At 72.8% G+C, this 115,343-nt stretch carries 93 protein-coding genes and 1 pseudogene (2 of these 94 only partly in view); 45 read left to right on the plus strand and 49 right to left on the minus strand.

What is annotated here, in order from left to right; translation table 11 throughout:
• On the minus strand, positions 1 to 1,171 hold the 5' portion of the coding sequence (locus ACIF9R_RS20850; RefSeq protein WP_399982043.1) for a glycoside hydrolase family 3 protein. It extends 659 nt beyond the left edge of the window; the window shows 1,171 of its 1,830 coding nt (coding positions 1–1,171); its start codon is at positions 1,169 to 1,171; the stop codon falls past the left edge of the window.
• A 247-nt stretch (positions 1,172 to 1,418) separates the two neighbouring features.
• Here ACIF9R_RS20850 and ACIF9R_RS20855 point away from each other — a divergent pair, with 247 nt between their 5' ends.
• Positions 1,419 to 1,700, plus strand: a complete 282-nt coding sequence (locus ACIF9R_RS20855) for a hypothetical protein (RefSeq protein ID WP_399982046.1) — start codon at positions 1,419 to 1,421, stop codon at positions 1,698 to 1,700.
• 147 nt (positions 1,701 to 1,847) lie between these two features.
• Here ACIF9R_RS20855 and ACIF9R_RS20860 read toward each other — a convergent pair whose 3' ends face one another.
• The 3 genes from ACIF9R_RS20860 to ACIF9R_RS20870 are packed head-to-tail and all read right to left on the minus strand — an operon-like array spanning position 1,848 to position 5,075.
• On the minus strand, positions 1,848 to 3,272 hold the full coding sequence (locus ACIF9R_RS20860) for an FAD-dependent oxidoreductase (protein WP_399982048.1): 1,425 nt from the start codon (positions 3,270 to 3,272) through the stop codon (positions 1,848 to 1,850).
• Positions 3,265 to 4,455 carry an MAB_1171c family putative transporter gene (locus tag ACIF9R_RS20865; RefSeq protein WP_399982051.1) on the minus strand — a complete coding sequence of 397 codons (1,191 nt, stop codon included), beginning with the start codon at positions 4,453 to 4,455 and terminating at the stop codon, positions 3,265 to 3,267. Before ACIF9R_RS20865 ends, ACIF9R_RS20860 begins: the two co-directional genes overlap by 8 nt.
• A gap of 47 nt (positions 4,456 to 4,502) precedes the next feature.
• Positions 4,503 to 5,075: a toxin-antitoxin system, toxin component gene (locus ACIF9R_RS20870; protein ID WP_399982054.1), complete on the minus strand. Its 573-nt coding sequence runs from the start codon at positions 5,073 to 5,075 to the stop codon at positions 4,503 to 4,505.
• Positions 5,076 to 5,722: 647 nt separating this feature from the next.
• Here ACIF9R_RS20870 and ACIF9R_RS20875 point away from each other — a divergent pair.
• The 3 genes from ACIF9R_RS20875 (at position 5,723) to ACIF9R_RS20885 (ending at position 8,260) form a co-directional block, all read left to right on the plus strand.
• A complete protein-coding gene (locus tag ACIF9R_RS20875) occupies positions 5,723 to 6,796 on the plus strand; it encodes a PP2C family protein-serine/threonine phosphatase (RefSeq protein ID WP_399982057.1) in 1,074 nt (357 codons plus the stop codon).
• A gap of 143 nt (positions 6,797 to 6,939) precedes the next feature.
• Positions 6,940 to 7,521 carry a DUF488 family protein gene (locus ACIF9R_RS20880; protein WP_399982059.1) on the plus strand — a complete coding sequence of 194 codons (582 nt, stop codon included), beginning with the start codon at positions 6,940 to 6,942 and terminating at the stop codon, positions 7,519 to 7,521.
• 139 nt (positions 7,522 to 7,660) lie between these two features.
• Entirely contained in the window at positions 7,661 to 8,260 is a 600-nt protein-coding gene (locus ACIF9R_RS20885) for a lytic transglycosylase domain-containing protein (RefSeq protein WP_399982062.1), read from the plus strand.
• 245 nt (positions 8,261 to 8,505) lie between these two features.
• Here ACIF9R_RS20885 and ACIF9R_RS20890 read toward each other — a convergent pair whose 3' ends face one another.
• The 5 genes from ACIF9R_RS20890 to ACIF9R_RS20910 all read right to left on the minus strand — a co-directional run bounded on the left by ACIF9R_RS20890 (position 8,506) and on the right by ACIF9R_RS20910 (position 16,147).
• The gene (locus ACIF9R_RS20890) at positions 8,506 to 10,788 is read right to left on the minus strand and encodes a lantibiotic dehydratase (RefSeq protein ID WP_399982065.1); all 2,283 of its coding nucleotides are present in this window, start codon (positions 10,786 to 10,788) and stop codon (positions 8,506 to 8,508) included.
• Between the two features lie 235 nt (positions 10,789 to 11,023).
• Positions 11,024 to 11,278, minus strand: a complete 255-nt coding sequence (locus tag ACIF9R_RS20895; protein ID WP_399982067.1) for an acyl carrier protein — start codon at positions 11,276 to 11,278, stop codon at positions 11,024 to 11,026.
• On the minus strand, positions 11,275 to 12,288 hold the full coding sequence (locus ACIF9R_RS20900; RefSeq protein WP_399982070.1) for a threonine/serine dehydratase: 1,014 nt from the start codon (positions 12,286 to 12,288) through the stop codon (positions 11,275 to 11,277). Before ACIF9R_RS20900 ends, ACIF9R_RS20895 begins: the two co-directional genes overlap by 4 nt.
• The gene (locus ACIF9R_RS20905) at positions 12,285 to 13,787 is read right to left on the minus strand and encodes an amino acid adenylation domain-containing protein (protein ID WP_399982073.1); all 1,503 of its coding nucleotides are present in this window, start codon (positions 13,785 to 13,787) and stop codon (positions 12,285 to 12,287) included. Before ACIF9R_RS20905 ends, ACIF9R_RS20900 begins: the two co-directional genes overlap by 4 nt.
• Positions 13,787 to 16,147, minus strand: coding sequence for a lantibiotic dehydratase (locus tag ACIF9R_RS20910; RefSeq protein WP_399982076.1), 2,361 nt, complete (start codon positions 16,145 to 16,147; stop codon positions 13,787 to 13,789). Before ACIF9R_RS20910 ends, ACIF9R_RS20905 begins: the two co-directional genes overlap by 1 nt.
• A 242-nt stretch (positions 16,148 to 16,389) precedes the next feature.
• On the opposite strand from ACIF9R_RS20910, the gene ACIF9R_RS20915 reads away from it, so the two are divergent.
• The 3 genes from ACIF9R_RS20915 (at position 16,390) to ACIF9R_RS20925 (ending at position 18,319) form a co-directional block, all read left to right on the plus strand.
• Positions 16,390 to 16,641, plus strand: a complete 252-nt coding sequence (locus ACIF9R_RS20915; protein ID WP_399982079.1) for an MbtH family protein — start codon at positions 16,390 to 16,392, stop codon at positions 16,639 to 16,641.
• Positions 16,634 to 17,413, plus strand: coding sequence for a 4'-phosphopantetheinyl transferase family protein (locus tag ACIF9R_RS20920; protein WP_399982082.1), 780 nt, complete (start codon positions 16,634 to 16,636; stop codon positions 17,411 to 17,413). The genes ACIF9R_RS20915 and ACIF9R_RS20920 overlap by 8 nt, the downstream gene beginning before the upstream one ends.
• A gap of 165 nt (positions 17,414 to 17,578) precedes the next feature.
• Positions 17,579 to 18,319, plus strand: coding sequence for a Type 1 glutamine amidotransferase-like domain-containing protein (locus ACIF9R_RS20925; protein WP_399982085.1), 741 nt, complete (start codon positions 17,579 to 17,581; stop codon positions 18,317 to 18,319).
• 71 nt (positions 18,320 to 18,390) lie between these two features.
• On the opposite strand, the gene ACIF9R_RS20930 is transcribed toward ACIF9R_RS20925, so the two are convergent.
• Both ACIF9R_RS20930 and ACIF9R_RS20935 read right to left on the minus strand, forming a co-directional pair.
• The gene (locus tag ACIF9R_RS20930) at positions 18,391 to 19,029 is read right to left on the minus strand and encodes a response regulator transcription factor (protein WP_399982088.1); all 639 of its coding nucleotides are present in this window, start codon (positions 19,027 to 19,029) and stop codon (positions 18,391 to 18,393) included.
• Positions 19,026 to 19,637 (minus strand): LuxR C-terminal-related transcriptional regulator, encoded by a 612-nt coding sequence (locus ACIF9R_RS20935; protein ID WP_399982091.1) that lies wholly within the window; start codon positions 19,635 to 19,637, stop codon positions 19,026 to 19,028. Before ACIF9R_RS20935 ends, ACIF9R_RS20930 begins: the two co-directional genes overlap by 4 nt.
• A gap of 522 nt (positions 19,638 to 20,159) precedes the next feature.
• Between ACIF9R_RS20935 and ACIF9R_RS20940 the strand changes: the two genes are divergently transcribed.
• The 3 genes from ACIF9R_RS20940 to ACIF9R_RS20950 all read left to right on the plus strand — a co-directional run bounded on the left by ACIF9R_RS20940 (position 20,160) and on the right by ACIF9R_RS20950 (position 26,656).
• Positions 20,160 to 23,273: a type 2 lanthipeptide synthetase LanM family protein gene (locus tag ACIF9R_RS20940; protein ID WP_399982094.1), complete on the plus strand. Its 3,114-nt coding sequence runs from the start codon at positions 20,160 to 20,162 to the stop codon at positions 23,271 to 23,273.
• A 79-nt stretch (positions 23,274 to 23,352) separates the two neighbouring features.
• Complete coding sequence (locus ACIF9R_RS20945; RefSeq protein WP_399982097.1) at positions 23,353 to 23,550, plus strand: hypothetical protein; 198 nt, start codon at positions 23,353 to 23,355, stop codon at positions 23,548 to 23,550.
• Between the two features lie 193 nt (positions 23,551 to 23,743).
• A complete protein-coding gene (locus tag ACIF9R_RS20950; RefSeq protein ID WP_399982100.1) occupies positions 23,744 to 26,656 on the plus strand; it encodes an AAA family ATPase in 2,913 nt (970 codons plus the stop codon).
• A 16-nt stretch (positions 26,657 to 26,672) separates the two neighbouring features.
• On the opposite strand, the gene ACIF9R_RS20955 is transcribed toward ACIF9R_RS20950, so the two are convergent.
• The 5 genes from ACIF9R_RS20955 to ACIF9R_RS20975 form a co-directional block, all read right to left on the minus strand.
• Positions 26,673 to 27,923 carry an MFS transporter gene (locus ACIF9R_RS20955; protein ID WP_399982103.1) on the minus strand — a complete coding sequence of 417 codons (1,251 nt, stop codon included), beginning with the start codon at positions 27,921 to 27,923 and terminating at the stop codon, positions 26,673 to 26,675.
• Between the two features lie 29 nt (positions 27,924 to 27,952).
• Complete coding sequence (locus ACIF9R_RS20960; protein WP_399982106.1) at positions 27,953 to 29,182, minus strand: cytochrome P450; 1,230 nt, start codon at positions 29,180 to 29,182, stop codon at positions 27,953 to 27,955.
• Positions 29,179 to 36,723: an amino acid adenylation domain-containing protein gene (locus tag ACIF9R_RS20965; RefSeq protein WP_399982109.1), complete on the minus strand. Its 7,545-nt coding sequence runs from the start codon at positions 36,721 to 36,723 to the stop codon at positions 29,179 to 29,181. Before ACIF9R_RS20965 ends, ACIF9R_RS20960 begins: the two co-directional genes overlap by 4 nt.
• A gap of 108 nt (positions 36,724 to 36,831) precedes the next feature.
• Positions 36,832 to 43,128, minus strand: coding sequence for an amino acid adenylation domain-containing protein (locus tag ACIF9R_RS20970; RefSeq protein ID WP_399982112.1), 6,297 nt, complete (start codon positions 43,126 to 43,128; stop codon positions 36,832 to 36,834).
• Positions 43,129 to 43,918: 790 nt separating this feature from the next.
• The gene (locus ACIF9R_RS20975) at positions 43,919 to 45,163 is read right to left on the minus strand and encodes an MFS transporter (RefSeq protein ID WP_399982115.1); all 1,245 of its coding nucleotides are present in this window, start codon (positions 45,161 to 45,163) and stop codon (positions 43,919 to 43,921) included.
• A 447-nt stretch (positions 45,164 to 45,610) separates the two neighbouring features.
• Between ACIF9R_RS20975 and ACIF9R_RS20980 the strand changes: the two genes are divergently transcribed.
• From ACIF9R_RS20980 to ACIF9R_RS20990, 3 genes are all read left to right on the plus strand, one after another.
• Positions 45,611 to 47,353 (plus strand): VanW family protein, encoded by a 1,743-nt coding sequence (locus tag ACIF9R_RS20980; RefSeq protein ID WP_399982118.1) that lies wholly within the window; start codon positions 45,611 to 45,613, stop codon positions 47,351 to 47,353.
• A gap of 144 nt (positions 47,354 to 47,497) precedes the next feature.
• Positions 47,498 to 47,980, plus strand: a complete 483-nt coding sequence (locus tag ACIF9R_RS20985; RefSeq protein WP_399982121.1) for an Asp23/Gls24 family envelope stress response protein — start codon at positions 47,498 to 47,500, stop codon at positions 47,978 to 47,980.
• Between the two features lie 151 nt (positions 47,981 to 48,131).
• Positions 48,132 to 48,410 (plus strand): hypothetical protein, encoded by a 279-nt coding sequence (locus ACIF9R_RS20990; protein WP_399982124.1) that lies wholly within the window; start codon positions 48,132 to 48,134, stop codon positions 48,408 to 48,410.
• Here the strand turns inward: ACIF9R_RS20990 and ACIF9R_RS20995 are convergent.
• Complete coding sequence (locus tag ACIF9R_RS20995) at positions 48,389 to 48,985, minus strand: helix-turn-helix domain-containing protein (protein ID WP_399982305.1); 597 nt, start codon at positions 48,983 to 48,985, stop codon at positions 48,389 to 48,391. The genes ACIF9R_RS20990 and ACIF9R_RS20995 overlap by 22 nt on opposite strands.
• Before the next feature lie 312 nt (positions 48,986 to 49,297).
• Between ACIF9R_RS20995 and ACIF9R_RS21000 the strand changes: the two genes are divergently transcribed.
• Positions 49,298 to 49,912, plus strand: a complete 615-nt coding sequence (locus ACIF9R_RS21000) for an ester cyclase (RefSeq protein ID WP_399982126.1) — start codon at positions 49,298 to 49,300, stop codon at positions 49,910 to 49,912.
• Between the two features lie 38 nt (positions 49,913 to 49,950).
• On the opposite strand, the gene ACIF9R_RS21005 is transcribed toward ACIF9R_RS21000, so the two are convergent.
• Positions 49,951 to 50,541: a DUF6461 domain-containing protein gene (locus ACIF9R_RS21005; RefSeq protein WP_399982129.1), complete on the minus strand. Its 591-nt coding sequence runs from the start codon at positions 50,539 to 50,541 to the stop codon at positions 49,951 to 49,953.
• 240 nt (positions 50,542 to 50,781) lie between these two features.
• On the opposite strand from ACIF9R_RS21005, the gene ACIF9R_RS21010 reads away from it, so the two are divergent.
• Positions 50,782 to 53,286, plus strand: coding sequence for an MGH1-like glycoside hydrolase domain-containing protein (locus tag ACIF9R_RS21010; protein ID WP_399982132.1), 2,505 nt, complete (start codon positions 50,782 to 50,784; stop codon positions 53,284 to 53,286).
• Positions 53,287 to 53,447: 161 nt separating this feature from the next.
• Entirely contained in the window at positions 53,448 to 54,359 is a 912-nt protein-coding gene (locus ACIF9R_RS21015) for a DUF4394 domain-containing protein (RefSeq protein WP_399982135.1), read from the plus strand.
• Between the two features lie 92 nt (positions 54,360 to 54,451).
• Here ACIF9R_RS21015 and ACIF9R_RS21020 read toward each other — a convergent pair whose 3' ends face one another.
• Positions 54,452 to 57,538, minus strand: a complete 3,087-nt coding sequence (locus ACIF9R_RS21020) for an AfsR/SARP family transcriptional regulator (protein WP_399982138.1) — start codon at positions 57,536 to 57,538, stop codon at positions 54,452 to 54,454.
• Positions 57,539 to 57,936: 398 nt separating this feature from the next.
• Between ACIF9R_RS21020 and ACIF9R_RS21025 the strand changes: the two genes are divergently transcribed.
• Entirely contained in the window at positions 57,937 to 61,221 is a 3,285-nt protein-coding gene (locus tag ACIF9R_RS21025) for a GH92 family glycosyl hydrolase (RefSeq protein WP_399982141.1), read from the plus strand.
• Positions 61,222 to 61,390: 169 nt separating this feature from the next.
• On the opposite strand, the gene ACIF9R_RS21030 is transcribed toward ACIF9R_RS21025, so the two are convergent.
• Positions 61,391 to 61,936 (minus strand): GNAT family N-acetyltransferase, encoded by a 546-nt coding sequence (locus ACIF9R_RS21030; protein WP_399982144.1) that lies wholly within the window; start codon positions 61,934 to 61,936, stop codon positions 61,391 to 61,393.
• Positions 61,937 to 62,129: 193 nt separating this feature from the next.
• Here ACIF9R_RS21030 and ACIF9R_RS21035 point away from each other — a divergent pair, with 193 nt between their 5' ends.
• From ACIF9R_RS21035 to ACIF9R_RS21080, 10 genes and pseudogenes are all read left to right on the plus strand, one after another.
• Positions 62,130 to 63,386, plus strand: a complete 1,257-nt coding sequence (locus ACIF9R_RS21035) for an ATP-grasp domain-containing protein (protein ID WP_399982147.1) — start codon at positions 62,130 to 62,132, stop codon at positions 63,384 to 63,386.
• Between the two features lie 38 nt (positions 63,387 to 63,424).
• Positions 63,425 to 64,273, plus strand: a complete 849-nt coding sequence (locus tag ACIF9R_RS21040; protein ID WP_399982308.1) for a Rossmann-like domain-containing protein — start codon at positions 63,425 to 63,427, stop codon at positions 64,271 to 64,273.
• Positions 64,270 to 65,376 (plus strand): PLP-dependent cysteine synthase family protein, encoded by a 1,107-nt coding sequence (locus ACIF9R_RS21045; protein WP_399982150.1) that lies wholly within the window; start codon positions 64,270 to 64,272, stop codon positions 65,374 to 65,376. Before ACIF9R_RS21040 ends, ACIF9R_RS21045 begins: the two co-directional genes overlap by 4 nt.
• A complete protein-coding gene (locus ACIF9R_RS21050; protein WP_399982152.1) occupies positions 65,373 to 66,431 on the plus strand; it encodes a mandelate racemase/muconate lactonizing enzyme family protein in 1,059 nt (352 codons plus the stop codon). Before ACIF9R_RS21045 ends, ACIF9R_RS21050 begins: the two co-directional genes overlap by 4 nt.
• Positions 66,415 to 67,677 carry an MFS transporter gene (locus tag ACIF9R_RS21055; protein ID WP_399982154.1) on the plus strand — a complete coding sequence of 421 codons (1,263 nt, stop codon included), beginning with the start codon at positions 66,415 to 66,417 and terminating at the stop codon, positions 67,675 to 67,677. The genes ACIF9R_RS21050 and ACIF9R_RS21055 overlap by 17 nt, the downstream gene beginning before the upstream one ends.
• Before the next feature lie 14 nt (positions 67,678 to 67,691).
• On the plus strand, positions 67,692 to 68,510 hold the full coding sequence (locus ACIF9R_RS21060) for a class I SAM-dependent DNA methyltransferase (RefSeq protein WP_399982157.1): 819 nt from the start codon (positions 67,692 to 67,694) through the stop codon (positions 68,508 to 68,510).
• A gap of 44 nt (positions 68,511 to 68,554) precedes the next feature.
• Complete coding sequence (locus ACIF9R_RS21065) at positions 68,555 to 70,153, plus strand: ABC transporter substrate-binding protein (RefSeq protein WP_399982159.1); 1,599 nt, start codon at positions 68,555 to 68,557, stop codon at positions 70,151 to 70,153.
• The gene (locus ACIF9R_RS21070) at positions 70,150 to 71,103 is read left to right on the plus strand and encodes an ABC transporter permease (protein ID WP_399982162.1); all 954 of its coding nucleotides are present in this window, start codon (positions 70,150 to 70,152) and stop codon (positions 71,101 to 71,103) included. The genes ACIF9R_RS21065 and ACIF9R_RS21070 overlap by 4 nt, the downstream gene beginning before the upstream one ends.
• A gap of 302 nt (positions 71,104 to 71,405) precedes the next feature.
• Positions 71,406 to 71,810, plus strand: a pseudogene (locus tag ACIF9R_RS21075) (ABC transporter permease subunit); the annotation flags it as partial.
• Positions 71,753 to 73,615: an ABC transporter ATP-binding protein gene (locus ACIF9R_RS21080; protein WP_399982310.1), complete on the plus strand. Its 1,863-nt coding sequence runs from the start codon at positions 71,753 to 71,755 to the stop codon at positions 73,613 to 73,615. The pseudogene ACIF9R_RS21075 and the gene ACIF9R_RS21080, both read left to right, overlap by 58 nt.
• Positions 73,616 to 73,633: 18 nt before the next feature.
• Here the strand turns inward: ACIF9R_RS21080 and ACIF9R_RS21085 are convergent, their stop codons facing one another.
• Complete coding sequence (locus ACIF9R_RS21085) at positions 73,634 to 74,428, minus strand: SGNH/GDSL hydrolase family protein (protein ID WP_399982164.1); 795 nt, start codon at positions 74,426 to 74,428, stop codon at positions 73,634 to 73,636.
• Positions 74,415 to 74,984 carry a PadR family transcriptional regulator gene (locus ACIF9R_RS21090; protein ID WP_399982166.1) on the minus strand — a complete coding sequence of 190 codons (570 nt, stop codon included), beginning with the start codon at positions 74,982 to 74,984 and terminating at the stop codon, positions 74,415 to 74,417. Before ACIF9R_RS21090 ends, ACIF9R_RS21085 begins: the two co-directional genes overlap by 14 nt.
• 91 nt (positions 74,985 to 75,075) lie before the next feature.
• Between ACIF9R_RS21090 and ACIF9R_RS21095 the strand changes: the two genes are divergently transcribed.
• Together ACIF9R_RS21095 and ACIF9R_RS21100 are read left to right on the plus strand one after the other, a co-directional pair.
• Complete coding sequence (locus ACIF9R_RS21095; protein ID WP_399982169.1) at positions 75,076 to 75,507, plus strand: nuclear transport factor 2 family protein; 432 nt, start codon at positions 75,076 to 75,078, stop codon at positions 75,505 to 75,507.
• Between the two features lie 52 nt (positions 75,508 to 75,559).
• Positions 75,560 to 75,985 (plus strand): VOC family protein, encoded by a 426-nt coding sequence (locus ACIF9R_RS21100; RefSeq protein WP_399982172.1) that lies wholly within the window; start codon positions 75,560 to 75,562, stop codon positions 75,983 to 75,985.
• Positions 75,986 to 76,068: 83 nt separating this feature from the next.
• Here the strand turns inward: ACIF9R_RS21100 and ACIF9R_RS21105 are convergent, their stop codons facing one another.
• Both ACIF9R_RS21105 and ACIF9R_RS21110 read right to left on the minus strand, forming a co-directional pair.
• Positions 76,069 to 76,896 carry a phosphotransferase enzyme family protein gene (locus tag ACIF9R_RS21105; protein ID WP_399982174.1) on the minus strand — a complete coding sequence of 276 codons (828 nt, stop codon included), beginning with the start codon at positions 76,894 to 76,896 and terminating at the stop codon, positions 76,069 to 76,071.
• Positions 76,897 to 77,059: 163 nt separating this feature from the next.
• Positions 77,060 to 77,965, minus strand: a complete 906-nt coding sequence (locus tag ACIF9R_RS21110; protein WP_399982176.1) for a LysR family transcriptional regulator — start codon at positions 77,963 to 77,965, stop codon at positions 77,060 to 77,062.
• Positions 77,966 to 78,115: 150 nt separating this feature from the next.
• Between ACIF9R_RS21110 and ACIF9R_RS21115 the strand changes: the two genes are divergently transcribed.
• Both ACIF9R_RS21115 and ACIF9R_RS21120 read left to right on the plus strand, forming a co-directional pair.
• Positions 78,116 to 79,216, plus strand: coding sequence for a tartrate dehydrogenase (locus tag ACIF9R_RS21115; RefSeq protein ID WP_399982179.1), 1,101 nt, complete (start codon positions 78,116 to 78,118; stop codon positions 79,214 to 79,216).
• A 24-nt stretch (positions 79,217 to 79,240) separates the two neighbouring features.
• Positions 79,241 to 80,185, plus strand: coding sequence for an NAD(P)-dependent oxidoreductase (locus tag ACIF9R_RS21120; RefSeq protein ID WP_399982182.1), 945 nt, complete (start codon positions 79,241 to 79,243; stop codon positions 80,183 to 80,185).
• 68 nt (positions 80,186 to 80,253) lie between these two features.
• Here the strand turns inward: ACIF9R_RS21120 and ACIF9R_RS21125 are convergent, their stop codons facing one another.
• The 10 genes from ACIF9R_RS21125 to ACIF9R_RS21170 form a co-directional block, all read right to left on the minus strand.
• Positions 80,254 to 81,030, minus strand: coding sequence for a class II aldolase/adducin family protein (locus ACIF9R_RS21125; RefSeq protein ID WP_399982313.1), 777 nt, complete (start codon positions 81,028 to 81,030; stop codon positions 80,254 to 80,256).
• 63 nt (positions 81,031 to 81,093) lie between these two features.
• Positions 81,094 to 81,456 (minus strand): DUF4387 domain-containing protein, encoded by a 363-nt coding sequence (locus ACIF9R_RS21130; RefSeq protein WP_399982185.1) that lies wholly within the window; start codon positions 81,454 to 81,456, stop codon positions 81,094 to 81,096.
• Complete coding sequence (locus ACIF9R_RS21135; RefSeq protein WP_399982187.1) at positions 81,449 to 82,840, minus strand: acyclic terpene utilization AtuA family protein; 1,392 nt, start codon at positions 82,838 to 82,840, stop codon at positions 81,449 to 81,451. Before ACIF9R_RS21135 ends, ACIF9R_RS21130 begins: the two co-directional genes overlap by 8 nt.
• A complete protein-coding gene (locus ACIF9R_RS21140) occupies positions 82,824 to 83,972 on the minus strand; it encodes an ABC transporter ATP-binding protein (protein WP_399982190.1) in 1,149 nt (382 codons plus the stop codon). Before ACIF9R_RS21140 ends, ACIF9R_RS21135 begins: the two co-directional genes overlap by 17 nt.
• Complete coding sequence (locus ACIF9R_RS21145; RefSeq protein ID WP_399982193.1) at positions 83,965 to 85,725, minus strand: ABC transporter permease; 1,761 nt, start codon at positions 85,723 to 85,725, stop codon at positions 83,965 to 83,967. The genes ACIF9R_RS21140 and ACIF9R_RS21145 overlap by 8 nt, the downstream gene beginning before the upstream one ends.
• Positions 85,701 to 86,705: an ABC transporter substrate-binding protein gene (locus ACIF9R_RS21150; protein WP_399982196.1), complete on the minus strand. Its 1,005-nt coding sequence runs from the start codon at positions 86,703 to 86,705 to the stop codon at positions 85,701 to 85,703. Before ACIF9R_RS21150 ends, ACIF9R_RS21145 begins: the two co-directional genes overlap by 25 nt.
• Before the next feature lie 426 nt (positions 86,706 to 87,131).
• On the minus strand, positions 87,132 to 87,815 hold the full coding sequence (locus ACIF9R_RS21155; RefSeq protein ID WP_399982198.1) for a LuxR C-terminal-related transcriptional regulator: 684 nt from the start codon (positions 87,813 to 87,815) through the stop codon (positions 87,132 to 87,134).
• Positions 87,812 to 89,260 (minus strand): ATP-binding protein, encoded by a 1,449-nt coding sequence (locus ACIF9R_RS21160; protein WP_399982201.1) that lies wholly within the window; start codon positions 89,258 to 89,260, stop codon positions 87,812 to 87,814. Before ACIF9R_RS21160 ends, ACIF9R_RS21155 begins: the two co-directional genes overlap by 4 nt.
• Positions 89,257 to 89,979 carry a response regulator transcription factor gene (locus tag ACIF9R_RS21165; protein ID WP_399982204.1) on the minus strand — a complete coding sequence of 241 codons (723 nt, stop codon included), beginning with the start codon at positions 89,977 to 89,979 and terminating at the stop codon, positions 89,257 to 89,259. Before ACIF9R_RS21165 ends, ACIF9R_RS21160 begins: the two co-directional genes overlap by 4 nt.
• Positions 89,980 to 90,085: 106 nt before the next feature.
• Positions 90,086 to 92,272 (minus strand): MMPL family transporter, encoded by a 2,187-nt coding sequence (locus ACIF9R_RS21170; RefSeq protein ID WP_399982207.1) that lies wholly within the window; start codon positions 92,270 to 92,272, stop codon positions 90,086 to 90,088.
• Positions 92,273 to 92,514: 242 nt separating this feature from the next.
• Between ACIF9R_RS21170 and ACIF9R_RS21175 the strand changes: the two genes are divergently transcribed.
• Both ACIF9R_RS21175 and ACIF9R_RS21180 read left to right on the plus strand, forming a co-directional pair.
• Positions 92,515 to 93,237 (plus strand): GntR family transcriptional regulator, encoded by a 723-nt coding sequence (locus tag ACIF9R_RS21175; protein WP_399982209.1) that lies wholly within the window; start codon positions 92,515 to 92,517, stop codon positions 93,235 to 93,237.
• Positions 93,238 to 93,401: 164 nt separating this feature from the next.
• On the plus strand, positions 93,402 to 94,010 hold the full coding sequence (locus tag ACIF9R_RS21180; RefSeq protein ID WP_399982212.1) for a dihydrofolate reductase family protein: 609 nt from the start codon (positions 93,402 to 93,404) through the stop codon (positions 94,008 to 94,010).
• A 19-nt stretch (positions 94,011 to 94,029) separates the two neighbouring features.
• Here ACIF9R_RS21180 and ACIF9R_RS21185 read toward each other — a convergent pair whose 3' ends face one another.
• A complete protein-coding gene (locus tag ACIF9R_RS21185; RefSeq protein ID WP_399982214.1) occupies positions 94,030 to 94,560 on the minus strand; it encodes a hypothetical protein in 531 nt (176 codons plus the stop codon).
• A gap of 341 nt (positions 94,561 to 94,901) precedes the next feature.
• Here ACIF9R_RS21185 and ACIF9R_RS21190 point away from each other — a divergent pair, with 341 nt between their 5' ends.
• Positions 94,902 to 94,979: a 50S ribosomal protein bL37 gene (locus tag ACIF9R_RS21190; protein ID WP_373287922.1), complete on the plus strand. Its 78-nt coding sequence runs from the start codon at positions 94,902 to 94,904 to the stop codon at positions 94,977 to 94,979.
• 16 nt (positions 94,980 to 94,995) lie between these two features.
• Here ACIF9R_RS21190 and ACIF9R_RS21195 read toward each other — a convergent pair whose 3' ends face one another.
• Positions 94,996 to 95,829: an alpha/beta fold hydrolase gene (locus tag ACIF9R_RS21195; protein WP_399982216.1), complete on the minus strand. Its 834-nt coding sequence runs from the start codon at positions 95,827 to 95,829 to the stop codon at positions 94,996 to 94,998.
• 117 nt (positions 95,830 to 95,946) lie between these two features.
• On the opposite strand from ACIF9R_RS21195, the gene ACIF9R_RS21200 reads away from it, so the two are divergent.
• On the plus strand, positions 95,947 to 96,549 hold the full coding sequence (locus tag ACIF9R_RS21200; RefSeq protein WP_399982218.1) for a TetR/AcrR family transcriptional regulator: 603 nt from the start codon (positions 95,947 to 95,949) through the stop codon (positions 96,547 to 96,549).
• 76 nt (positions 96,550 to 96,625) lie between these two features.
• Here the strand turns inward: ACIF9R_RS21200 and ACIF9R_RS21205 are convergent, their stop codons facing one another.
• The gene (locus ACIF9R_RS21205) at positions 96,626 to 98,221 is read right to left on the minus strand and encodes an MFS transporter (RefSeq protein WP_399982221.1); all 1,596 of its coding nucleotides are present in this window, start codon (positions 98,219 to 98,221) and stop codon (positions 96,626 to 96,628) included.
• An 84-nt stretch (positions 98,222 to 98,305) separates the two neighbouring features.
• Between ACIF9R_RS21205 and ACIF9R_RS21210 the strand changes: the two genes are divergently transcribed.
• Positions 98,306 to 98,905 (plus strand): helix-turn-helix domain-containing protein, encoded by a 600-nt coding sequence (locus ACIF9R_RS21210; RefSeq protein ID WP_399982224.1) that lies wholly within the window; start codon positions 98,306 to 98,308, stop codon positions 98,903 to 98,905.
• A gap of 83 nt (positions 98,906 to 98,988) precedes the next feature.
• Here ACIF9R_RS21210 and ACIF9R_RS21215 read toward each other — a convergent pair whose 3' ends face one another.
• From ACIF9R_RS21215 to ACIF9R_RS21235, 5 genes are all read right to left on the minus strand, one after another.
• A complete protein-coding gene (locus tag ACIF9R_RS21215; protein ID WP_399982226.1) occupies positions 98,989 to 99,852 on the minus strand; it encodes an endonuclease/exonuclease/phosphatase family protein in 864 nt (287 codons plus the stop codon).
• A gap of 104 nt (positions 99,853 to 99,956) precedes the next feature.
• Positions 99,957 to 100,124 carry a hypothetical protein gene (locus ACIF9R_RS21220; RefSeq protein ID WP_399982229.1) on the minus strand — a complete coding sequence of 56 codons (168 nt, stop codon included), beginning with the start codon at positions 100,122 to 100,124 and terminating at the stop codon, positions 99,957 to 99,959.
• 103 nt (positions 100,125 to 100,227) lie between these two features.
• Positions 100,228 to 101,226, minus strand: coding sequence for a type I glyceraldehyde-3-phosphate dehydrogenase (gap, locus tag ACIF9R_RS21225; RefSeq protein WP_399982232.1), 999 nt, complete (start codon positions 101,224 to 101,226; stop codon positions 100,228 to 100,230).
• Between the two features lie 101 nt (positions 101,227 to 101,327).
• Positions 101,328 to 102,284, minus strand: a complete 957-nt coding sequence (locus ACIF9R_RS21230) for a GlxA family transcriptional regulator (protein WP_399982235.1) — start codon at positions 102,282 to 102,284, stop codon at positions 101,328 to 101,330.
• Positions 102,285 to 102,340: 56 nt separating this feature from the next.
• Positions 102,341 to 104,059 carry a SpoIIE family protein phosphatase gene (locus ACIF9R_RS21235; RefSeq protein ID WP_399982315.1) on the minus strand — a complete coding sequence of 573 codons (1,719 nt, stop codon included), beginning with the start codon at positions 104,057 to 104,059 and terminating at the stop codon, positions 102,341 to 102,343.
• Positions 104,060 to 104,536: 477 nt separating this feature from the next.
• Between ACIF9R_RS21235 and ACIF9R_RS21240 the strand changes: the two genes are divergently transcribed.
• The 3 genes from ACIF9R_RS21240 (at position 104,537) to ACIF9R_RS21250 (ending at position 107,023) form a co-directional block, all read left to right on the plus strand.
• On the plus strand, positions 104,537 to 105,163 hold the full coding sequence (locus ACIF9R_RS21240) for a class I SAM-dependent methyltransferase (RefSeq protein WP_399982238.1): 627 nt from the start codon (positions 104,537 to 104,539) through the stop codon (positions 105,161 to 105,163).
• A gap of 27 nt (positions 105,164 to 105,190) precedes the next feature.
• Positions 105,191 to 105,691, plus strand: a complete 501-nt coding sequence (locus tag ACIF9R_RS21245) for a DinB family protein (RefSeq protein WP_399982241.1) — start codon at positions 105,191 to 105,193, stop codon at positions 105,689 to 105,691.
• 432 nt (positions 105,692 to 106,123) lie between these two features.
• Positions 106,124 to 107,023, plus strand: coding sequence for an NAD-dependent protein deacetylase (locus ACIF9R_RS21250; protein WP_399982243.1), 900 nt, complete (start codon positions 106,124 to 106,126; stop codon positions 107,021 to 107,023).
• 156 nt (positions 107,024 to 107,179) lie between these two features.
• On the opposite strand, the gene ACIF9R_RS21255 is transcribed toward ACIF9R_RS21250, so the two are convergent.
• Both ACIF9R_RS21255 and ACIF9R_RS21260 read right to left on the minus strand, forming a co-directional pair.
• Complete coding sequence (locus ACIF9R_RS21255; protein ID WP_399982245.1) at positions 107,180 to 107,665, minus strand: VOC family protein; 486 nt, start codon at positions 107,663 to 107,665, stop codon at positions 107,180 to 107,182.
• A gap of 113 nt (positions 107,666 to 107,778) precedes the next feature.
• Positions 107,779 to 107,934, minus strand: coding sequence for a hypothetical protein (locus ACIF9R_RS21260; protein ID WP_399982247.1), 156 nt, complete (start codon positions 107,932 to 107,934; stop codon positions 107,779 to 107,781).
• 208 nt (positions 107,935 to 108,142) lie between these two features.
• On the opposite strand from ACIF9R_RS21260, the gene ACIF9R_RS21265 reads away from it, so the two are divergent.
• On the plus strand, positions 108,143 to 108,502 hold the full coding sequence (locus ACIF9R_RS21265; RefSeq protein WP_399982249.1) for a hypothetical protein: 360 nt from the start codon (positions 108,143 to 108,145) through the stop codon (positions 108,500 to 108,502).
• Between the two features lie 41 nt (positions 108,503 to 108,543).
• On the opposite strand, the gene ACIF9R_RS21270 is transcribed toward ACIF9R_RS21265, so the two are convergent.
• Entirely contained in the window at positions 108,544 to 108,915 is a 372-nt protein-coding gene (locus ACIF9R_RS21270; protein ID WP_399982251.1) for a winged helix-turn-helix transcriptional regulator, read from the minus strand.
• A gap of 79 nt (positions 108,916 to 108,994) precedes the next feature.
• On the opposite strand from ACIF9R_RS21270, the gene ACIF9R_RS21275 reads away from it, so the two are divergent.
• From ACIF9R_RS21275 to ACIF9R_RS21295, 5 genes are all read left to right on the plus strand, one after another.
• The gene (locus tag ACIF9R_RS21275; protein ID WP_399982254.1) at positions 108,995 to 109,405 is read left to right on the plus strand and encodes a Rid family hydrolase; all 411 of its coding nucleotides are present in this window, start codon (positions 108,995 to 108,997) and stop codon (positions 109,403 to 109,405) included.
• Between the two features lie 133 nt (positions 109,406 to 109,538).
• A complete protein-coding gene (locus tag ACIF9R_RS21280; protein WP_399982257.1) occupies positions 109,539 to 109,886 on the plus strand; it encodes a sortase-dependent protein in 348 nt (115 codons plus the stop codon).
• Positions 109,883 to 110,497 (plus strand): class F sortase, encoded by a 615-nt coding sequence (locus tag ACIF9R_RS21285; RefSeq protein ID WP_399982260.1) that lies wholly within the window; start codon positions 109,883 to 109,885, stop codon positions 110,495 to 110,497. Before ACIF9R_RS21280 ends, ACIF9R_RS21285 begins: the two co-directional genes overlap by 4 nt.
• A gap of 100 nt (positions 110,498 to 110,597) precedes the next feature.
• Complete coding sequence (locus ACIF9R_RS21290) at positions 110,598 to 111,089, plus strand: RNA polymerase sigma factor (RefSeq protein ID WP_399982263.1); 492 nt, start codon at positions 110,598 to 110,600, stop codon at positions 111,087 to 111,089.
• Positions 111,073 to 111,573: a hypothetical protein gene (locus ACIF9R_RS21295; RefSeq protein ID WP_399982265.1), complete on the plus strand. Its 501-nt coding sequence runs from the start codon at positions 111,073 to 111,075 to the stop codon at positions 111,571 to 111,573. The genes ACIF9R_RS21290 and ACIF9R_RS21295 overlap by 17 nt, the downstream gene beginning before the upstream one ends.
• 143 nt (positions 111,574 to 111,716) lie before the next feature.
• On the opposite strand, the gene ACIF9R_RS21300 is transcribed toward ACIF9R_RS21295, so the two are convergent.
• From ACIF9R_RS21300 to ACIF9R_RS21315, 4 genes are all read right to left on the minus strand, one after another.
• Positions 111,717 to 113,156 (minus strand): GH1 family beta-glucosidase, encoded by a 1,440-nt coding sequence (locus ACIF9R_RS21300; RefSeq protein ID WP_399982267.1) that lies wholly within the window; start codon positions 113,154 to 113,156, stop codon positions 111,717 to 111,719.
• Between the two features lie 78 nt (positions 113,157 to 113,234).
• Positions 113,235 to 114,161, minus strand: a complete 927-nt coding sequence (locus ACIF9R_RS21305; RefSeq protein WP_399982270.1) for a carbohydrate ABC transporter permease — start codon at positions 114,159 to 114,161, stop codon at positions 113,235 to 113,237.
• A gap of 12 nt (positions 114,162 to 114,173) precedes the next feature.
• Entirely contained in the window at positions 114,174 to 115,163 is a 990-nt protein-coding gene (locus ACIF9R_RS21310; protein ID WP_399982273.1) for a carbohydrate ABC transporter permease, read from the minus strand.
• 92 nt (positions 115,164 to 115,255) lie between these two features.
• Positions 115,256 to 115,343 carry the end of an extracellular solute-binding protein gene (locus ACIF9R_RS21315; RefSeq protein WP_399982275.1) on the minus strand. It continues 1,220 nt past the right edge of the window, so the window shows 88 of its 1,308 coding nt (coding positions 1,221–1,308); its start codon lies beyond the right edge, outside the window — the gene reads right to left on this strand; the stop codon is at positions 115,256 to 115,258.

Raw genomic sequence — 115,343 nt, forward strand, 5'->3', positions numbered from 1 at the left:
GCAGGATGCGCAGGACCGACTCGTCGAGCCGGTCCTCGGTGATCTCTCCGCTGCGGACTGCGTCCAGAACGCCGTGGTAGGCGACGTCGATGTCCGGGGGGAACAGCAGTTGGTCGGCCCCGGCCTTGAGTGCGAGAACGGGCACACGGTCGTCGCCGTACTTGGTGCGCACGCCGTGCATGTTGAGGGCGTCGGTGACGATCACGCCGTCGAAGCCGAGTTCGTCGCGCAGCACGCCCTGGAGGATGGTGGGCGACAGGGTGGCCGGTTCGTTGCTGGGGTCGAGCGCGGGCACTTGAAGGTGCGCGGTCATGATCGAGTCGACGCCGGCGGCGATCGCGGCCTTGAAGGGCGGGGCGTCGATGCGGTCCCACTCCTCGCGGGTGTGGGTGATCACGGGTAGATCGGTGTGGCTGTCCTGCCCGGTGTCGCCGTGGCCCGGGAAGTGTTTGGCGCAGGCCGCGACTCCGGCTTGCTGATAGCCCGTCACCTGGGCTGCCACCATGCGGCCGACCTCGCGGGCGTCGGCGCCGAAGGAGCGGATGTTGATGATGGGGTTGGCCGGATTGACGTTGACGTCGGCGACCGGGGCGAAGTTCTGATGGATGCCCAGGGTGGCGAGTTCGGTGCCTGATATCCGTCCGGCGGTGCGTGCGTCCCGGAGCGAGCGGCCCGCGCCGAGTGCCATCGCGCCCGGCAGCTGGGTGGCGCCGCTGCCGATGCGGACGTTGACGCCGTGTTCCTGGTCGATGGAGATCAGGGACGGGATGGGGGTGGGCAGGGCGAGCGAGGCCCGCTGCACACCGTTCGTCAGGTCGGCGATCTGACGGGGGTTCTGGATGTTGTTCGTCCAGCCGGAGAAGTAGATGACACCGCCGAGGTGGTACTTGGCGATGAGCTCGGCCACGGTGCGGACGCCGAGTTCCCTGAGGTTGCGGTCCTGGTCGAACTGGCTGGGAGAAGTCGCCGACGCACCGTAGAAGTACGGCACGAACAGCTGGCCGATCTTCGCCTCGATGCTCATCCTGGAGATGATCTTCTTGAGGCGGTGCTCGCGCCGGTGCGCGACCGCGGGGGTAGCCGTCACTCCCACCAAGCCCGTTGCGCTCGCGGCGACCACGGTCGCGCAGGCGAGAACGGTTCTTCTGGACGGACTCCGGTCGTCCTGCATGCGGACATGCTCCTTCCAGCCTTGTGCGTCAAGGGAATTGAAGGAAACGCGAAGTACTCCGAACAGCGGGAAACCTAGCCCGCGAATCCGGGGCAGGGCAAGAGGTCTAGACAAAGTAGGTCTAGACAAGATGGGTCAGAAGACGGTCCGCCGCATCGTGCGCCTCGGTGGGCGCCCGGGCGCCCGCACAGCGCGATGCCGGTGGTGGATGCGAGACTCACGAGAGGCCACGTACCCGGGAGACTTCATGGCTGTCACCTACCTGATGCTCGCACGGCTGCCGGAGGGACGGCTGGCTGCCTTCGACGCCTACGAGAGCGCCGTTCTGCCGCTTCTCGCCGAGTACGGCGGGCGACTCGAGCGTCGGCTGCGCACTCTGGACGACCGGGTCGAAGCCCACCTGGTGAGCTTTCCCAGCGAAGAGGACTTCGCCGCCTACCGAGCCGAGCCCCGGCGTTCCTCCGCGGCTCCGCTGCTGGAATCGTCCGGAGCGGTGATGGAGCTCCTCGCCGTGCGCGACGTGCGGTGACACGACGAGTGGGGTGGACGCCGGACGACGCCCCCTGTCGCTGCGCGTGGGTGAGGTCTGCGCGCCTGGAGGAGTGTGCGCCGAAGGGACCGGAGCGCTCCGAAGGCTGTCCGCCCTCGTGACGAGCCGCGGGGACCGGGGTGCCGGTCATTCGGGAGGGGCGGACGGCGGCCCGTCGAGGTTCCTCAGCAACTCGTTTTCGGCGGGGGTGAACTGAGGACGGTCGGGCCGTGGGCGCAGCGGACCGACGAGGGCGGTCAGCAGCACGGTGGGCTTCACCAGGGAGGTGGGCGGCGCCTGGAGTGCCAGTACATCGGTCAGGGCCGTGGCGGCGTGGAACGAGCCCGTGGCGGTGCGCGACAGACGGCTGACGTAGCGATGCAGCAGACGATCGGCGAGCGTCGGGTTCTTGCCCGTGGTCGTACGGAAATGGATGTCCGTTCCCACGGCCAGGGCCCATGCCGTGTCGGCACACTTACCGATGGCGCGCTGGGCATGGCGGGCGAGGCCGGGGGTCAGGCCCTTCGACAGCAGGTCTCGCAGGGCGACGGCACCTTGCGCGGCCGCTGACATGCCCTGGCCGTACACGGGGTTGAAGGCCGCGACGGAATCTCCCAGCACCACCAGACCGTCCGGCCACGGGGTGAGCCGCTCGTAGTAGTAACGCCGGTTGGCGGTGCTGTGGGTGACTCTGACGTCCGTGAGGGGTTCGGCGTGCTTCAGGAGGTCCGCCAGGACCGGGTGGCGCAGGGTGCGCGCGTAGGTGGTGAAGGCGTCCGGGTCGCTGGTGGGATGGGCCCCGGGGGCACCCATCAGGCTGACGTGCCAGCGGTCCCCCTCGATCGGCAGGATGCCGCCGGAGTTGGCCGGGCGGGGCAGCCTCGGGTCGGCTTGCACTCCGACGACGGGCCAGTCGTGGGTGGGGACGGGGGCGCGGAAGAAGCGGCTGGCGTAGACGAGACCGGAGTCGATGTGGTCCTCGGCGAGGCCGGTGACACCCAGCCGCGCAAGCCACTGGGGCGTGCGGGAAGCGCGGCCGGACGCGTCGATGACCAGTTCGGCGCGCAGGTCCTCTTCCGTTCCGTCGGCCCCGCGTACCCGCACGCCCGTGATGTGCCGGGGGCCGCCGAGGAGGGCGACCGCCTTGGTGCGGGTGCGCACGCCGACCCGGGGGTCCTTGAGGACCTGTCCCCGTACGACGGAGTCGGTCAGGTCCCGGCTGGCGGTGATCACGTAGTGGGTGGCGCGTTTCCAGCGGCGGTACCAGCCCTCCGGCGAGTAGATGACCATGTTGCTGGTCACGGGTACGCGGTGGGCGCCTGCGGCCAGGAGCAGGCTGAGAGTGCCGGGCAGGAGCGCTTCGACGGCCTCGGCACCACCGGACTGCAGGAAGTGAATGTGTGCGGCCTGGGGGACGCCGGTACGAGGGTGAGGGCCCTCGGGCAGCTCATGGGCTTCGATGATCTCGACGGATCCGACGTGTTCCTTGATGGCGGCCGCGGCGAGCATTCCGGCGATGCTGCCCCCGATGACTACGGCGCGAGCGGAGGCGCGGCGCGGGGTTTCACTCATGGTGGGCTGCTTTCTGCTCGGGCACGTAGTGCTCACGTAACTGCTGGACGAAGGGTGAGGCGAGTGAGCGGGACAACGGGATCAGGTCCTGTGCGCGCGGTGCCACGGTGTGCGGGGTCCGCGGCAGTTGCCCGGGGGTGGCGCGTTGCCGTTCACGGGCGACGAGCACCGTGGCGGCATCCGCGGTGACGGCTGCCCGGGCCGCGTCGTCTCCGTAGCGCACCGCCGCGCGGAAGGCCGCCTCACGCACGGCGGGGTCGCAGTAGGGGGCCAGCGCGAGGATGGCGTCGTAGAGGGCCGTTCTCCGTCCGGTCAACAGGACGGCGGGGGGAGTACGCCACCACGGCAGGGGCACGCGGACGGCGCTGGGGGTGGGTACGTCCCGAAGGGCGTGCCAGAGCGGGGCGAGTTGACGCAGCTGGCGCACCGCGTGTGCGGTCGTCGCCACCCGTGGCCCCGCCAGCGGGACGACGAAACCGAGGGCGCCGAGTACCGATGCGGGTGCGGAGAGCAGGGGGGAGATTTCGTCGACGAGGAAGTCGAGGTTGTGGCCGGTCCAGCGGGCGGTGACCGCGGTCAGCCGCAGGACGACGTAGCACACGATGATCAGGTAGGCGGGAGCGAGAATGCGCAAGCCCGCCCGTAACGAGCCGTGGACCTCCCTGGACCAGCGCCAGCACAGGGTGCCGGCGGCCACCATGGCCACTCCCTGGGCGACCAGGTAGGTGACGATCATCTCCCGGATGTAGGGCGTGGTGGCGTAATGGGCGTCGAACAGTGTGAGTTGTTCGGTCGGTGTGCTCCCGGCCCAGAACAGGACGACGATGGCCAGGATGGCGAGTCCGTAGACGGTCACGCACAGACGGGAGACACGGCGGGTCTGTTCGGGCGGCGCCGGCCTCCAGTTCACGATCAGCAGCAGGCTGGCACCGGAGAACGCGGTCGTCGTCGCATACACCACGGGGGCCGCGAAGTTCGGTGTCCCGGTGAGCCGATTGAGTGCGGCGATGGACGCGGGGGCGGCGAAGAGCATGAGGCAGCCGGCGGCGAAGAGCAGCAGGCACGCCGCGCGCAGCAGCGTGTCGTGGCGTCTTCGGACCATGGCCGGCACCTTCATGGCACAGACGAGCAGGAGCATGACCCCGTAGACGTAGAAGCCCGTACTGCTCGGTCCGGATGTCACCTGGCTCCTTCATTCCGCGGGCCCGGCGGAAGGTCTGTGTCCACGGGTCAGACCGGGCGGAAGCGATGTGCCATGGACGCATGGATCCGTCCCGTGAGGTTCCGGGGGTCGCCCGCGTCCCGGCGGGCCCCGTCCAGGGCGGCCTGGACCCCTGTGGCGAAGCGGAAACCGAAGTGTTCCGCTTCGCGTTCTTCCCGAACCTCGCGGCCGTCGGTGCGCGCGGCGAAGTGGAGCCCGACGTCCATGCGCCGGGCGGGCCGGCAGCCGGTCCGTGCGGCCTCGGCGACGGCGGTCACGAGGCCGGCCGGCTCTCCTGCCGCTTCCGTGCCCGCGGCGGCACGGGTTGCGTCGGCGCCGTGCCCCTGGAACATGTGCCACGTCTCGTGACCGATGATCACGATCTGATGCTCGGGATCGGTGGTCTCCTCATAGACGATCAGGTCGTGGTCGGCGCGGTCCACCCACAGCCCGCTGGCCGTCGCGGGCGGGAAGGCCGCTCCACGGAGTTGGACGGGCCGGCCCCGCACCAGGCTCAGGGCCCGGCCGATGGCGGGGACGACATCCGCGTCCCCCGCGAGCGGCCGCAAGTTACTCACGAGTTCGGCGCTGAGCTTTCGCATCGGCCGTGTCCTCATGCGTCCTCTTCCTGGTCGTCGAGCTGCCGCGGCGCGTTCTTGGTCCCGTTGAGCCCGGCCGGCCCACCGCGGGCGGCGCAGCTGCCGCTCCTGGCGACGCCTCGAGCTCGGCGAGGACGGTCAGCAACGTACGGTCGAGGGTGTCGGGCGCCTCAGTGCTGAAGCACGCCCCTCCTGCCTCGATCCGGAGGACGTCCCCGACTCCGTACAGGAGTTCAACGCTCGGCACCGTGTCACCGGAGCGCACCTGCCGCATCCGCGACGCCGACACCCCGAGCGGCCGGGAAACGCTGCCGGCCAGGTCGGACACGCGGGTGCCCGTACGCGCGAGGTGGGTGGGTCCACCGACGTGCTCCCGGGGTCGTGGATCGGCAGATGCTGTGTGTCCCGCAGCCTACGCACCTCACCCGCCACCTCTCAACGATCGTTTCCCGCCGGAAACGATCGCTTCGAGTCACTCCGGTCGTCCTCACTGGCGGTGCCGTCCCGCCGCCCTCGTTCGCGTGCCGTTCGTTCGCACGCGCCTGACGGGCCGGCGACGAGTGGAGCCTCCACCCCCGGCGAGGCAGGCTGGACGCATGCGGTGGGCGCCTCTTACGCGACGCGGGCGGAAAGCCCGGGGTCACAGCCGGGTGCTCATCACCCTGCTGCGGTGGCTGCCGTTCATGATCGCGCTGATGGTACTGGTCATCGAGCTCACTCCGGCCCACTTCCTCTACACCGGTCCCCTGCTCACCGCGACGCCCGCTCTCGCGGCGGTGACGCTGGGCCCCAGGGGCACCCTCGCGGCGGCGGCCACGGCCCTGGCGGTGAGCATCGTCACCGCCACGTACAACCAGGCGTGGGCCACCCTCCAGGTCCTGACCAACTTCTCGGCTCTGGCCCTTGTGTCCCTTGCCGGTTACCTCACCAGTCACGCGGTCCAGACGCGCAGGCTGAGCGAGCTGGAGCAGGTGCGCCGGATCGCCATGGCGGCACAGGAGGTCGTCCTGCGGCCGGTGCCGGCGCGGCTGGGCCCGCTGCGGGCGGCCAGCCTCAGTCTCGCGGCCGGGACGCAGGCACAGATCGGCGGTGACCTGTACGAGGCGGTGCCGACCCGGTACGGAGTCCGGTTGATCGTCGGGGACGTCCGGGGGAAGGGGCTCGCGGCCATGCGTGCGGTCGGTGTCGCACTGGGTGCCTTCCGGGAAGCCGCACACTACGAGGACGAACTGGCCGAGGTCATGAACCACTGCTCGGCCGCGCTGCGGCGGGAGGTGGCGGTCGAGGGCGCGTACTCGCAGGAGATTCGCCTGGAGGCGTTCGTCACCGCCGTCATGGCCCAGGTGTCGGACGGACCCGTGGTGCGGATCGTCAACCGTGGCCATGTTCCGCCGCTGTTGCTGCACCGGGGCAGAGTGCACACGCTGACGCCGGGTTCGTACCTGCCGCCGCTGGGTTTGGAGGACCTGGCCGAGGGCCCCGCGGGTGAGCCCGACAGCTATCCGTACACGAGTGGCGACCGTCTGCTGCTGTACACCGACGGCGTCAGCGAAGCCCGCGACCGCGACGGCGTGTTCTTCCCACTGGCGCACGCAATGGAACGGATCCGCGCCGACACGACCCCGCGGGAGTTCCTGGAAGAACTGCACCGGGCGCTGCTCCACCACACGGAAGGCCGCTTGACGGACGACGTGGCGATGATCGTGATCGACCGGCTTCCCTGAGGAATCCGTGGTCGGCGCCGCCGGGGCACGGACTCCTGCCCCGCGGGTTGGACGGCGTGGCCGAGGGAACCCGGCGACGCCACGGTCCGCCGAGAGGGCCCTTCAAGGGGCCGGAACGGGCGAGCTGAGCGGAAGGGACGGACATGACGGAGCGGGTGCATGGCGACGTGGTCGGTCCTGTCGCTCGACGCGGCGCGAAGACGGACCGCGTGCTCACGATCGGGCACTCGACACGCGGCTTCGACGAGGTGCTCGGTCTGCTGCGGGGCAACGGCGTCACCTGCCTGGTCGATGTCCGGTCGTTCCCTTCGTCCAGGAAGCACCCGCAGTGGAACCAGTCGGCCGTCGTCGACGCCCTGCCACCCGACATCGGGTACCGCTGGATCCCCGCCCTGGGAGGCCGCCGCCATACGCCCAAGGGCGTGCCGAGCGTGAACGGGGCGTGGCAGGTCAAGGCCTTCCGTGATTACGCCGACTACATGAGTACCGAGGCCTTCTCGAAGGGACTTGCCGAACTGCGGGAACTGGCCGCGCGCGAACGGCCCGCCATCATGTGCAGCGAAGCGGTGCCCTGGCGGTGCCATCGACGGCTGATCACGGACGCGTTGATCGTCTCCGGCGTGGAGGTCGTGCACATCATGTCGCGCACGTCGGTGAAGCCGGCCGTCCTGAATCCCCACGCGCGGGTCCGCGACGGCTCCCTGACCTATCCCCCGCCCGAGTGAGGTCCCGCCCGAAGACGTCCGCTCGGGCGGTGATGCGACGCCGGGGGCAGCCGGTGGACCTGGTGCGCGCTCCGGGCGAAGGTGGATTGGGGCGGGGCCACGGGGGCACGTGCACCTCACACGTGGAGGGGTGATCGTTATGGCCGAAGGGCCGGTGCCGGCAGCGCGGCGAGGGACTCGAACAGCGGACCGTGAGGCCGCCCGGACGCCGCCGCTGCGTCCCGGCGACTACACGCCCGCCGACTACGCGGCAGTCGTGGTGCGCGGTGCCCAGGAGGCGGGCGTTTCCCCGCTGCTCGTGATGACCGTGCTGCACAACGAGGCGTACAAGCCGCACCATCCCCTGCTGGAGCTGTTGTGGCAGTGGTGGAAGCCCGAGGCGTCCTTCGGCGTGGCCAACATGCACCGGGCGACGTTCGAGCGGGTCCGGCGCACGCACGGCCTGCCGGGGCGGTGGCAGGATCTGCGCGACGACCCCGCCTTCGCCATCCGCACGGCTGCCCTGCACCTGAAGGACCTCGACCGGAGCCTCCCCGGACGGCACGTACGCCGTTACACCCGCGACGAACTCCTCGCCCTCGGATACAACGCGGGTGAACGCAACATGCGCGCCTTCGCCCGAGGCGTCCCGCCGGGCCCCATGGCACGGTCGTACCTGCGCCGCTTCCGCGCCCACCGGGAACGAGCCGCGGCATGCCTGGCCGACAGCGGCGGACCGGGCGACACGGCCACCGGCTGAGCCGACGCCGCGCGGAGCGCCGCGTGCCGATGCCCGCGGTAGCGCCGGCGCTCCGGGGGCGTGAGGTCCCCACCGCCCGCCCGACGGCGACGACCTCGCGTAGCGGCGGCTCCGGGACACCGGGGCCGCCGCACCCGTGCGGGCGGCTCGGGCGACCGTCCCGGCGCGCTCCCGCACGCCGGGACAGCGGTCGCCGGTCAGCCCGTCTCCCGGTCAGCCCGTCTCCCGGTCAGCCCGTCTCCCGGTCAGCCCGTCTCCGTGTCGAACGCGACGAAGCGCAGTTCCGAGGTGTACCGCCGTCCTTCGTCGTCGCGGAGCCAGGTCTGCTCCGGAGTGGGCAGCATCTCCGTGAACGTGACCGTGCCCTGCTGGTCCCGGCGGCCCAGCCGGCGCAGCGCCTTGGCGAGGATCGTCACGTACACGGGACTGTCGAAGTCGACGTAGAACGGCCGGGACTCGGCCGGCGAGACGACGAAGACGTAGCGGGGCAGGCCGAGCCGGGCGCGCCAGCGGCGGGCCCGGACGAAGCGGCGGGCCTCGTCCTTCTCGTCGGCGAAGCCGGCTCCGGCCGCGGGCAGTCGCCAGGTCTCCCGGGTCACCACCAGCCGGTCCAGCGTGACCCGCGGCGTGTGGTCGTCCTCGGGCAGGAGGCGGAAGAGATCCATGGACAGGGTGGTCAGGACATGTGAGAAGACGTCCGTCACCGGGAATCTCGCGCCGTCCGGGAGCCGGACGACGAGGTCGTCCCCGTGCTCCTCCACGACGGCGTCGGCGCTGCGCACGGCCCGGGGACGGGTGGGGTCCGCGGTGAAGTCGGTCAGGGCGACCTGGTAGTCCTGAGGCCGTATCAGCGTGTGCCGGACCCGGGTGGACAGGCGCGCGCGGTGCTCCTTGGGGAGCAGCGGCAGCAGGCGCGGGCCGGGGTGGTCCCGGTCGGTGAGGCGGATCAGTTCGCCGGCGTCCGGGTGCTGGTGGGTGAAGAGGGAGGCGCCCAGCGTGTTGGCGGCCAGGTGGAGTTCCCCGAGAACGAGGGTGAAGTCGCCGCGGGCCACCGCCTCGGTGCCGTCGGCGGCGATCATGATGTCCGGGCTGAGATAGCGGGCCGCCGTCCAGCCGCCGGAGCCGGGGAACTCCTCCCGCACCGCCTCCTCGATGTCCGCGGAGCGGACGTGGACCCGGCGGGCTCCCGCGGGGACCGTGAGCAGACGCCGCCAGACGGCGGCGAACTCGTCCTGGAGTTCGCCCGCGGTGGCGCGGACGGGGCCGTGCAGCACCGGCAGGCAGGCGAACCAGAAGGCAGCCAGGTCGACCGGGCCCTCGGCGGCGAGACGTTCGTACACCGGACGCATGCCGGTGCGCAGCGCGGCGGCGAGCCGTGAGGTGAGCCATCCGGCGCTGTCCATCAGCAGCCGCAGCGGGCGCAGCGCCTCCAGCACCTCGGGGCCGAGGCGGGCCGTCGCGGACCGCCGGGAGTCGTGGTACACGAGCGCCCGGCACGGCGCCGTCGAGGCGGACTTCTCCCGAACGGCGGCGGTGTCGGTCAGCTCGGTGAAGTTCCGCTCCAGATCGGTCATCGCGCCGAGCAGCGTGTCCACGTCGCGGGCGGCCGCCACCGCCGCGCGCCCCTGCTCCAGCCGGTCCAGCGCTGCGATCCCCCGCCGGCGCGGTCCGGGCGCGCCGACGGTCCGCAGCCAGGCCCGCAGGTCCCGGTCCGGGTGAGTGCCCGCGGGGACCTCCAGACGCCACGTCACCCAGCGGCGGGCGACCAGGTCGGCGAGCACGGCGGGCACGTCGTGGTCCGGCAGCGCGGCGGTGATCGCCCGCGCCGGGCGGACGCCGTCGCAGAGGGCGAGGACGGCCGCGGTCCCGGCGGGGACCGTCACCGGCCGTCTGCCGGGCACGCGGACCCGGTCGCCGTCCACCGTGACGAAGGGCACCCGGCGGGGGGCGATCCACTCCCGCAGGCCGGGGTCGGCGTCCAGCGTTGCGGCGACCGCGTCGATGCCCCAGCTCGCCCAGTAGACGGTGGACTCGGCGACCAGTCCGGATCCCGTGCCGAGTGCGGCACCGGACGTCGCGGCGTCCCAGCGGCCCCAGCCGACGGGGCCGAAGAAGCCGATGGTGTCGTTCTTCACGCAGAACCGCTGCCAGTAGTGGGCGATGAGTTCCTCGCGCTGGCGGGGCATGCTGCTGCGCGGGTCCACGCCCGGTGTCCAGCGCAGGAACGGCGCGATGCCCGAGGTGAGGACCGGGCGGTTCTGCCAGGCCACGGCCTCCCGGAAAGCCGGCGTGCGGGCGATGTCCTGGAGGGTGTGGGCGGTCTCCACGGCGGCATCGGCGAAGAGCCGGGTGAAGTCCTCCCACGGGGCGCCGTCGAGGGAGGTGTCCCCGTCGAACTTGTCGGCGGCCTCGGCCAGTCCGGGCGGGGCCAGGCGCAGCACCCCGTCCGCGGGGAAGCCGGGGCCGCGCAGCGCGAACTGCTCCCACAGGCGCCAGCGGCCGAGGGACGGCAGGAGGTCTTCGGTCATGGCAGGGCTCTCCTTGCGAGCGCGAGAGGACGGACGGGGCAGGGGGACACGGGTCGCGCCGGACGGGCGGGAGGGCTGCCCGGCGGAGGGCGGGGAGGGCTGCCCGGCGGAGGGCGGGGAGGGCTGCCCGGCGGAGGGCGGGGAGGGACGCCGGCCCGCCCCCGCCTTCCGGTCCCGGTGCGGGTGGGTCGCGCCGGCGTCGGAGGCGGGTGGGTCCGGGGTGGGAGCCGTGGGGTCAGGGGCGGCCGTAGTCGGTGTCGACGACCTCTGCCAGATCCCGGGGCGTGGGATAGGCGAAGACCAGGGAGACCGGCACCTGCGCGCCGAGGATCTCCTCGAGACGGCCGGTGATCTGGAAGGCGGTGAGGGAGTCACCGCCCGCCTCGTAGAAGTCGGTGTCCTCGGTCAGGTCGGGCAGGCCGAGCACCTCGCGGAAGATGGCGACGAGCAGGTCGGCGGTGCGGGTGGCGGTGGTGGCGTTCTCGGTCATGACGGGTGCTCCTCGGTGGTGGTCGGCACGGCTGTTTCCGTGGGTTCGGCGGTGGCGGTGCGGTGCAGGGCGTGCAGGCGGGCGGGTGTGTTGCCGCCGGAGACGACGGCCACGGCCCGCTCGCGGCGGCCGGCGCGCAGGGCTCCGGCCAGGGCGACGGCTCCGCTGGGCTCGGCGTCGACGCCGAGGCGGCGCAACAGGACGGCGGCGGCGAGGATCTCGTCGTCGCCGACGGCTATCAGGTCGTCCACCCGGTCACGGATGACCGGGTAGGGGACGCGTCCCGGCCGCTGGCCGCGCAGGCCGTCGGCGACGGTGGCGCAGGGCGGCAGCTGGACCGGGTGCCCGGCGGCCAGGGAGCGGGCGTAGCGGGGGATCCGGTCCGGTTCGACGCCGACGATCCGGACCGGGTGGTCCGCGGCCGCGAGGCAGACGCCGGCGAGGAGTCCGCCGCCGCCGACCGGAACGTAGACCGTCTCCGTCTCGGGGGCGTCGGCGAGGAGTTCGGTGCCGACCGTGCCCTGCCCGGCGACGACCAGGCGGTGGTCCGAGGAAGGGACGAGGGTGGCTCCGGTCTCCCGCGCGAGCGCGCCGGCCCGTTCGTCCCGCTCGGCCACTCCCCCGCCCACCCGGACCGTCTCGGCGCCCAGCGCGCGGACGGCGGCGGTCTTGGCGGGGTCCGCGCCCGCCGCGAGGACGACGGTCAGGTGAATGCCGAGGGAGCGGGCGAGCCGGGCGAGGGCGATGCCGTGGTTGCCGGACGATCCGGTGACGACCCGCTCGGCCTGGAGTGCCAGGAGCGCGTTGGCGGCTCCGCGCGTCTTGAACGAGCCGCCGTGCTGGAGGTGTTCGGCCTTCAGTAGCAGTTCGGTGCGGTGTCCGGCCGGCACCGGTCCGCTGAGCAGGGGGGTGCGGCGGACGTGTGGGGCGATGCGGGCGGCGGCCGCGGCGACGTCGGCGGGGCCGAGCCCGGGGCCGGCCGCGGTCGGCCGCAGGCCGGTGGCGGTCACGGGGTGCTCCCCACGACCAGCCGGCGGCGGTCCGTCTTGCCGCCGCGGGTGGTCGGCAGCGCGTCGTGGCGCCGGAAGTGCCGTGGCATCAGGTGCGGCGGCAGCGAGCGGGCCAGGTGGGCGCGCAGGTGGGCGTCCTTCGTGGCGGCCAGGTCACCGGTGACATGGGCCGCCAGGTACGTACGCCCCCGGTCGTCGGTGTGCGCGGTGACGACGGCGCCGCTGACGCGCGGGTGGGAGAGCAGAGCGCCTTCGATCTCGGCGGGGTCCACGCGGTAGCCGCGGATCTTGACCTGCCGGTCGGTACGCCCGGCGTAGGCGAGGCCCTGCGGGCTCCACCGTCCGAGGTCGCCGGTGCGGTAGAGGCGGGCACCGGGCTGACCGTAGGGGTCGGGCAGGAAGCACTCGGCGGTGCGGTCGGGGCGTCCGCCGTAGCCCCGGGCGACACCCGCGCCGCCGATGTACACCTCGCCCACCGTGCCGTCGGGGACGGGCGCGAGGTCGGCGTCGAGCACCCGGACGACCGTGCCCGGGCGGGGTGTTCCGACCAGGTCCAGGGCCGTGTCGGGCTCGGCGGCGACGCGGTGACGGGTGGTGGTCATGGTGCATTCGGTCGGGCCGTACTGGTTGACGAGCGTGCCCGGGACCGCCCGCCGTCCACCGGCGGCGAGGAAGGGGCGCAGGGACTCGCCGCTGGTGGCGACCAGGGTGACGCCGCCGAGCGGGTCGGGCAGATCCGGTTGCCCGGCCAGGTGGGCCAGGAAGGACGGGGTGGTGCTGAGCAGTGCGGTCACCCGGTGGGCGCGCACGGTGCCGGCGAAGTCGGCGGGTCGCAGCAGCCGGGCGCGGTCCACGATCACCAGCCGCCCTCCGGCCAGCAGCGGGGCGAAGGTGTCCCGGATGGACGCGTCGTAGCCGAGCGGGGCCGTCTGGAGGGCCACGGTGTCCGGGCCGAGACCGAAGGCGCGGGCGGTGTCGCGCAGGTAGGCGTCGAGGGCGTGGTGCTCGACGAGGACGGGGCTGGGTTCGCCGGTGCTGCCGGAGGTGTGGCTGACATAGGCCAGGGCGTGCGGATCGACCCGGGCGGGCGGCGTGGCGGGCGGGTCCTGCAGGGTGACGGCACCGTCCAGCAGGATCGTCGGCAGGTCCGGGTCGGGGTCCAGGGCGCGGAGGTGTGCGGAGGTGGTCAGCAGCAGCCGGGTGCCGGCGCTGTGGACGAAGGCCGCGAGCCGGTCGCGGGGCTGGGCCACGTCCAGGGTGAGGAAGGCCGCTCCGCAGCGCAGGACGGCGGCCATGGCGGCCACGGCGTCCGCGCCGTGCCCGACGGCGACGGCGCACACCGTCTCCGGCCGGGCGCCCCGGGCGCGCAGCAGGCGGGTCAGCTCGTCGGTGCGTGCGGCGAGACGGCCGTAGGTGACCTGGCCCGTGGGCGTGTCCAGCGCGATGCGGGCCGGGTGGCGGGCCGCGTGCGCGGCGAGGTCGTCGGCGACGGTGCGCATCACGCCTCCTCCGAGCCGGAGCCGGTGGCGGTGCCGGAGCCGGAGCCGGAGCCGGTGACGGTCAGGTCGACGGCCACGAAGCGGAGTTCGGAGGTGTAGCGGTGTCCGTCGTCGTCGGTGAGCCAGGCCTGCTCGGGGGTGGGCAGCATCTCGCTGACCTTCAGACGGGCCCCGGGGTCCTTGCGGGCGAGCCGGCGGGCCGCCTTGGCGAGGATGGTGATGTACACGGGGCTGTCGAAGTCGACGTAGAACGGGCGGGGTTCGGCCGGGGAGACGACGAACACGAAGCGGGGCAGGTCGTGACGGCGCTGCCAGTGCCGGGCGCGGACGAACCGGGCGGCCTCGCTCTTCTCGTCGGCGAAGTCGGCGTCACCGACGGGAAGGTGCCAGGTCTCCCGGGCCACGGTCATGCGGTCGATGGTGATGCGCGGGGTGTGATCGCCGTCGGGGCGGAGCGTGAAACGGTCCATGACGCGCTGGGTGAGGGTGTTGGCGTAGGCGTCGAGGACGTCGTGGACGGTGCCGTCGGGCAGGACGGCGGTCAGACGTCCGTCCCGGTCCTCGACGCGGACGTCGGCGCTCGGCACCGAGTTCGGGCGGTACGGGTCGCCGGTCTGGTCGACGAGGGTGACGTAGTGGTCCTCGGGCCGGTCCAGGGAGGGCCGGCTGCGGGTGGACCAGCGCAGGGGCAGCTCCTTGGGCAGTGTGGGCAGCAGGCGGGGGCCCGGGAAGTCGCGGGTGGTCTCCGCGACGAGCCGGTCGCGGTCGGGGTGCTGGTGCACGAAGAGGGAGGCACCCATGGTGTTCAGCGCGCAGTGCATCTCGCCGAGGACGAGGTCGACGTCGCCGCGTGCGAGGGCGTCCGCGTCCTCGGCCACGACCAGGACGTCGGGGCTGATGTAGCGGGCGAGGGACCAGCCGTCGCCGGGCTCGGCGAACTCACGGCGCACACGGTCGGCCAGCTCGGCCGTGGTCAGGCGGACGCGGCGGGTGCCGGGGGGCAGGTCGAGGACCCGGGCCCACTTGGCGCGCAGTTCGGCCTGGGCGGTGTCGATCAGGTCGCCGGCGTCGGGGTGCGGGGAGGGCAGGGTGTGCATCCACAAGGTGGCGAGGTCCACCGGTGTGCCGTCGGCGCTCAGGCGGGCGTGGACGGTGCGCAGGCGGGCGCGGATGGCGTCGGCGAAGCGGTTGGTCATCCAGCGGGCGGCGGTCAGGCACAGCTGGAGGGGTTCGAGGTGCTCCAGCAGTGCGGGGCCTGCCGTGGCCGTGGCGGAGCGGCGGGCGTCGGAGTACACCAGGCCGCGGCAGGGGGCGGTGCGTGCGCCCTTGGCGCGCTGGGCGTCGCTGTCGGTGAGGGCGGCGAAGTCGGCCTCCAGGGCGCCGATCGCGGTGGTCAGCGCGGCGGCGTCGGTACCGGCGGCGCGTACGGCGTCCCGGCCGCGCTCCAGCACGGCGAGCTTGGCGAGGGCACGGTCGCGGGCGGCCTCGTCGGGGACGCGCTCGAGGATCCGGCGCAGGGCCAGGTCGGGATGGGTGGCGGCGGGCACCTCCAGGCGCTGGGCCACCCAGCGCCGGCGGACCAGTTCCCCCACGATGCCGGCCACCTCGTCGGGGTCCAGGTCCAGGTCGGCGGCGATGGCGGCCGTGTGCCGGGTGCCGTCGCAGTGCCGGAGGACGGCCTGCTGCACCTCCCCGACGGGCTGGGCGGGCCGCCCCGGGACCCGGACCGTGCCGTCCTCGCAGCGCACGAAGGACATCCGGCGCGGCGGGATCCACCGCGTCAGCTCGGCGTCCTCGGCGAGCACCTTGGCCAGGGCGTCGACGGCCCAGCCGGAGAAGTAGACCTCCTGCGCGGCGAGGAAGCCCCGGCCGGCGTCCACGGTGACGGCGTGCGGCGCGGCCGGGTCCCAGCGGCCCCAGCCGACCGGCCCGAAGAAGCCGATGGTGTCGTTCTTCACGCAGAACCGCTGCCAGTAGTGGGCGACCAGCTCCTCGCGCTGGCGGGGCATGCTGCTGCGCTGGTCCACGCCCGGCGTCCAGCGCAGGAACGGCGCGATGCCGGTGCGCAGCACTGCCGGGTTCTGCCAGGCGAGGGCCGCCTGGAAGCGGGGCCGGCCGGCGATGTGCTGGAGGTGGCGGGCGGTGTCGACGGCCGCCGTCGACAGGTCCTCGGTGAAGGCCTCCCACTCGGGTCCGGACAGATCGGTGCCGGGGCCGAACTTGTCGGCGGCCTCGGCCAGTCCGGGCGGGGCCAGGCGCAGCACGCCGTCGGCGGGGAAGCCGGGGCCGCGCAGGGCGAACTCCTCCCAGAGCCGCCAGCCTCCGCCCGGTAGCAGGACCGGTGCGTGCTCGTCCGACATCACGTGCTCCTTCCGGAAAGGGGGGTGCGGGCCGGCCGGCGGTGGCCGCCGGGCCGGACGCCGGGCTCCCCGGCGGACAGCACCGTCCCGCGACGGCGCGGTACGGCACCAGAGAAGATCCGGCAGCAACGCGCGCCGCGGGCTCGGCGCGTTCGTCCCTGCCCGGGGCGGGCGGTCGCCCGGCACGCTGGCGGCGTCGGTCCCGACCTGTGGCCGGCCCCACCACCTGCGGGAGGTTCACCATGACGCAACCCGACTCCACGACCGGCGCGGGCGCTTACGAGGCCCCTACGGACACCGACGAGGTGTACCTCGTGGTGCGCAACGACGAGGAGCAGTACTCGATCTGGCGGGCCGACCGCGACGTGCCCGCCGGCTGGCACCCGGAGGGCAGGCGCGGGACCCGGCAGGAGTGCCTGGACCACATCGGCGTGATCTGGACGGACATGCGCCCGCTCAGCCTGCGCCGACGGCTCGCCGGGGCAGATGTCTGAGTCACGGGCGGGCCGGCTCCTGGACCCGTCGGCGCACGCCCCGCCGCCGACGCCGTCCGGGCTGCTGTGTCCGGCCGTGCTGGACCTGTCCGGGCTGCGGCGGCGGACCCGGGCGCCGGGCCCCCGGGTCCTGCGGGGGCCGCTGGAGCTCTACCTGGCCCATGTCGGGGCGCAGGACGAGCAGACCCTGCGGGACGCGCGGGAGCTGCTGGACGCGGAGGAACGTGACCGGGCCCGCGCGTTCCGGCACGACCGCGACCGGGCCGCGTACGTGGTCGCGCACGCGGCGCTGCGGGACGTGCTGAGCCTGCTGCTCGGCGTGCGCGCCGAGGCACTGCCCCTGGCGCGGGAGCCGTGCGCGGGCTGCGGCGGTCCGCACGGGCGGCCGGTCCTGCGCACCCCTGGTGTGCATTTCTCCCTGTCGCACAGCGGGGACCTGGTGCTGGTGGCGCTCGCCCCGGCACCGGTCGGCGTCGACGTGGAGGGGCTGGCCACGGACCGGGCGGTGCTCGGCGCCCAGTCGGCGCTGCACCCCGTCGAGGCGGACGAGCTGGCGCTGCTTCCCGCACACGGGCGTCCGGCCGCGTTCACCCGGGCCTGGGTGCGCAAGGAGGCGTATCTGAAGGGCCTGGGGACGGGGCTGGTACGTGATCCGGCGCTGGACTACGTGGGCACCGGGCCGCTGTCGGCCGTCCCGGCGCCGGGGTGGAGCGTTCGGGACGTCCTGGTCCCGGCGGGGTACGCGGCGGCGGTGGCGCTGCGGACGCCCTGACAGCGCACGGGCGCGGCACGGCGGGGACCGGTCCGGTGGACCGGTCCCCGCCGTCGTGTCGCGGTGTCCTCGCACGGTCCGGTGTCCCCCTCCGGGGGGCGGGAGCGCGATGCCTTCACCAATGACTCACCAACAACCCGGAGTTGACGCGCTACGATCACCGGCGTGACCGCTCCGGAACCGACCATCGTCGCCACCTCCGGAGGTCATCGCGTCGGCGCGCGCACCCGGGTCCTCTTCGACGCCCTGGTCCACCACGCGGTCGATCTCTCCGGTGTGCACGGCAGACGCCCCCGCGTCCTCTACCTCGGCACGGCGGTGGGCGACGCCGAGCACGTCACGGCGCGGGTGAGCGAGGCCGCCCGGGTGGCGGGCTTCGACCTCACCCCGCTGCAGCTCTTCACGATGCCGAACGTGGAGGACGTCGAGGGTACGGTGCTCGGCCACGACGTGGTGTGGGTGATGGGCGGCTCGGTGGTCAACCTGCTCGCCGTGTGGCGGGCGCACCGGCTCGACGAGATCCTGCGGCGCGCCTGGCGCGCCGGCGTGGTGCTCGCCGGGGTGAGCGCGGGTTCCCTCTGCTGGTACGAGGGCGGCACCACGGACTCCTTCGGCCCCGGACTCCGTCCGGTCACCAACGGGCTGGGGCTGCTGCCGTACGGCAACGGGGTGCATTACGACAGCGACGGGGGCCGGCGTCCGCTGACCCACCGGCTGGTCGCCGAGGGCGTGTTCGCGACGGCGCACTGCACCGACGACGGGGTGGGGCTGGTCTACCGCGGCACCGAGCTGGTCGAGGCGGTGGCGGAGCAGCGGGACAAGGGTGCCTACGTGGTGTTCCGGGACGGCGACCGGGTGGTGGAGGAGCGGATGGAGCCGCGGCTGCTGCCCGCGCCTCCCGGCTGACGGCCGCCGGAAGGCGTGGCCGGCCGCGGGAGCCGGAGGGCGCCCGCGGCCGTCGGGGCGACGTCTTCGGATCACACCAGGCCGTGGCGTACGGCGTGGGCGACGGCGTGGGCCCTGTTGCGGGCCTGCAGCCGGGCCATGATCTCGTAGACGACGTTCTTGACGGTGTGTTCGGAACAGCGCAGCAGCAGGGAGATGTCGGCGTTGCCGTGTCCCTCGGCCATGAGGCGCAGCACCGAGGCCTGACGTGCGGTCAGGGCGGGACGGCCGCCGCCGGCGGCCCGGTCCGCGGAGCGTGGCTGACCGGTCAGCAGGTGGGAGAGCTCGGGGTAGGGGATGCTCGGGTGCGGGTGGGTCGCGCGGCGCACCGCGGCGGCCAGGTTCTCCCCGGTGAGGTCGGCGGCCCGCAGGACGGCCGCCCCGGCCCGCAGCGCGAGCCGCAGGTCCGTCCGTCCGACGGTGTCGCACACGAGGACCAGGGGGCCGGTGTCCCGCCGGCCGCGCAGGGCCCGGCCGGCGTCGGTGGCGGCGGCCACGGTGACGGTGACGGTCCCGGGCCCGCCGTGCTCCGGTGCGCAGGCCAGCCCCGCCCGGCGGGCCGCGCAGCGGACGCGCTCCGCGCCGGGTGAGGGCATGATGCGCAGGACGACGGGTGCGAACGCCGGGCCGGCACCGGGCGCCTGGGGCGCGGTGGTCAGGGTCGCGGTCACAGCAGGCCCGCCCGGAGCGCGTAGGCGACCGCGTGGGCGCGGTTGCGCAGCCGGAACCGCTGGGTGATGTCGTGGACCACGGTGGTCACGGTGCGCGGCGAGTAGGCGAGCCGCTGGGCGATCTCGGCCGTCTCGTGGCCGTCGGCAAGCAGTCGCAGCACCGAGCGTTCCCGGTCGGACAGCATGCCGTCGGTCCAGCCCCCGGTGGTGTGCCGGGCGTCGGCCGGGCGGTCCAGGAGCTGTTCGAGCAAGCGGGGTGGCAGGGTGCAGTCGTCGCGGGAGGCGGCCAGCACCGCGTGGGCGAGGCGGGGCGCGTCGGCGTCCCGGCGCGGCAGCAGGCCGCGGGCACCGGCGGCGAGGGCGTGCAGGGCGTCACCGGAGGCGAGGGCGCCCGCCACCAGGACGACGGCGGGGCTGTGCCGCAGGGCGCGGGTGGCGCGCACCATGTCGAGTTCGGCCGGTCCGGGGCGGTCCACGGTGAGGACGGCGACCCGCGCGTCCACGGGCTCACACACGGTCAGGTCCGGGCAGGCCAGCAGGGTGGTGCGGGTGCCGGCCTCCAGCACCGGGTCGAGGGCGACCACGCCGACGGATACGGGTGCTCCCATCTGCTTCTCCTAGGAAGTTCGTCCGCCCGGTCGTGCGCGCTCCGGGTCGGTTCTGCGGTGGGGACTGCTCACCACCGTGCCGCGGGCGGGGTGCGCCGGCATCGGTAGCCGGCCCCCACCTTTCCGGCCGGCGGGGCCGCCCCCCGTCCGCGGCGGCTCCCCCGCGACCGCCTCGCCGCCCGTGGCGCGGCGGTCGCCGGCCGGCCGGCGCGGCGGCGATGGTCTGCGGCGGGAGGTCGGGGGGGGCGGTGGGGAGGGGGCCCTGGGGTCCGTACCCCTGAGGAGCGGGGGCGCGGGCGGCCGGCGCACACGACGGGGGCGGGCACAAGGGCCGAACACGCAGAACCGCGTTCTCCCGCGGTGTCCCGTTACCCATGTGCGGCGACCGGGCACCCCAGCCGCTGACCTGCGACGTCCTCCAGGTCGAGGGCGAGACGGCGCGGCGGGCGCGGCGGGGCCGCACAGAATATGGGGGACGCTTACCCATGTGGGGGTCACAGGGGGTCTGCGACCTTCTTTCTCGTGACTGAGACCGCCAGCCCCCCGGCTCCCCGGAGCGCCGTCCTCCCGCCCTCGTGGTGGGCGCCGGCCCTGTCCCTCGCGGAACGGCTCGCCGCCCCCGGCCTTCCCGGGGTGCCCGCCGAAGCCGCCGCCGGCCCCGCCCCGTGGGCCGTCGGGGACGCCGAGGGCTTCGCCCTGCGGCTGGCCCACCTTGGCGTGGACCGGGTCACGGCCGCGGCGCTGGCCGCCGAGCCCGCCGAGCGGCTGGCCGCCCGGGCCGCCAAGCCCGACTGGGCGCGGCACGCCGAGGCCGTCCTGGCCGGCGCCTCCCGGGAGCCGGCGGAGCCGGCCGGCCGGGAGGTGGAGGTAGAGGGGCCCGACGTCTTCGCCCCGGTGGTACGGCCGTTCGTCGCCGACGCCACCGCGCGGCTGGCCGGGCTGCTGCCCGCGGGCGCCGAACAGGCCGTGTGGCGGGAGGCGTTCGCACGGCGGCTGACGCACCAGCTGGTCCGTCAGGCGGCGCGGACCCTGGTCCAGGAACTCGACACGGCGCGCCGCGGCGGACGGCTGGCCGGTGCCGGCCCCCGTGAACGGTTCGACGCCTTCGTCGCCGCCACGGGCACCCGGCGGGGTCTCGGCGCGCTGTTCGCCTCCCGGCCGGTACTGGCCCGGATGCTCGCGCAGACCGCGCTGGACGCGATCGCGGCCACCGCCGAGCTGGCGGCCCGGTTCGCGGCCGACCGGGAGGACCTGACCGCCGGGCTGCTCGGCGGGCGCGACCCGGGGCCGCTCACCGGGGTGGACCTCGGCCGGGGGGACGCCCACGAGGGCAACCGGTCCGTCGCGGTCCTGCGCTTCGGCGGCGAGCGGCTGGTGTACAAACCGCGTCCGCTCGGCCAGCACGCCCTCCTCGACGACCTGGTGGGATGGCTCAACGCCAAGGTGCCCGGCCTGGACCTGCGCACCCCGCGCAGTCTGCGCCGCGAGGCGTACGGCTGGCTGGAGTTCGTCGGGCACCGCTGGTGCCGGTCGGTGACCGAGACCGACGCCTTCTACCGGCGCCAGGGCGCGCTGCTGGCCCTGCTGTACGCGGTGGACGGCGCGGACATGCACTACGAGAACGTCATCGCCTGCGGCGACCAGCCGGTCCTGGTGGACGCCGAGACGCTGCTGCACACCGGGCTCGCGCAGTCCATGACGACGGGCGCCGACCCGGCGGCGGACGCGCTGCGGGCCTCCGTGCACCGCACCTGTCTGCTGCCGCACCTGCTGATCGGCGAGCACGGGGCGCTGGACATCTCCGCGCTCGGCCGGTCCACCGACGGCACCTACCCGAGCGAGGGCCTGCACTGGCGCGACAGCGGCCTGGACACCATGCGGGCCGTGCGCGGACCGCTGCTCAGCCCCGCGGCACACAACCAGCCCTTGCCCGCCGGCCACCTCCTGGAGGGCGCCGACCACCGGGCCGCGCTGCTGGAGGGCTTCCGTGCCGGGTACGCGGCCCTCGCCGCCCACGGGGGCGAACTGCTCCGTGAGGACGGCCCGTTGATGTCCGGCGCGGACCGTCCCGCGCGGCTCGTCGCCCGCGCCACCCGGCTGTACGCGACCCTCCTCGAGGAGTCCGCCCATCCGTCGCTGCTGGGCGACGCGCTCGCCCGTGAGGGGGTCTTCGCGGTGCTGTGGACGGAGTCCGAGCACGACGAGGCGCGCCGGCGGCTGGTCGAGCACGAGACGGCGGCCCTGTGGCGTGGTGACATCCCGCTGTTCTCGCACCGGCCGTCGGGAACCGCGGTGCGGGCCGAGGACGGCACATGGCTGCCCGGTCTGCTGCCCGTGGCGGGCGTGGCCTCGGTACGGGAGAAGATCGCCCGGATGGACGAGGTCGACTGCCACGACCAGGAGTGGATCATCACCGCCTCGATCGCGGCACGGGGTGCGGGATCCCCGCTGGACCGGCCCCGGTCCGAACTGACGGTGGAGCCGGTGCCGGCCGTGGCGCCGGACGCGTCACGGCTGCTCGCCGCCGCGTGCGGGATCGCCGACGAGATCGCCGCCCGCGCGGTGCGCGACGAGAACCGGACCAACTGGCTCGGCCTGGAAAGGGTGTCCGGCCCGCACTGGGCGGTGCTGCCGATGGGCGCCGGAATCGCGCAGGGCTACTGCGGGGTCGCGCTGTTCCTGGCGCAGACGGACGCGCTGGCCGGAGCGGGCCGGTACGCCGCGCTCGCCCGGGAGGCGGTGCGCCCGCTGCCTGCCCTGCTGAAAGCCCTGGCGGACGATCCCGGACTGAGCGCGGCGGCGGGTCCTGGCGCCTACGACGGTCTCGGGGGCATCGTCCACGCGGTGCTGCGGCTGTCGGCGCTGCTCGGCCCGGACCAGGCGGACTGCCTGCCCGACGCGCTCACCGCCCTCGGGCACGCGGCGTCCGCCGCGTCCGATCCGGGGTTCGGCAGTGGTACGGCCGGAGCGCTGACCGCCGCCGTCGCCGTGCACGAGGCGACCGGGGACCCCGCGGCGCTGCGGCTGGCGACCGCCCTGGCGGACCGGCTGCTCGGCGCGCTGTCCGGCCCCGAGGGGGCCCCGGCGCCGGGGGCCGTGGCCGCCGGGTACGGGCTTTCCGCCGGTTTCGCCGACGGGGCCGCGGGCATCGCGTGGGCCCTGCTGCGGTACGCCGCCCGCCTCCCTGGGGAGACCACCGCGCACATGGCCGCCGCCCGGGCGCTGCTGGAGGGCGCCCGGCGGGGCACCGGCGACGCGTCCTGGTCCCGTGGGCTCGCCGGGGCGGCGGCCGTCGCCGCCCACCTGGACCCGGTACCGGGACCGCCCGCCGCGGCCCGGCCGGTGGATCCGGAGGTGCGCCCCGACCTCAGCCTCGGCCGGGGCACGCTCGGCGCGCTGGAACCGCTGGCCGTTCGTGCCGGACGGGGCGACCCGGCCGCCGCCGGAACGCTCGCCCGGTACGCCGGCCGGGTGCTCGCCCTCGTCGAGGCGCACCACCACCGCTGCGCCACCCCCGACCACGTTCCCTCCCCCGGACTGCTCGACGGGCTGTCCGGCATCGGGTACGGGCTGCTGCGTCTCGCACATCCCGGCACCGTCCCGTCCGTCCTGCTCCTGTCCCACCCCGGCGCCTGACCGGCAAGGCTCAACGCACCCACGGCACTTCCGCCTCCACCCCCGTACCCGGCGTACGGACCTCAGAAGGGGATCACCGATGGACCAGCACCTGAACACCACCGCCGCCGACTCCGCCGTGAACGCCGGCGAGGAGCAGGACGCGGCAGGCGGGATCACGCTCACCGGCCGCAACCGCGCCTGCGACCGCGCCCGGGTTCTGGCCGGGATGGTGCTGACCAGCGGCATCGTCATCACGCTGACCTCGCTGGACACCTCGGTCTCCGTGCCGAACTGATCCCGTGCGGTCGTCACCGCGCGTGAGGGCGCGGGCCCGGCGGACGGGCCCGCGCCGCGGTGCGTCCGGCGGGACCGCCCGCTTCCCGCCTCGGCGGAGGCCCGTTCGACGCCGGGGTGGGCCGGGTCACGGCACGTGACCGCGCCGATGCGGTCTGCCCCAGACCCCGACATTCTGATTATCATCTGCATCCATGCGTTCCCATGCGCCTTCCCTCGTCGGGCGGGACCCCCAACTCAGCCTGCTCGAGAGTGCCTTGGCCGAGGCGCGCCAGGGAAGGGGCGGGGTCGTCTTCCTGGTCGGTGAGGCCGGGGTGGGCAAGTCGCGGCTCGCGGCGGAAGCCGTCGGCGGCGCGCTGGGCTCCGGGATGCGGGTGCTGCGCGGCCGCAGCAGCACCACCGGCCCCGCGGTGCCGTTCCGTCCGCTGACCGAGGCGCTGATGCCGCTGTTCCGCGGGGGCGAGCCCCTGGACGACGCGGCCCTCGGCGCGTACCGGCCGGTTCTGGGGCGGCTGATACCGGAGTGGGACACCGGGGAGCGCGAGAGCAGTTCCATGGTGATCCTGGGTGAGGCGGTGCTGCGGCTGCTGCTGGCCGCCGGGCGCGGACAGGGGCAGTTGCTGCTGCTGGAGGACCTGCACGACGCCGACCCCGAGACCCTCGGCGTCCTCGAGTACCTGGTGGACAATCTGGAGTACACGCCGGTGCTGCTGCTGGCCACCGTGCGGACCGACTTCAGCGACGCGCTGGACCTGGCGCAGTCCGCCCGCCGCCGGGGCGTCGCCGCCCTGGCCGAACTCCCGTCGCTGACCCGGTCCCAGGTGGAGGAGATGACGGCGGCGCACCTGGGGGTGGACGGCCCCCACGAGGTGCCGCCGATGGTCCGGGACCGTCTGTGGGAGGACAGTGCGGGCAGTCCGTACCTGGTCGAGGAGCTGCTGCAGTCCATGATCGGGGCGGGCACCCTGGTGCAGGGGGCCGACGGCTGGCGCACGGTGGGCGATCCGCGCCGGGACGTCTCCTCCACGCTGGCCCGCGGCATCCTGCGCCGCATCGACCGGCTGGGCGCGCAGGGCCTGACGCTGCTGTCGGCCGCCGCGGTGCTGGGCCGCCGCTTTCCGCTCACCGTGCTCCAGCACATGACCGGTGTCGACGACCGGACCCTGCTGAGCCATCTGCACGCGGGCGTCGCGGCCCGGCTGGTCGTCCCCGACGAGCCCGCCCCCGACTGGTACTCCTTCCGCCACTCCCCCACCGTCGAGGCCCTGTTCACCCAGATGACGCCGGGGCAACGCGCGGAGCTGGCACGGCGCGGCGCGCGGGCCGTCGAGGAACTGCACCCGGGCCTCGAGCGCGACTGGTGCGCGCTGGCGGCCGGTCTGCGCTGCGAGGCCGGGGACCGGGTGGAGGCGGGACTGCTCTACGCGGACGCCGGCGGGCGGGCCCTGGCGGCGGGCGCCCTGGGCTCGGCGGTGACCCTGCTCAGCCGGGCCGAGGGGCTGCTGGCCGAGGCCGGTGATCCGCAGGCCCGGGCCTCGGTGCTGGAGGACCTGCTGCCCGCACTCGCGGAGGCCGGTGACTTCACCCGCGCCTTCGACCTGGCCGAGGACCTGCACGCGCTGGGCGGGGCCGGGCTGAACGCCGTACGGCTGGCCACCCTGCACACCCGGCTGGCCAAGGTGGCCCACACCGCGGGCCGGTGGAACGACGGCAACCGGCAGGTCGTCCGGGCCCGCGAGGTCCTGGCGGGGGCCCCGGACGAGGCGACGGCCGCGGCCGTCGACGTCACGGCCGCCTACCTCGCCCTGGACACCCCGGGCCCGGACCGCACCCAGCACGCGGAGAAGCTGGCCCGCTCGGCGGCGGACACCGCCGAGCGGCACGGGCTGCCGGTCGTCGCCTGCCAGGCGCGGGAGCTGCTGGCCACCGTGGCCCGCGAGCGGGACCCGGAGGAGTCCGCCGACATGCTCCGGCAGGCCCTCGACACGGCGGAACGGCACCGGCTGCCCCTGCAGCGGATGTACGCGGCCACCCGCATGGGCGGCAACGCCTGGCTCGCCGAGGGCGACACCTCCGGCCTGCTGGCGGCCCGCGAGGAGGCGCTGCGGCTCGGCTCGGTGAACATCGTGCACACGGTGGACGGCATCCTCGTCCTGGACGCGGTGCTGCGCGGCGACCACGGGACCGCGCGGTCGGCGGCGGAGGACTGCCTGGCGGTGACGCGGCGGCTGCGCCTGGCGCCCGTCGTGCGGTACGTGCTGATGGCGCGCGCCACCCTGGAGGCGCACCGCGCGGACCGGGCGGCGATGGAGGAGTCACTGGCGGCGTTCACCGAGTGGGACGGCGCGGGTTCGCAGGAGGAGCCGCTGAGCGTCGGCCTGGCCCGCGCCTTCTGCGCGCTGCTGGAGGAGGACCGCGATCTGGCGCGCGCCGAACTCCGGGCGGTGCAGGCCCTGGAGGCGGGCAACCCCTCCACCTATCACCTCGGCGGCACCCACGGCCTGGTCCTGTTGCTGGACGTGCTCGCCGGTGACGCGGACCGGACCCGGCACGAGGAGACCACCGCCACCGCGATGGCCCGGATGCGGTGGAACCGCCAGTTCGTGCTGCTCGCCGACGCCGTGCTGCTGGGCCGGGAGGGCGCGGGTCCGCGCGCGGTGGTGGCGGCCGAGTCGGCGCTGGCCGCCGCGCAGCCGTATCCGCTCGCCCGGCACCTGGGGCTGCGGCTGATCGCGGACGCGGCGCACCAGGACGGCTGGGGCGACGCGGTGGGCTGGCTGCGGCAGGCCGAGCACTACTTCCACGAACGGGACGTGGTGGCCGTCACCGGCGCCTGCCGGGCGGCGCTGCGCCGCTTCGGCGCCCCGGTGCACCAACACCGCTCAGGTACGCGTTCGATCCCGGGGGAACTGCGCGCCCAGGGCGTGACCGTGCGGGAGTTCGACGTGTTCCGGCTGCTCGCGGAGCGGCTCACCAACAAGGACATCGCCGACCGCCTGTTCATCTCGCCCCGCACGGCGGAGAAGCACATCGCGAGCCTGATCACCAAGACGGGAGCGGCCAACCGCGCGGACCTGTGCGCGCGGTCGGCCGCCCTGAGGGACTAGGGCCGGCGAGGGGCGCCTACCGCATGCCGCGCACCGCCCTGGACGCCAGTACCGCCAGTCCGGTCGCGGCGAGCAGCGCTGCCACCACGCCGAACAGCGCGGAGACGTCCGTGCCGGCCAGCGCCCCGCACACGATCAACGACAGCGGGGCGACGGCGTATCCGAGGACCATGTCGACGGAGACGACGCGGGCGAGCACGTCCTGCGGGATGTTGCGCTGGATCCAGCTGAGCCCGAACACGCCCTGGAATCCGATGGCGAAGCCCATGGCGAGGACGGTCGCGACGACGACCGGGGTGCTGTGCACCAGGCCGAGGACGGCCATTCCCGCGGCGAGCCAGCCGGCCAGGGCGGCCACCAGCAGGCCGACCCTGGGCCGCCCGCCGACGGCGCCGCCCGCGAGGGTGCCGAGGACGGCTCCCGCGGCGAGGGAGCCGTTGAGTACCCCGAGCGTGGCCGAGCCGCCGCGCAGCACCTGGTCGGCGAGGGTGGCGAAGCCGACGGTGAAGGGTCCGGCGTAACAGAAGTTGACGGCGGTGTCGAGGACGACGACGGTCCGCAGCCGCGGGTCGCGGGCGGTGTAGGTGACGCCCTCGCGGATGCGGGCAGTGAGGGACGCCTGCTTCCCGGGCGTGCCGTCCGGGTCGGTGCGGGGCTTGCCGGGACGGGTGCGGACGCGGGACACGCACAGGCCGCACAGGGCGAAGCAGGCGGCGTCGACGAGGAACGCGACCGGCGCCCGGGTCAGCGCGATGACCAGGCCGCCGACGGCCGGGCCGATGATGGCGGCGGTCCGCGCGCCGGCGCCCATCAGCGCGTTGGCCGGGGTGAGCAGTTCGTCGTCGACGACCGAGGGCAGCACGGAGACGCGCGCGGGCTGGAAGAAGGCGTCGACGGTGCCGAAGGCGGCGGCCGCGGCGCACAGCATCCACACCGTCAGATCGCCGGTGAGCCCGGTGACGCCGACGGCCGTCATCAGGGCGGCCCTCGTCCAGCTGGAGGCGACCATGAGGGTGCGCGGGGACATCGAGTCGCCGAGGCTGCCGCCGACCAGGGTGAACAGGGCGCGGGGCACGGCCTGGAAGGCCAGGACGTAGCCGAGGGCGAGGGTGGAGCCGGTCAGGCCGAGGGTGATCCAGGAGAACGCGACGACGCTGAACCCGTCGCCCAGCAGCGACAGTGCCTGCCCCGTCCACAGGAGCCGGAAGGACCGGTGCCGGACGGGGGCCCACAGGCGTGGGCCGGCGTCGGCGAGGGTGGTGGCCATGGGGTGCCTTTCGTCGGACCGGGGCCCGGTCAGTAGCGGACGGGCAGGGCGGTGAGGCCCCTGTTGAGCAGGGAGGGCTGCCAGGCCGGGTGGCCGGGGTCGGTGAGGGTCAGGCCGGGCCGGTCGCACACCAGGGTGCGGACGGCGGTCACGGCGACCAGGCGGGCCAGGGCGGCGCCGATGCAGAAGTGGGCGCCGAAGCCGAAGCCGAGGTGGGTGGCGCCGGAGCGGTGGACGTCGAACCGGCCGGGGTCGGGGAAGCGGGCCGGGTCGCGGTTGGCGGCGGCGGTGACGAGGAAGATCCGGTCCCCGGCGCGCAGGGTGCGGCCGTCGAGGTCGAGGTCGCGGGCGGCGGTGCGGATGGACATCTTCGACGGGCCGTCCAGGCGCAGGGTCTCCTCCACCGCCCCCTGGGCCAGTTCGGGTTCGGCCCGGACCGCGGCCAGCTGGTCGGGGCGGGTGTGCAGGGCCAGGACGGTGTTGGCGATGAGGTTGCTGGTGGTCTCCCCGCCGGCGAACGCCATCTGGGTGAGCATCCCGGTGAACTCCTCCTCGCTGACCGAGTCGCCGACCCGGCCCTCCCGGAGGACCTGGCTGATCAGGTCGTCGCCCGGTGCGGAGCGGCGTCGTGCGACGAGGGCGCCGAGGTAGTCGTCGAGGCTCACCAGCGCCTGGAGGGAGGCCCGGTACTCGCTCTCCTCCTGGGCGGTGCCGAGGACGAGGTCGGCGACCCGGGTGTTCCAGTACCAGAAGGAGGGTCCGTCGGTGGGCGGGATGCCGAGCCAGCGGGCGAACACCAGGGCGGGCAGCGGTTTGGCGATGTCGGCCAGGAGATCGCCGGTGCGGCCGGGAGCCGCCTTGCGGGCGAGGACGGCCCGGGTCGCCTTCTCGGTGAAGGCGCGGTAGCGGGCGACGGCACGGGCGGCGAACGCCTCCTGGAAGACCTGGCGGAGCCTGCGGTGCTGGGGCGGGTCGTTGAAGACCATCCAGCGCGAGAGGATCCCGAAGGCCCGTTCGGCGTCCTCGCGGGCGCCCTGCGGGACGGCGTCCATCAGGGGCCGCACCCGGTCGGCGGAGACCGCGGGGTCGCGCAGGCAGCGCATCACCTGGTCGTAGCCGGTGACGAGCCAGGCGTGGTGCAGCGGGCTCCAGTGGACGGGCGCGTGGTCCCGCAGGGCGTCGAGGTGGCCGTAGGGGTCGGCGATCATGTCCGGGGAGAGCAGGTAGCGCTCGGTGAGGACGGGGGCGTCGGTGGTCATCGGGTCTCTCCCGTCGCGGTGCGCACGGTGGCGGCGTCGGTCCCGGCAGTCCCGATGATCGCGGCGGTCTCGGCGGTCCCCGTGGTCCCGGCGGTCCCCGTGGTCCCGGCGGTCCCGTCGGTCGCGTCGGTCCTGTCAGTCGGGTCGGTCCCCGGGGTCCCGGCGGTCCCGTCGGTCGCGTCGGTCCTGTCAGTCGGGTCGGTCCCCGGGGTCCCGGCGGTCCCGTCGGTCGCGTCGGTCCTGTCAGTCGGGTCGGTCCCCGGGGTGCCCGGGGTGCCCGGGGTGTCGATGCCGGTCAGCAGGCCGGCGATACCGCGCACCCGGGGCTCGGCCATCATCGACATGTGGTCGCCGTCGCTGATGTGCAGCGTGAGGCCGTCGCCGACCACCTCCCGCCAGCGGGCGACGTAGGTGTCGTAGTCGACGTCCAGGCCGGGCATGGTGCGGCCGCGCGGCAGTCCGGCGGCCTCGCTGCCGACCACCAGGTGCACATGGCCGGGGTACGGGCGGACCTCGTACGCGGCGAGGGCGGCGAGCAGCGAGTGCCACACCTCGATCGGGGCGCCCTCGACCAGGGCCGCCTCGGACGGGCTCATGCCGGCTCCCAGCAGGGTGGCGGTGAGTTCGGCGCCGGCCCGGTCGCGCTGCGGGGAGGGCGGCAGGCCGCGCAGCCGGTCCCGCATGCGCAGGGCCTCGCGCAGGTCGCGGGTGACGCCCAGGAGGCGGTCCCGGGCGGCGGTGTTGGGCAGATAGGGCTCGATGAGGACCAGCGGGGCGACGGTGTGTCCGGCCCGGTGGAGCTGGGTGGCCATCTCCAGGGCGATGTTGGCGCCCATGGACCAGCCGAGCAGGGCGTGCGGGCCGCTGCCGCCGCGTTCGGTGATCTCGGCGACGTAGTTGGCGGCGATGCCGGTCACGGTGCTCGGGTCGGTGCCGCCGAGCAGGCCGCGCGCCTGGAAGGCGTGCACGGGGCGGCCGGAGGGCAGGGCGCGGGCGAGGGGGACGAACCAGGCGGCGCTGCCGCCGGTGGGGTGCACGCACCACAGGGGTTCACCGGTGCCCTCGCGCAGCCGTACCTCGGAGGTGACGGCGGCGGGCAGGTCCTCGCCCGCCGCGCGGACGGCGTGCCGGGCGAGCCGGGCGAGGGTGGGGTGTTCGATCAGGTCACCGACGGAGACCGGCAGGCCGCGCGCGGCGGCCATGAGGGAGACGCGGACCGTGGACAGGGAGCTGCCGCCGATGCGGAAGAAGTCGTCGTGGACGCCGATCCGGGACAGGCCGAGAACCTCGCGCCAGATCTCGGCGAGGATCTTCTCGGCGGCGCCGGAGGGGGCGACGTACGCGGTGTCCGTGCGGTCGAGTTCGGCCGGCGGCAGGGGCAGCGCCCGCTTGTCGGTCTTGCCGCTGCGGTTGACGGGCATCTCGTCGAGGACGACGAACCGCGCCGGCACCATGTAGCCGGGCAGGGAGGCCCGCAGGGCGCCGCGCAGTTCCTCAGGGGCGGGCGGCCGCGCCCCGGAGACGACGAGGTAGGCGACGAGGGCCGGTTCGCCGGGCAGGTCGGTGCGGTGCAGGACCACCGCCTGCCGGACGTCCGGGAGTTGCCGCAGGGCGTGCTCGATCTCGCCCAGCTCGATGCGGAATCCGCGCAGTTTGACCTGGGAGTCGCGGCGGCCCAGCCATTCCACGGAGCCGTCGGGCCGGTGGGTGCCGAGGTCGCCGGTGCGGCACAGTCGGTCGCCGGGGGCGCCGTACGGGTCGGGGACGTAGGTGGCGGCGGTCAGGGCGGGCCGGCCCAGGTAGCCGCGGCCGACGGCGTCGCCGCCGAGGTGGATCTCGCCGGGGGCTCCGGCCGGGACCGGCTGGAGGTCCTCGTCCAGGACGTGGACGCGGGTGTTGCGCATCGGGGTGCCGACGGGCGGGCGGCCCTGGCCGGGCTCCAGTTCGGCGGCGAGGGACCACACGGAGGTCTCGGTGAGGCCGTAGACGTTCTGGAAGCGCCGGCCGCGCGACCACAGGTCGGCGAGTTCGGCGGGGCAGGCCTCGCCTGCCACCTGGAGCACCTTCAGGTCGGGGAAGGTGTCCTCGCCGAGGACGGCGAGGGCGCTGGGCGGCAGCATGGCGGCGGTGACGTGCCCCTCGCGCAGGGTGCGCGCGAGGTCGGCGCCCGGGCGCAGGGCGTCGGCGGGAGCGGTGACCAGGCAGCCGCCGTTGGAGAGGGACCAGGTCAGTTCCAGGATGGAGGCGTCGAAGCCGAACGAGGCGAACTGCAGGACGCGGTCCTCGGGGGTGGGGTCCACCAGGTCGCGCTGTCCCTCGAGCATGTTGGACAGGCCGCGGTGCGGGATGGCGACGCCCTTGGGGGTGCCGGTGGAGCCCGAGGTGTAGATGATGTAGGCGAGGGTGTCGGCGTCGGCCTCCGGGCCGCCCGGCGCGGGCGGCTGGTGTCCGGCGGGGGCGTCGAGGTGGACGACGGGGCCGTCGAACGGCACCGTGCCGGCCAGCGGCCGCTGGGTCAGCAGGACCCGCATGCCGCTGTCGCGCGCCATGAACGCGAGCCGTTCGGTGGGGTGTCGCGGGTCCAGCGGCAGGAACGCGCCTCCGGAGCGCAGCACGCCGACGGCGGCGCGCACCAGGTCCGGGCCGCGTTCGGCGCAGATGCCGACCACCGTCTCGGGTCCGACGCCGAGCCGTCGCAGCCGTCGGGCCAACTGCTCGGCCTGCTCGTTCAGTTCGGCGTACGTGAGCCGTTGCCCGAGGTGTTCGACGGCGGTGGCGTCCGGGGTGCGGGCGGCGTGGCCGGCGATGTGCTCGTGCAGGAGCAGCGGGGAGGACGGGACGACGGGACCGCGGGCCCACGCTCCGAGGGCGGTGGCGCGGGCGGCGCCGGTGAGGGCGGGCCGGGTGACGCGCTCGTCGGGGCCGGCGGTCATGGCCTCCAGCTGGGCGCAGTACACGTCGGCCAGTTGCTCGGCGGTGGCGGGGGCGACGTACGCCGGGTCGGCGTCCAGGGTGAAGGCGTTGACACTGGCGTTGACCAGCAGCGGGAACATGGTGCGGGCGATCTCCAGGGAGTCGTCCCAGGAGTCGTGGGAGAGGCGGTGGAAGTTGACGTAGTTGAAGACGGCGTCGGTCAGCCGCGGTTCGGTGGGCCTCAGTTCGGCGATGCGGACCAGGGGGACCCTGCGGTGCGGCAGCATGCCCTGCTCGGCCCGGAAGACGTCCCGCAGATAGGCGAGCCAGGTGCCGCGCGGGCGGGCCACCCCGAACGGCACGGTGTTGAGGAACAGCCCACGCATCCGGTCGGCACCGGGCACTTCGGGGCGGCCGTTGGTGACCAGGCCGATGCTGTGGCCGAGCGCGTCGTCGTCGCGGCCGGCGAACAGGCTCATGGTGTGGTGGAAGGCGGCGATGAGCACGGTGCGGCGCGGCACGCCCGCTTCCCTGGCGAGCCGGCCGATGCGTTCGGCGAGGTGGGCGTAGGAGCGGCGGACCTCGTGGACCGGCGGGTGGTCCTGCGCGGCGTCGGTGCGGCGGCGAAAGGTGACCGGACGCAGCTCGGCGAGCCGGTCGCGCCAGTACGCCAGTGACTCCTCGCTCCGGGACGCTGCGCGTTCCAGGGCGACGTACTCGGCGAACGGCGGCGCGTTCGGCGGCTGCGGGGCGGTGCGGTGGGCGACGGCCTCCCGGTGCAGGGCGAGCAGGTCGGCGACGAGGGAGGTCAGGCTCCAGCCGTCCAGGACGATGTGGCAGTCGGTGAGGACGAGCCGCAGGTCGTGGTCGGTGATGTGGTGCAGGTGGATGCGGACCAGAGGGGCGGCGGCGAGGTCGAAGCGGCGGTCGAACTCCTCGTCGACGAAGCGGCGCAGCCGGGCCCGCTGCTCCTCGCGCGGCAGGTGGCGCAGGTCGGTGTAGCCGACGGGGAGACGGGCGGTGCGGTGGACGAGCTGGAGGGGTTCGCGGTAGGAGACGAGGTCGACGGAGGTGCGCAGGATGGGGTGGCCGGCGACCACCGCGTCCACGGCTGCCTGGAAGGCGTCGAGGTCGAAGCCCTCGGGGACGGTGATCTTGAGGTCGGTGACGTTGTGGTAGGCGCCGCGCCGGGGATCGGCGAGCATCTCGTGCAGCATGCCCGCCTGGAGCATGGTGAGCGGGTAGGCGTCGGCGAGGTGGTCCGGCAGGCGGCCGGCGTCGGCGGGGTCCAGCTGGGAGAACGGAGCGACGGGCTCGGGGGCGTCGACCGCGTCGGTGACGAGCGCGGCCAGGTCGGCCAGGGTGCGGGCGCGGAAGACGTCGGCGACGGTGAAGGCGAGCCCGGCGAGGCGGCCCAGTCCGACCAGGCGCAGGGCGAGGATGGAGTCGCCGCCGAGGTCGAAGAAGTTGTCGGTGCGGCCGATGTGTTCGGTGCCGAGGACCTGGCTCCACACCCCGGCCAGGGTCCGCTCGACCGGGCCCTCGGCGGGCACGTGGGCGCGGTGTCCGGCGGCTCGGGCGTCCACGGCGGTCAGCGCGGCGCGGTCCACCTTGCCGTTGGCGGTCAGCGGCAGCCGCTCGTGCCGGACGAACAGGGCCGGGACCATGTAGTCGGGCAGGCTCAGCCGCAGTCCCTCGCGCAGGGCGGGCGGGTCGAGGGGGCGGGCCTCGGGCGTGACGACGTGGGCGACCAGCCGGGCCGTGCCGCCGTCGGCGCGGGCCACCACGGCGGCGTCCCGGACGCCGGGCAGGGCGCGCAGCGCGGTCTCGATCTCGCCGGGCTCGATCCGGTACCCGCGGATCTTCACCTGGTGGTCGGCGCGGCCCACGTAGGCCAGCCGGCCGTCGGGCAGCACGCGCACCAGGTCGCCGGTGCGGTACATGCGGGCGTTGGGGGCGCCGAAGGGGTTCTCCACGAAGCGTTCGGCGGTCAGTTCGGGCCGGCCCCGGTAGCCGCGGGCGACGCCGCCGCCGGAGACGTACAACTCGCCGACGGTGCCGGGCGGGACGAGCCGGCCCCAGCGGTCGAGGACGTATCCGTGTTGTCCGGCCAGTGGCCGGCCGATCGGCGAGCGGACCGTGCCGCGGACGTCGTCCTCGGTCACGGTGTGGATCGTGACGTGCACGCAGGTCTCGGTGATGCCGTACATGTTCACCAGGGCGGGACGGCGCCCGGGGGTGGTGAACCAGTCGTGGTAGTCACGTACGTCGAAGGCGTCGCCGCCGAAGACCACCGTACGCAGGGCCAGGTCGTCGAAGCCGGCTCCGGCGTCCTCGAGGTGGGCGCGCAGGCCCTTGAAGGCGGCGGGGGTCTGGCTGAGGACGGTGACGCGTTCCTCGCGCAGCACGCGGTGCACCGCCGCCGGGTCGCGCACCTCGTCCGCGCCGAGCACGACGACGCGTCCGCCGCCGGTGAGCGGCGCCCACAGTTCCCACACGGAGAAGTCGAAGGCGGGTGAGTGGGTCAGCGTCCACACGTCGGCGGGGCCGAAGTCGAAGTGGTGGTCGGCGGCGGCGAGCAGCCAGGCCAGGTTGGCGTGGGTGACCTCCACGCCCTTGGGCCGGCCGGTGGAGCCGGAGGTGTAGATGACGTAGGCGAGGTCGTCGGGGGCCGGCCGGATGTCGCCGTCGTCGTCCGGGGTGGGCTCCGGGCCGGAGCCGTCGAGCAGGACGAGCCGGGCGGGCAGGGTGTCCACGGCGGTGCGCGTGGCGGTGTCGGTGACGATCCAGTCGATGCCCGCGTCGGTGACGGTGAACTCGCGCCGGGCCCGCGGGTGGGAGGGGTCGAGCGGGAGGTAGGCGGCGCCGGCCCGCCAGATGCCGAGCAGGGCGACCGCCAGGTCGGGGGTGCGGTCGAGGCAGACGCCGACGAGTGAGCCGCGGGCCACCCCGGCCGCGCGGAGCCGCCGCGCCAGCGCGGAGGCGCGGGCGTCGAGCCGGGCGTAGGTCAGGGAGCGGCCGGAGCCGCTGACGGCGACGGCGTGCGGGGTGCGGGCCGCGTGCCCGGCGAACCGGTCGGGCGCGGTGCGCGGGCGGGGAGCGACGGCGGCGTCGGCGTCGGCGTTCGCGGGGCCGTCGGCACCGAGGAGGTGGCCGCGTTCGGCGGGGGTGAGCGGGTCGATGCCGCTGAGCGGGGTGTCGGGGGTGGCGCAGAAGGCTTCGAGCAGGGTGACGGTGTGCCGGGCGAGGGCGGCGACCGTGGCCTCCTCGAAGAGGTCGGGCCGGTAGACGAAGGCCAGCTCGGTGCGGTCGTCGCCGTCCCGCAGGTCCAGGGTGAGGTCGAACTTGGCGGTGGTCAGGCCGATCGGGAACGGCGCTGCGCCCGCCCCGCCGAGGGAGAAGCCCGGCGCGCCGGCGCCGGACTGCGTGTAGAGCACCTGCACGAGCGGGTTGCGGGCGAGGTCGCGGTCGGGGCTGAGCACGTCGACGACCCGCTCGAACGGCAGGGACTGGTGCTGGAAGTCCTCCAGGACCCGTTCCCGGGTACGGGCGAGCAGGGTGGCGGGGCTCGGGTCGTCGGAGAGGTCGCCGCGCAGTACGAGGGTGTTCACGAAGAAGCCGACGAGCTGCTCGGTCTCGACCCGGTCCCGGTTGGCCACGACGGTGCCGACGGCGACGTCGTGCTGACCGGTGTGGAAGGAGAGTGCCGCCTGGAACGCGGCCAGCACGGTCATGTAGGGGGTGGTGCCGGCACGGCGGCCCAGTGCGGCGAGCTCGCCGGTGAGGGCGGGCGGAAGGGTGAGGCGGTGCACGGCCCCCCGCCCGGACGGGGTCTCGGGGTGGGGGTGGTCGGCGGGCAGCTCCAGCGGGGTGAGCCCGGCCAGGCGGGCGCGCCAGTGCTCCAGTGCGGCGGACTGGTCGCTCTCGCGCTGCCAGATCGCGTAGTCGGTGTAGTCCAGCGGGAGTTCGGGCAGTTCCGCGGCGCGTCCGCGCGTCGCGGCGCGGTACAGCTCGGCCAGGTCGCGGACGAGGAGGTCGAGGGACCACCCGTCGGAGACGATGTGGTGCATGCCCAGGACCAGGACGTGCTCCTCCGCGGCGGCGCGTACGAGGGTGGCACGGAAGGCCGGTTCGCGGGCGAGGTCGAAGGGGCGCAGGGCGGCCGCGTGCACGGCGGCGGCCAGCCGCCGTTCGCGCTCCTGGGTGTCCTCGCCGGTCACCTCGGTCACGTCGAGGACCGTGCTGCCCGCGGGCAGCACCCGCTGGTGGGGGACGCCCTCGTGCTCGGGGAAGATCACGCGCAGCTGCTCGTGCCGGGCGGCCAGGCCGGCGACGGCCTCGGTGAGGGCCGGCACGTCCAGCGGGCCGGTCAGGCGCCACGCGGCGGGGAGCAGGTAGGTCGGCGCGCCGGGGTCGAGCCGGTCCAGGAAGTACAGGCGCTGCTGGGCCGCGGACAGCGGGACGCGTTCCGGGCGCGGCCGGACCCGGGCCGGGCCGGCGTCCCGGGCGGCGGCCAGGCCGCGCAGCCGCTGTTCCAGCAGGCGCCGGGCGGCCGGGGTGAGGGTGCCGCCGGTGGTGAGGGTGCCGCCGGTGGTGACGGGGCCGGGACGCACGTCGGGTGTGGTCATGGGGGCGCTCCGATCTCGGTTCTGGTGAAGGAGGAAGTCGGTGGGGCCGCGGGCGCCGGGCCGTGGTCCGCCGTCCCGGCGATCGCGGTGGCCGCCGTGGTCCGGGCGTCAGAGGTCGGCCGTGAGGGACAGGTCGATCTCGTCGTCGCTCATCTGTGAGATGAGCTCCAGCAGGCGCCGCTCCACCTCGGCGGCGAGCCGCTCGACGGTGGGGTGCTCGAACAGGTCGCGGACCTGGAGCGGGCAGTCGAAGGCGGTCCGCAGCCGGGAGGCGACCGCGACCGCGCGCAGGGAGTGGCCGCCCAGGGCGAAGAAGTCGTCGTGGACGCCGACCTTCGGCAGATCGAGCACCTCGCACCAGATCTGCGCCACGACCGTTTCGGCCGGGGTGCGCGGTGCGACACCGGCGGGCGGGGCGGACGCCGCGGGCTCGGGCAGTGCGGCGGTGTCCAGCTTGCCCTGCACGGTCAGGGGCAGGGCGTCCAGGAGCACGAACGCGGCCGGGACGAGGTAGTGGGGCAGACGGGCCCGGCAGTGGGTGCGCAGGGACTCCTCGGACAGTCCGGCGCCCGCGGCGTAACCGACGAGGGCCGTCTCACCGCCCAGGGTGCGCACCACAACGGCCGCGCCGCGCACCCCGGGGTGCGCGCGCAACACCGCTTCGGCCTCGCCCGGTTCGACGCGGAAGCCGCGGATCTTGACCTGGTCGTCGTCGCGGCCGAGGAAGTCCAGTTCCCCGTCGGGCAGTCGGCGTACGACGTCGCCGGTGCGGTAGAGGCGGCCGCCGGGCGCGCCGAACGGGTCGGGGACGAACCGTTCGGCGGTGAGGGCGGGCCGGCCCAGGTAGCCGCGGGCCATCTCCGGTCCGCCGAGGAGGAGTTCGCCGGGGACGCCGACCGGTACGGGTTCGCCGAGCGGGTCGGTCACGTAGGCGCGGCGGCTGCCCAGGGGCCGGCCGATGGGCACCCGGCCGGCCGGGGCCGTGGTGACGGTGTGCGCGGTGGCGGAGATCACCGTCTCGGTGGGGCCGTAGGTGTTGACCACGGGTACGGCGGGCAGGCGGGCGAACCAGTGCGTCAGGGGGTCGGCGGGCAGCGCCTCTCCCCCGGTCACCAGCAGCCGCAGGGTGGCCAGGCGCGGGGCCAGCGTGTCGAGGCGGGCCACCAGTTCCGTCCAGTACGAGGGGGTCAGCTCCATGACCGTCACCCGCTCGGCGGCGACGTACGCGGCCAGTTCCTCCGGCGTCCAGATCTCGTCGGGGCGCACCAGCACTGTCGCCCCGGTGCTCAGCGCGGGCAGGATCTGCTCGAGGGAGGCGTCGAAGGACGTGGAGGCGAAGGTGAGTACCCGGTCCCGTGCGGTCAGCCCGAACGTCTCGCGGGCGGCGGCGACATGGGCGTCCAGGGCGTGGTGCTCGACGCCGACGGCCTTGGGGCGGCCGGTGGAGCCGGAGGTGAAGATGACGTAGGCGAGGTCGTCGCGGAGGGGGGCGCGGCGGGGCCCGGCGGGGTCGGGGAGGACGTCGCCGACGTCGACCGCGCGGATGCCGAGGGCGGCGGCGCGGTCCCGGGTGCCCGCGTCGCACACCAGGTGCCGTACCGCGGCCTCCTCGCACATGTACCGCAACCGCTCCTCGGGCAGCCGGGGGTCGAGCGGGACGTGGACACCGCCCGCCCGCCAGACGGCGAGCATCGCCGCCACGGACCAGACGCCGCGGCCGACGCACACGCCCACGGCGTCGCCGGGGACCGTGCCCGCGCGGACCAGGGCCGTGGCCAGCCCGCCGGTGAGGGCGTCCAGGCGGGCGCGGTCGAGGGTCGTGTCCCCGCAGATGACGGCCGGGGCGTCCGGCGCGCCCCGCACCTCGAACGGCGGCGCGGGTTCCGCGTCCCGTCCGGCGTCCGCGACAAGGTGCCGCCGCTCGTCCGCCGAGAGCAGGGCGGCCTCGTCGGCGCGGGCCGCGGGGTCGGCCAGCAGCGCCTCGAGCACGCGGCCGACGTGGTGGGCGAACCGGGTCGCGGTGTCCGGGTCGAACAGGTCGGCGGCGTACTCGACGTTGAGCGCGAACCGGTCCGGCCCGATCACGAAGGTGGCGGTCAGGTCGAACTTGGCGGACCCCCAGGGGAGGGCGAAGTCGGCCGTCCGGAGACCGGGCAGGCCGGTGCCGGCCGTGGCGGACTCCTGGACGTCGACCATGGCCTGGAACAGCGGGTTGCGGGACAGGTCGCGCTCGGGCCGCAGCCGCTCCACGATCTGCTCGAACGGCACGTCCTGGTGGTCGAAGGCACCGAGGACGACCTCGCGCACCCGGTCCACGAGGGCGCTGAAGGAGGGCCGCCCGGACAGGTCGGTGCGCAGGACGACGGTGTTGACGAAGAAGCCGATCAGCGGCTCCAGTTCGAGCCGTCCGCGTCCGGCGACGGGCGTGCCCACGCAGAGGTCGGTCTGCCCGCTCCAGCGGGCCAGCACCGTCTGCGCGGCGGCCAGCAGCACCATGAAGCGGGTCGCGCCGCGCTCGCGTGCGAGGGCGTCGGCGCGGTCGACGAGTGCCCGGGGCAGGTCGATCTCGACGGCGCCGCCCCGGCCGGTGAAGGCGGGGGGCCGCGGCCGGTCCGTGGGCAGTTCCAGCACCGGGGCGCCCGTGAGGATCCGTTCCCAGTAGGCGAGTTGCGGTTCCAGGGCGCCGCTGTCGGCGCGCTCGCGCTGCCACACGGCGTAGTCGCCGTACTGCACGGGCAGGGGGTCGGACGGGGCGCGCCCGCCCGCGAGGCGGGCCGCGTAGTGCCGGCCGAGCTCGTCCAGGAGTACGCCCTTGGACCAGCCGTCCGTGACGGCGTGGTGGAAGGCGAGCAGGACGACGTGGTCGTCGTCGGCCAGCTCCCACACGCCGGCCCGCAGCAGCGGCGGCCGGTCGAGGTCGAAGCGGTGGGTGGCGTGCGCCGCGGCCAGGCCCCGTACGGCCGCCAGGCGGCCCTGCTCGTCCGCGGCCCGCGGCGCCCGCTCCCAGAGCAGGGGCACCGGCCCCGGGTCGCAGACCTGCTGCACGGGGCGGCCGTCGATCTCGACGAGGGCCGTGCGCAGCACCTCGTGCCGCTCGGCCAGGTCGTCCAGGGCCGCCTGCCACGCGGCACGGTCCAGGCCTCCGCGTATCCGCCAGCAGTACCACAGCAGGTACGACTCGCCGTGGTCGGAGGTCCGGTCCAGGAACCACAGGCGTTCCTGCGCGAAGGACAGCGGCAGCGGCCTGGCGCGGTCGACGGGGACGACGTCGGCGGCGCCGCCGGCACGTGCGGCGGCGACCCGCGGGGCGAAACCGCGGACGGTGGGGTGCTCGAAGACGGTGCGCAGCTCGATCTCACGGCCGAGTCGCTGGGCGATCCGGGAGACCGCCATGGTCGCGAGCAGGGAGTGGCCGCCGAGGTCGAAGAAGCCGTCGTCGATGCCGATCCGGTCCAGGCCGAGGACGTCGGCCCACACCTCGGCGACGATCCGCTCGGTCTCGTCGCGGGGCGCGGTGTACGCCGGGTCGTCGGTGGGGCGGGTGTGCGCGGGGTCGGGCAGGGCGGAGCGGTCGAGCTTGCCGGACACGCCGACCGGGAGTGCGTCCAGGACGACGAACTCGGACGGTACGGCGTAGTGCGGCAGGTAACGGGCGCACCAGGCGCGCAGTTCGGCCCGGCCGGGTGCGGCGGGCGCGTCCGGGGCGGGTACGACGTAGCCGGTGAGGGAGCGTCCGGTGGCCCGGTCGGGACGTGCGGCTGCGGCGGCGACCAGCGGGCAGGCCCGCAGCACCGTCTCCACTTCGCCGAGTTCGATCCGGAAGCCGCGGATCTTGACCTGGTCGTCGCGGCGGCCGAGGAACTCCAGCTCGCCGCCGGGCGTCCAGCGCACGAGGTCGCCGGTGCGGTAGAGGCGGCCGCCGGGCGGCCCGTAGGGGTCGGGCACGAAGCGCTCGGCGGTCGGCGCGGGGCGCCCGAGATAGCCGCGGGCCAGTTCCGTGCCGCCGATGAGCAGTTCGCCTCCGACGCCGACCGGGACCGGCTCGCCGTCGGCGTCGACGACGTACACGCGGCGGTCGCCCAGGGGACGGCCGATGGGCACCGTGTCCCCCGGCGGGCCGTCGGCGTCGTGGGTGGTGGCGGTGACCGTGGTCTCGGTGGGCCCGTAGGCGTTGCAGACCCGCGCTCCGGGGACGGCGGCCCGCCAGGCGGCGAGGGTGTCGGCCGGGACGGCCTCCCCGCCGAGGACGAGCAGCCGCAGGGAGCCCAGGGCGGCGGCCAGCCGCCGGTCGAGGGAGAGCGTGAGTTCCGACCAGTAGGTGGGCGGCACGTTGACGACGGTCAGGCCGTACCGCTGGACGATCTCGGGCACCTGCGTGGGCAGCCAGGGCTCGTCGGGGCGCATGACGACGGTGGCGCCGCAGGTGAGGGCGGGCAGCACCTGGTCGAGGGAGGCGTCGAAGGAGAAGGAGGCGAAGGCCAGTACCCGGTCCGCGGACGTGATCTTGAAGCGCCGCCGGGCTGCGGCGACGTGGGAGGCGAGGGCACCGTGCTCGACGCCGACCGCCTTGGGGCGGCCGGTGGAGCCGGAGGTGAAGATGACATGGGCCAGTTCGCGGGGGTGGGGCCGGTGGCGGGGCGCGTCCGCGGCCGGCGGGAGCGCGGCGACGTCCACGGTGACCGGCGCGAGCGGTGCGGCGAGGCCGGCGGTGGCGGTTTCGGTGACCACGCAGGTCAGCCGGGCCTCCTCGGCCATGTACCGCAGCCGCTCGGCGGGCAGTTCCGGGTCGAGGGGCACGTAGGCGCCCCCCGCCCGCCAGACGCCCTCTATGGCGGCGACCGCCCATGGGCCACGGCGCAGCAGCACGCCCACGGGATCGCCTGCGGTGACCCCGTGGTCGCGCAGCGCGGCGGCCAGCTCACCGGTCATGGTGTCGAGCCCGGCGTAGCTGACGCTGTCCTCGCCGCAGCGCAGCGCGGTGGCGCCGGGATCGCCGTGGAAGGCGACCGGCGGCGCCGGCTCCGCCGGGCGGTCGGGTGCCCGGTGCCAGCCGGGCCGGGGGCGGCCGCGGCCGCCGGGACCGTCGGACAGGGCACGCAGCAGGTCCCGCACGGGAGCGTCGGGGTCGGCCAGGACGGCCCTGAGCAGGGCCGTGTAGGAGCGGGCGAAGGCGCGCATGGTGGTGGCGTCGAAGAGCGCGGTGGCGTACTGGAGGACCGCGGCGATGCTGCCGTCGGTGCGCAGGGTCAGGTCCAGGAAGACGTCCAGCGGGGTCTCGGTGAGCGGCGGCTCGACCAGCGTCACCTCCAGACCGGGCATCCGTACCGGCCGGATCGGCGCGTTGAGCAGGGTGAAGGAGGCCTGGGCGAGCGGGTGCCGGGACAGGTCCCGGGTGTGGCCGAGGGCGGCGACGACCAGGTCGAAGGGGGCCTCGGCGTGGGCGAGGTCCACCGGTACGCGCCCCTGCGCCCGGTCCAGCAGGGCGCCGAAACCGGGCCTGCCCGTCAGGTCGGCGCGGAGCACGACGGTGTTGACGAGGGGGCCGATGAGCGCGTCGGCGCCGCGCCTGGCCCGGTCCGCGAGTGTGCTGCACACGGCGACGTCGTCGCGGCCGCCCGCCCAGTGTCCGAGGAGGGCCTGATAGGCGGTGAGCAGGAGGGTGTACCGGGTGACGCGCCGGGAGCGGGCGAGGGCGTCGACCGCGGTGACCAGGTCGGCCGGCAGGTCGAAGCGGATCACGTCGCCTGAGCCGTCCCAGACCCTCGGACGCGGCCGGTCGGTGGGCAGGTCGAGCGGGGTGAGGCCGCGCAGCCGTTCCCGCCAGTGGCCCAGGAGGCGCTCCAGCCGCTCGCCGCTCAGCCGTTCGGACTGTGCCCGGGCGAAGTCGGCGTGGCGCAGGACGGGCGGGGCCACCTGCTCGCCCCGGTAGCCGGCGGCGAGTTCGTCCAGCAGGACGCCCCATGACCAGCCGTCCACGGCGATGTGGTGCACCTCGACGAGCAGCAGGTGCTCGTCGGGCGCGACGCGGGCGAGGACGGCCCGCAGCGGGTGCTGCGCGGACAGGTCGACGGGGCGTCCCAGGCGGCGCGCGAACAGGTCGTCCGGCCCGTCCGCCTCGACCCGCTCCAGTTCGACGCGCGGGGACGGGTCGACCACCGGTACCGGCTCACCGCCGACGGCGCGGAACCGGGTGCGCAGCACCTCCTGCCGCGCCACGATTGCGGACAGCGACCGCTCCAGCCGGTCCGCGTCCAGCGAGCCCCGCAGGCGCAGGACCAGCGGAAGCATGGACCCGGTGGAAGACCCGGCCAGCTGGTCCAGGAACCACAGGCGGCGCTGCGCGAAGGATGCCGCGCCGGGGTCGACGTCGTTCGGAGCCTTGTCGTGGGCCGGTCCTGCTGTCACTGGGAGCCTCCAAGCGGTGTTTCGCAGCAGACTGCCGCCGGTGGCTCGTGGCCCATAGGGAAGAAGACGCAGCACCGCCGGCAGACCCTGCGCGGCCGTGGAGGCGGGCGCGGCATCCGGTCCCGCGGGCCGGGACGCGAGGGATCCGTCCTGCGGACGATACGGACGCGGGGCGCGTCGCGCGGGAGGGGGCCGTGCGGTGATGCGCGGCGGCAGCCGATGGCGTCCCGCCAGGTGGTGCAGCCGATCAACGGACCGGAACTCGCAGGTCACGCCGCGTACGTCGACCGGCTGGGGCACTCCCGACGCCTGACCGGGCCACTTCGCGCGCCGCGCCGATGTGGAGATCATCGCGAGCCGGGTACCGGAGGGTGAAGCGCCTGATCGCTTGCACCACCTCGCGGGACGCGACCAGCGGCCAGGGGGCCGTGCTCGTGGCGCTCCACCTGGCCGGTCAGGCGCTGCGCTCCTCAGGGTGGACGCCTCTCGGACGCCCGCCGGAAGGGGCACTTCGTCCTGGCCGCAATCCGCGGCACGGCCGTCAGCCGGGACGGTGCGTCCAACGGGCTGACCGCGCCGAGCGTGGCCGTCGTCGTGCCCTCGAAGGCGATCGGCCCGACGAGGACGCCCCCGTCCGGTCCGTGTCAGCGGTCCGACGGCCGTGACCGGCGGCACGGCCGTCTGGCTGCCACCGCCCACTGCACCTTGGGCAGCGGCGACGGCCGCCGGGTCCGGCATCGCGGTCGCTGGTGCCGATGAGGCGGTGCGGGGCGGCGGATCGGGGTCCGGGTCAGGAGGCCGGATCCTGTGCGGGGGCGGCCTCGGGCCTCCGCTCCCCCGCGTGTCCGTGCTCACGGTGCGGGGCGGAGGCGGTGACGACCTTGGAGGCTCGCGCGTCCCGGTCGAGGTACCCGCCGGTCACGGCGAGGCCGAGGCCGACCACGGCCAGGGCGGCGCCCACCAGGGTGGGCGAGGACCAGCCCCAGCCGGCCGCGATGACCAGGCCGCCCAGCCAGGCACCGCCCGCGTTGGCCAGGTTGAACGCCGAGTGGTTCGAGGCCGCCGCCATGGTCGGGGCCTCGTGCGCCTTGGTCATCAGCAGCATCTGCACGGGGGTGGTGATGAGCGCGCTCAGTGCGCCGACCACGGTGATGACGACGAGCGCGGGCACCAGGTGGCCGATCGTGAAGTGCAGCGTCACCAGCGCCGCGGCGAGCAGCGCGAAGCCTCCGTAGAGCGTCGGGCGCAGCGCCCGGTCGGTGAGCGGGCCCGCGACGAGGGTGCCGAGCGTCATTCCTACGCCGAACAGCGCGAGGACCAGGGTGGTGGAGGAGTCCGAGATGCCCGTGAGATGGGTCAGCATGGGCACCAGATAGCTGTAGACGGCGAAGTAGCCGCCGAATCCGACGACCGCCGTGATCAGGCCGATCACCACCTGCGTGTTCTTCATCGCACGCAGCTCGTGCAGGATGCCCGACTGCGCGCCGCGGGGCTGGTGCGGGACGAGCAGCACCAGGGCGGCGAAGGCCAGGACGCCGATGGCGGCCACCGCCGCGTACGCGTACCGCCAGCCGAGTTGCTGACCGAGGGCGGTTCCGGCGGGGACACCGACGATGTTGGCGACGGTGAGGCCGAGGAACATGGTCGAGACCGCGCGAGCCGCCCGGTCGGGTGCCACCAGCCTGGAGGCGACCACGGCGCCCACACCGAACAGCGCCCCGTGGGGAAGGCCCGCGAGGACGCGCGCCGCGAAGAGCAGGGCGAAGTTCGGGGCGAGCGCGGAGGCGACGTTCCCGACGACGAAGAGGGCCGAGAGGATCAGCAGCAGCCGCTTGTGCGGTACGCGGGCGCCCATGCCGGTCAGCAGCGGCGCGCCGACCACCACGCCCAGTGCGTACCCGGAGACAACGTTGCCCGCCTGCGGGACGGACACCGCCATGCCGTCGGCGATCTGAGGCAGGAGGCCCATGCTGACGAACTCGGTCGTGCCGATGCCGAACGCGACGACGGCCAGGGCGAACAAAGCCAGGGGCATGGCGGAGGGGAGCCTTCTGAGTAGCGGCCGGAGGTGAGGGCGCACCGGTGCGGCACCGCCCCACGGTGTGTCCGGTGCGGCGGCGCCTGGTCGGTCCGGGCGGATCCGCGCCGGTCCTCGTCGTCCGAGCTCCGTCACCGCGGGACCAGCCTGCCAGACCCCCCTCGGTGCGGATCGGTCGGCGAGTCCCGCAAAGTCAGACAAAAAGGTGACCGGGGTGACACATGTCACCACGCTCACGAAAGGGACCGCGGGAACGGCCGTCCGGCGGCGTCTTCGCAGGCGCCGCGACCACGGGGCACAGAGGCATCCGCCGGTTGGGCAGTTGATCCGAAAGGCCGGATGTGACCTCGGATATACGCTTTGGCGCCGGGACATGCGTACCTTGGGCAACCGGCCGCACACCCATGCCACGACATCGGGGACCCCCACACCGATCGGAGATTTATGCGCTCCCCCATACCCTCCGTCCCCCGGATGACCTCTGTCCCACCCCTCGCCCTGGTGGGAGGCGCACTGACCCTCGGCGTCGGCGGGCTGTACCTCGCTGGACTACTGCTCACCGGCGGTGAGATCGAGGCGGGCACCACGGTGCGCGGCGTGGACATCGGGGGCCTGTCGCGCGAGGAGGCCGCCCGGAAGCTGGAGCGGGATCTGACGGCGACCGGCCCGACGAAGCTGGCCGTGAGGGTCGGCGACCGCGAGGGCGTGGTCGGGGCGCGGCAGGCGGGATTCGGCTACGACGTCCGGGCCACGCTCGATCGCGCGGCATCCACCGGCGCCGATCCCGTCAGTGTGATCGGCGGGCTGTTCCGCTCGGGCGGTGACATCGAGCCGGTCGTGCGGGTCGACGAGGGCAGGACCCGTGCCACCCTCGGCGAACTGTCGAAGACACTCGACCAGAAGGTCCGCGACGGCGCCGTCTCCTTCACCGACGGCCGGGTCGAGCAGGTCACCCCGCGCACCGGGTACGCACTGGATGTGGACGCCTCGGTCGGGGCCCTGCGCACCTCCTTCCTCCGCGGCGCGGCGGACTCGGTGACGACGCTGCCCGCGCGCGAGGACGAGCCGAAGGTCACGGAGGAAGAGGTAAGGCGGGCGGTGCGCGATTTCGCGCGGCCGGCGATGTCCGCGCCGGTCACCCTCAGCGCCGGTGACCGGCGGTTCACCCTCACCCCGGCCGTACTGGGCACATACCTGACGCTGCGGCCGGACGACGCGGGCACGCTCACGCCGAAGCTCGACAGTGCGGGCCTGCGCGCCGCACCCGCGGTGGCCGACGCCCTGAACGGGTTGCCCACCACCCCCCGGAACGCGCAGTTGGGGGCCGACGGCGGGAAGGCCGTCGTGACCGCGGATGCCAGGGTCGGCATGAAGGTCACCGACAAAGCCCTGGGCAAGGCCGTCCTGCCCCTGCTCACCAAGTCGGGCGCCGCCCGCACCGGCGAGGTGGAGACCCAGCGGATCCAGCCGGAGATCACCCGCGAGAACGCGTCGCGCCTCGGGCTGACCGAGAAGATGTCCTCCTTCACCGTCAACTTCGAACCGGCCGCCTACCGCACGAAGAACGTGGGCCGGGCCGTGGATCTCATCAACGGCTCCCTCGTCATGCCGGGCAAGACCTGGAGCTTCAACCGGACCGTCGGCGAACGCACCCCGGCCAACGGCTTCGTGGACGGCGTCATGATCTTGAACGACCAGTACACCAAGGCGCCCGGCGGTGGCGTGTCCGCCGTCGCCACCACGGTCTTCAACGCGATGTTCTTCGCCGGCGTCAAACCCGTCGAGTACGGCGCCCACTCCTTCTACATCGAGCGCTACCCCGAGGGCCGTGAGGCGACGGTGGCCTGGGGCAGCCTCGACCTGAGGTTCACCAACGACTCCGGCAAGGCGATCTACATCCAGGCCGAGTCCACCGACACGTCGGTGACCATCACCTTCCTCGGCACGAAGAAGTACGACGAGATCACGTCGGTCAAGGGACCGCGCACCAACGTGCGGCAGCCCGCCGAGAAGGTGAACACCAGCGAGCAGTGCGTGCCGCAGACCCCGCTCGAGGGCTTCGATGTCACCGTGGAGCGGGTTTTCCGCGACGGCGGGCGGGAAGTGAGGCGCGAGCCCTTCCGCACGCACTACACCCCGCGGGACGAGGTCACCTGCGAGAAGGCGCAGCCCGGACAGCAGCTCTGAGGACGCGATCCCGCCTGGAGAGCCACCCCTCACCAGCCCCACTCGGCGCCGTTCGTCCGCCATTCGTCCCTTTTGTTCACCCGAACTAAGGTGGACAGGGACAACGCCCGGCGAAAAGGCACCGACGATCGCGAGGTGACCGTCATGACCGAGACCACGAACCGCCCCGACACAAAGGCCAGGACTCGGGACGAGAAGGGAACGACACTGCAGGGCCGCAGGGGAGCCGACACTCCTCCCGGCATGCGCGGGAACACCACGGTGGCCGACACCGTCGTGGCGAAGATCGCCGGCACGGCCGCGCGTGAGATTCCGGAGATCCACAACCTCGGAGGCGGGACCGCCCGGGCGTTCGGCGCGGTGCGCGAGCGCGTGCCCGGCGGGGGAAGCAGCGCCACCCAGGGAGTCGGCGTGGAGGTCGGGGAACGGCAGGCGGCCGTCGACCTGCGGGTGGTCGTCGAATACGGCGCCTCCATCACGGACACGGCCGGGGACGTACGCGCCAACGTCATCGAAGCCGTGGAACGGATGACCGGCCTGGAGGTCGTGGAGGTGGACATCGAGGTGGACGACGTCCACCTGCCGGATGAGGAGGAGCCGGGGCAGGACGAGCGGCGCGTGGCCTGATCGCACGGCTCGCGTCAGCGGGAGAGCCGGCGGACGACTCCCCCGGACGGCTCCGGATCACCCACTACGGGCCCGGCGGCCTGTCCCGGTCCCGGTGCGGGCCGGCCGGCGCTCCGGCCCGTACCGCCCGATCCCCGCCTCACTGAAGGGGATGAGCCGGATGCTCATCGTCGTCGGACTTCTCCTCCTCGCCGCCGCAGGGGCCTTCACCGGCCTGCTGCTCGCCGACAATCTCTCCGGCGGTCCCGAGTTCACCGTGTCCGTGCTCGGCCAGGACATCGCCACCATGAACACGCTGGCCGTCTTCTGCTCCGGTCTGGCCCTCGCCCTCCTCTTCTGCGCGGGCCTGGGCGCGGTGGTGGGCGGAGCGAGGCACCGCCGCCGTTCGCGCGTACACACCTCCGCGGCTCACCGTGATCCCGGCCGGTGAGGGTGGGCGCGCAGGTGTGCGCGCATCCCCTGCAGGCCGTAGAGGATGAGAAGTTCCACCGCTGCTCCGTCGGCGCTGCCCAGCCAGTGCGGTACCGACGTGTCGAACTCGGCCGCCTCACCCGGCGGCAATGTCAGGTCACGCTCGCCGAGCACCATCCGTAGGCGGCCGTTGAGCACGTACAGCCACTCGAAGCCTTCGTGGGTCTGCGGGGTCGGTTCGAGCGGTTCCGGCCGGGCGGGAATGATCATCTTGAACGCGTGCACTCCGCCCGGCCTCCGGGAGAGCGGGACGAAGGTCATCCCGAAGCGTCTGATCGGCTTGAGGTGGATCCTGGGGTCGCCGGTCCGCGGGGCACCGACGAGATCGTCCAGCGGGACGTCGTAGGTACGGGCCAGAGGCAGCAGCAGTTCCAGGGTCGCCCGGCGCTGCCCGCTCTCCAGTCGGGACAGGGTGCTTTCGGAGACACCGGTCGTCGCCGCGAGGTCGGCGAGGGTGATGCCGCGTTCACGGCGCAGCGCGCGGAGCCGTGGCCCCACGGCGTCGAGTACGTCGTTGTCCGTCCTGCGGTCCATGTCCGTCCTGCGGTCCATCGCGTCACCTTGCCATAACGGCAAGGTTCCGTGCCGGACGGGTGGAGGTCCCGGGAGACTGGGCGTCGCCCACGTGCCGAGGGCGGGGCACTGGCTCGTCGAGGAGAACCCCCGGTTCGTCGCTGCCGAACTCCTCGACTTCCTCGACGGATGAACGGGCCGGGAGATCGTCACGTTCCAGCCGAAAGATCACCAACGGGGGCGGCGCACACCCTACTTCGATACGCTCGCCCAGCACACGCCGGACTTCTTGCAGCGGCAGTTCGTGACGGCCGATCAGGACAGGAGACAGCAATGCCCGCCCTACCCGCCGAACCGTCACCCCCCTCCCGGTTCACCTTGCCCCCGGAGGCGGTCCTGCGCGCCCGGGAGAAGCTGGTGCTCGACCACTTCCGTGACGAGGTCCGCCAGGACTGGGACGCCACGCTCTCGACGTTCCCGCACCCTCACTACGAGCTGATCGCCCAGATGCTGGTGCACGACGGCGACCGTGAGGTGCGGGGCTACTACCGTGACACCCGGGTCGCGTTCCCCGACCAGGACCACGAACTGATCGCCCTACGGCACAGTGCCGACGCGGTGATCGTGGAGTTCTGGCTGCAGGGCACCCACCGTGGCATGCTCGGCAGGATCCCGCCGACCGGGTCGAGACACCGCACCCGGATGACGGCGTACTTCCTCTTCGACGAGAACGAGAACCTGGTCACCGAGCGCGTCTACTTCGATCAGCTCACCATCCTCAGACAACTGATCGCCGGCCTCGACAGACGCAAGCCCTCCGGACTGCTCAAGCTCGCCCGCGTCCTGCGCGGCGCGCTCGCCACGGCCGGGTCGAAGCCGGATCCGCGGCTGCTGAACACCACCGAGCCGGACCTCGGCGGGCAGGACACGGGCGACGTGCGTTCCTGACCGGCCGTCAGGGAGGAGGGCGACTGTGCGCAAGAACATCAGTCCGACAGCGGAAGCAGCCTGCCGCTCCAGCGCTCCTCGTCCACCTCTCCGGGGTGCCTCAGACGGATATCGAAAGCCTCCTCCAGCAGGGCCAGGACGCTGTGCAGAGGCGCGTCCCGGCCGGGGAGGAGCCCGAGGGGCCTCATGACGTCGTCAAGTCGTGCCGGGTCCTGGCCCGTCGGTTCGATCGCCTGGAGCGTGTGGAAGTCGACGACGGTCTCACCGCCGACCGCGTACTTGAACCAGTGCATCGGCTTCTCGTTGCAGTGGAGCACGACGGCCTCCGTGCCCGCGGAGACGGCTCTCAGGATCCGCTCGTCGAGTCCGTGCACGCCACCCTGTTCCCATGCCCATGTCCACGAACCGTCGACGCCGCTGGTGACGACGGGTTCCTCGTCGTCGAAGAGGTCGTCGCCCCACTCGTCCGTCAATTCCCTGGCGTCGCGCGGCGCCAGGGTCTCCGGATCCACACCCATGCGGGCCAGCAGCTCGGCAGGGGACAGATCCCTCACGAAGGTCAGCGTGTAGAAAGGGAAGTCGCCCTCGCGGAACAAGTCCAGGCCGCGGCCCGTCTCCGTGCTCGTCATGCCGCGGATGGTGCCACACACCACCGACACCCCTTACGGCCCGCGCCCCCGACAGGTCGGCGAACGCATCGGACGTCTCGTTTCCGGATCCGAATTTCTAACGTTGCACAGACTCTTCAGCCGCGGACCCGGCGTATGGCAGTCTGAGCCCGGCAGTTCGGGCGGACAACGTTGCCGGCGCCGGCCGGCCGGCGCTCGGGCAGGCCTGCCCCTCGTTCTCTCAGCAGAAGGAGTACGCGCATGGACCTCGATCGTCGGCGGCTTCTTCACAGCGGTGCCGCGGTTCTGGGCTCGGTGGCCGTGAGCGCCTCGTGGCCGGCCGGCGCGGCCGCACGGGTGAGCGCGCCGCGCAGCCCCTCGGGCGGGGCGCCCGCGGCCGGCAACCGGCCGGTCGCAACCGCGATGTATCCGCCGGTGGGCGCCGGAACAGCCTTCCTCGACCACCCGTCCCTGCTCGGAGACCTGCCGGAGGCCGAGTGGTACGAGGCGAACATCCCCTTCGTCGACCTGCCCGACGACGCGATCCGGGACACCTACTACTACCGCTGGCGCGTGATCAAGCACGCCCTCAAGTACACCGGACCCCGGGAAGGGTGGATCCTCTCGGAGTTCCTGGGTCCGGTCGGCTACTCCGCGCCGCACGGTGGGATCGTCGCCGCGGCCGCCCATCACGTCCGCGAGGCCCGCTGGCTGCGCGACCACCGCTATCTCGACGACTACATCGGCTACTGGCTGCGGGGCAGCGGCTCAGGTCCCAAGCCCGCCACGGACTTCCTCAACAAGAACACCACCGACTGGGCGCACCAGTACTCCTTCTGGATCGCGGACGCCGTCGTGGCCCGAGCCTCGACGGACGGCAGGTGGCAGCACGCCCTGAGTCTGCTCCCCGAGTTGGAGCGTCAGTGGCAGGGGTGGGCTCCACAGTTCGACGACGAGGTCGGTCTCTACTGGCAGACACCCGTGTGGGACGCGATGGAGTACACCGCGAGCTCCTACCAGAGCGACGACCCGTATCACGGCGGTGACGGTTTCCGCCCGACGCTCAACGCCTACCAGTACGGTGACGCCAGGGCGATCGCCACGCTCCTCCGGCGCCGCGGACGCGGCGGCGACGCCGCGAAGGCCGGCCGCTACGACGGCCGCGCCCGTGCTCTGCGGGTGAGTCAGGAGCGCCTGCTGTGGGACGAGGAGGACCAGTTCTACAAGCACGTCATGCGGGACGACAATCCCGGGCGGCGCAGAATCGCCGACCGGGAGCAGATCGGTTTCCTTCCCTGGTACTTCCACATGGCACCGGCACGGCACGCGGCGGCATGGGCCCAACTGCGGGATCCGCAAGGATTCTCCGCGCCGTTCGGCCCCACGACGGTCGAGCGGCGCAGCCCGTGGTTCATGCATCAGGCGCTCGACGGCTGCTGTCGCTGGAACGGTCCGAGCTGGCCGTTCTCCACCAGCCAGACGCTCACCGCCCTGGCCAACCTCCTCATCGACTACCCCGCCCAGTCACATGTCGACCGGAGCGACTACTACGCCGTGCTCCGCGCCTACGCGCTGACCCACCGGAAGGACGGCCGGCCGTACGTGGCCGAGGCGCACCACCCGGACGAGGACCGCTGGATCTACGACAGCCGCGGGCACAGTGAGGACTACAACCACTCCACCTTCAACGACCTGGTTCTTTCGGGACTCCTCGGGATCCGGTCCCAGCCAGGCACCACCGTGGCCATCGCGCCGCTCGCACCCCGCGCATGGGATCACTTCGCCGTGGAGAACCTCGCCTACCACGGACACAACCTCAGCGTGCTCTGGGACCGCGACGGCCGTCACTACGGACACGGAGCCGGCCTGACCGTCTGGCTGGACGGCGGCCGAATACATCAGCAGGCCGGCCTGGAGCCGGTGACGCTCGACATCGGCGGGACGGTGGAGCACAACCTGCCCGACGAGGTGGACGACCTGGCCAACGTCGCACAGGAGGGGTATCCGCTCGCGCGTGCTTCGTACACGTTCCCCCTCGACAGCCCGGCGAAGGCGATCGACGGGCAGGACCTGCACAGGGACACGCCGTCGTCACGGTGGACCAACTACGGCAGTCCGAACGCGAGCGGCGACTGGCTCGTGGTGGACTTCGGGGTCCCCACACCCGTGTCGGACCTGCGGATCTCGTTCTACGACGACGGCGGCGGTGTCCGTACCCCCGACTCCTTCGAACTCCACTACCTGAGGCAGGACGGGACGTGGCATCCCCTGCCCGGTCAACGGCGCTTCCCCCCGTCGCCCCGGCGAGGCGCTCTGCACCGGATCCTCCTGGACCGGGCCCTCACGACCACCGCCATGAGGCTCACGGCCGTGCGCGCCTCGGGTGGTGCCGTGGGGGTCTCCGCGTGGCAGTCATGGCGCACGGAGGACCCCGGGCTCGACGTCGCCGTCGAGACACCGCCGGACGGCGTCGTTCCGCTGCGGCCGGGTGTGGCAGTGGAGGTCACGACCACGGTCACAGCGCTCACCACGAGGGTCGTCAGCCCGGAACTTCTGTTGCCCGAGGGCTGGACGGCTGTTCCCCGGCACCCGGTCCGCCCCACCACGGTGACAGCGGGAAAGACGTTGCGCACCCGCTGGCTGGTGACCGCGCCCGCCGATCTGCCCCGGCACCTGCCGCAGCCCGTACGCCTGGTGGTCCGCTCGCGCGGCAGGCGGGGGGAGGGCTTCGTCACCGGCGTCGTCCATGCGGCCCAGGCCGACTGAGTCCGCCGCGGCGGCACTCCGTCACCGGCCGGGTGTCCAACCGCCGTCCAGTGGCTGTCCAGTCCCGGTTCCTAGCGTGGGCTCGCCGGCTGCCGGTTCCGCCGAGTGGAACCGCGCCGTCATTCCCGTACCACGCCATGCCCACCCGGGAGGAACCACCGATGAACGCAAAAATCAGGAAGAAGCTGGCCGCGGCCGTGGCGGTCGCGGCCACGGTGTCCGTAGGGGTGGTCGCCGCTCCGAGCAGCACGGCCGGGGCCCAGGCCGTCAGTCTGCGGGCGTTCGCGATCACGAGTGACGGCACGCGGATGGCCACGTTCACCACCGACAGACCCGACATACTCGACTGGGTCCGGGTCGTCAAAGGGCTCAGCGGTGACACCGCACTGATCGGAATCGACTTCCGCGTCCAGAACGGCCTCATGTACGGGGTCGGCAACCAGGGCGGCATCTACACCATCCAGACACCGCCCCAGACCGTGGACGTCGTCGTCACCAAGGTCTCCCAGCTCACCGTCCCGTTGTACGGCACAAACTTCGGGGTCGACTTCAACCCGGCGGCCAACCGGCTACGGGTGATCAGCGACAACGGGCAGAACCTCCGCCACAACATCGACGACAGGACGCCGGGCGCCTCGCCCGCGGCCGGGCACACCGTCGAGGACTCCATACTGTCCACGCCCGGATCCGAGAACGTCTCCAGGGGCGTCACCGCCGCCGCCTACACGAACAACGACCTGAACGGCGACACCGCGACCACGCTGTTCGACATCAACACCAACTCGGACCAGGTGGTCATCCAGTCGCCGGCCAACAACGGCACCCTGGCCCCGACCGGCAAACTCGGCGTGGACGCCGGTCCCGTCGCGGGTTTCGACATCTACAGCGACCTGGTCAACGGCAAGACGGTCTCCGCCACGGGCTTCGCCGCCATCACGCCGCCGAACGGCATGGTGACGACGTTCTACACCGTTGACGTACTCACCGGGACGGCAACCCCGGTCGCCGGCGACGACCCCCGGTTCCCGCTGCTCATCGGGGACGTGGCCGTCGCACTCGACACCAACCCCTGAGGCTCGTCGGGGCAGCCGTCCGGGGGTGGAGAGGGGCGCTCCGCAGTCGTCCCGGGCGGCCGTACGGCGGTCGGCCGGGACGACGGACGGGTTCAGGGGCCCGGTGCCGCCCGCACGGGGACACCGGCCCGGGACTCCAGGGCGTGGCGGGCCCGCTCGGCGCCGCGGCGGGCACGGTCCAGTTGGTCCTGCTCGCCGGTGACGGCCGCGACCGTCACGGCGGCGGAATAGTGGGCGATCGCCTGATCGTCGTGGCCGCCGCCCCGCAGTGCCTCGGCGAGACCGTTGAGGGCGGACGCCTCGCCGTAGCGTTCCCCGTTCTCCCGGAACAGCTCCAGGGCGCGCCGCTGATGCGCGGCCGCGGTCTCGAACGCACCCTGCCGCAGCAGGATGTCGCCGAGGCCGGACAGCGCGTACGCCTCGCCACCGGGGTGTCCGAGCTGCCTGAACAGAGCGAGCGCCTGACGCTGGTGGACCGCGGCCCGGGCGTGGTCGCCCAGCAGCAGGAAGGTGTGGCCGAGGTGGGAGAGCGTACGGGCCCGGCCGATCCGGTCACCGGTGAGGTCGTGCAGGGCCAGCGCCTGACGCTGGTGGGTGGCCGCCCGAGCGGTCTCGCCCAGCCGCAGGCAGACGGTGCCGAGGCTGGTCAGGGTGCGGGCCTGGCCCACCCGGTCCCCAATGTCACGGTAGAGGGCGAGGGCCTGCTGGTGGCGGCGGGCGGCCTCCCGCAGACAGCCCTGTCGCCAGCGGACGTTGCCCAGATTGGACAGCGTCCTGGCCTGCCCCGCCCGGTCGCCGGTGCGCCGGTGCAGTTCCAGGGCCCGAAGAAGGTGGTCCGCGGCCGAAGCGGCGTCGGCGAGCCTCCAATACACACAGCCGAGGTTGGTCAGTGCGTGGGCCTGTCCGTTCGCGTCACCGGCCCGCTCGGCGGCGCGCAGGGCGTGCCGGTGGATCTCCAGCGCTTCCGTGTGCGGGCCGGCGTCGAGGTGGCGGAAGAGCACGGCGGCCAGTCGGACGGCGTGCCGGGGGGTGCCCCGGTCCGCGGCGACCGCGCAGATCGCGGCCAGGGTGGGACGTTCGGTGTCCAGCCAGGCCCGTGCCGCCTCCGGGTCCTGTGCGATCGGCGGGGCGTGGACGGGGGGCGGGACGGCTGGCCGGTGATGTCCTTCGGCCGGGTACAGGGCCTGCATGGCGACCGCGGCCGTGCTCAGGTAGTGGTCGAAGAGCCGGGTCAGGGCGGCCCGGCGCTCGGTTTCGCCGTCATGGGTGAGGGTGAGCCGGTAGCCGTAGGCGCGCAGCAGGTCGTGCGTGCTGTACCGGCCGGGGCCGGCCGGCTGGAGGAGGTGGGCGCGGGCCAGCAGCGCCAGGGTCCTGGCGGACCGGGCCGGGTCGTCGGCGGCAGCGGCCGGGGGGTGTTCCCCGTCCGGGCCGTCGTCCCGCCGGACGTCGGCTGCGGGCGGCGTGCCGGTGGTCAGGGCGGCGACGGCACGGGCGTCGGTGTCCGGTCCCGGGTGCAGGCTGAGCAGTCTGAAGGTACGGGCCATGGGGGCGGGCAGACGCTGGTACGACCAGGAGAACACGGCCATGACCGCGGCGCGCGGGTCGCCGCCCGTGTCCAGGTGGTCCAGTCGCCGCTGCTCGTCGGCCAGTTCCGCCACCAGCTCCGCGAGCGACAACGACGGGCGCCCGGCGGCGAGTTCGGCCGCGATCCGCAGGGCCAGCGGGAGTCCCACGCACTGTTCGGCCAGGGTCGCGGCCGGGCCGGGCTCCGTGGTGGCCCGCGCGCCGATGAGCGACCGCAGCAGGGCGACCGCGTCGGGCGGCGGGAGCGGGCGCAGGGCGATGCGGCGGGCGCCGTGCAGGGCCACCAGGCCGGCCAGGGTGTCCCGGCTGGTGACCAGGACGGTGCAGGAGGGGGAGCCGGGCAGCAGGGGGCGGACCTGTTCCTCGGACAGTGCGTTGTCCAGGACCACCAGCATCCGCCGCCCGGCCATTTCGCTCCGGTACCGGCTCGCGCGCTCGTCGACGTCGAGCGGGATCGTCTCGCCGGGGACCCCGAGGGCGGTGAGGAAGCGGGCCAGGGCGTCACCGGGCGCCATGGGGCGGTCCGGGTCGTATCCCCGCAGGTTGACATAGAGCTGGCCGTCGGGGAACCGGTCCCGGACCCGGTGCGCCCAGTGGACGGCCAGGGCGGTCTTGCCCACTCCGGCCGTACCCGAGACCACCGAGACGGCCATCACCGTGGCGTTCGCGCCCGTGGCGGCCCACGTCGCGTCGAGGGCCGACAGTTCGGCGGTCCGGCCACAGAAGTCGGGCACGTCGGCGGGCAACTGCGCCGGTGACCTGACCGGTGGCCCCGTGGCGGGTGCGGCGGTCGGGTCGGCCGGCGCCGGGCCGGCCGCTCGCGTGCGGCCGGAGGCGGGGGGCCCGGCGCGGTGGCGCAGCACGGCGGCGAAGGCCTCGGACAGTTCGGGACCGGGGTCGACCCCGAGTTCGTCCGCCAGCCTGCGGCGGCTTCGCCGGTACACGTCAACCGCCCGGTCACGCCTGCCGACGGCCTCGTACGCGCGGACGAGCCGGGCCTGGGCGCCCTCGTCCAAGGGCTGTTCGGCGGCGGCCTCCTCCAGAACGGGGAGCGCTTCGGAGCCCCGTCCCGTCGCGATCATGACGTCGCCGTACTGGGCCACGATGCCGCGGCGCTCCCCCGCCAGGGCCACGACCGTCGGGTGGGCGGCGAGGAACGGCAGGTCGGCCAGGGGCGGCTGCTGCCATACGCCGAGTGCCTCGGCCAGCAGTGCGGCGGCCCGCTCCACGTCGCCGTCGCGGCGGGCGGCGTCCGCCGCGGCGGTCAGACCGCGCAGGCGCAACAGGTCGACAGCGTTGTCGGGGACGCGCAGCGCGTAGCCGTCACCGAGCCGGGGCAGCACGGTGCTGGGCGCTCTCGGCGGCCGCTCGGGTTCCAGCATCCGGCGCAGGTGCTTGATGTGGGTCTGGACGACGTTCGTCGCACTCGCCGGGGGCCGCTGCGCCCACAGGGCGTCCACCAGTTGGGAGAAGGGCAGTTGCAGGCCACGGGAGACGGCCAGCAGAGCGAGGACCGCCCGGCGCCGGGGCGCGCCGAGGGGCAGCTGCGCGCCGTTCCTCCAGACGGAGACCGGCCCGAGTACCTGGATACGCATGAGGTCCCCGCCCTGCCGGATGCACGATTTCCCCGCCTTTCCTTTTCTCTATCTCCCTCCCCGCCACATGCGGAAGGCACATTCCGGCCCAGTGGCGTGGACCGGTCCGGGCGTGGCCGGGCAGGACACGGTGACCGAGGGGAGGGGACGGACATGCCTGCCCGACGGCACGCGCCGACGCCGCCGGTACCAGTCGGCGCCGAAGTGGTTGACAACGATGTCAGCCGCGTGATCTAGTCCGCTTCCAGCCAGCCGGGCAACCCCGGCCGCACGGCTGCGGGAGCCCACCGCGGTGACCTTGAACGCGCCCACTCCGTCCGTCCCTCGGAGATCACCCCTTGGAGATCACCTCGCATGTCGCGCAGCACATGACGGGTGAGGAACAGGAGACCGTTTCCATGCACAGACCCCTCCGCCGTCTGCGTCAGCGCGCGTCGACGGTCCTCGCCGCACTTCTCGTCGCCGGCGGCGCCCTGGGCCCGGCGCCGGCCGTCGCCCAGGACCCCGCGGCCGCTCCTCGACTCACGTCCCTGGTCAACCCGTTCATCGGCACCCAGAATTTCGGCAACACCTTTCCCGGCGCGAGTGCCCCCTTCGGCATGGTCCAGGTCAGCCCGGACACCGGCGGTCAGGGAGGCTACGACCACCAGCAGGACAGGATCCACGGTTTCAGTCAGACCCACCTGTCCGGCGTCGGCTGCTCCGTCATGGGCGAGCTGCCGCTCATGCCGACCACCGGTGCGGTCGACAGCGTCGACCCCGACGCCTACCGCTCGGCCTACTCGCATGACGACGAGGACGCAGAACCCGGTTACTACCGCGTCGGGTTGACGACGTACGGCATCGACGCCGAGCTGACCGCCACGCCCCGCACGGGCTGGCAGCGCTACACCTTCCCCTCGACCGACCGCGCCAACGTCCTGTTCAACACGGGCAAGGCCAATCAACGGGTGTACGGCTCCCAGGTGCGTGTCGTCGGCGACCGGACGGTCGAGGGACGCGTCGAGGCGGGCAACTTCTGCGCGGGCAAGGACCGGCACACCGTCTACTTCACCGCCACCTTCGACAGGCCGTTCGCCTCGCACGGCACCTGGCGGGGCAGCACCCCCGCCCCCGGTGGGCGGGACGCGGCCGGCGAGGGCGGGAACGGCGCCTGGGTGACCTTCGACGCCCGCACCGACCGTGATGTCGTGGTCAAGGTGGGCCTCTCCTACACGGGTGTCGAGGGCGCCAGGAAGAACCTGAAGGCGGAGACGGACGACTCCTACGACTTCGACGCCACCCGCGCGGCGCTGCACGCGACCTGGGAGCGGCAGCTCGCCGCCGTGAAGATCGACGGCGGATCCACCGAGCGGCAACGCGCCTTCTATACGGCCCTCTACCACGCGCAACTGCACCCGAACCTCGCCGGGGACGTCGACGGCCGGTACGCGGGCTTCGACGGGGAAACCCATACCGCGTCCGGGTTCACGCCCTACCAGAACCTGTCACTGTGGGACACCCACCGGCCGCAGAACCAGCTGCTGCAGATGCTGCAGCCGAAGGTCGCCCGCGATGTCGCGCTGTCGGTCGTCGCGATCGGACGGGACGGGGGCTGGCTGCCGCGCTGGTCGCTCGCCAACAGCGAGACCAACATCATGACCGGCGACCCGGTGACTCCGTTCCTCGTCGAGGCGTGGTCCAAGGGCCTGCTCGCGGGCCACGAGGAGGAGGCCTACGCGCTCCTCAGGAAGAACGCCCTCGGTCCGCCCCCGGACGACTCCCCCTACAACGGCCGTGCGGGCATCACCGCTTACCGGGAGCGTGGCTACATCCCCAGCGGACTGGAGCCGGGGAAGGACTGTCCGGACAAGGGCGGCGACAACGACTGCCGTCATCCCGCCTCGGCGACCCTGGAGTACGCGGCGGCGGACGCCTCGCTGGCCCTGATGGCCAGGGGACTGGGGCACACCGCGGACGCCCGCGTGTTCGCGGCACGCGGCCAGTGGTACCGGAACCTGTGGGATCCCTCCATCAAGCAGTTCCGGCCGCGCACGGCCGACGGCACGTGGCTGACACCGTACGACCCGGTGGAGGCGGGCCACCAGTTCCATGAGGGCGGCGCCCACCAGTACCAGTGGCTGGTGCCCCAGGACCCGGCCGGGCTGGTGTCCCTGATGGGCGGCAAGCGGGAGACCGAGAAACGGCTCGACGCCTTCTTCGCGTACGACGAACTCCTCGAGGACCCCGCCGGAACCGCTCGCGAGGAGTGGATCTCGGCACCGTACGACTACTACGGGAAGCCGACCTACAACCCGAACAACGAGCCCGATCTGCACTCCCCGTACATGTACGTGTGGGCCGGCGCGCCTGCCAGGACGGCCACCGTGGTCCGCGCCGCGATGACGCTGTTCACGGACGGGCCCGACGGCATGACCGGCAATGACGATCTGGGCACCATGTCGGCCTGGTACGTCTTCTCCTCCCTCGGCCTGTACCCGACGACGAACGGTGGCGATTTCCTCGCCGTCTCCAGCCCTCAGTTCCCGTCGGCGGTCATTCGCATCGGCGATTACGGGAACGAGCAGGGCGGCACGCTGACCGTCCGGGCACCGGGCACGAGCGACACCCAACGCTATGTGAAGCGGGCGAAGTTCGGCGGGAAGAGCCTGAACGCCACCTGGTTGGACTGGGACGCGGTCGCCCAGGGGGGAACCCTCTCCTTCGAGATGGCCGGTACGCCGTCGCGCTGGGGCACGGGCAGGGGGGCGGAGCCGCCGTCCGTGAACCGTGCGGCGGCCGACGCCCGCCGGCACCTCGACGCGTCGCTCCGGACCGGCTCCGACGTCCTGCCGACGGCCGACAGCGCCCAGCACGTCCGTCTGCGACTCGATGTGCTGGGCCAGTCCCCCGGCACCCTTCGGGTGCGCGTCGGCGCGACCGCTCCCCGGGGCTGGACCGTGCGGACCGACCGGCCCTTCTCGCTCGTGTCCCAGCGGCTGCCGGTCCAGCGGACCGCGGCGGTGGACGTGACCGTCCCGGCCGGAACGGCGCCGGGTTCGTACACCGTGCGGATCACGGCGAGCGCGAAGGGTGCGAGGAGCGTGGAACGGACCGCGGTCATCGACGTGCGCGCCGCGGCCCGTTGTGCGGAGGACGGGGGTGAGGAGTGTGCCGTCGACCTCGGCGAGGAGATGAACCACGACGGCACCGCGACCGTCGCGGCTTCCGACGAGGGCGACTTCGACGGTGCGGGATGGAGCTACGACGCCGATCTGCTGCCCGTGGCGGGTCCGGTCGTATGGAACGGCGTGACGTATCACGCTCCCGATCCGTCCGGGACGGCGGACAACTTCGTCGAGGCCCGCGGACAGGCCATGCTGCTCCCGGCCGGTTCGTACGGTGTGCTGCGCCTGGTCGCCGCGGCCCACCACGGTCCGGTGACGACGCTGCTCACGGTCCGCTACACGGACGGCACCACCGCCGAGGTGCCGGTCGCCGTGGGCGACTGGGCGGGGGCGGCCCCGCAGGGCGGCTCCGTGGCACTGCAGATGCCGCACCGGATCAAGCGCGGGCAGGGCGTGGACGGTCCGCCGGTGCGTCTGTTCGCTTCCTCCGCGGAGCTCGACGCCTCGAAGACCGTGCGTTCCCTCGGGCTGCGGAACGATCCGCGGGTGCAGGTGTACGCGATCACTCTCGGGTAGGGGCCCCGGACGTTCGTCGTCCCTCGCCTCCCGCCCGGGAGGGCGCCGGTGGTGGGGGGGGGGGGGGGGGGGGGCCCCCCCCCCCCCCCGCGCCGGGGGGGGGGGGGGCGGCGGGGCGGGGGGGGGGGGGGGGGGGGGGCCGGGGGCGGCCCCCCCCACCACCCGCCGGTCAGAACGGGATCTCGAAGTGCACGGTGGCGACCCCCGGTCCGTGCTCACCGGTGGTGCGGGCGTCCCACACCTCCTTGGCCAGGCCGCGCCAGAAGGCTTCCGCACCCTCGACGTGCACGTTGGTGTGGAGGTAGATCTGCTCGTAGCCGGGCGTGTCCGCGACGAAGTCGCAGGCCGCCCCGACCAGCGCACGTGCCAGCCCCAGCCGCCGGTACTCCGGACGCACGTAGACGCGGACCAGCTGGGCGGTGCTGCCGGACGGATAACGTTCGGTCAGCCACCGGGGATGGGGCGGGTGCGCGGGGCCGTGGGACCGCACGCCCGTGGTCGCGACCACCTCACCGTCGTGGACGGCCACGAGCAGGAGGTGCCGCGGGTCGTCCAGGTACGTGCCCCGGATGTCCACCACGTCACGGTGCCACTCGGGCACGTAGCCGTATCCGAACTCCTTGTAGAACGTGTCGAGCATGACGCCGCGGGCGCCCTCGACGTCCGCCGGTGTCGCGGGACGCACGGTGCAACCGGCGGGTGTGCTGTGACTCATCGCGAGCTCCTTCCGCATCGGAGCCCCACCCTAGTCAGTTGAAAACGACTTTCACCACCGACAGGGCCTGACAATGAAAATGATTACCGATACCGTGTTCAGCGCACGGCCGCCCTGGACCCTCCCCCGGAGGTGCCTTCGGCTGCCCTGACACCGGGACCGCGCCGTACGGCACGACACGAAAAGGGGAGTTGTGGCTCATCTGCTGGTGCTCGAGAGCTGGGTCGGATCGATGAGCAGGCTGCTGCCACGGGCCATACGGGAGGGCGGACACGAGTTCACGTTCCTCACCCGCGACCTGCATCACTACCTCCGTTCGGCGCCGGAGGGCGTGACGCACCCACTGCTCGGGGCCCGTAACGTGATCACGGCGGACACCAATGACACCGATGCCCTGCCGGACCGGGTGGAGCGGCTGCACGAGGTGTTCGGTTTCGACGCGGTGGTGACGTCCTGCGACTACTACCTGCCGGCGGTGGCCCTGACGGCCGAGCGGCTCGGGCTGCCGGCGCCGGACCCCGAAGCGGTCCTCAACGCCTGCCGCAAGGACGCCACCCGTCGTGTCCTGGCCGATGCCGGGGTGCCGGGGCCGCGGTTCGCGGTGCACGAGGAGTGGGCCGAACTGGCGCGGGCGGCGCGGGAGATCGGTTACCCGCTGGTGGTCAAGCCGGTCGACCTGTGCGCGGGCATGCTGGTGCGCCGGGTGGACGACGAGGGGCAACTCGCCGACGCCGTACGGGCGCTGGCCGATTTCCCGGTCAACGCGCGCGGGCAGCGGCGGGCGCCCTCGGTGCTGCTCGAGGAACTGCTGGACGGCCCGGAGGTGAGCGTCGAGACGGTCTCGCACGCGGGCACGGTGCACGTGGTGGGCGTGACCGACAAGAGCATCGGCGGGGCGCCTGCCTTCATCGAGACAGGCCATATGTTCCCCGCCGCCCTGCCGGCCACCGGGACCGCGGCCGCGGAGCAGACCGCGCTCACCGCGCTCAAGGCGCTCGGCCTGACCGACGCCGTCGTCGCGCACACCGAGATCAAGCTCACCTCCGCCGGTCCGCGCGTGGTCGAGGTCAACCCCCGGCCCGCCGGCAACCGCATCACCGAACTCGTACGCCATGTCACCGGCATCGATCTCGCCGCGGTGGCCGTGGACGTCGCCCTGGGCCGCGCACCCGATCTCCGGCGCACCGACACCGGGTTGCGCAGCGCCGCGATCGGTTTCCTCGTGCCCGACGCCGCGGGCACACTCGACGCGCTGGACGGCACCCGGCTGCGGACCATGCCGGGCGTGCTGGAGGTGGAACTCGCCGAGCCCGGCGGACAGGTGCGGGCGGCAGGCAGCAACAACGAGTACCTGGGACACGTCATGGCGGGCGACCCGGACGGCACCGGTGCCCGCGGCCGGGTCGAGGCCCTGCTGGGTGAGCTGCGGTCCGGAATGGTGATCCGATGACCTCCCAGGCCGATCCGGTGGTCTCCCCCGCTGATCCGATGGCCTCCCCCGCCTCCGCGTCCTCCCGCGTGAGGACGTACGACGCGCTGCTGGCGCGGGCCCGCGCGGGCGAGCTCGGCCCGGATCCGGCGGCGCAGCGGATCACCGTGGCCTTCACCACGCGGCAGGCCGTACGGCACGACGGACGCGGCACCGGGTACCGCAACGAGGTCCTGGGCCTGCGCCTGGCCGAGGCCGTCGGGAGCTGCGCGGTCGAACCCGGCGCCCTGTCCGACGGCACGGTCGAGGAATGCGCCGGCGCGAGCGTGGCCCGGCTGCTGCACCATCCCCTCCGGCCGGTCCGCGTGGCCGCGCTCGACGCCTACCTGATGCACGTCACCCCGCACACCCCGGGCAACGGGGCCCGGCCCGTGCCGCTGTCCGCCGGGACCTCGCTGGACAAGTCCCGCGCCCGGGCACGGGCGGTGGCCGGACTGCTCGACCTGCCACCGGGGGCCACGGTCCTCGTGGTCGGCGTGGTCAACTCCCTCCTGGAGGCCCTGCGTGCGCGCGGACTGGACTACGTTCCGTGCGACCTCAAGGGCGGGGTCACCGAGTGGGGCGAGACGATCGTCACCGACGCGCTCACCGAGGCGGACCGGTGCGACGCGCTGCTGGTGTCCGGGATGACGCTGGGCAACGGGACGTTCGAGCCGTTGCGGGAGTACGCGCTGCGCCACGGCAAGCAGTTGGTGATGTTCGCCCAGACCGGCAGCGCCGTGCTGCCGCGCTTCCTCGGCCACGGGGTGAGCGCGGTGTGCGCGGAGCCGTACCCCTTCTTCTGGCTGGACGGCGGTCCGGGCACGCTCCACCGCTACCTCGCCGACCGCCCGGGGGACGCCCGGTGACCGCGACCACCGCGACCACGCCGGCCACGGCCCGCCCTGTCGCCCGTCCGGAGCTGCTCGCCCTGCTCGGCCGTACGCCCGTCGTACGCGTCACCGCCGGCCTGCCGGGACCGCACCCGGGCTTCTGGGCCAAGCTCGAAGGGCTCTCAGCGGGTGGCATGAAGGCACGGCCCGCCGTGTCCATGCTGCTGGGTGCCCGGGAACGGGGCGAACTGCTGCCCGGCGCCCCGGTGGTGGAGTCCACCTCCGGCACCCTCGGCGTCGGTCTCGCCTTCGCCGGCCAGGCCCTCGGCCACCCCGTCGTCCTGGTCGGTGACAGCGAACTGGAGCCCTCCATGCGGCAGTTGCTGCGCGCCCACGGGGTGCGGCTGGAGATCGTCGACCGGCCCGCGCCCCGGGGCGGCTGGCAGGCCGCGCGCCTGGCACGGCTGCGGGAACTGCTGGCCACGCTGCCCGGCGCGTACTGGCCCGACCAGTACAACAACCCCGAGAACAGCGGCGGTTACGCCTCACTGGCGGCCGAACTCGCCGTGCAGCTCGAGCACCTGGACATCCTGGTGTGCAGCGTCGGCACCGGCGGGCACAGTGCCGGGATCATCGGCCCGCTGCGCCGCCACTGGCCCGCACTGCGGCTGATCGGTGTCGACTCCGTCGGCTCCACCATCTTCGGCCAGCCCGCCCGGCCGCGGCTGATGCGCGGCCTGGGCAGCAGCATCCACCCGCGCAACGTCGCCTACGGCGCGTTCGACGAGGTGCACTGGGTCGGCCCGGCCGAAGCGGTGGACAGCTGCCGCCGCCTGGCCCGCGGCAGCTTCGTCACCGGCGGCTGGAGCACGGGCGCCGCCGCCCGCGTCGCCGCCTGGGCGGCCCGTGTCCACCCCGGAGCGGTCGTCGCCACCGTCTTCCCCGACGGCCCGCACCGCTACCTCGGCACCGTCTACGACGACGACTTCACCGCCGCCCACGGGCTCGACCCCGCCACGGCGGCCACCCGGCCCGTGGAGATCCCGTACCCGCGGGCGGCCGAGGCCACCGGCTGGGCGCGGTGCACCCGCGTCACCGATCCGCTGACGGCGGCAGCCCGCCCGGGAGGGAACCCGTGAAGGCCGGCACGCGCACCGTACGGCTCGAACTCTCCGAGCCGCTGCGCATATCCCGCTCGACGATGTCCACGCGCGACGCCGTATGGCTGAGCATCGAACACGAGGGCCTCACCGGTCACGGCGAGGCCGTCAGCAGCGTCTACTACGGTCTCGACGCGAAGACCCTGGAACGGCTCCTGGCCGCCGCCGGTGCGGATCTGGCCCGCTTCCCCGACCCCGAGTGCGCCCTGGAGATGCTGCGCGCCGGCAAGCCGGCCGACGAGACGCCCGCCGCGGTGCGGGCCGCCGTCGAGGCCGCACTGCTCGACCTGGTCGGCAAACGCGCGGGCAGCCCCGTCCACCGGCTGCTCGGCGCCCCGAGGGCTCCGGTGGCCGCCACCGCCCGCACCATCGGCATCACCTCGCTCCTCCACGCGGCGGCAGAGGCGCGCCGTCTCGCGGCAAGGGGCTTCCAGGTCATCAAGCTCAAGGCGGGCTCCCCCGACGCCGAGGAGGACATCGAGCGCGTCCGGGTCGTCCGGGACGCCGCGCCGCACGCCCGGCTGCTCCTCGACCCCAACGGCGCCTGGACCAGGAACCGGGCCGAGGCGCTGCTGCCCCGGTTCGCCGACCTCGGGGTCCATGCCGTCGAACAGCCCCTCGTACCCGGCGATCCCGAGTCGCTGGCCGCCCTGGCCGCACGCTCGCCCCTGCCGGTCATCGCCGACGAGGACGCCGTGGGCCCGGAGGACGTACGCCGCCTCGCCGGACGTGTCCACGGCGTCAACGTCAAGCTCGCCAAGTGCGGTGGCGTGCACGCGGCCCTGCGGATCGCCGAGACCGTCGCCGGCAGCGGCACCGAGCTGATGCTGGGCTGCCTGACCGCCAGCAGCCTCGGTCTCGCACCCGCGGTGCACCTCGCCGACCGCGCCCGCTGGGCCGACCTCGACGGGCACCTGCTGCTCGCCCACGACCCGTGGACCGGAATCGGGGGCGAGGACGGCTTCGTACGGGCGGGCGACCTGCCCGGGCTGGGCGTCGAGCCGCGGGAGGTACGCCGTGACGACATGGCGTGAGATACGCCGCCTTCCGCTCACGGTCCAGCTGCTGCTGGTCAACCAGCTCGGCGTCAACACCGGCTTCTACCTGCTCATCCCCTACCTCGCCACCCACCTCACCGAGAACCTCGGCATGTCGGCCGCTGTCGTCGGCGTCGTCCTCGGTGTCCGCAACCTCAGCCAGCAGGGCCTGTTCATCGTCGGAGGTTCCGCCTCCGACCGGCTCGGCGCACGCGACATCATCATCGCCGGCTGTGCCCTGCGCACCCTCGGCTTCGCGTTGTTCGCACTCGGCGACGAACTGCCCGTGCTGCTCGCCGCCTCCGTCCTCAGCGGCTTCGCCGGGGCGCTGTTCAACCCGGCCGTACGCGCCTACATCGCCCAGGAGGCCGAAGGACACAAGGCCGAGGCGTTCGCCCTGTTCAACGTGTTCGCCGCCACCGGTGCGCTGGCCGGGCCACTGCTGGGCGGCGTTCTGCTCCTCGTCGACTTCCGCACCTCGGCCCTGACCGCCGCCGGGATCTTCGCCGTCCTCACCGTCGCCCAGGCCCTGGTGCTCCCCGCACGGAAGGCGGCACCGAGCGGGGGCACGGTACCGGCGGACCTGAGGGAGGCCCTCGGCAACCGGGCGTTCCTCGCCTTCGCGCTCGCCATGGCCGGAATGTTCACGCTGGAGAGCCAGCTGTACCTGCTGCTGCCCGACGGCGCCCGGCGGGCCGTCGGCTGGGACGGCGCCGCCGGTCTGGTCTTCGTCGTCGGCGCCCTGACCCATCTCGTCCTGCAACTGCGCGTCACCCGCGCCCTGAAGGAGCGGGGGCACCGGGGACGCTGGATCGCCACCGGGCTCGGCCTCATGGCACTGGCCTTCCTGCCGCCGGCCCTGGTGGCCGACGGCTCCGGCGGTCCGGACGGCACGGTGGACGGGGCGCTGCGCGCGCTCCCCGTGCTGGCCGCCGCCCTGCTGCTCTCCCTCGGAGTGATGGTCGCCCAGCCGTTCGTGATGGAGCTGGTCCCAGGTTTCGGCCGCACCGGGCTGACCGGCACCTACTTCGGGATCTTCTACGTCGTCTCGGGCATCGCCGCGGCCGTGGGCAACGCCGTCGTCGGCTGGGCCATGGACACCGGGGACCGGAGCGGCGCCGCGTGGCTGCCGTGGGCGTGCTGCGTCCTGTTCGGGCTCACGTCCGCGCTCGGTGTGGCATGGCTGCGCCGACTGGGGTCACTGCCCACACCGCCGAGGCCCGCCGTACCCGCGACGCCCTGAGGAAGGACGACGACGTGACCTCCACGAGGACCGGGCGTGCCCGCAATCTGCTCACGGACAACCCCGAGCTGTACGAGGCCCGCTTTCCCGACGCCGACCGGCTGGCCGGACGCTGGACGGAGGACTGCCTGCGGCGGCACGGCGCGGGACCGCGCGTGCTGGACATGGGCTGCGGGACCGGGCGCGACGCCGCCCACCTGCACGGCGCCGGCCGCAGGGTGACCGGGGCCGACCTCTCCGGGACGATGCTCGCCCACGCCCGCACCCATCATCCCGGACCCGAGTACGTCAGCGCCGACCTGCGTGGATTCGACCTCGGGCAGGGTGCGTTCGACGCTCTCGTGTGCCTGGACAGCGCTCTGCTGTACTGCCACACCAACGAGCAGCTGGACCGCTTTCTGTCCTCGAGCCGCCGCGCGCTGACGCCGGGCGGTCTGCTCGTCGCGGAGATGCGCAACGGCGCCTATTTCCTCGGCCGTACCGGCCTGCTCGATTCGCCCATTGTCGACGAGTTCACCTGGCAGGGCATCATCCACCGGTCCACCACCACGCTCACGGTGGACCGTACGGAACAGCTCCTGCGCCGCAGGCGCGTATGGATCGCGGGCGACGGCCCGGAGCCCGTCGAGCAGCGTTCCGCGTGGCGGCTGCTGTTCCCGCAGGAACTGCGTCACCTCCTGACCGCGCACGGCTTCGAGGTCCTGGAGCTCCACGACGGGCCCGGTCCGCGCACCGAACCACCGTGGCGCGAAGGTCTTCTCCCCGGCCGCGCGGCGGACGCCGACCGGCTGCACGTGGTGGCCCGCCTGACCGGGCCCGCCGCCACGTCCTGACCCAGCCCGCTCCCTGGCACACCACACCTTTCGGAGACGTACCCATGCACGACACCACGCCCCCTCCCCCGCCCTCCGCGGACCGCTTCGCGAGTCTGCGTCGCCGCGGCTTCCTCGCCGTCACCGCTGCCACCTCGCTGGGCGCGTTGTCCCTCGCCGGCTGCGGCGGTCCCGGCGAGGGCGCGAACGACGACGAGGGTGACGGCGCGCCGAAGCGGGGCGGGCGGCTGCGCGCCGCGTTCGCGGGTGGTGGCGCCGGTGAGACCCTCGACCCGCATCTGTCCAACCTCTTCGCCGACGCGGCCCGTGCCAAGGCCCTCTTCGACAAGCTCGCCGACTACGGTCCCGACCTGTCCGCCCGGCCCCGCCTCGCCCGGACGTGGGAGGCGAACGCGGCCCTGGACCGCTGGCGGGTCACCGTACGGGAGGCGACCTTCCACGACGGCAGGCCGGTCACCGCCGAGGACGTCCTGCACAGTTACCGCCGCATCGCCGACCCGAAGCAGGCGTTCCGCGCCAGGGCGTCCCTGGAGCCCATCGATCTCGACGCGAGCCGTGCCACGGGGCAGCGGGAGGTCGAGTTCGTCCTCAAGCGGCCCACTGCCGAATTCCCCAACGTCCTGGCCGCGTTCGGCGCGTACATCGTGCCCGCGCACACGACCGGGTTCGACCGGCCGGTCGGCTCCGGCCCGTTCCGCTTCGTGTCGTTCGCCCCGGGCCGCTCGGCGCTGTTCCGGCGCAATGACGACTACTGGGACGGGGCCCCGCACCTGGACGAGATCGAGTTCGTCATCGCCAACGAGGAGTCGGCCCGTGTCAACGCCCTCCTCGGCGGCCAGGTCGAGTACGCCCACGAGCTCAATCCGGCCACCGCCCGCGCCCACGAGGGCGGGGGACGGATCGCGATCGTGCGGCTGCGGGGCAGCGCCATGCAGGCGTTCTGCATGAAGACCGACCGGCCGCCCTTCGACGACGAGCGGGTGCGCCAGGCGTTCTTCCTCATCGCCGACCGTCAGGAACTCGTCGAGGCGGCGCTGTCCGGCGCGGGCGAGAGGGGCAACGACCTGTTCGGCAAGGGCTACGAGTACTACGCCGACGGTCTGCCGCAGCGCGAGCAGGATCTCGACAGGGCCCGTGCCCTGCTCAGGCGGGCCGGTGCCGAGGACCTCAGGGTCACCCTCGACACCTCCGCCGTCGCCGCCGGTTTCACCGAGGCGGCCGGTGTCTTCCGCGACCAGGCGAAGAAGGCGGGCGTCACCGTCGACGTGCGGACGGGCAGCAAGGACTCGTACTGGAGCGACATCCTCGACAACGGCACCCTGTGCTGTTACCGGTCCGGCGCCATGCCCATCGAGGCCCACATCTCCCAGCGTCTGCTCTCCGACTCCACCACCAACGCGACCAAGTGGCGGCACCGGGACTTCGACGACCTCTACCGGCAGGCGCAGTCCACCCGCGACAAGAAGGACCGTTCCGCCGTCTACGAGCGCATGCAGCGCCGCCTGTACTCCGAGGGCGGCTTCCTCATCTGGGGCTTCGCCGACTGGATCCTGGGCACCGCGCGCAACGTCAGGGGTGTGGAGACGAACGCGCCCGCCAACACCCTCGACTGGGCACGCTTCGACAAGGTGTGGCTCGCGTGAGCGGACTGCGCTCCTTCGTCGCCCGGCGGCTGCTCCTCGGTGCCCTGCAGATCGTGGCCGTGGTGCTGCTGGTCTTCGGGCTCACCGAGGCACTGCCGGGCGACGCCGCCGTCGCCCTCGCCGGGGACCAGCCCGACCCGGCGCGCATCGACGCCATCCGCGCGGCCATGGAACTGGACCGGCCCGCGTGGGAGCGTCTTGCCGACTGGGCGGCGGGCCTGCTCCACGCCGACTTCGGTACCTCCCTGACCTCCGGGCGCCCGGTCGGCGCGTACCTCGCCGACGGCTTCGGACCCACCCTGCTGCTGGCCACGCTCACCGTGGCGCTGCTCGTGCCGGCCGGGTTCGGACTGGGTGTGCTGGCCGCCCGTCACGAGGGGCGGTTCGTCGACCGGCTGATCAGCTCGGTGACACTCGCCGTGTACGCGGTGCCCGAGTTCGCCCTCGGGGTGCTGCTGGTGACGGTGTTCGCCCTTCGACTGGGCTGGCTGCCTCCGACAGCGGTCGGCTACGGCACCGATCTGCTCGGTCATCCGTCCGCTCTCGTCCTGCCCGTCCTCGTGCTGCTCTCCCGTCCCGTGTGCTCCCTGGTCCGCCTGGTGCGCGCCGGCATGATCGACGCGCTGGCCTCGCCGTACGTGGCACAGGCCCGCCGCTACGGCGTCCCCGGTGTCCGCGTCCGGTACGCGCACGCCCTGCCCAACGCGCTCGCTCCCGCCGCCCAGCAGCTGGCCCGGACGATCGACTGGCTGCTGTGCGGTGTCATCGTGGTGGAGACGCTGTACGTGATCCCGGGACTCGGAACCGTCCTGCTGGGCGCCGTCGCCGAACGTGACGTGCCCGTCGTCCAGGGTCTCGCCGTGGTGTTCGGCGTGCTGACCGTCGTTCTGAATCTTGGCGCGGATGTGGTCACCCACCGGCTCGCGCCACGGGCGAAGGTGGCGGCGTGAGAAGCGCGCGCGGCGGCCGCTTCACGCTCGGGCTCGCGATCGTCGCCGTACCCCTTCTCCTGGCCCTCGTCGGCCCGGTGTTCACGGGCGAACCGGGGCCGAGGGCCACGTCCTTCACGCTCGGCGGGGGCCACTGGCTCGGCACCGACTTCGTCGGCCGCGACGTCTGGCGGCAGGTACTGCACGGCGGCCGCCCGGTCGTGCTGACCGCGCTCGCCGCCACCGCCCTGGCCTACCTCGTGGCGCTGCCCGTCGGGCTGGTCAGCGCGCTCACCCACCGGGGCCGGCTGGAGGAACTGCTGATGCGTCCCCTGGACGTCCTGCTCGCCGTCCCCTCACTGCTGCTGATCCTGCTGGTCGCCACGGTGTTCTCACCCGGCGCCGTCGGGGTCGCCCTGCTGGTCGCGGTCGTCAACGTGCCCGACGCCGCCCGCCTGGTACGCGCCACCGCCACGGAGATCGCCGCACGGCCCGCCGTTGAGGCCTTGCGGATGCAGGGCGAGACGTGGTGGCGCACGGCCGTCGGCCATGTCGGCCGCACCATGCTGCGCACGCTGGCCGCCGACGCCGGGACCCGGCTCACCGGTGTGCTCTACCTGGTCGCCACGGCGGCTTTCCTCGGTGTCGGGGTGGCGCCCGACGCCGCCGACTGGGCGGTCATGGTCGACCGCAACCGCACCGGCCTGTTCATCCAGCCGTGGGCCGTCCTGGTCCCCGCGCTGCTGATCGTCGCCCTGACGACGGGAACGAACCTCCTCTTCGACGCCGCGCTCGACAGGGGCGTGGGACGGGGCGCGGGGCGGGGCGCGCCGGCCCGCACCACCCGGATCAGGGGCACGGGTGGCACCGTACGGAGCAGGGCGGAAAAGGAAGCGCGTCCATGAACGACCGGAACGACACCCCCGAGCGTCCCGTGGCCGAGATCCGCGACCTGCGCGTCGAGGTCGGCGGCAGGGCGATCGTGGACGGGGTCACCCTCAGTGCGCTGCCCGGCAGGGTCACGGCCCTGGTCGGCCCCTCCGGCAGCGGCAAGACCACCACCGGTCTCGCTCTGCTCGGTGAGTACCCGCAGGACGCCCGGGTCAGCGGCGCCGTGGAGCTGGCCGCCGGTGACACGGTCGGCTACATCCCCCAGCACCCGGCGGCCGTGCTCAACCCCGCCCGCCGCGTCTCCGCCCTGCTCACCGACATCGCCCGCGCCCAGGTGCGGCACCTGCCGCGCCGTCGGCGCCGGGCCGCGGCCCGGCAACGCGTGCTGCGCGCCCTCGCCGACGCCCACCTCCCGGAAGCCGCGGCCCTGTCGCGGCGCCACCCGCACCAGTTGTCCGGCGGGCAGCAGCAACGCGTCGTGCTCGCACAGGCCTTGTTGTCCGGTTGCCGCGTCATCGTCGCCGACGAGCCCACGACCGGCCAGGACGCGCTCACCAAGAGCGGCATCGTCGAACGGCTCGCGGCCGTCGCGGCCGGCGGTATCGCCGTCGTGCTGCTCAGCCACGACCTCGACGTCGTCCGGGCACTCGCCGACGACGTGGTGGTCATGCGGGCGGGGCGGGTCGTCGAGTCGGGCCCGGCCGGGCGCGTGTGGCCGGCGCCCCGGCACGCGTGGACCCGGGAACTGCTCGGCATGGAGCCGGAACGCACCGAACCGGGTTGTGCCGAGCCGGGACGTGCCGAGCCGAAGGGCCTGGAACCGGAGGGCCCGGAACCGGACGGTGAGGCCGGTGCCGGGCGGGTCGCCCTGCGGGTCCGCGGCCTCACCGCCCGTCACCGTGAGGGACCCCGTGGCTCGACCGTGGTGCTGCGCGCCCCCGAACTCGACCTGCGCGCCGGGGAGTGCCTGGCCCTCGTCGGCCGCTCCGGCAGCGGCAAGACCACTCTCGCCCGCTGCCTCGCCGGCCTCCATCGGGACCACGCCGGCGAGATCCTCCTCGACGGCACACCGCTGCCTGGCAGCCTGCGCGACCGCAGCCGTGCTCAACTGGCGGCCGTGCAGTACGTCTTCCAGGACGCGCACGCCGCCTTCGACGAGCACCGTCCGGTCCTCCACCAGGTCGCCCGCACCGCGATCCGCCTGCGCGGAGCCGACCCGGCGGCGGCGGAACGGGAAGCCCTGTCCACCCTGTACCGGCTCGGTCTCCCGGAGGACCTGTCCCGGCGGCGCCCCGGCCGGCTCTCCGGCGGCGAACTCCAGCGCGCCGCCCTCACTCGCGCTCTGCTCGCCCGCCCTCGTGTCCTCCTCTGCGACGAGATCACCTCAGGGCTCGACACGATCACCCGCCGGGGCATCCTGGACACCCTCACCACTCTGGTCCGTGACCGCGGCGACCTGTCCCTGGTGTTGATCACCCACGACCTGGACGTCGCCGCCCTGGCCCGTCGCATCGCCGTCCTGGACGCCGGCGAACTCGTCGAACAGGGGCCGGCCCACCGGATCCTGACCACCCCGAGTCACCCCTTCACGGTCTCCCTCGTCGGGGCGGCGGCACGGCCGGCCGTTCGGACGGGCTCCTGACGCGCGGCGGCCGGCCGGTCAGAGGGGACCGCCGTCCGTCCGCACGGGCAGGAGGAGGGGGCGTTTGGCGGTGCGGCCGTCGCCGGAGGACCGTCCCCTCACCCGCCGGACGAGCCACGGTCCCAGAAAGCCCGCGGCCCAGCGGAGTTCGGCGGCGGTCTTCCAGCCGGTGGACACGGGGGCCGGTGGCAGGGCATGCGTCCAGTTCTCGTCGCTCCCGGGCAGCAGCAGGGCATGGGCGAGAGCGGCCGCGATGCGCTCGTGGCCGAGGGAACTGGCATGGAGCCGGTCGGAGCTCCACAGGCGGGAGTCGCTCGCCACGGGGTGGAGGGCCGTCTCGGCGACGGTGACCCCGTGGCACCGGGCGGCCCGGCGGATGCGCTCGTTCAGCGCCGCCACACGGGGAACCAGGGGGCGCGCGAGCGGGCTGATCCGGGCGGGGTCGGGGATGGTGATGGTGGCCACGCGGGCACCCTGGGCGGTGAGCGCGGCGAACATGGTCTCGAGGTGGCCGGCGACCTCGTCGGCGTCGAAGCGCGGTCGCAGCAGATCGTTGACGCCGGCGACCACGGTGGCGAGGTCGGGCCGCAGGGCGAGGGCGGGGGTCAGCTGTTCGGCGTGGATCTGCGCGGCGAGGCGGCCTCGTACGGCCAGGTTGGCGTACTGGAGGGAGGGTTCGTGCCGGGCGAGTCGTTCGGCGAGGCGGTCGGCGAAACCACGCAGGCCGGTGGTGTCGTTGCCGTCACCGAGGCCCTCGGTCTGGCTGTCTCCCAGGGCGACGTAGCGGAGATACGGCGTGTCAGTGCCGGGCATGGACCCGCCGCCTCTCCTCGAGTACGGCGATCGTGCGCGCGCACCAGTCGCGGTTCTCCTGCTCGAAGGCGACACCGCGCAGACAGGTCAGGTACGGGCCGACGCGGTCGCCGTGGCGGAGGAAGTCCTCCTCCGTACGGTCGCCGCGCAGACGGCGCAGCAGTGATCCGAAGAGCGCGATCTTGGCCTGGGCCACGGCGGCGCGTTCGGTGAGCTGGGCGACGAGGGCGGCGGTGTCGACGCGGTCGGCCGCCTGGACCTTGACGAGCAGGTCGTCGCGAATGACAGCCGGCTTGGCGGAGGCGGCCGTGAAGGTCTCCAGCTCGGCGAGACCGGCGTCGGTCACCCGGAACAACCGCTTGTTCGGCCGGCCCTCCTGCGCCACCTCCCGGCCGACGACCAGCTCGTCCTTCTCCAGCCGCGTCAGCTCGGCGTAGAGCTGCTGCGGCCGGGCGTACCAGAAGTTGGCCACACCGACGTCGAACGCCTTGGCCAGTTGGTAGCCGCTGAGCTCTCCGTCGAGCAGCGCCGCCAGTACGGCGTGCCGTAGTGCCATGGAATCCGCTCCTCGCATCCTCTGTCACCCCACCAGGCCCTCATGATAGTCATAAAAATGACTACTCACCTTCATGACCAAGAGGTTGCTTGTGAACACCGCAGACCGTTTCCGCGCAGCCGTCGACAACCGGGATCTCGCGGCCCTGGAAGACCTGTTCACCGACGACATCCGCCTCTACAGCCCCGTCTCCTTCACGCCCTTCGAGGGCAAACGGGCGGTGATGGGACTCTTCGGCGTCCTGCTGCGCACATTCGAGGACTTCCGCTACACCGGCCACCACAGCGGCAGCGCGCAGACCAGCACCGACGGCACCACGGCGCCGTCCGCGGTGCTGCTCTTCCGCGCGCGGGCGGGCGGCAAGGAGATCCACGGCATCGACCTGCTGCACTTCGACGACGACGGCCGGATCATGGAGTTCACCGTCATGGTCCGGCCCCGGTCCGCCGTGCACGCCCTCGGCGAGGCCGTCCTCGCCGGCCTGGTCGCGGACGGACTGGTCCCGGATCCCGAGCGTCCCTGAACGACGCCTCGGGCCGGAGAGGCGCGGCGACATCCCTTGGTAGGGTGCGCCGATGTCAGCGATCAAGCAGGTCCAAGTCACCTTCGACTGCGCGGAACCCGAGCGTCTCGCCCGCTTCTGGTGCGAGGTGCTCGGGTACGTCGTATCACCGCCGACGGGGTTCGCCACGTGGGACGACTTCAACCGCTCCCGGTTTCCCGACGACGAGGGCGCGTGGTGCGCCTGCGGTGATCCCTCGGGTGTGGGCCCGCGGCTGTTCTTCCAGCGCGTTCCCGAGGGGAAGGTCGTCAAGAACCGGCTGCACCTCGACGTGAGAGTCGGTACCGGACTCGTGGGGGAAGAGCGCCTGGCCGCGCTCGAAGCCGAATGCGCGCGGCTGATCCCGCTCGGCGCGGTACGCGTGCGCCTCCTGTACGACGGCACCGATTCCTGCATCGTGATGCAGGACATCGAAGGCAATGAGTTCTGTCTCGACTGAGCACGGCCCGCGCCGGACATCGACCGGTTCCGGCAGCTGTGGACCCACCCACGCGCCTGCGACCGACCGACGGGGGCCCGTGGTCAGCGACCGAGCGCCGACCGGATCCTGCGGAGCCACTCCGTGCCCAGCCGGCGCCCGTCCGGGAACTCGTCGTCCCGGTCCCAGCGCCACGTCGTGATCACCGCCAGTACGAGGAGCCGGCAATCGCTCAGCAGGTCCCGGTCGACACCCGGACAGTGGTCGCCGACCTCCTCGGGCGCATGGGCGAGGTCGAATTCGACGGGTCCCCGGCAACACGTCTCGAAATCGATGAACAGCAGTCCGTGCTTCGTGGTGAGTACGTTGCCCGGGTGCGGCTCGCCGTGCAGCAACTGCTCGGCGGCACCGCGCTCGGCGATCCTGTGTGTCAGGCCGCGCAACGTGTCGCCCAGCAGTTCCCGATCCGCGTCGGCGAGCGCCGGGGTCAGGTCCGGGTTCGCCACGAGCCGTTGCGCCCGCTCGACCCGATCGGTGAATCGCGGCGCCGGGACGTCGAGTTCGCGCATGCCTCGGTGAAGGCGCCGCAGCGCATGGGCGTAGTCGGCGGGTGAGACCTGGCCGGGAACGGGCTCGTAATAGGTCCACAGCGTGACCGTGAAACCGTCACGCTCATGGACGCGTGGCTCGACCCGGGGATCGAGAGCAGCCACGGGACACCCGAATGCGGCCAGCTGCCGGGCCACTTCGACTTCGAACCGTGCGACCTGGTCCGCTACCGGTGCCACCCGGGCCAGGACATCGCACGGCAGCAGACGCAGCGTGAGTTTGTTCGAGTCATGAAGAACGACCGTGTCGTCGACTGTCAGGCCACAGGACGCGGCGATCGACGTGGCCGCCGCCACCGCACGCGAAACCTCGGACTCCCGCATCGTCGACCGGCTCCTCCTCCGTGCGTACCGCCCTGTCCGGGCCGACGGGCAACCTGCCCACCGTAGCAAGCCGCCGGCTCGTCACGCGGACTGCCCAGCACGCCTGGAACAGCGTTCCGGCGCGCCGCGCTTCGACAGTGGGTTCCCTGCCCCGATCACGCCGTCACGACGGGTCCAGCCGGCCCGGCAGCCGGGCCGCGAGGTACTCGATCAGCTCGTTCACGCGGCGCGGAACGTGTCCGTCGTCCTCGTGCAGGGCGTAGACGTCGGCCGCCGGCGTGGGGACATCCGGGAGGACGCGGACCAGCTCGCCGCGCTCGATATGGGGCCGGACGTGCCATTCGGAGCGCATGATCACACCGCGGCCCTCGAGGGCCCAACCGGTCACGACGCCACCGTCGTTGCTCGACAGGGAGCCGCCCACCCGCACCTGCCGGGGGGCACCTGCCTCACCGAACCGCCAGAGCGCGTAGTCCCCCTCGTTCTCGCGCAGCACGATGCAGTCGTGCTCCGCGAGGTCCTCGACACGCGCGGGTGTCCCGCGCCGGGCCAGGTACGACGGTGCCGCGCACGGCACACGGCGGTTCTTCGCCAGCCGCCGCATGCGCAGGGACGAGTCGTGCGGGCTGCCGACATGCACGGCCACGTCGAACTGCCTCCGGTGCGGCCGCAGCGGCAGTGCCGAGGTGTGCAGCTCCACCTGGAGGTGCGGGTGCCGGGCCGCGAACTCCCCGACCAGCGGGGCGACATGATCACGTCCCAGGCCGAGGGTGGCCTGGACGACCAGGGAGCCGCGCAGCTCCCCCGAGCCCTCGGTCACGAGATCCTCGAGCTCACGCAGCTGGGCGAGGATCGATTCGAGCCGGCCCGCGTACAGGGCGCCTTCCGAGGTCAGCACCATCCGGCGGGTGCCCCGCTGGACGAGACGGACGTCGAGGCGCTCCTCGAGTGCGCGCAGCCGCTTGCTGACCACCGGCAGCGAGCTGTCGAGCCGGCGCGCCGCCGCGGTGAGCGTCTCGCTGGCAGCCACGACCTGGAAGAACCGGAGGTCGTCGATGGACGTCTTCATGCGGTGCCCCTTCGCAACGCTTTCCGCCACGGAAAAGCCATGTTGCCCGGTGAGTTGTTGTCGCCGACGGTCACGCGGCAGAAGGTGGAGGTCCGCCCAGGCCACCGGGTGCACCGGTGTGGCCAGCGAACCGAACGAGGAGCAGCAGTCGTGCCACAGCGTTACCGTATCGCCGCCGTGCCCGGGGACGGCATAGGCAAGGAAGTCGTGCCCGAAGGACTGCGGTGCCTGCGCGCCGCCGCGGACGCGTACGGCTTCGCACTCGACGTCGAGGAGTTCGGCTTCGCCAGCGCCGACTACTGGGTGCGGCACGGCGAGATGATGCCGAAGGACTGGCGCGAGGTGCTGGGCCGCTTCGACGCGATCTTCTTCGGGGCCGTGGGATGGCCCGAGATCGTGCCCGACCACGTGTCGCTGTGGGGCAGCCTGCTGCAGCTGCGGCGCGGGTTCGACCAGTACGTCAATCTGCGGCCGGTCCGCCTGCTGCGCGGGGTGCGCGGTCCGCTGCGCGGCCACCGGCCCGGAGACATCGACTTCTACGTGGTCCGGGAGAACACCGAGGGAGAGTACTCCAGTATCGGCGGCCGGATCTTCGAGGGCACCGAGCGGGAGACGGTGATGCAGGAGACCGTGATGACCCGTACGGGCGTCGACCGGGTGCTGCGCTACGCCTTCGACCTCGCCGACTCCCGGCCGGACCGGCATCTGACCTGGGCCACCAAGAGCAACGGCATCTCGATCTCCATGCCCTACTGGGACGAGCGGGCGAGCGAGATGGCCCTGCAATACCCGCGGGTGACCGCCGACAAGGACCACATCGACATCCTGACGGCCAAGTTCGTGCTCCAGCCCGACCGCTATGACGTCGTCGTCGCCAGCAACCTGTTCGGCGACATCCTCTCCGATCTGGGCCCGGCCTGCACCGGCACCATCGGGATCGCGCCCAGCGCCAACATCAACCCCGAGCGGGAACATCCGAGCCTGTTCGAACCCGTACACGGGTCGGCGCCCGACATCGCGGGACAGGGTATCGCCAACCCGGTCGGGCAGATCTGGAGCGGCGCGATGATGCTGGAGCACCTGGGCGAAACGGCGGCCGCTGCGGGCGTCGTCTCCGCCGTCGAGTCGGTTCTCGAGCAACGGCCGGACGTCCTCACCCCCGACCTCGGCGGCACCGCGACGACGACGGCGCTGGGAACGGCGATCGCCGAACACATCGCGCTCGGGCCCCGGACGTCCGGACAGCACTGAGCCCATCGGGGAAAGGGAAAGATCGTGCCTCGAGTCCTGATCACCACGGACTATCTGCGTCCCGGCGACGAGGTGGACGAGTACCTCCTCGCGGCGGGCCTCACCACGCACCACGCTCCGACGGCCGGGCGACGCGGTCCGGAGGACCTCGTGTCCGCGCTCGCGGGGGTGGACGCGGCGCTCATCGGCAACGACCCCATGACCGCCGACGTACTGGGCCGCGCCCGGCAGTTGCGCGTCGTGGTGCGCACGGGCGTGGGCTACGACTCCGTCGACGTCGAGGCGGCGGCCCGGCTCGGGATCAGTGTGAGCAACCTGCCCGGAATCAACGCGGTCGCCGTGGCCGAGTACACCATGGGTCTGCTGCTCGCCTCGGCGCGTCGCCTCGTGGAGAGTGCCGTGGGTGTGGCCGCGGGCGGCTGGCCGCGCGGGGACGGCCAGGAGCTGCGGGGCGCCACGCTCGGCCTGGTGGGTTACGGCGCGGCCGCCCGCGCCGTGGTGCCGCTCGCCCGGGCCTTCGGGATGGAGGTGGTGTGCACGACCGGCGTCCCCGCCGGGCTGCGCGACGCCGGCCCGGTCCGCTTCGTGCCGTGGGCCGAACTGCTGGCCACGTCCGACTACGTCTCGGTCCACACGGCGCTGACCGACAGGACCCGGAACATGTTCGACGCCTCCGCCTTCGCCCGTATGAAGCCGACGGCCGTGCTGATCAACACGGCTCGGGGAGCCGTTGTCGACGAGCAGGCACTCGCGGACGCCGTGCGGTCGGGCACCATCGCGGGCGCCGCACTCGATGTGGTGGTGCGGGAACCGCTCCCGCCGCAGAGCCCGCTGCGGGATGTCGAGGGGATCACCGTGTACTCCCACCTCGCGGGGCAGACCGCTCAGGCACGCCGGGCGGCCGGGCTGGCCGGCGCCGCCGAACTCGTCGCCGCGCTCCAGGGACGGGCCCGCTTCGCCGTCACCTGACGATGCCGTCGCGCGCGGACGGCGTACGGGCCGCCGGTTGTCCCGGCGGCCCGTTTCCATCGAGCCGGTCAGTCGAAGAGGTCCGGGTCGGTGCGCGAGATCTGGTCGAACAAGGGCTGGAACTGGAACCAGCCCGCCAGCTCGAAGCCCACCTGCCCGTATGTCAGTTTGGCCTCGGCATGCGGGATCAGGGTGGTCTCGCCGGCCGCCTTGGCGGCGAGCTGTGCCTGTGCCGAGCGTTCCATCGTGATGAACCACCACGCCGCGGCGTCGACCGAGCCCGCCGCCGTGAGCAGACCGTGGTTGCGCAGGATGACCGCCTTGGCCTCGCCCAGGGCCTCGGCGATGCGCCGGCCCTCTTCCGGATCGTTCGCCACACCCGAGTAGTCCTCGTAGCACCCGTGGTCCTCGTAGAAGGCGCACGCGTCCTGGGTGAGCGGTTCGAGCCTCTGAGTGGTGGCCGACAGGGCCTTGCCGTACACCGAGTGACTGTGGGCGGCGCCGATCACATCCGGTCGTGCCGCGTGGACGGCGGAGTGGATGGCGAAGGCGGCCCGGTTCACGCGGTGGCGGCCCTGGACGACGTCTCCGTCGTGGTTGACCAGCAGGAGGTCGCTGACCTTGATGTGCTTGAAGGACATGCCGAACGGGTTGACCCAGAAGTGGTCGGGGAACTCGGGGTCGCGCGCGGTGATGTGGCCCGCGACGCCTTCCTCGAAACCGAACCTGCCGAAGAGGCGCAGCGCGCCGGCGAGCCGTTCCTTGCGGTGACGCCGCTCGACGGCCGGATCGGTGAACGGCTGGGGGAGCCGGAAGATGAGCTCTTCCTCCGGGATCGGGACCAGGTCCTGTCGGCTCAACGGCTCGGCGGCGAGGTCGTCATCGCTGTGCACTGTGTGCGTCACGGTTCACTCCTGTGTGCGGATGTCTGCCCGGTGGCGTTCGGGCACGGTCAGGGTGGCGAGGGGAACGTGGTGCTGGCCGGCGTGGATGTCGCGGTCGCGGATGCCGGCCTGGGTGACGGGGCGCGGGAAGGAGATCTTCACGACGTTCAGGGAGGGGATCCGGAAGAACCGGACCTGCGCGGCGTCGACTCCGTAGAGGCCGGCGATCACCTTCTCGTTGAGGAAGGTGTGGTCGGCGGCGATGGCGTAACCGGCGGTGTCCTTCATGAACGTCTCCATGGTGACCCAGAAGGGTCCGGCGTTCTTGGAGCGCACCTCGATGGCGAAGTCGCCGAGCACGGGCGGGGTGGGGACGCGGTCAGGCATGGAGGTCCTCGTGGGAGTGGTGGGTGCGGAACATGCCGGTGGGTGAGTCCACGTCGACGGCGTGGTTGAGGACGAACTCGTAGGCCGGCCCGCGCTCGGTCTCCGCCGGGGAGGTGGGGAAGGCGAAGCTCGGCAGGTACTCCATCTCCGGCAGCGGCAGGTGCAGCATCAGGGGGTTGGCGATCTTGGCGATGGCGGTGGCGGTGGGCTGGGAGGGGGCGTTGACCAGGAGCATGACGCCGACTTCGCGGGGTGGGGTGGGGTCGGGGTCGATGTCCTCCAGGATGGCGTTGTGGCCGTAGAGGCGGATGTCCAGCGCGTAGTCGTCGTCGCTCAGGCCGAGGGTCCGGGCGATGCGCTCGGTGACGAGGGTGCGCAGGAGTGCGGCCCAGCGGTCGATGTGGGCGGTGATGTAGGGGTCGCGGATGCCGGTGAAGGAGGCGGTCTCGTAGCCGGTGACGCGTGCGCCCTCGAGTTTGATGGTGTGCTGGTCGGCGGGCTCGAAGCGGGAGCCCTCGACGCGGACGCGGCGGTCGTCCAGGGCGGTGTAGGTGGCGTCGGAGACATCGAGGGTGCCGGCCGGCTCCCTCATGCGGAAGGGGTCGGCGGTCTCGTAGAGCATGTGGGCCGCCACGGACGTGGGGGTGCAGACGTTGGCCGGGTCGAGGGGCTCGATGACGAAGCCGTCGGCGTCGATGGTGGCCAGGACACCGCCGGCGCGCGGGTCGGTGGTGCACTGCCCGCCGCATTCGACGACCTTGGCGGCGTGCCAGCTCGGGCCGGGCGGCAGTCCGCGCATCAGGGGCACCGCGGCGGCCAGGGCGGTGTCGGTGGCCCGCCCCGCGAGGACGACCTGGGCGCCGGCGCGGAGTGCCTCGGCGAAGGGTTCGTGGCCCATCATGCCGACGATGTGGGTGCAGCTCTCCAGGACATCGGGTTCGAGAGGGCCGTGCGGGGCCAGCGGGCGGATACGGCCGGCAGCGAGCTGTTCCTTGAGGAAGGCGGGGTCCTGCTCGCTGTAGATGCGGGCGACCTTCAGGTCGAGGCCCTCCTCGGCCAGGATCCGGTCGGTGATCCCGGCCACCCAGTCGACGCCGGAGTCGGTGCCGCTGGTGCCGCAGGAACCCACCAGCAGCGGGATGCCGGCCCGGGCGGCGGCCTTCAGGAGGATGGTCAGGTCCTGGCGGACCGCGGCCGCGGTGGTCTTGGCGACCCCGGCGCCGAGGTAGTACGGGCCGGAGTCGGTGGAGCCGCCGTCGACCGCGATGACGTCCGGGTCGAGGGTCAGGCCGTACTCGATGGTTTCCGGGGCGAACCCTGCGCCGAGCATGCCGGTGGGTGTCAGGACCCGGACCGGCGCGGGGGCGTCAGTGGACGGAGGCATGCGGGTTCTCCTCGTTCGAAAGGTGCGGAAGGGCGTCCTCGGTGACGTCCGTCGGGGTTTCCTCGGGGAAGACACGGATGTCCGCCGGAGGCAGGCTGATGGTGAGTTCGCCGTCGGTGAGGGGGCGGGCGGTGGTGACCGTGACCGGGGTGGAGCCGATACGGACGGTGCAGCGGTAGTGGTCGCCGAGGTAGGCCCGGCTCTCCACCGTGACGGTCAGTGCGTCCGGTGGCGGTGGGGCGGCGCCGCCGCGGCGGTGGATGGCGATGTTCTCCGGCCGGATGCAGACGCGTGCCGGGCCCAGTCGCCTCTCGGTGTGCGGGACGCGCAGCGGTCGGTCGAGGCCCTCGATGCGCAGCAGGGCATGGCTGCCGTCGGCCTCGGTGAGGGTGGCTGTGAGGATGTTGGCGGTGCCGACGAAGTCGGCGACGAACAGGTCGGCCGGGCGATCGTAGATGTCGTTGGGGGTACCGACCTGGTGCACCCGTCCCCCGTTCATGACGGCGACCCGGTCGCTGACCGACAGGGCCTCGTCCTGGTCGTGGGTGACGAAGACGGTGGTGACGCCGACCTGCTCCTGAAGGTTCTTCAGCCATTGCCGGGAGCGGTCACGGAGTTTGGCGTCCAGGTTGGAGAACGGCTCGTCCAGCAGCAGCATGTCGGGCGGATGGGCCAGCGCCCGGGCCAGCGCGACCCGCTGTTGCTGGCCGCCGGAGAGCTGATGGGGATAGGCCCCGGCGTGGTCCCCCAGCTCCACGAGGTCGAGGACCTCTCTCACCCGCCGCTCGCGCTGCGCCCTGGCCGTCCTGCGGAGCTTGAGGGGGTAGCCGACGTTGGCGGCGACCGACATGTGCGGCCAGATGGCGTACGACTGGAACACCACTCCGCAGTTGCGGTGTTCGGGTTCGACATCGAGCCGGCCGTGGTCGAAGACGACACGGTCGCCGAAGGCGATGCTGCCCGAGTCCGGTCGGTGCAGCCCGGCTATGGACCACAGGGTGGTCGACTTCCCGCAGCCGCTGGGGCCCAGCAGGGTGAAGATCTCACCGTCGCGGACGGTCAGCGACAGTTCGTGCAGCGCGGTGTGCCGGGCGAACCGCTTGGTGAGGTTGTTCAGATGGAGGTCAGGCACGCGGACGCACCCCCAGCAGGGCACGGCCCGCGCCCAGTACGACCAGCGTGATGACCATCTGGATCACTCCCAACGCGGCGACGCTGCCGCCGATGCTTGTCGCTGCCAGTTGCAGCATGGTGAGCCCGAGGACGGGCGTCTCGTCGGTGACGAGGAAGACGGCCGGCTCGGCGTCGTTGAGCATGACGACGAACAGCAGCACGAAGGACGCGCCCATGGCGGGGGCCACGAGACGGAGGACGACGGTGCGCATGGCCGCCCACCAGGAGGCCCCCGAGGTACGGGCGGCATGGTCCAGGTCGGCCCCGATCCCGGCCAGCGCCGGATAGAAGGCGCTGTAGCCGAGGGCGAGGCTGCGCACGGCGAAGGCGATACCGATCCCCCACAGACTGGCCCGTATCGCGCCGGACCTGTCAAGGAGCGCGAAGCTCCAGAAGAACGCCATGCCGGTGACGAGGGCGGGCATCATGCGCGGCCACAGCATGCCCTGCTGCAGCGAACCGCGGAACCGGAACCGCGAGCGGTGCGCGATGACGGACAGCACCGCGATGACCAGCGTGGTCAGGGCGCCGCCGACGCTCGCGATGAGGAGACTGTTGACGATCGAGTCGGTGTAGAGCGAGTTGTCGAAGACTGCCGAGAAGTTGTCCAGCGTCAGTACGCTCCACGGCGGGATGAACGGCGACAGGATCGAGGTGAACGCCGCCAGGACGACCCCGGCCAGCGGAACGATGACGAAGAGGGTCAGGAACAGGGCCAGGACTCCTCCCAGCAGCCAGCGCACCCGCCCCAGTTCCAGCACCCGTACCGCGGTGGGTTTGCCGGTCGTCGTGGTGAACCGGGCGGTGTCACCCACCAGTCGGTTGCGCAGCACCAGCAGTGCGGAGACGGTCACCAGGAGGAACACCGCGCCGGCGGAGACCAGGCCCTGCTGCGCGTCGTTGGTCCAGTGGTCGTAGAGGTAGGTGGAGATCAGGCTGATCTTGTTGGAGAACCCGAGGATCAGGGGGAGGCCGAGGACCTCCATCGACAGGGCGAACACCAGGAGCGCGGCGTTGGTGATCGCCGGCCGCATCAGGGGCAGGCTCACCGAGAGCAGGCTGCGCAGCGGGCCGGCGCCCAGGGTGCGGGCGGCGTCCTCCAGCGCGGGGTCGATCGACAGCAGGGTGCCGCGGCACAGCAGGAACACGGTGGGAGAGGCCACCGTCATCCCGACCATGGCCATTCCGGGAATGCTGTAGAGGCTGACCGGCATGCCGAGGAAAGTGTTGGTCTCCAGCCAGGAGTTCGCGAACCCGGCCGGGGTCCACATGGCGGCCCAGCCGATGATGAGCACCAGGCCGGGCAGGGCGATGGGCACCAGCAGCAGGGTGGTGAGGGTCCGCCGCCCCGGAATGTCCGTGCGGGTGAGCAGGACGGCGCACGCCACCCCGACCACGATGGATCCCGCGGTGTTCAGCGCGGCGAACAGGACCGAGTTGCCGACCGCCGTCCACCATGCGCCGTCGGTGACCAGTGCGTGGAAGTTGTCCCAGGTGAAGTGCCCGCCCGACGCGTACAACGGTGTGGACCACAGGGAGGCTGCCACGACCGGCACGACGGGACCGACGATGACCAGCAGGGCGAGCGCCCACAGAATGTAGTGGCTCGCGTTGGTGGACAACAGCCGCCGGGGCTTCACGGGCGGCGCGGGAATGAGCGGCGGTGGTGGCCGCAACCGGGTGGTGTTCACCGGCCGAACGCCTGCTTCCACCGGTCGACGATCGAGTCCTTGTTCTTGACGACGTCCTTGGGATAGCCGCCGAGCAGTATGTTGTCGGCGCCCACGGCGGCTTCGATGGCGGGAAGTCCGTACGCGCAGTCGACGCCGTCACGGTACGGAGTGAATCCGCCCTCGCAGGCGGCTTCCTGTCCTTCCACCGACAGCAGGAAGTTCACGAACAGCTTCGCGGCGTCGGGGGAACTCGCCTTCTCGGTCACCGCGACGGCCCTGGGCAGCAGGGGCGTCCCGTCCGTCAGATATCTGTAGTCGAGGATCTTGTCCGCGTCCTGCCCCTCGATCAGCGCGCGAACCGAGCCGGCGACGAAGTAGGTCGCGTGGTACTCCCCCTGGGTCAGCTTCTGCATCAGGTTGCCGTTGCCCGACTCGACCCCGGTGTTCGGCCCCAGGGCCTCGATGGTCTTCCATCCCGCGTCGCCGTGCCGGGTGACGTAACTGCTGACGGCGCCGAAGGACTGTGAATTGCTGATGTCCGTGGTCCCGACCTTGCCCTTGAGGGACTTGGAGAGTTCCGCCAGGGACGCGAGGTCCTCCGGCTGCTTGTCCTGGGGCAGGAGCGCGGTGTTGTACACGGCGACCAGCGGGTCCTCGGACATGGCGACGACGCCCGGGGCGAGTTCGGCGTACTCGGGAAGGTTCTCGAGATTGGGGTCGGTGTAGTCGAGGACGTTGCCCTCGCTGACGAAGTTCAGCATGTGAACCGCGTCCGTGGCCATGACGACATCCGCCGTACGTACCCCGGTGGCCGTCTCGGTGGCGTATCGCTGGAACGTCTGCGGGTCGTTCATGTTGAGCACGCGCAACGTGACGCCGTCGTACTTCGTCTCGAACGCCTTGGCGATCGGGGCCATCTGGTCGGCATCCGCGTTGGTGTACAGCAGCACCGACCCCTGCTTCTTGGCCCTGGAGATCGTCGCGGCGTCGAGGGGCGTGACGGATGATGCCTCGCCCACATCCACCGATGCGGTCGGTGTCGCCGGTCCGGACGCACCGGAGGATCCTCCGCAGGCTGTCAGCGCGACCGCGCAGGCTGCTGCCAGAGCACACGCCTTCGGGAGCGGGATCATCATCGTCCTCCACTATTTGCTATAGCGCTTGTCGTGCGGAAAAAGCCTGTCGAGTCGGTCGAATACTCCTCAAGAGCCGTGCACCGCGCTCGACCGAAGATGTGCGTCTTTGGGTGCCGCCGCCACCGCGCGGGCGGAACCGGCGGCACCGCGAGCGGCTGGGAAGCAGGGGCGAAACGGATTCCAGGACGATGACGGACTGCCCACCCGGTCCCCGGATACCTCGGACGGCGAGCGCCTGCGATGCCCGCCACGTTCAAAAATGGTATTTGCTACAGCGTGATTGTCAACAGGTTGCGCCGAGGTGACACCTCAGGATGCTTCGCGCAGTTGTCCGACGAAGGCGCCGACGGGGGTGGCGCCCGGGACCACGAGGCCGTGTTCATAGGCGAAGGCGATCGCGTGGCCACGCCTGCGGACCCCGATCTTGGACAGCAGATGGGTGATGTGGGTCTTCACGGTGAGCGGGCTGATCCTCAGCGCGGCCGCGATGGCCGGCCCGTCCTGGCCGCCTGCCAGCATGGTGAGGATCTGACGCTCGCGCAGGGACAGGGTCCCGAGCACGTCCGGGCCCGTGGTCCGGCCTCGGGGCGCCGCGCGGACCTGGGCGGTTCCCAGCACGACGACGAGGCCTCCCCGTACCACCGTCTCCAGGGCCGCGACGAGTTGTGACGCGGTGACGTCGGCGGCGAGTACTCCTGTGGCTCCCGCACGCAGACAGGCGTCGGCCTCCTGGGCGTCGACGACGCCCAGGACGACCGTCCGGGCGGTCGCGGAAGCGGCGGCGACGCTCTCCGCGAGTGCGGGGACGTCCGGGCTCGGGACAGTGCGGGTGAGCAGGACGACATCCGCTTGCGCGCTCCCGTGGGGCAGATCAGCGAGCCCGGCCTCGTCTGGGGCTTCTCCCACCACATCGAGGAACTGGCTTCCCTCGATGACCCTCGCCACGGCCGCCCGCACGAGAGTGGGGCCGCCCACCAGAACCACGGTCTTCACGACCGGCCCTCCTCCTGTGGGAGCCGGATGCCGACGGTGGTCCCGACGCCCACCTCCGATTCGACGTTCACCTGACCGTGGTGGGCGTGGACGATGGCTTCGACGATGGCCAGACCGAGCCCGGAACCGCCGTAGGCACGGCTGCGGCTGGCCTCGGCCCGCCAGAAGCGCTCGAAGACGCGAGGCAGGTCCTGGGCGGAGATGCCGGGGCCGTCGTCGATGACGCGCAGTCGTACGTCCTTGTGCACCAGGGCGATCTCCACCAGGACGCTGGTCCCGGCCGGGGTGTGCTGGACGGCGTTGCCGACGAGGTTGCGCACCACCTGGCGCAGCCGGCCCGCGTCGCCGACGATGTGAGCGGACGGCGCCGGAGCCAGGGTGATGTGCCGCTCGGGGTAGATGATCTGCGCGTCCTCGACGACCCCGGCCGTCAGGGCGGTCAGGTCGAGGGGCTCCTGCTCGATGGGCCGTCCGGCGTCCAGTCGCGCCAGCAGGGCGAGGTCCTCGACCAGCAGGCGCATCCGTCCCACCTCGTTCTCTATGTGCTCGAACGCCGTTTCCAGGCCAGGACCGGAGACACCGCCCTGCCGGTGCAGGTCGAGCCAGCCTGAGATCGTGGCGAGCGGGGTACGCAGCTCGTGCGAGGTGTCGGCGGCCATGGAGCGCACGGTCGCTTCCGCGCGGGCCTGGGCGTCGAAGGCGCGGTTGACGGCCTCGGCGAGCAGGTCGGTCTCGCTGCCGTCGTGCCGCGTGGGAAGCCGTTCGCTCAGATGCCCCTCGGCAATGGCGTCCGCGGTGCGGGCCATGCGGGCGAGGGGCCGCATGCCGAGGCGCAGGACAACGGTGGCGAGCGCCAACACGAGCAGCAACGCACCGCCGACCAGCGCGAGTTGCCTGGTGATGAGGGCAACGGTCGTTTTGTCGTCGATGGAGGTGTCGATGGACAGGATGAGGGCGGCCGGCCGCATGACGTCGCTGGTGGGCGAACGGTGGACGATGGTGAGTCCGGGGCTGGGAACGCGGATGGCCGCGAGATCGTGCTGCTCGTCGTTCCCGTCGTAGGTGACGATCTCGCCGGGCGGCGCGGTGGTGCTGAGTTCGGCGAGTTCCCCGGCTGCCGCGATCGCGGAACCGGTGCTCTCCAGGACCCGGTTGTGCCGGTCGACGGCGACGATGCCGAGTGGGGACCCGAGAAGGGCGGCCACCTGGTCGGCGTCGGCCCTCTGCGGGCCCTGCGCGATCACCTCCGTGAGCCGGTCGGCCCGGTCCTGGAGTGTGGCGTCGTTGCGCTGGTCGATGTAGTCCTCCATGAGGAAGGCGCTGATGACGGTGCTGGCCGTGAGACCGGTCACCAGAAGGACGGCCAGGCCGGCGAGCAGACGCAGACGGACACTGGAGCGGGACCAGGGGCGGCGGGACCAGGTGCGGCGGTCTGTCGGCTTCACTTGGCGGCCTGCTCCCGGAGGGTGTAGCCGACACCGCGGACGGTGTGCAGCAGCGGCGTGCGGCCCTGGTCGATCTTGCGGCGGAGGTTGGAGACGAACCGCTCGACGACGACGCTGTCCCCGCCGAAGTCGTACTGCCAGACCGCTTCCAGGATCTGGGCGCGGGAGAGCACCTGGCCCTGGTGGCTGAGGAGGTAATGCAGCAGGCGGTACTCGGTGGGTGAGAGTTCGACGGGTTCGCCCGCGCGGCGGACCTCGTGGCGGGGGTCGTCGATCTCCAGGTCCGCGCAGCGCAGCCGGCCGGTCTCCTCCGGCGTGGGGACACCGCTGCGGGCCCGGCGGAGCAGGGCCTGGAGGCGGGCGCCCACCTCCACGACGCTGAACGGCTTCGTGACGTAGTCGTCCCCGCCCAGGCGCAGCCCCCGTACCCGGTCCTCCACCGCGTCACGGGCGGTGAGGAAGAGGACCGGGACATCGATGGCGCGGGACCTGAGCAGTTGGAGGATCTCGAAGCCGTCGGCGCCGGGCAGCATGACGTCGAGAACGATGACGTCCGGGGGCCGGTGGGCGACATGTTCCAGGGCTTCGGCGAGGTCGCCCGCCACGTCGACCTCGAAGCCCGCGAACTGGAGGGCCGAGATCAGCAGCCGGCGGATACCGGGATCGTCGTCGACCACGAGTACGTGGTCCGTGGTGTGCGGTGCTTCGACGGTGTTCACACGTGCTCCTTGGACGGGCTCGGCCGACTGCCCGGCGTCTGTCACCGATACGTCGGGCGCGGCGGAGGCGATGAGGGTACCGGTATCCGCTCGGCTGGTCATGGCGTCACAGGTTCGCGGGGACGGAGGGCCGGCCGGGGACCTGCGCGACGGTGTCGGGGGTACTGAGGTTCTCCCCCTCGACATCGAGGTGGGGCAGGACGCGGTCGAGCCAACGGGGCAGCCACCAGGCGCGGTCGCCGAGAAGAACCATGACCGCCGGCACCAGGGTCATGCGGACGAGGAAGGCGTCCACCAGGACCCCGAAGGCCAGGGCGAAGGCGATCGCCATCGTGTCGGCGTCGTGCGAGAACAGGAAGCTGACGAACACGGAGATCATGATGAGGGCGGCCGCGGTGACCACGCGTGCGGCATTGCGTGCGCCGGTGAGGATGGCGACGCGGGCGTCGCGGTGACGGACGTAGTCCTCCCTCATGGCGGAGACGAGGAACACCTCGTAGTCCATGGCGAGGCCGAAGAGGACGGCCATGACGATGATGGGCATGAAGCCGGCCACCGGGCCCGTGCTGTCCACCCCCAGCAGACCGGACATCCATCCCCATTGGAAGACCGCGACGGTGGCTCCGAACGCGGCACCGAGGGACAGCAGGAATCCGACGGTGGCCTTGACGGGGATGGCGACGGAGCGGAAGGCGACCATCAGCAGGAGCAGGGAGAGGCCGACGACCACGATCCCGAAGGGCACGAGCGCGCCGCCGAGTTTGTCGGAGACGTCGATACTGACCGCCGTCATACCGGTGACGGCGATGTAACTGCCGCTGGAGGCGGCCAGCGGCAGCATCTCGGTGCGCAGGTGCGCCACCAGACTGCTGGTCTCCGGGTCCCGGGGGCCGGTCTCCGGGATGATCCGGATACGCGCGGCGGCCCTGTCCTCGGCCACGTCGACTCCGCTGACGTCCGCTATGCCCCTGACGGTGCCCAGCTTGTCCTCGACCGCGCCGGCCGCAGCCTCGACGACCGCCGGGTCCTCGTCCTCGATCAGGACGACCAGCGGGCCGTTCGCACCGGGGCCGAAGGCGTCACTGATCACGTCGTAGGCCTGACGGCTGGAGGAGGTGGCGGGCGCGTTGCCGTCGTCGGTGACCGCGAGCTCCAGCTGCATCGCGGGCAGGGCGAGCGCGATGACGGCGACGGTCCCGACGATCAGGGATCGTACCGGACGACGCAGTACGGCCTCCGTCCAGCGCACGCCCATCGGCGTACGCCCACCGCGCACCGGCCGGCGCCGGGGCAGCGCGCCGAGGCCGGGCACCGGCCGGCGGCCCGTGCGCGCCCCGGACTTGGGGACGAGCGCGCGGCCTGCCATGCCGAGAAGAGCGGGAAGCAGACCCAGTGCCAGCACGACGGCGGCGGTGACAGCCGCCGCGGAGGCCAGCCCCATCGACGTGAGCATGGGGACACCGGCGACCGACAGACCGGCCAGAGCGATGACGACGGTGGCGCCGGCGAAGACCACGGCGCTGCCCGCCGTCGCGTTCGCCCTGGCGACGGACTCCACCACGGGCATGCCCGTGGCGAGTTGGGCCCGGTGGCGGGAGACGATGAACAGGGCGTAGTCGATGCCGACGGCGAGTCCCAGCATCATCGCCAGGGTGGGAGCGTTGTCACTCACCCCGAACAGCGAGGCCGCGCCCATCATCGCGGCCATCGTGCCCACGACACCGAGGACGGCGGTCAGCAGCGGCAGGCCCGCGGCGGTCAGCGAACCGAACGTGATGACGAGGATGACCAGGGCCACGCCCATGCCCACCAGTTCGGTGGGCCCGATGGGAGAGGTCGACTCGGCGTAGGCGTCACCGCCGTAGATGGTCACCAGACCCGCCCGTTCGGCCTGCTGACCGGCCGTCCTGACCGCGTCCAGCGTGGCCGCGGGCACGTCCTCGTCGGAGGGGGTCGTGAAGGTGACCTCCGCGACCGCGGTACGCGCGTCCTCGGAGACGGTGCCGTTCTCGGCCGGGTCGCTGACCTCGGTCACACCGCTCACGTCACGCGTCGCCGCGAGACTGGAGGCGAGCGCCTTCGCCGGGCCGGGGTCCGTCAGCCGGTCCCCGGCCGGCGCCTGGAACACGATCTGCGCGGACTGCGCGTCCGGCGAGGGGAAGTGGCGGTCCATGGTGGCCAGGGCCGTCTGCGCGGGTGACCCCGGGATGGAACCGCTGTCCTGGAAGTCACCGGCGACCGAGAAACCCAGGCCGATCACCGCGCCCAGAGCCAGGAGCCATCCGGCCAACATCGTTCGCCACCGTCGAGCACCCAGAGCGCCCAGGCGGTACAAGAGCGTTGCCATGCCTCATCCCTCATCCGTAGTGGTTGAGGTCCCGATACTTCCGAGCGGCCTTGACGGTCCGCCCACGACGAACTTGAGGGTTTCCTGACGGTCCTCCCCCGGTACCGTCGGACGCACTGCTGCCGGGGTCGGGCACAGGGACACCTCCGACGATTGATTCGCGACGCTGTAGCAAATAACATGTTGCCATGTCCCAGCTACCCCACCTCTCTTCGCCGGCGACTCTCGGCGATCAGGCGTACGTCGCCATCCGCGAGGCCATCGTCACCGGAGTACTGGAGCGCGGCGAGAAGGTCACGGAGCGGGGCCTGGCCGACTCGCTCGGCATCAGCGCCACCCCCGTCCGCGAGGCGTTGCGGCGCCTGGAACAGGACCGGCTGGTGGAGCGGACGGGGCCCAGGTCCGTCCGCATCGCGCAGTTCGGCGAGGAGGAACTTCGCGAGTTCACGATGATCGAGGACGTGCTGCGGGCCCTGTCCGCCCGACTGGCCGCCGAGAAGTCGACGGCGTCCCAGCGTCGCGAGATGGCCGCTTGCCTGGACGAAGCGGACGCCTTGCGCGGCGAGTTGCGCGAGGCGCCTTCCGGGAGCGACAGGGAGCGGGATCTGGTCCTGGAGATCCAGAAGCTCATGGCGCGCTTCCATTCACTCGTGGACCGGGCAAGCGGTAACGCCACTCTCCTTCAGATGCTGCGCACGGTGGACGCCTTCGGCTCGCAGGAGCGGCGGGACAGCGCCCTGTCGCAAGTGCGGGGCGGGGACTGGAAGGTCGTCGACGAGCGGTACCGGCAGCACCGCGCGATCTTCGATGCCATCGCCGCAGGCCACGGGGACAGGGCCGAGGAGCTGATGAGAGCACACAGCCACACCTCGAACATCTCCCGCATCAGAACGCGGTTCCCCGGAGCGTGACCGCGAGGTCGTCCGGCCGGCCCTCATCGCGGCTTCTGCCGCATGCCATGGCACAGGTCACCGACCGTCGGCGTCCGGGCCGGCGATGAGTTCCGGCCGGGCCGGGAGTCTCACTGGTGAACGTCGTACCACGCCGTTCCGGAGCCGTGAGGAGAACCGTACGCATGAACAAGGTCATCGCAGACATCACGATGTCGATCGACGGCTGTTCGGCCGGGCACAACCAGACGGAGAAACGCCCGTTCGGTGACGACGGAGGCGATGGATCGGGCGCGAGACTGCACGCCTGGATGTTCGACACGCCGGAGGAGAACAGGGCCGAAGTCGACCGCATGAGCGCGGCCGGCGCGTTCGTCATGGGGCGCAACATGTTCGGTCCGGTGCGTGGGGCGTGGGACCGGGAGTGGAACGGCTGGTGGGGCGCGAATCCGCCCTTTCACGCACCGGTGTTCGTGCTCACCCACCACGCGCGCGAGCCGCAGCCGATGGACGGCGGCACCACCTACCATTTCGTCACCGACGGCGTCGCCCCCGCACTCGCACGGGCTCGCGATGCGGCCGGTGACGGCGACGTCCTGATCCTCGGCGGCGCGAACACCGTCAACCAGTACCTCACCGCCGGCCTGATCGACGAGCTGAGGCTGCACTTCGTGCCGTTCACGCTCGGCGCCGGCACCCGGGTGTTCGAGGGCGTTCCGCCGCTGAGGCTGGAGCAGGTGGCGACACGGTCGGCCACGCTGGTCACGCATGTGACGTACCGCGTCCTGTCCTGAGGGACGGTTCGGCGGGCCACTACTTGATCAGGGCGTTCGCTGCGATGATCACCAGACCGATGAGCATGTCCCCGGTGGCGGCCCGGAGCGACGCCGGCCGACCGCGGCCCGCGCGACGCGCCGTCCACGCTCCGCCGGCCGCGAGGAGCAGGGTGTTGAACAGCAGGGCGACGTTCACCGCGTCGCTCTCGGTCCACCAGGAGGGCACGGCGAACAGCAGCAGTACGACGGTGGGCGCGGCCGCCGCGACCACCGGCCACTCCGCCAGCATGGCGCGCAGCCCGGCCCGGACGCCACTGCCTCGGGCCGACATACGGTGCGCGAGAACGTGGGCGTAGCCGTGGGCGGCCGCGGCGGCCACGGCGGTGAACAGGACCCACACCGCATCGGATCCGGGGTCCGTCTGTTCGTCCGGGGAGTCGAGGGCGGCTGCCAGCGCACTGGCCAGGACAAGTCCGTAGACGCCGCTGAGCAGTCGTGGTTCGGGCAGGTGCCGGGCCGCCGGCTGCGGGCGGGCCGGCCGGGGGAAACGGTCTGCGGGGTGGTGCATCGCTACGGCCTCCGGTGGGAGGGGGAACAGGGCGGTGCGGCGCCACGTCCGACGACCGCGGCCGACGCCCACGTGAGCCGTGCACCCCGCTCAACTGCCGTGGCGGGCGGAAGCAACGCTCCCTGACGCAATCCGCTCCCTTCGCCCGGCCCGCGGGACGCCGGGTGGACCGCGCCGGGCGGTGCCCGGCCAGGGAGCGGCCGGGCACCGCCATGAGCACGGCGAGTCGCGGCGTCCGGCGCCGCACGGAACAATGGCTTGCGGGCCGTCTGCCGTTCACCGGCCCGGGAACCGCGCGGTGGGACCCGGTCTCACCTGCTGACGTCACCAAGGAGACACGCATGTCCTCGAAGAGGCGCCGCAAGAAGAAGTCACGCCGCAAGCACGCGGCGAACCACGGGAAGCGACCGCAGTCCTGACCCGCGGAGAGGGCGGTCAGGGGAGGGCCAGGAAGTTCCTTATTTCCTCGACGACCCGCTCGGGGGTGTCCTCCATGAGGAAGTGGCCGGCGTCGGGGACGGTGACGAGGTCGGCGTCCGGGATGGTGTCGCGGAGCCGCCGCCCGTAGTGGAGGGGCTGCCACTGGTCCTTCTCGCCCCAGAGGATGCGTACGGGCACGGTCAGGCGTCCGAGTGCGTCGCTGATCTCCTCGGTGTACTTGGCGTCGTAGTGACGCACCTGGTGTTCGAAGAACGAGACGCGGCCCAGGGCGGAGCGGTGCGGTGCCAGGTAGGCCCGGAGCACGTCGCCGGTCATGAGCGAGGCGTCCGCGACGGTCATGGTGAGCTGGCGGGTCAGCAGGTCGTCGAACGCTTCCTGCGACATGCTCGTGAAGTCGTCCAGGTGCTCGTCGATGATCCGGCGCCAGGTCGGGGAGGGCCACGAGTCGTAGCTGACCGAGTCGATGATCAGAAGTCGCCGCACGCGCTCGGGGTGGGCGACGGCGAAGCGTAGGCCGATGGCGCCGCCGATGTCGTGCGCGACGATGTCCGCCCGGTCGATGTCCAGGGCGTCGAGAAGGTGCACGAGGAGCTCGGTCTGGGCGGCGACCGACGTGTCACGGTCCACCGGCCGCTCGGAGCGGCCGTATCCCAGCAGGTCGTAGGTAACGGTCCGGAAGCCGTCCGCCTCGATGTGCGGCACGACGTCGCGCCACTCGTACGCGTGCGAGGGCGTTCCGTGGATGAAGACCACGGGCATGCCCTGGCCCTGGTCCCGGTAGGCGAGACGTACGCCGTCGACGACGAGGTTGTCGGTGAGGACGGTCATGGTGACTCCGTGAGGCTCTGGACGGCATGGGGGGCACGGCCGGTCGGCGGTGCGGGCGCTCGGCCGACGTGAGCCTATACTGGGTAGACCAGTCTACCTAGTTATTCGAGGTGCGCGATGAGCGGGACGGAACGCAGGCCGGCCGCCGGGAGACGGCGGCCGGCCCGGGAGCGGGTCCTCGCCGCCGCCGCACGGCGTTTCTACGCCGACGGGATCACGGCGACCGGCATCGACACGATCACCGCCGAGGCCGGTGTGGCGAAGATGAGCCTGTACAACAACTTCACCTCCAAGGCCGATCTCGTCCTGGCCTACCTGGACGCCCGGCACGAGGAGTGGCTGAACCGGTACCGCTCACGGCTCGAACGGGCCGGGAGCCCCCGGGACGGCGTGCTCGCCGTCTTCGACACCTACATCGACAGTGCCGGCTCCCCCGGCGAGGACGACTTCCGCGGGTGCGGACTGCTCAACGCCGCCGCCGAGTTGCCCGTCGGGGACGAGGGGCGGGCGCTGGTGCGCCGGCACAAGGAGGAGGTCGAGCGTCTGATGGCCACTCAGGTCGGGCTGCTGCTGCCCGAGCGTCCCGACGTCGCTCGCACCACGGCGGAGCACCTGGCGTTCCTCCTGGAGGGCGCCATGGTGCGCGCCGGTCTGGAAGGTGACAGCGGCCGTCTGCGTCAGGCCCGCGCCATGGCGGCCCGTCTGCTGGACCGGTTCTGACCGAGCCGCCGTCGGAGTGGGGCCTCCGGCTCGGGCCGGACTCCTCGGGCCCCGGCGAGGACCGCCTCCCGGTAAGTCACCGGGGTGCGGCGGTCACGGCGGCCTCGGTACCGTTGTCGTCCGTCACCGGTGCGGCGTTCCCGGGCCCGCGCAGGGCGATGTGGACGAACAGGACGCCCATGACGGCGACGCCCGCCCACATGGCCTGCTGCCAGCCGTCGACGAAGGCCTGCTGGGCGGCGTGGACCAGGTCCTGTGCGTGGGAGCCGCTGCCGGGAGCCACCTCGACGGCGTTGGCGACGCCTTCCCGCGCGGTGTCGGCGGCGTCCGTGGGGATGCCCTCCAGCCTGCCGTCGATGGAGCCGCGGTAGCCGGCGGTCAGCAGCGCGCCGAGCAGGGCGACACCGAGCGCGGTGCCGAACTCGCGGGTGACGTCGTTGAGGGCGGAGGCGACGCCCTGCTTGCCGCTGGGCAGGGACCCGGTGATGGCCTCGGTGGAAGGAGTCATCGACAGCCCCATGCCGACGCCCATGGCGAGCATGCCGGGCAGAATCGTCGGGTAGCCGCCGTCCGCGGAGACGAGCAGGGCCATGAGTGCGAGACCGGCGGCCCCCAGCGCGACACCCACCATCATCGTCACCCGGGCGCCGACGCCCGCGGCCATCCGGGGGGCCAGGCCGGAGGCCAGCATCATCATCACGGCCATGGGCATCAGGGCCAGCGTGGCCGGCAGCCCGGACCAGCCGAGCACCGCCTGGAAGAACGGGAAGAGAACCACGGCGATGCCCGCCTGTACACCGAAGACCACCAGCAGAGTGATCGAACCGCCGGACAGGCCGCGTTTCCGGAACAGACGCACGTCCAGGAGCGCCGCGTCCCGGCGGCGCAGTTCCCACACCACGAAGCCGGCGGCGGCGGCCAGTCCGGCGATGAGACCGATCAGTGTCGCGGGGGCGGTCCAGCCCTTCTCCGGACCCTCCTGCAGTACGAAGACGAGACCGACCACGGCGACAACCGAGAGCAGCGCCCCGACCGTGTCGAAGGAATGGGCCGGCCTCTCACGCGAGTCGGGTACCGACCTCAGCGTCATCACCAGGGCCACGGCGACCAGGACCACGGGCAGCACGAAGAGCCACCGCCAGTCCGCGACGTCGACCAGCAGGGCGGAGAGGAACATCCCCAGGATGCCGCCGCCCCCGGCGACCGCGGTCCACACCCCGATGGCCTTGCCGCGCTGTTCGCCGGGGAACGTGGAGGTGATGACGGCCAGGGTGATCGGCATGATCATCGCAGCGCCCACGCCGCTGACCACGCGCGCGGCCAGCATCACCTCGGCGGTCGGGGCGAGGCCGGCCGTGGCACTGGCGACACCGAAGACGGCCAGGCCGGCGATCAGCGTGGGCTTGCGGCCCAGCCGGTCACCGAGCGCCCCGAGCGGGAGCAGCAGGGCAGCCAGGGCCAGGGTGTAGATGTTGATGATCCACAGGACCGTGCCCTGCGAGGCGTCGAATTCGACGGCCATATGGGTCTGGGCGACGTTCAGTCCGGAGACGGACGCGATGACCGCCATCAGGGCCACCGACACCGCGATCAGGATGGTGCGCAGCTGACGTGCGTCCGGTACGTCCCTGTCCGGGACGGACGCCGCAGGGGCGGGCTGACTCTTCCTCATGGCTCTCCTCGACGGCGTGACCTCGGTCCTTCCGGGCCGCCGCCCACGAGCGACCGTAGGCACGCTTTGCGAGTTGGGCATAGGATGTTGCCCATGACGCAAGATGATGGCGAGCTGGACAGCCTCGTACGCAAACGGATCCGCGCCCTGCGGGTCGCACAGGGCTGGTCCCTGGAGGAACTGGCCCGGCGCGCCAACGTCAGCCAGTCGACACTGAGCCGCATCGAGAACGGGCAGCGGCGCCTCGCGCTGGATCAGCTGGTCACGCTCGCCCGCGCCCTCGACACATCACTGGATCAGCTGGTGGAGACCGCCACCGACGACGTGATCACCAGCCCGATGATCGACGGCGCCCACGGGCTGATGCGCTGGCCCGTGAAGGGCGACCCGGGCATGACCGTCGTACGGCAGCGCATGACCGGACCGCCGCCGGACAACCCCGCGCGCATGCGCGCCCACCCGGGCCGCGAATGGCTGGTGGTCCTGTCCGGAACCGCGATCCTCTTGCTGGGACACAAGCGCTTCCGCGTCGAGACCAACCAGTCCGCCGAGTTCCCCACCATGCTTCCGCACGCCATCGGGGCCGAGGGCGGCCCCTGCGAGATCCTGGGCATCTTCGACCGCGACGCCCGCCGAGGTCACCAACGCGACGGCGGCAAGGACGCCGGCGCCTCCTCCGTCTGACCTGCCGCCGTCGCGGCACGCGGTGGAGGTCGGTCGACCGATGCGCCCGGCTTCCCGGGCGTCGACCGGTGTCCCCCGCTCCTTCAGGTCGCCACGTCGGTGTGCAGCACGTCGTGGTCCGAGTACGGGGTGCGCCACACGTGGTGACGGAGCGGGGCGATGTTGCGCAGGAAGATGTAGTCGAACTTGCTGCGCCAGTCGGTGGTCGGCGTGCAGGCGCCGGTGGCCGGGGGGCGACACCGGGGGTCGGTGTCCTCGGCGAGCGCCCACATCCCGGACAGTTCGGGGGTGTCCGGCACCGCGTTGAAGTCGCCGAGCACGATGGCCCGGTCGTACCGGGCGATCTCCTCGGCGAGCACGACGGTCTGCTCGGCCCTCACCGCCTCCTGGCGCCGTTGGGCGAGATGGGTGTTGAAGACCCGCACGGGCCGGTCGCCCACGAGGGTGGTGACGGCCATGTAGCCGCGGTCCTCGGATCCGCCGTCGGGGTACTCCGCCTTCACCCGGTCCGTCATCGGTGCCGCCGAGAGGATCGCCTGGCCGTAGCCGCCGGGGTTCCACGGCACTCCCCCGCAGCGGCCCCAATTCCGCAGAACCGCCCCGTACTCGACGTGGTAGACGAGCCCGTAGAGGTTCTCCAGATGGTCCCGGATCCGTGCGACGTCACGTTCGCACGCCTCTTGCAGTCCGATCACCTGGGGCGCGAACCTGGCGATCTCCGCCGCCCGTGCGACGTTGCTCTCTCCGCAGGGGTTGCAGATGTTCCATGTCATGACGCGGTTGGGTACGACGTCCCTGGCGGCGGTGACGGGCGGTGCTTCGGCGGAGAAGACTCCGTTCGGCGCACTCGGCCCTAGGAGCACCATGCAGGCCACGATCACGGCGCCCGCCGACAACCGCGTGCCCCTCTCGAACACCATCGCCTCCCCGGTGTGCTTCCACGGCATCCGACGTCTTCCCGTACGAGGTTATGTGACGGCCGTGGGAGAGGTCACGGTGTGCCCGCAGGACGCGAGGGCCGGCACCACGGGTGCCGGCCCTCGGGAGTGCGTCAGCGCCTGCGGGACCAGCCGGTCCCGATGCCCGCCACGTGCAGGGCCAGTGCGGTCAACCCCAGCAGCATGACGTTGACCGAAGAGAACACGTCGTTGGTGCCGATATCCGCCGCGTTGATCAGAAACGCGATGAAGAACAGCACCGCCGCGATGATGCCGAGCATGAGCGAGCTCCTCTCGTAGAGATGAGACCCGTATGCCCGGTCATCGCCCGCACAGACACGAAAAGAACTCCCCGACGGCCGGCATACGCCGGGTGACGGTGGCTCAGCGGGCGGCGAGCAGCTCGAGCGTGTCGATCACGCGGTTCGAGAAGCCCCACTCGTTGTCGTACCAGGCGACCACCTTGATGTGCCGCCCGTCCACACGGGTCAGGGCCGAGTCGAAGATCGACGAGGCCGGGTTGCCGGTGATGTCGGACGACACCAGCGGGTCCTCCGAGTATTCGAGCACTCCCGCGAGCGGTCCCCGCGCGGCGGCCCGGTAGGCCTCCAGTACCTCCTCGCGCGTGACGTCCCGGGCAACGGTCGTGTTGAGTTCGACGATCGACCCCACGGGGACCGGCACGCGGATCGAGTCACCCGACAACTTGCCGTCGAGGGCGGGCAGGACGAGGCCGATCGCCTTGGCGGCACCCGTCGTCGTCGGCACGATGTTGACGGCCGCGGCGCGGGCCCGGCGGGCGTCGCGGTGCGGACCGTCCTGAAGGTTCTGCTCCTGGGTGTAGGCGTGCACGGTCGTCATGAAGCCGTGCTCGATGCCCGCGAGTTCGTGGAGGACCGCGGCCAGCGGGGCGAGAGCGTTGGTCGTGCACGAGGCGTTGGAGACGACCGTGTGCAGTTCCGGGTCGTAGGCGTCGCTGTTCACCCCGTACGCCAGCGTGATGTCGGCCCCCTCCGAGGGCGCGCCGACCAGGACCTTCCGCGCGCCCGCGTCGAGGTGGGCGCGAGCGGCCTTGGCTGAGGTGAAGCGGCCGGTCGCCTCCAGGGCGATGTCGACGCCGAGTTCGGCCCACGGCAGCCGGGCCGGCTCGCGCTCGGCGAGCACCGTGATGCGGCGGCCGTCGACGACGAGGGCGTCTGAGTCGACGGTGACCGGCCGGCCGAGCCTGCCCGCGGTGGTGTCGTAGGCGAGCAGCCGCGCCAGAGCGGCCGGTTCCGTCAGGTCGTTGACGGCGACGACCTCCAGGGTGCTGTCGCGTTCGAGCAGCGCGCGCAGCACATTGCGTCCGATGCGGCCGAATCCGTTGATCGCGATACGAGTCATGTGTGGTGTCCCTTCGTCCACTGCCAGGATCGCGCTCGGGCCGGGCCCGGGGCAGCGGCACGATCGCCATGGTTCGCAAGGATCGCGCCAGCGACAGGGGCCTACTCTCCCAGGGCGAAGGTGCGCCTGTACTCGGTCGGCGTCGTGCCGAGGATCCGCTGAAAGTGCAGGCGCAGATTGGCACCGGTCCCGAGGCCGACGGCGCCGGCGATCTGCTCGACACCCAGTTGCGAGCGCTCCAGCAACTCGCGGGCCGCGTCGATGCGGGCACGCATGACCCACTGCATCGGCGTGTACCCCGTGTCCTCGGCGAAGCGGCGGGAGAACGTGCGCGGTGAGACCGCCGCGTGCCGGGCGAGCGCGTCGAGGGTGAGGGGTTCACCGAGCCGGCGCAGCGCCCATTCCCGGGTGGCGGCGAACCGCTCGCCGAGCTGCTCGGGCACACTGCGCGGCACGTACTGGGCCTGGCCACCGCTGCGATAGGGCGCGGCGACCAGGCGCCGGGCCGCGTGGTTCGAAGCGGCGACCCCCAGATCACCCCGCAGGATGTGCAGACACAAGTCGATGCCCGAGGCCGCGCCGGCCGAGGTCAGCACACTGCCCTCGTCGACGAACAGCACGTTCTCGTCCACGCGGACCGACGGATGCCGGGCCGCGAGCGCCCGGGTGTAGTGCCAGTGGGTCGTGGCCCGCTTGCCGTCGAGCGCTCCCGTGGCGGCCAGGGTGAAGGCGCCCGTGGAGATGGCCGCAAGCCGCGCGCCCCGGTGATGGGCGGCGATCAGCGCGTCCACGACGGCCGTCGGCGGATCCTCGCGGTCCGGGAACCGGTAGCCGGGGATGAAGACGATGTCGGCCCATTCCAGCGCTTCGAGCCCCTGGGCCACGTGGTACGACAGGCCGTCGCCACCGGTGACCGGTCCCGGGGCCGCGCCGCACACCCGTACCTCGTACGGCATGCTCGCCCGCGTCGTGAACACCTGGGCGGGAATGCCGACGTCGAGGGGCTTGGCGCCCTCGGAGACAAGGACGGCGACGCGACGCAGGCGGGGAGCGGGCACGGAGGGAAGCCTAGGCGTATCGCGGCGCGGACGGGGCCCGGCCGGGGCCTGCCACGTCAGTCCCACGGCACGCGGAGGGCCAGGAGGGCGACGTCGTCGTCGTTGTCCGCGGGGCGCACCCGGCGGAGCAGCTGATCCGTGAAGGAGGTGAGGGGGCGGTGGGCGAGGGCCGCGGCGTGCTGGCGCAGGCGGTCAAGACCGCTGTCGAGGGGTTGACCGGGCGCCTCGATGAGGCCGTCCGTGTACAGCACCAGGGTGGACCCCGGTGGGAGCAGCGCCGTGGCGTCGGGACGCCGGATGTTCGTCTGGGTGCCCAGGAGAATGCCGTGGCCGTCGGTGAGATAGCTTGCCAGGCCGTCCCGGCTGACCAGCAGGGGCGGGGGGTGCCCCGCGTTGGTCCAGGACAGCCGCCAGTGACGGTTCTCGGCCGCTTCGACACGGGCGAAGATCAGGGTGGCCATGGCGACGTCGGTGATGTGGGGCATGGCCCCGTCGAGGCGTTCGACGATGCGGCTGGGGGGGTCTTGCTGGGACCAGGCGTAGGCGCGCAGCATGTTGCGGACCTGTGCCATGCCGGCTGCCGCCTCCAGGTCGTGGCCGACGACGTCTCCGACGGCCAGGGCGGTGGAGGCGGGAGACAGCGGGAAGGCGTCGTACCAGTCGCCTCCGACATGTGAGGCGTCGGGTGCGGGAAGGTAGCGGACGGTCATCTTCAGGCCGGGAACACCGGGCATCTGGGGCAGCAGATGGTTCTGCATGGTCTCGGCGACCTTGCGCTGGCGCTGGTAGAGGCGGGCGTTGTCCAGGGAGAGACCGGCCCGTCGTGCCAGGTCCTCGATCAGCGGGAGGTCGGCGGGGGCGAAGGCCGCCGGGTTCTCGGCGCGGCCCAGCGTCAGTGCGCCCAGGACGGCGCGTGTGCTCCGGATGGGTGCGATGGCCGCGGAGTGCATTCCCGTGGCATCGAACAGGCGACCCGGCTCGACCGCGATACCGGAATCCGGTGTTCCGTGGTAGGTCTGCGGACCCGCCAGGGTGGAGGCGACGCCCCGGAGAGCTCTGGACAGGGGCATGGGGGACTGCTCGGGGATCGGCGGCATCGGACCCTCGAGGTCCTCATGTCGCACGAGGGTGTCGCCGTCGGCGTGCACGACGACGGTCCGCCACACCTCGTCGCGCTCGGCGATCAGGTCGACGACCACCCAGTCGGCCAGCCGGGGCACGACCAGGGCCACCAGCCGCTTCAGCGCCTCGTCGACGTCGAGGGTGGAGGTCAGCCGGGTGGTGGTCTCGGCCAGCAGGGCCAGCCGTTGCAGTTCCGACAGCGACCGGGTCGTCGGCGGCGGTTGCGTGACGGTCCGCTGCGACGGGTCGGCGGTGTGGAAGACGACGAGGGTGCCTGCTCGGTGATCACCGCACATATAAGGAGTGATCAGCCAGGAGATCAGCAGAACGGAGCCGTCGGCGGCCGCGTAGTGGTCCTCGTCGCCCTGAGCGGTGCGACCGGCGTGGAATGCCTGCCGCATGGCGCACTGGGTTCTCGGGATGGGCTGCCCCTGCGGACCGCGGTGCAGCAGGTCGTGCGCGTCGTGGCCGAGGAGTTCGCCGGCGGACCGGCCCAGCAGCTGCTCGGCCCGGGTGTTGACGGCGACGATGCAGCCCTCCTCGTCGACCACGTAGGCTCCGGTGCCGATGGCTTCCAGCGCCTCGGCCGGCACGGCGGAAACCGCCGGCCGAGGCCCCTCGTGTACGGGCTGCGTGTGTTTCGGCCCTGCCACCATGACGTCCTCCTCGCCGAGCGGGCCGGCGCTCCGCCCGCCGCCGGTCTGCCCGGCCGGGTGCGCGTTTCCCGATGGTCCGCCTTCCCCGTATGCCCATGCGCGAGAGAATTCCACGTCAACGGCGGCATCACCTCGCTCACCGGTTCGGTCCGGTCGGCGGTCCGGGCCGGGGACCGATGCCCCCAGGACCGGCCCACCCCGCCCCCACGGCCACGACCGCGCGGAGCGCCGTCCTCGGCGACGCGGCGACGCGGCAGCGCGGCGTCCCTCGCCGTCGCCGCGGGCGCGGCGGTGGCCCTGGGCAGGGGCCTCGTGCGAGCACGACCTGGGCGGAAGCACCGGCCGGGTCGCCGTGACGGGCCGTGGCGTCGGGCTGGCCGGCCCCGGCCGTGCGCCTTGCCGTATCGGCAAGATTTCGTGCCAGGTCACGAAGGGCCGGGCAAGACTCGGGGCTCCCGGCGGAAGGAGCCCTTGATGAGTACCACCGATGCGACCCGGTTCTGGGACGGCGTCCACGCGGAGCGTCCCGCAGCCACCGACCCTCGGCCGAACGCCCGCCTGGTCGAAGCCGTCGCCGGCCTGCCGCCCGGCGATGCGCTGGACCTGGGCTGCGGCGCCGGCGGTGACGCGCTGTGGCTCGCTCGCCAGGGGTGGCGGGTCACCGCCGTCGACGTGTCGTCCGTGGCGGTCGAGCGCCTCACCCGGCTCGCTGCCGTACACCGCTCGGCAGGCCGGATCACCGCCCGGCGGCACGATCTGCGCGAGTCCTTCCCGGACGGTGTCTTCGACCTCGTGTGCGCCCACTACCTGCACACTCCGCTCGAGCTCGACCGGGCAGGCGTGTTGCGCTCGGCAGCCCGGAACCTGCGGCCTGGCGGACGTCTGCTGGTCGTCGACCACGGCTCGACCGCTCCGTGGTCGTGGGATCAGGATCCCGGCGTCCGGTATCCCACCGCGCGGGAGGTGGCCGCGGAGATCGCCCTGGATCCGCGGACGTGGACGGTCGAACGGGCCGACTCGCCCCGGCGGACCGCGACCGGGCCGGACGGGCAGACCGCCGAGGTCACCGATCACGTACTGATCGTCCACCGCACCGCCTGAACCCGCACCGGTCCACGAGGAGGTCCCATGTCCCCCGCCCCGCCCCGCAGAAGCCGCGGGGACACGCCGCCGCCCCGCACGGGCAGCAGTGAGACCGAGGTCCTGCGCGGTTTCCTCGACTACCTCCGCGAGTCGGTCTCCGCGAAGGTCGAGGGCGCCCCCGAGCCCCGTGTCCGCACCGCCGGCGTCCCGTCGGGCACCAACCTGCTCGGGCTGCTCCATCACCTCACGTTCGTCGAACGGGCCACGTTCCTCGGGGACCGGGTCACCGACTGGCAGGGGACCTTCCGGGCCCCGCCCGAGGACCGGGTGGCCGATGTCGTCGCCCGCTACCGTGAGGCGGTCGCCCGGGCGAACGACGTACTCGACACGTGCGCCGATCCGGCCTCACCGCTGCCGCGTGCCCGGCCGCACGGCCCCGCTCCCAGCGTCCGCTGGGCACTCACCCACATGATCGAGGAGACCGGACGCCACGCCGGCCATGCGGACATCCTCCGTGAGCTCATCGACGGCGCGACCGGACGCTGACCTCCACCCGGCCCTCCCCGCCGCACCGTCCCGCCCTCCCTCGCACGGTGGTCGCGTCCCGCGAGGTGGTGTAGGCGAACACGCGCTTCGCCCTCCGGTACCCGGCTCGCGGTGATCTCCACGTCGGCGCGGCGCGCGAAGCGGCCCGGTCAGGCGCCGGGAGTGCCCCAGCCGGTCGACGTACCCGGCGTGACCTGCGAGTCCGGTCCGTTGATCGGCTACACCACCCGGCGGGACGCCATCCGCACGGTCCGGTCGGACGGGACTCACCCGCCGTTCCTGGGGGCCGCGCCCTCGCCGGCGCCGGCCGCTTCCCCGCGAGGACTCCGCGTCCGGCGGGACCTCCCGTACGGTGAACGGCAGCCGCGGTCCCGGCCGGCCGGGAGGACACGGCGGCGACGGGGAGGGACGGGGGTTTCGTATTCTTGCGGCATGCGTATGCGCCCCACCCTGAGCTGGACCCCTGCCGAGGACCTGCCGCCGGGGACCACGGACCCGGAGCCGGTCGCCGACGCGCTGCGCCTCGGTGGTGTGCTGGTGCTCAGTGGGGCGGGCATCTCCACCGAGTCGGGCATCCCCGACTACCGGGGCGAGGGCGGAAGCCTGACCCGGCACACACCGATGACCTACCAGGACTTCACCGGCAGCGCCCGGGCCCGGCGCCGGTACTGGGCGCGCAGCCACCTCGGCCGGGTCGCCTTCGCTCGCGCCCGCCCGAACTCCGGGCACCGGGCCGTGGCCGCGTTCGAGCGCCACGGCCTGCTCTCGGGTGTGATCACCCAGAACGTCGACGGTCTGCACCAGGCCGCGGGCAGCGAGGGTGTGGTGGAGCTGCACGGAAGCCTGGACCGGGTCGTCTGCCTTTCCTGCGGCGTTCTCAGCCCGCGCGCGGAACTGGCGGCGCGACTGGAGGAGGCCAACCCGGACTTCGCGCCCGTGGCCGCCGCGATCAACCCCGACGGGGACGCCGACCTCACCGACGAGCAGGTCGGGGACTTCCGTGTGGTGCCCTGCACGCTGTGCGGCGGCATCCTCAAACCGGATGTGGTGTTCTTCGGCGAGAACGTACCGCCGCGGCGGGTCGAGCACTGCCGCGCCCTGGTCCGCGAGGCGTCCTCACTGCTCGTCCTCGGTTCCTCGCTGACCGTGATGTCCGGACTGCGATTCGTCCGCCAGGCGGCACAGACCGGCACGCCGGTACTGATCGTCAACCGGGACCCCACGCGCGGCGACCGGCACGCCCTCACCCGTGTCTCGCTCCCCCTGGGTCCCGCGCTCACCACGCTGGCCGAACGCCTGGGCATTCCGGCCGACGTCCGGGCGGTCACCTGACGGAAACACACGCCCGGACGCTGCCCGGGGCTGCCCGGCCGGCCCGGAGCGGCGGGCCGTCCGGGCCGATGGACCCGCGCGTCGGCTCCTGCCCCCGAGCGAGGGCTCGCGAGAGCCTGACGGCACCGGCCGGGTGGGCGGTGCCGTCAGGTGCCGTCACCCGGCGGCGGCCAGACGACGCCGCAGTTCTTCCTCCGTCACCTCTTCCCTGTGGGTCAGGAACACCCATATGTGGCCCGAAGGGTCCTTGAGGACGGCGGTGCGGTCTCCGTGGAACATGTCCGTCGGCGGTTGGAGGATCTCCGCGCCGACTGCCGCCGCCCGCTCCGCCAGACCGTCGACATCGGGCACGAAGACATGCAGCGCGACGGAGGTACCACCGCCGAGCGAGACGGGAGCCCTGAAGGAGCCGGCCTCCGCCTCGTCGGTGCCGGCGTCTCCCAGCATCAGCACCGACCGGCCGATGGTGATTTCGGCGTGCAGGATCCCGCCGCCCGGAGCATCGACCCTGAAGTTCTCCTGGGCACCGAACGCCCTCCGCCAGAAATCGATCGCCGCAGCGGCGTCGTCGACCATGATGTGCGGGATCACGGCATACCGGTAGCGGTCGGGGATCTCCGTGTGAGGTGTGTGCTCGCCCATGGTCGGCCTCCTCGGAACGGCGCCGCCGGTCGGTTCCCGCGGCCCTGGGGCGAACGTAGAAGCTCAAGTCCGCTTCAGGTCAAGCGCCGGGCCGTGCCACGGGCCCCAAGCGATCAGCCGACCAGCACCCAGAGCATCAGGGTGAACAGCAGCGCGAACACGAGCAGGGCCGGCACCCCGAGGATCAGCGCGACCAGTCCCCACCGGGTGTGCCCCGCGGGAACGGCGGCCGCCGTGGACCGAGTTGTCCCGTCCTGTGCTGACCTCATGTGTCCCACTCCCGTCCACGCGCCTCTCGTACGCGCCGACTCTGCCGGCCGAGGGGCAGCCGGTTCTCCCGAACGTCCTTTGTACGAAACCCGGTTCAGCGCGGCGCGGCTATGAACCGCGTCACTCCGCTTGCCCCTGACATTCATGTGAGGTTTTAGCGTGAGTGGTGTCCGGTCAAGGACCGGAGCGCACTGAGGGAGTACTGACATGACGCAACTTTTCGAGGGCCATCGGCTCGGTGATCTGACGTTGCCCAACCGCGTGGTGATGGCTCCGATGACCCGGGTCCGGGCCGCGGCGGGCGGTCTGGCGACGCCGTCGATGGCGGCCTACTACGCCCAGCGGGCGACGGCCGGGCTGACCGACCGCGCCGCCGCCGACCGCTGGCTCGGACTGGGCGCCGACCTCATCAGCTTCGGCCGCGCCTTCATCGCCAACCCCGATCTGGTCGAGCGGCTGCGCACCGGTCTCCCGATCGCCCCCGTCGACGAGGCCACCTACTACCAGGGCGGCGACAGGGGCTATCTGACGTACCCCGCCTATCAGCACACGGTCGCGGCGGCCTGAAGGCCTCACCGTTTCGAGGCGGGGCGACGCACGCGGGCCGTTCATCCGAGGTCGAAGGCACGACGCGCGCGTTCGATCTCGGGCATATGGGCGGCGGCCCACTCCAGAAGCACCTCGACCGGCGGCCGCAGGGTCTTGCCCAGGGGGGTGATCCGGTACTCGACGGCAACGGGCCGGGAACTGACGAGCACACGCTCGACGATGCCGTTGCGTTCGAGTCGTCGCAGGGTCGCGGTGAGCGACTTCTGGGTCACCGCGGGGACGGCACGGCGCAACTCGTTGAACCGGCGGGGCCGTTCGCAGAGTTCGTTCAGAACACTCAGCGACCACTTGTCCAGTACCTGGTCGAGGAGTTCCCGGTGGGGGCGCGCGATCTCGAACCCGTCGTCGTGGCTCTGTGCGGTATCCGGCACGATACTTGGTCTCCTTGAAGTGTCCTTCGTCCACCAGGTATCAAAGGTATACCTAGTTGGCCGAAGTCAGGAGTCCCCTGTGTCCGTCCGTCGTTTCACCCCCGAAGGCATGATGCGTTCCACGCCCTACGAGCATGTCGCCGTCGGCACCGGGACGCGTCACGTGCATGTCGCCGGCCAGGTCGCCCGCACGGCGGACGGAAACCCCGTCGCCCCGGGCGACCTCGCCGGACAGGTCGCCCACGCCCTGCGGAGCACCGCGAGGGGGCTCGCGGGAGCGGGTGCGTCGTTCGACGACGTACTGCGGCTGACGTTCTACGTCACCGACTGGGCCCCCGAGAAGATCGGCGCGTTCATGACGGGGGTCGAGCAGGTCGCCAAGGAGATCGGGCTGACGGTGCCGCTTCCTCCCTCGTCGCTCATCGGGGTGGATCACCTCTTCGAGCCCGATGTACTGGTCGAGGTGGAGGCCACCGCCCTCCTCGACTGAGCCCGTCACCGGCGCCGGACGCGGCTTTACCTTCTCTTTGCAACCCGGGCTGCCACTGCCTCGTCTCTCCGCACGATCCATGACCCAGCCCGCCGGGTCACCGTGCGGGCGGACCGAGGAAAGAGAGCGATCCATGCGCCGAACTGTCCTGAGTGCCGCGGCACTCGCGTGCACCGCCGTACTGGCGTGCGCGATGCCCGCGTTCGCCGACGACCCCTCCCCCGTCCCCTCCACCGGGGCGAGCGTCAGCCCGTCACCGGCCGAGGCCCCCGAGGCGGGCCCGGCAGACGAGCGTGAACGGGTCGCGGAGGAGGCCGGTGCGGTCACCGTCGTCCCCCGCGGCGCGGCCGACACCGGTGCCGCTCCGGGATCGGCGGAGTCCGGAAACGACGGCGTCCTGATCGGGGGCGCCGCCGCGGTCCTGGCCGGCGGGGGCGCGGCGGCGTTCCTCGTACGCCGCCGCCGGGCGACGGCGGGATGACCCCGCTCTCCAGGCGCGCCTTCGTCGCCGCGGCCACCGCGTCACTCCTCGCCGGCTGCGGCGGCGGACACGAGACCGACGGGACCGACGCCGAACGCCCCCGGAGCACGGAGCCGGCCGCGCGGTCCTCCGCGAAGCCTGCGCGTGTCCTCGGGCGTTCGGTTCCGGTCCGGCTGGAGATCCCGGCCATCGGGGTCGACACGCCGGTCATGCGGCTCGGGCTGGCCCCGGACCACACGGTCGAGGTGCCTCCGATCACGGCCGACGACCGGGCGGGCTGGTACCGGCACTCGCCGACACCCGGCCAGCGGGGTCCGTCGGTGATCCTCGGTCACGTCACCGTCGGCGATTACGGGGACGGCGTCTTCCGCCATCTCGCGCGGCTGCGCCGGGGCGAGCGGATCGTGGCACGTCTGGAGAACGGCACGGCGGCGGAGTTCACCGTCGACTCGGTCAGGACGGTCGCCAAGGCCGACTTCCCGACGGAGGCGGTCTACGGGGACGTCGACGGTGCGGAGCTGCGGCTCATCACCTGCGGTGGCCCGCGTACGGGGGACGAGTACCGCGACAACGTGATCGTGTTCGCCACGTTGCGTGCCGCGATTCCCTGACCCGTCACCGGATCCCGGGCCGCCCGGCCGAGTGCCGGCGGCCCGGGGTCCTTCCGCGCGCGGTACCACGCGATCGGTACCGCCACGACCATGGAGAGCGTTGAAACGGTCCCGCGAGCAGGCAGCGTCCGAGCTCTTCGCTGCCCTCTATCCGCGCCTCGCCGGCTGGTGCCGCCGACTGGTGGACGACGACGAGACGGCCCACGAGATCGCCTCGGAGGCGTTCACCAGGCTGTGGTCCCGCTGGACCTCCGTGGCGGAGCCCCGGGGTTTCCTCTACGTCACCGCGGCCAATCTGGTCCGGGACCACTGGCGCAAACTCGAGCGCGAACGCAGGGCCGTACGCCGTGCCGGCACCGAAGCCGCCGTCCGGCCGCACACCGAACAGTCCGATCCGTCCGTACGCCTGCTCGTACAGTCGCTGCCGGAACGGCTGCGTGTGCCGATCCTGCTGCACTACTACGCTGACATGCCGATCCGGGAGGTGTCCGCGGTGACCGGACGCAAGGAAGGAACCGTCAAGGCCGATCTCCACGCGGCCCGGGAACTGCTCCGTGCCCACCTGAGGAGAAACCTTGATCACACGCCCTGACGAGGATCCGGAGTTCGAGCCCGACGACCCGCTCGCCGTCATTCTGCGGCCGGCCTCCGACTTTCTCGGGCCGCCCCCCGGCCGGTTCGAGGCGATCCGGCGCGGCGCGGCGCGACGCCGTCTTGTCCGTACCGTGGCCGGCGTCGGACTGGCCTGCGCCGCTGCCGTGCTGGTCTCCGGTCCCCTCCAGAACGCGGCGACGACCGACAGACCCGCGCCCCCCACGGTGCCGCTCGCCCCGCCTCCCGTGAGCACCGCCCCCTCCCCCGCCCTCACCCCGAGCCCGACGGTGCCCGTCGAGGTCAGCGAGTCCCCGGGGGACCCCCGGACGGGTACCACCGCGGACCCGCGGGGCCCCCGGGCCGACCCCACGGCGGACCCGCGGGGCCCTCACGCCGGTACCACCGTGTCCCCGCGGAGCCCCGAGGGCTCGACGCGCGAGCGGACCGTCCCCACTCCCACCGCACCAGCGGATGCCCGGTAGGGGCGGTTCCGGGCCGCCGCGCGCCGGGCCGGACATCGCCCAGGGGGAAGAGTCCGCCCCCGTCTCCCGCATGTGCGGGAGACGGGGGCGGACTCATGGGGCGGCGCCCGTCAGGGAGGCAGGTGAGCGCCGCCCCGGGCGGATCAGGCGCCGGGCAGGACCCCGCTGCGGACGACCTCGGAGTACCAGCGTGCGCTGGCCTTGGGAATGCGGGTGCCGGTCGGGTAGTCCACGTAGACCGCGCCGAAGCGCTTGCTGTAGCCGTGGGCCCACTCGAAGTTGTCCAGCAGCGACCACAGGAAGTAGCCGCGCACGTCGGAACCGTCCACGATGGCCTGGTGCACGGCGGCCAGGTGACCCCGTACATAGGCGATCCGGCCCGGGTCGTTGACGTTCCCGGACGGGTCGGCGTAGTCGTCGAACGCCGCGCCGTTCTCGGTGATGATCAGCGGCAGCCTGGGGAAGTCGGAGGAGAGCCGGCGCAGCAGGTCGTACAGACCGGAGGGATCGACCGCCCAGCCCATGGCGGTGGTCTCGCCGGGGGGCTGGTGGAAGGCGACCTTGTCGGCGCCCGGCCAGGGGCTGTGGGCGCTGTTGCCGTGTCCGTCCGAGGCGTGGGTGGCGCTGTCGGTGGCCTCGGAGACGACGGTGGGCGTGTAGTAGTTGACGCCCAGGAAGTCCAGCGGCTGGTGGATCTGCTGGAGGTCGCCGTCGCGCACGAAGGACCAGTCGGTCAGTCCCGCGGTGTCCTTGAGCAGGTCCTCCGGGTAGGCGCCCTGCAGCATCGGGCCGGTGAAGACCCGGTTGGCGAGCGCGTCGATCCGGCGCACCGCGTCCTTGTCGGCATCGTTGTCGGTGAGCGGCCGCACGTGGTGGATGTTGAGGGTGACCGAGCACTGGGCGGCGGCGGGAAGGCGGTCGCGCAGTGCCTGCACGGCGAGGCCGTGCCCCAGGTTGAGGTGGTGGGCGGCGCGCAGGGCGGCGACCGGGTCGGTGCGGCCGGGGGCGTGGACACCGGAGCCGTAGCCCAGGAAGGCGCTGCACCAGGGCTCGTTGAGAGTGGTCCAGGTCTTCACCCGGTCGCCGAGGGCGTCCGCGGCGAGGGCCGCGTACTCGGCGAACCGTTCGGCCGTGACCCGCTCGGGCCAGCCGCCGGCGTCCTCCAGCTCCTGGGGCAGGTCCCAGTGGTAGAGGGTGGCGACGGGCTGGATGCCCTTGTCCAGCAGGTCGTCGGCGAGGCGCCGGTAGAAGTCCAGGCCCTTCTGGACGGCGGGGCCGCGGCCGGTGGGCTGGATCCGGGGCCAGGCGAGGGAGAAACGGTAGGCGCCCAGGCCGAGTTCGGCCATGAGGGCGACGTCCTCCCGCCAACGGTGGTAGTGGTCGGTGGCGATGTCACCGGTGTCACCGTTGCGGACCCGGCCGGGGGTGCGTGCGTAGGTGTCCCAGATGGACGGCGTACGGCCGTCCTCCGCGGCGGCCCCCTCGATCTGGTAGGAGGCGGTGGCCGAGCCCCAGAGGAAGCCCTTGGGGAAGGTACGGGCGGCGTCCGGGGCGGACGCGGTCTGCTGAGCTGCGGTGACCACGTAAGTCCTTTCGGGAGAGGGGGTTCGCAGGCGGATGCCTGATGGGGGTGGGGGCGGACCGGGGGGGCGCCCCCCGGGTCAGCCCTTGACGGCGCCGGCCATGATTCCGCTGACGATCTGGCGGCCGAAGACGATGAACATCGCCAGCAGGGGCAGCGTGCCGAGCAGCGCGCCCGCCATGATCAGTGACTGGTCGCGGACGTAGCCGGCGCTGAGCTGGGTGAGGGCGACGGGGACCGTCGGGTTGGTCATGTCGAGCACCACGAACGGCCAGAAGAAGTCGTTCCAGGCGTGCACGAACGTGATCATGAACAGCACCGCCATGGCGGGGCGGGCGACGGGCAGCACGATGCTCCAGAAGATGCGCAGCGAGTGCGCCCCGTCCACGCGTCCGGCTTCGACGAGTTCGTCGGGCAGTGCCTCGGACAGGTACTGCCGCATGAAGAACACGCCGACCGCGCTGACCAGTGTGGGGAAGATGACGGCGGGGAGCTGCTGCGACCAGCCGAGCTCGGACATCATCATGAACAGCGGTACGACGCCGAGCTGCGGCGGCACCAGCATGGTGCCGATCACCAGCATGAGCAGGGCGTTGCGGCCCTTGAAGCGCAGTTTGGCGAAGGCGAAGCCGGCCAGCGTCGCGAACATCACCGTGGACAGGGCGATCACCCCGGCCACGATCAGACTGTTGATCATGGCCTTGCCCATGGCCGCCTCGTCCCAGGCCCGGGCGAGGTTGCTGAACAGGTTCGGTCCGGGCAGGAAGGGCGGCGGTGTCTGGCTGACCCGGGTGTTGTCGGTGGAGGCCGCCACCATCGTCCAGTACAGCGGGAAGATCGACAGGATCGCCATGATGACGAGCAGGACGTAGGCGAGCGGGCCCGCGTGGTGCTGGCGCCCGGCGCGCTCGCGCAGCAGCCGGCGGCCGCCGCGGCGGACCGGCTTCTTCTCGGCGGGGGCCTGGTCCGGAGTGTCCGTCCGGGCCGGGAGGCTGTGGATGGTCATGACGACTCCAGGTCAGGACGTACGGGAACGCAGGCGCTGGATCAGGCGCTGCGCCGCGAAGGCGAGGATGAGCAGCAGGAACATCGCCCAGGCGACGGTCGCCGAGCGGCCCATCTGGTAGTTCTTCCAGCCCTCCTCGTACAGCAGCAGGCCCAGCGTCTGGTACTGGTTGTCCGCGCCGCCGGTGATGCCGTTGGGACCCTGCCCGAAGATGAGCGGTTCACCGAAGAGCTGAGTGGCGCCGATCGTGGAGAGCACGATGGTGAAGACGATGGTGGAGCGGATGCCCGGGACGGTGACGTGGGTGAACTGCTTCCACCGGGAGGCGCCGTCGAGGGAGGCCGCCTCGTACCGGTCGGCGGGGATGGCCTGCATGGCGGCCAGGTAGAGCAGCGCGTTGTAGCCGGTCCAGCGCCAGATGACGATGGTGGAGATCGCCACCTGGGCGGGCCACTTGTCGGCCTCCCAGTTCACCGGGTCGATACCGACCGAGCCGAGCGCCCAGTTGATCATGCCGAAGTCGCGCTCGAAGATCATGGTGAACACGAGGGCGGCGGCGGCGACCGAGGTGGCGTACGGGACCAGCGAGGCCACGCGGAAGAACAGCGAGGCGCGCATACGGTAGTTGAGCAGATGCGCGAGGCCGAGGGCCATCAGCAGCTGCGGCACCGTGGAGATGACGCCGATGGTGATGGTGTTCTGCAGCGCGTTCCAGAAACGCGAGTCGCCCCAGAGCTCGACGTAGTTGTCGAACGCCACCCACTCCATGACATCGAGGGTGGCCAGTTCCACGTCGTGCAGGGAGATCCACGAGGTGTAGACGAGGGGGTAGAAGCTGAACGCGGCGAAGACGACGAAGAACGGCGCGATGAACGCGAACGGGGCGCCCTTGACGTCCAGACGGTGCAGCAGCGCGCTGCGCCGCCGGGCGGTTCCCGGTCCGCCGGTCGGCCCGGTCGGCGGCTCCTCGCCTGCCAGGGCCTTGGTGGTGGAGGTGGCCACCGGACTTCCTTCCTGAGAGCGGATGTGTGGGCCGGGGCCCGGGCCCGCCGGCGTCATGCCGGCGGGCCCGGGACGGTCGCGGGGAGGACCGGTCAGCCGACGGCCTTCTCGACACGCGTCATGGTGGTGTCCCACGCCTTGTCACGTGCCGTGCCCTGCTCGACCAGGGCCAGGCCCTGC

Source organism: Streptomyces sp. NPDC086080 (genome assembly GCF_044540255.1).
Classification (GTDB): domain Bacteria; phylum Actinomycetota; class Actinomycetes; order Streptomycetales; family Streptomycetaceae; genus Streptomyces.

Coding starts and splice junctions, on each gene's coding strand:
- ACIF9R_RS20855 (WP_399982046.1), top strand. CDS start 1,419: ATGGCTGTCACCTACCTGATGCTCGCACGGCTGCCGGAGGGACGGCTG.
- ACIF9R_RS20860 (WP_399982048.1), bottom strand. CDS start 3,272: ATGAGTGAAACCCCGCGCCGCGCCTCCGCTCGCGCCGTAGTCATCGGG.
- ACIF9R_RS20870 (WP_399982054.1), bottom strand. CDS start 5,075: ATGCGAAAGCTCAGCGCCGAACTCGTGAGTAACTTGCGGCCGCTCGCG.
- ACIF9R_RS20880 (WP_399982059.1), top strand. CDS start 6,940: ATGACGGAGCGGGTGCATGGCGACGTGGTCGGTCCTGTCGCTCGACGC.
- ACIF9R_RS20885 (WP_399982062.1), top strand. CDS start 7,661: ATGGCCGAAGGGCCGGTGCCGGCAGCGCGGCGAGGGACTCGAACAGCG.
- ACIF9R_RS20890 (WP_399982065.1), bottom strand. CDS start 10,788: ATGACCGAAGACCTCCTGCCGTCCCTCGGCCGCTGGCGCCTGTGGGAG.
- ACIF9R_RS20895 (WP_399982067.1), bottom strand. CDS start 11,278: ATGACCGAGAACGCCACCACCGCCACCCGCACCGCCGACCTGCTCGTC.
- ACIF9R_RS20905 (WP_399982073.1), bottom strand. CDS start 13,787: ATGCGCACCGTCGCCGACGACCTCGCCGCGCACGCGGCCCGCCACCCG.
- ACIF9R_RS20910 (WP_399982076.1), bottom strand. CDS start 16,147: ATGTCGGACGAGCACGCACCGGTCCTGCTACCGGGCGGAGGCTGGCGG.
- ACIF9R_RS20915 (WP_399982079.1), top strand. CDS start 16,390: ATGACGCAACCCGACTCCACGACCGGCGCGGGCGCTTACGAGGCCCCT.
- ACIF9R_RS20920 (WP_399982082.1), top strand. CDS start 16,634: ATGTCTGAGTCACGGGCGGGCCGGCTCCTGGACCCGTCGGCGCACGCC.
- ACIF9R_RS20935 (WP_399982091.1), bottom strand. CDS start 19,637: ATGGGAGCACCCGTATCCGTCGGCGTGGTCGCCCTCGACCCGGTGCTG.
- ACIF9R_RS20945 (WP_399982097.1), top strand. CDS start 23,353: ATGGACCAGCACCTGAACACCACCGCCGCCGACTCCGCCGTGAACGCC.
- ACIF9R_RS20950 (WP_399982100.1), top strand. CDS start 23,744: ATGCGTTCCCATGCGCCTTCCCTCGTCGGGCGGGACCCCCAACTCAGC.
- ACIF9R_RS20955 (WP_399982103.1), bottom strand. CDS start 27,923: ATGGCCACCACCCTCGCCGACGCCGGCCCACGCCTGTGGGCCCCCGTC.
- ACIF9R_RS20960 (WP_399982106.1), bottom strand. CDS start 29,182: ATGACCACCGACGCCCCCGTCCTCACCGAGCGCTACCTGCTCTCCCCG.
- ACIF9R_RS20965 (WP_399982109.1), bottom strand. CDS start 36,723: ATGACCACACCCGACGTGCGTCCCGGCCCCGTCACCACCGGCGGCACC.
- ACIF9R_RS20975 (WP_399982115.1), bottom strand. CDS start 45,163: ATGCCCCTGGCTTTGTTCGCCCTGGCCGTCGTCGCGTTCGGCATCGGC.
- ACIF9R_RS20980 (WP_399982118.1), top strand. CDS start 45,611: ATGCGCTCCCCCATACCCTCCGTCCCCCGGATGACCTCTGTCCCACCC.
- ACIF9R_RS20985 (WP_399982121.1), top strand. CDS start 47,498: ATGACCGAGACCACGAACCGCCCCGACACAAAGGCCAGGACTCGGGAC.
- ACIF9R_RS20990 (WP_399982124.1), top strand. CDS start 48,132: ATGAGCCGGATGCTCATCGTCGTCGGACTTCTCCTCCTCGCCGCCGCA.
- ACIF9R_RS20995 (WP_399982305.1), bottom strand. CDS start 48,985: ATGGACCGCAGGACGGACAACGACGTACTCGACGCCGTGGGGCCACGG.
- ACIF9R_RS21000 (WP_399982126.1), top strand. CDS start 49,298: ATGCCCGCCCTACCCGCCGAACCGTCACCCCCCTCCCGGTTCACCTTG.
- ACIF9R_RS21005 (WP_399982129.1), bottom strand. CDS start 50,541: ATGACGAGCACGGAGACGGGCCGCGGCCTGGACTTGTTCCGCGAGGGC.
- ACIF9R_RS21010 (WP_399982132.1), top strand. CDS start 50,782: ATGGACCTCGATCGTCGGCGGCTTCTTCACAGCGGTGCCGCGGTTCTG.
- ACIF9R_RS21015 (WP_399982135.1), top strand. CDS start 53,448: ATGAACGCAAAAATCAGGAAGAAGCTGGCCGCGGCCGTGGCGGTCGCG.
- ACIF9R_RS21020 (WP_399982138.1), bottom strand. CDS start 57,538: ATGCGTATCCAGGTACTCGGGCCGGTCTCCGTCTGGAGGAACGGCGCG.
- ACIF9R_RS21025 (WP_399982141.1), top strand. CDS start 57,937: ATGCACAGACCCCTCCGCCGTCTGCGTCAGCGCGCGTCGACGGTCCTC.
- ACIF9R_RS21030 (WP_399982144.1), bottom strand. CDS start 61,936: ATGAGTCACAGCACACCCGCCGGTTGCACCGTGCGTCCCGCGACACCG.
- ACIF9R_RS21040 (WP_399982308.1), top strand. CDS start 63,425: ATGGCCTCCCCCGCCTCCGCGTCCTCCCGCGTGAGGACGTACGACGCG.
- ACIF9R_RS21065 (WP_399982159.1), top strand. CDS start 68,555: ATGCACGACACCACGCCCCCTCCCCCGCCCTCCGCGGACCGCTTCGCG.
- ACIF9R_RS21085 (WP_399982164.1), bottom strand. CDS start 74,428: ATGCCCGGCACTGACACGCCGTATCTCCGCTACGTCGCCCTGGGAGAC.
- ACIF9R_RS21090 (WP_399982166.1), bottom strand. CDS start 74,984: ATGGCACTACGGCACGCCGTACTGGCGGCGCTGCTCGACGGAGAGCTC.
- ACIF9R_RS21100 (WP_399982172.1), top strand. CDS start 75,560: ATGTCAGCGATCAAGCAGGTCCAAGTCACCTTCGACTGCGCGGAACCC.
- ACIF9R_RS21105 (WP_399982174.1), bottom strand. CDS start 76,896: ATGCGGGAGTCCGAGGTTTCGCGTGCGGTGGCGGCGGCCACGTCGATC.
- ACIF9R_RS21110 (WP_399982176.1), bottom strand. CDS start 77,965: ATGAAGACGTCCATCGACGACCTCCGGTTCTTCCAGGTCGTGGCTGCC.
- ACIF9R_RS21130 (WP_399982185.1), bottom strand. CDS start 81,456: ATGCCTGACCGCGTCCCCACCCCGCCCGTGCTCGGCGACTTCGCCATC.
- ACIF9R_RS21135 (WP_399982187.1), bottom strand. CDS start 82,840: ATGCCTCCGTCCACTGACGCCCCCGCGCCGGTCCGGGTCCTGACACCC.
- ACIF9R_RS21170 (WP_399982207.1), bottom strand. CDS start 92,272: ATGTTGGCCGGATGGCTCCTGGCTCTGGGCGCGGTGATCGGCCTGGGT.
- ACIF9R_RS21175 (WP_399982209.1), top strand. CDS start 92,515: ATGTCCCAGCTACCCCACCTCTCTTCGCCGGCGACTCTCGGCGATCAG.
- ACIF9R_RS21180 (WP_399982212.1), top strand. CDS start 93,402: ATGAACAAGGTCATCGCAGACATCACGATGTCGATCGACGGCTGTTCG.
- ACIF9R_RS21185 (WP_399982214.1), bottom strand. CDS start 94,560: ATGCACCACCCCGCAGACCGTTTCCCCCGGCCGGCCCGCCCGCAGCCG.
- ACIF9R_RS21190 (WP_373287922.1), top strand. CDS start 94,902: ATGTCCTCGAAGAGGCGCCGCAAGAAGAAGTCACGCCGCAAGCACGCG.
- ACIF9R_RS21195 (WP_399982216.1), bottom strand. CDS start 95,829: ATGACCGTCCTCACCGACAACCTCGTCGTCGACGGCGTACGTCTCGCC.
- ACIF9R_RS21200 (WP_399982218.1), top strand. CDS start 95,947: ATGAGCGGGACGGAACGCAGGCCGGCCGCCGGGAGACGGCGGCCGGCC.
- ACIF9R_RS21205 (WP_399982221.1), bottom strand. CDS start 98,221: ATGAGGAAGAGTCAGCCCGCCCCTGCGGCGTCCGTCCCGGACAGGGAC.
- ACIF9R_RS21210 (WP_399982224.1), top strand. CDS start 98,306: ATGTTGCCCATGACGCAAGATGATGGCGAGCTGGACAGCCTCGTACGC.
- ACIF9R_RS21215 (WP_399982226.1), bottom strand. CDS start 99,852: ATGCCGTGGAAGCACACCGGGGAGGCGATGGTGTTCGAGAGGGGCACG.
- ACIF9R_RS21220 (WP_399982229.1), bottom strand. CDS start 100,124: ATGCTCGGCATCATCGCGGCGGTGCTGTTCTTCATCGCGTTTCTGATC.
- gap (WP_399982232.1), bottom strand. CDS start 101,226: ATGACTCGTATCGCGATCAACGGATTCGGCCGCATCGGACGCAATGTG.
- ACIF9R_RS21240 (WP_399982238.1), top strand. CDS start 104,537: ATGAGTACCACCGATGCGACCCGGTTCTGGGACGGCGTCCACGCGGAG.
- ACIF9R_RS21245 (WP_399982241.1), top strand. CDS start 105,191: ATGTCCCCCGCCCCGCCCCGCAGAAGCCGCGGGGACACGCCGCCGCCC.
- ACIF9R_RS21250 (WP_399982243.1), top strand. CDS start 106,124: ATGCGTATGCGCCCCACCCTGAGCTGGACCCCTGCCGAGGACCTGCCG.
- ACIF9R_RS21255 (WP_399982245.1), bottom strand. CDS start 107,665: ATGGGCGAGCACACACCTCACACGGAGATCCCCGACCGCTACCGGTAT.
- ACIF9R_RS21260 (WP_399982247.1), bottom strand. CDS start 107,934: ATGAGGTCAGCACAGGACGGGACAACTCGGTCCACGGCGGCCGCCGTT.
- ACIF9R_RS21265 (WP_399982249.1), top strand. CDS start 108,143: ATGACGCAACTTTTCGAGGGCCATCGGCTCGGTGATCTGACGTTGCCC.
- ACIF9R_RS21280 (WP_399982257.1), top strand. CDS start 109,539: ATGCGCCGAACTGTCCTGAGTGCCGCGGCACTCGCGTGCACCGCCGTA.
- ACIF9R_RS21285 (WP_399982260.1), top strand. CDS start 109,883: ATGACCCCGCTCTCCAGGCGCGCCTTCGTCGCCGCGGCCACCGCGTCA.
- ACIF9R_RS21305 (WP_399982270.1), bottom strand. CDS start 114,161: ATGACCATCCACAGCCTCCCGGCCCGGACGGACACTCCGGACCAGGCC.